We start from the raw sequence: 107,054 nt of genomic DNA on the forward strand, positions 1-107,054 counted from the left end.
CTCGGAATGGCCGTAGAACACCGGCACGCGCACCGCGGTCGGATTCACCTGGATGCTGTCGTCGCCGAGGATCTTGCGGGTCTCCCAGACCAGCTTCATTTCCTCCCTGGTGAAGCCGTTGTCCATGAACTCGTCGATCTGCGGGATCAGGTTGAAGGCGATCTGCACCGGAAAGCGCTGCGGATCCGCGTCCTGGAAGTTCAGCATGGCGCCGGTCTGGCGGCCCAGTTCCTCCATCGCCGCGCGGCCGGCGCCGGACACGGACTGGTAGGTGGCGACGTTGATGCGTTCGATCCCCACCTTGCGGTGGATCGGCGCCAGCGCCACCAACATCTGCATGGTCGAGCAGTTGGGGTTGGCGATGATCCCACGCGGCCGTGCCTTCACCGCCTCGGGATTCACCTCGCTGACGACCAGCGGCACGTCGTCGTCGTAGCGGAACGCGGAACTGTTGTCGATGACCACGGCGCCGGCGGCAGCGAACTTCGGCGCGTATTCCTTCGACACGCTGCCGCCGGCCGAGAACAGCGCGATCTCGATGCCGGCCGGATCGAACGTGGCCAGGTCCTGCACGAGGATCTCGTCGCCGCGGTACTCGACGGTGCCGCCGGCCGAGCGTTCGCTGGCCAGCGCGACCAGCTCGCCGACCGGGAACTTCCGTTCGGCCAGGATCGACAGCATGGTCTCGCCGACCGCGCCGGTGGCGCCGACGATCGCGACCTTAAAACGTCTGGATGGAGAATTCATTTGGATGCTATTTCCGAAAGTCATGGAGAGAGAAAACATGTATGTCGTGTAGGAGCGGCTTCAGCCGCGACCACGCCGGGCAGGTCCATCGGCAGCCCCGACGACAAGCGCGGCGCCGCGCGTTGCGATGGAAAACGACCGCGGTTGGTTCCTGTTCCCCGCGGGGTCGCGGCTGAAGCCGCTCCTACAGGGGACGTTGATGCCGGTTTCGGGGACCTGCGGCCACGATGATGCGGCCAGGCCCCTATCGTTTCATCTTCCCTGCATTCACCGGCGCCGACGGCCTGCCGGCGTCCGGGCCGCATCCGAGCGCGGCGATCAGGTTGTCGACCGCCAGCGCCACCATCGCCCGGCGCGTGGCCGGGCTGGCGCTGGCGATATGCGGGGTGAGCACCACGTTGCGCAATGCCAGCAGTTCCGGCCGTACCGCGGGCTCGCCCTCGTAGACGTCGAGCCCGGCCGCCGCCAGGCGACCGTGCGCGAGCGCGTCGATGAGCGCCGGCTCGTCGACGATGCCGCCGCGGGCGATGTTCACCAGGGTCGCGGTCGGCTTCATCTTCGCCAGCGCGGCGGCGTCGATGACGTGGTGCGTCTGCGCCGTGTACGGCAACACCAGCATCAGGTGGTCGGCCTGCGCCAGCAGCTCGGCGAAACCGACGTATCGGGCCTTGCAGGCGCTCTCGGTCTCCGCCGGCAACCGGCTGCGGTTGTGGTACAGCACGCGCATGTCGAAGCCGCCGGCGCGACGGGCGATGCCCTGTCCGATCCGGCCCATGCCGAGGATGCCGAGGGTGCTGCCGTGCAGGTCGGCACCGAGCAGCCGGTCGAAAGACCACCTGTCCCAGCGGCCCTCGCGCAGCCAGCGCTCGGCCTCGGTGATGCGGCGCGCAGTGGCCATCAGCAGCGCGAAGCCGAAATCGGCGGTGGTCTCGGTCAGTACATCGGGCGTGTTGGTGACCAGCACCCCCGCGGCGGTGAGCGCAGGCAGGTCGAGGTTGTCGTAGCCGACGGCGACGTTGGCGATCGCACGCAGCCGTGCGGCACCGGCGATTTCTTCCGCGCCGATCTTTTCGCTCAGGGTCACCAGCGCACCATCGATCTCGCGCAGGTGCCCGGCGACCGCGGCGGGCGGGTAGCGGTCCTCGACCGGCGTGCGCACCACGTCGAAATGCCCGTCCAGGCGCGCGGTGATGTCCTCGAACAGCGGGCGCGCCAGCCACACCCGCGGACGCGGCTCAGCCATCGCCGGCGTCCCCGGGCGATTCTCCCTGGGCGGCGCCGGCCGGGATCCGCGGCGCCACCTCGCCGACGTCGCCGCACTGCGCGCGATGGCGCAGCGCCTGGTCCATCAGCACCAGCGCCAGCATCGCCTCGCAGATCGGCGTGGCGCGGATGCCGACGCAGGGATCGTGACGGCCGGTGGTCACCACTTCCACCGCTTCGCCGTCGATGTCGAGCCCGCGCCCGGGCAGGCGCAGGCTCGAGGTCGGCTTGAACGCGACCGAGGCGAGGATGCGCTGCCCGGTGGAAATCCCGCCGAGGATGCCGCCGGCATGATTCGACAGGAATCCCCCGGCGCTCATCTCGTCGCGGTGCGCGGTGCCGCGCTGGGCGACGCTGGCGAAGCCGTCGCCGATCTCCACGCCCTTGACCGCGTTGATCGACATCATCGCCGCGGCGATGTCGGCGTCGAGCTTGCCGTAGACCGGCTCGCCCCAGCCGGGCGGCACGCCGTCGGCGACCACGGTGACCCGCGCGCCGACCGAGTCGCCGGACTTGCGCAGTGCATCCATGTAGGTTTCCAGCTCCGGCACCTGCGCCGCGTCCGGCCAGAAGAACGCGTTGTCCTCGACCACCGACCAGTCGTGCGCGGACGGGACGATCTCGCCGATCTGCGCCAGATGCCCGCGCACGACGACGCCGTGGCGTTCGCGCAGCCAGCGCTTGGCGACCACCGCCGCGGCCACTCGCATCGTGGTCTCGCGCGCCGACGAGCGCCCGCCGCCGCGCGGATCGCGGACGCCGTACTTCTGCCAATAGGTGTAGTCGGCGTGGCCGGGACGGAACTGCCGCGCGATGCGGTCGTAGTCCTTGCTGCGCGCGTCGGTGTTCCTGATCAGCAGCGCGACGGGCGTGCCGGTGGTGCTGCCCTCGTACACGCCCGACAGGATCTCCACGGTGTCGCTCTCGTGCCGCGCCGACGTGTGGCGGGTGCGGCCGGTGGCGCGCCGCGCCAGGTCTCCGGCGAAGTCCTCCGCGGCGATCGCGATCCCGGGCGGGCAGCCGTCGATCACGCAGCCGATCGCCGGGCCGTGCGATTCGCCGAAGGTGGTGACGCGGAACAGCTGTCCGAACGTGTTCAAGGGCGGCGCTCCCGGATCCCAGCCCTTTCAGGACTACGCCAGAAATCCCCCCCCCTTTGAAAAAGGGGGGCTGGGAGGATTTGCTTTTGTCCGGGGTAAGCGGAGAGCAACAGCAAATCCCCCCGCCTCCCCTTTTTCAAAGGGGGGAGAGGGATGCTGCTGGCGGAAGCCAGGCTCAAAACAGGCTCCCTGCGGCGGCCGCCGGCGGCGCAGGGGCCGCGCCTTCACGGGTGGCGGCCAGTTCGGCGATGCGGGCGTTGTGCTTCATCAGGTCGTGGCACTCGACCACGAACACGCCCATCTGTCCGACCTTGAACTCCACCCATACCAGCGGCAGGTCCGGCAGCAGTCGGGTCAGCGCACGCTCGGACTCGCCGACCTCGCAGATCAGCAGCCCGTCCTCGCGCAGGTGCAGCGGCGCGTCGCGCAGGATCTTCAGCACCAGGTCGAGGCCGTCTTCGCCGGCGCGCAGGCCCATCTCCGGCTCGTACGAATACTCCGGCGGCAGCGCGTCGGTCTCGTCGTTGGTGACGTAGGGAGGGTTGCTGACGATCAGGTCGTAATGCTCGCCCTGCAGCGCGGAGAACAGGTCGGACTTCAGGAAACGCACGTTGTGCGCCTGCAGCCGCGCCTCGTTTTCGGCCGCCAGCGCCAGCGCATCGTCGCTCAGGTCGGTGCCGTCGACGTGCCAGTCCGGGTTGTAGTGCCCCATGGCGATGGCGATGCAGCCCGAGCCGGTGCACAGGTCGAGCGCGCGCCGCACCTCGCGGCCACCGAGCCACGGCTCGAAGCCGCCCTCGATCAGCTCGGCGATCGGCGAGCGCGGCACCAGCGCGCGGCGGTCGGACTTGAAGCTGAGCCCGGCGAACCACGCCTCGCCGGTGAGATAGGCGGCGGGCACGCGTTCCTCGATCCGGCGCAGGAACAAGCCCAGCACCTCCTCCTTCTCCGCCAGCGTCACCCGCGACTGCCCATAGGCGGGCGGCAGGTCGTGCGGCAGGTGCAGGGCGTGCAGGGTCAGTTGGGTGGCCTCGTCGAGCGCATTGTCGTAGCTGTGGCCGAACGTCAGCCCGGCCGCGTTGAAACGGCTGGCGCCGTAGCGGATCAGGTCGATGATCGTCTGCAGTTCGTCGGTCATGGCGCGCGGGCCGGCGGCGGCCGGGGGGTGTCGTGTAGAGGAGCGGCTGCCAGGGCGGCCGGTCCGGGAAGTATATCGGCCACGCGGGTATCATGGTCGAACTTCAAGTGGAACCTGAGATGTTCAACCGCGCCACGCTCATCGTCCTGGTCGTCGCCCTCGCCGGCGGCCTCGGCCTGCTGGCCGCGCAGCGGCTGACCTCCGAGCCCGCCCCTGCCGTACCGGAGACGCAGGCGGTCACGCTGTTCCCGCAGCCGCGTGCGCTGCCGGCGTTCGCGCTGCAGCAGTCCGACGGCACCCAGCTGGTGCCGGGCGAACTGCACGGCCACTGGACCGTCGTGTTCATCGGTTTCACCTTCTGTCCGGACGTCTGCCCGATGACGCTCGCCGAACTGTCGCGGGCGCAGAAGCAGTGGGAAGACATCCCCGACAGCGTGCGGCCGCGGGTGCTGTTCGTCTCCGTCGATCCCGAGCGCGACACGCCCGACCGCGTCGGCGAGTACGCCGCCGCCTTCCACCGCGACACCCTGGCCGCCACCGCCGACATCCCGGCGCTGGAAGAGTTCGCCCGTTCGCTGTCGCTGGTCTTCATGAAGGCACCGCCGCCCGCCGGCGCGCCGGACGACCAGTACTCCATCGACCATTCCGCGGCGCTGGCGGTGCTCGACCCGCAAGGCCGCATGGCCGGCGTGATCCAGCCACCGCTGGATCCGGCCGCGATCGCCGCCGACCTGCGTGCGCTGACTGCGACGTATCGGAACGACTGACCACGAACGGTTCCCTCTCCCCCGCTTGCGGGGGGAGGGTTAAGGTGAGGGGAGCGGCCGGAGCTGCAGCATCATCATGAAGCGATCGAATTCCGGGACAGCGATCCCTCACTCGTATCCGGTAGCAACAGCAGGTCTATCGGCTCCGGCTTCCCCCTCACCCCAGCCCTCTCCCCCGCAAGCGGGGGAGAGGGAGACAAAAGCCCGCCCGACCACTACATAGTCCCATGGATGCCCTCACCGTCCTGACCTACGTCCTGCCGCACCGCCTGCTGTCGTCGCTGGCGCGCGGGCTGGCCTATTCGCGACACCCACGGCTCAAGCAATGGCTGATCGATACCGTGGTCCGTCGTTTCGGCGTCGACCTCGACGAAGCCGCCGAACCCGATCCGCGCGCCTACGCCAGCTTCAACGCCTTCTTCACCCGCGCGCTGCGGCCCGGCGCGCGCATCGCCGATCCCGACCCACGGGCGCTGCTCATCCCCGCCGACGGACGCATCAGCCAGTGCGGGGCGATCGGCCATCCGGACGAGCGCGGGCGCATCTTCCAGGCCAAGGGGCGCTCGTTCACGGCGGCCGAACTGCTCGGCGACGCGGGCGATGCCGAACCGTTCGACGGTGGCGCGTTCGCGACCGTCTACCTGTCGCCGAAGGACTACCACCGCGTGCACATGCCCTGGACCGGCACCCTGCGCGAGACGGTGCATGTGCCGGGACGGTTGTTCAGCGTCGGCCCGGCCGCGGTGCGCGAGGTGCCGCGCCTGTTCGCCCGCAACGAACGCCTGGTGTGCCACTTCGACACCGACTTCGGGCCGATGGCGGTGGCCATGGTCGGCGCACTGCTGGTCTCCGGGGTGGAGACGGTGTGGAGCGGCGAGGAAATCCCGCGCTACGGCGACCGCGTCACCCGCAAGGACTATCGCGACAAGGGCATCGTGATCGAGCGCTTCGCCGAGATGGCGCGCTTCAATTACGGCTCCACGGTGGTCATGCTGTTGCCGCCTGGCGTGGCGGAACTGTCCCCGGATCTGGCGCCCGAGTCGCCGGTACGCCTGGGCCAGCGCCTGGCGACGCGCCCCAACTCGTCGTAGGAGCGCGCCATGCGCGCGATACCGCGGGAGTTGGCCGGATCGGATGGATGCCGCAATTCTGGACCGGCAGGCGCGCCGGCCACCGGAATTTGCGGGCGGCGAAGCACCGGCGGCATCGCGCGCATGGCGCGCTCCTACGGCGGCTCGGTCCTACCTGCTACACCCCTGCAAGTCCAGGCGCTGCCCCGGGCGCAGCGTGTAACGGGGCGCCTTCAGGTTGTTGGCATTGGCCAGCGCGCGCAGATTGCAGCCGTAGCGTTCGGCGATCCGGCCCAGGGTGTCGCCGCGGGCGACCCTGTGCTCGCTCGGCGAGGGCGCGGAGGGCGATGCGACCGGAGCGACCACGGCGGCGGCGGTCGCCGGCACCGACTGTGCCGGTCCCGAGCGCACGACTGCACTGCCAGGATCGCTGCGCACCAGCTCGTGGGCCAGATCGGCGCGGGCGCCGCGGGTGCACCAGCGGTTGTAGAGGCCGACCACGCGGCTCGTGGCCCGGAGTTCGGTACCGGCCGGAATCCACTCTTCCGCCTGGTAGCGGGGATTGAGGTTGCGCAGCATCCGCATGTAGCCGTAGCGGCTGCCGCTGCTGCCCAGGCAGATGGTCAACTCGTAGATCGAGGCCGGCTTCTGCAGCGTCAGCGTCGCGGGCCGCGCGTCGACCTTGGGGAACTCCAGGCCGTACTTCTTCGGATGCAGGAACAGCCAGGCGGCGGCGATCACCATCGGCACGTAGTCGCGCGTCTCCGGCGGGAACTGGTTGTAGACCGACTCGTCCCAGAAGCTGCGCCCGCCGTTGGCGTTGTGGATGCGCAGCGCCCGTCCCTCGCCGCCGTTGTAGGCGGCCAGCGCCAGTTCGATGTTGCGGTTGAGCTCGGCCATGCGCTCGTTGAGATAGGCCGCACTGGCCTGCGCCGAGGCATAGGGATCGTAGCGGGTGTCGAAGCCGGTCGCGTCCGGCCCGAGGCCGAAGCGGCGGCCGGTCGCGTACATGAACTGCATCGGGCCGGCGGCGCCGGCGCGCGAGGTCGAGTGCACGCGCCCGGTCGACTCCTTGGCCAGGATGCCGAACAGCAGCGCCTCCGGCAGGGCCGAGCGCTCGTAGTGCGGCCACATCAGGTCGCGCATGTACTGGTAGTTCTCGTGGCTGACGATCAGCGAATGGCGCATGTCGGTCAGCCAGCGGCGGATCGCCTCCTGCACCGCCGGGTTGTACTGCACCATCTCGACGAAGCGGCGGCCGTCGCTGAGCAGCGCGGCGGCGCGCGCGGCTTCCGGCACGTCGCCGGCGGCACCGGCGGCCATGCCGTCCGGGTCGGCGTCGAAAGGATCGACCTCCTCCTCTTCCTCGACCGCCGCGGCGGCATCGGCATCGGCCTTGAGCAGGCGCTTGAACGTGGTCACGAAGCCGGCCGGATCGCAGCCGCGCAGCTTGCCGCATTCGACCATCACGTCCTCCATGTCCTCCAGCGCCGCATCGCCGGCCTGCACCGCCTCCGGCTCGTTGTTGCGCACCCGCACCATCGCCTCGCGGTAGCGGGTCTCGGCCTGCTCCATCCGCTGCTGCAGCGCCTCGGCGGCGGCACGTTCCTGGCGCGACTGGGCAGCGGCGTCGGGCGCATGGAGGGCGATCAACAAGGCGGCCGTTGTCGGGACCAGGCGGAGGAAGGCACGGCGGGCAGCGGGCATGTGATCACAGGCGACGGAATGGAGCGGCAGGTTAGCGGTCGCGCTGCGGCGCTGGCAAATCCCGGCAGGCGCGCGGGCGCGCGGATTGTGGGAGTGGCGGCGGCATGCCGCCGCCGGGAAGTCGCGACACGACGGCCGGACGCCAGCGAACGATCGGTGCGGCCCTGCCGCCAACCATCTGGTCGCGACTTGACTCGCCGCTGCGCGGCTCACCCTTCGGGCCGGCTTCGCCGTTAACTCGCTGCGCTCGTTTCGTCGCTCCCACACAAAGGCGGCATGGGTTTCACCCGCTCCGCAAGCCGGCAAGATGGCGGTTCCCGGTGGTGACGCCCGGCGCGGTCCCTCGCCGGGATCGCATAGAATCCCGGGCATTCTTCCGCCAGGACGCGCCATGGACCCCATTCTCGTCGGCAAGTCGGTCACCACGCCCGACAGCGGCAACGTTCACCTGCTGCCCAAGTACGGCAACCGCCACGGCCTGGTGGCCGGCGCCACCGGCACCGGCAAGACGGTCTCGCTGATGACGCTGGCCGAAGGTTTTTCGCGCATCGGCGTACCGGTGTTCCTGGCCGACGTGAAGGGCGACGTCGCCGGCCTCGCCGTCCCCGGCGCCGACAGCGAAGGCGTGCGCAAGCGGATCGAGACCATCGGCATCGCCGACTATCGCAGCGAAGGCAGCCCGACGATCTTCTGGGACCTGTACGGCAAGCTCGGGCATCCGGTGCGTACCACCGTCAGCGAGATGGGCCCGACCCTGCTCTCGCGCATCCTCGAGCTCAACGACACCCAGGGCGGCGTGCTCGACATCACGTTCAAGCTCGCCGACGACCGCGGCCTGCTGCTGCTCGACCTCGATGACCTCCGCGCCCTGCTCGGCGTGGTGGCCGAGGAGCGCAAGGCGGTCTCGACCGAGTACGGCCTGGTCAGCACGCAGTCGATCGGCGCGATCCAGCGCGCGCTGCTGCGGCTGGAGCAGGACGGCGGCGCGCAGTTCTTCGGCGAACCGGCGCTGGAACTCGCCGACCTGATGCGCACCACGCCCGACGGTCGCGGCGTGATCGGCATCCTCGCCGCCGACCAGCTCATCCTCAAGCCGCGGCTGTATTCGAGCTTCCTGCTGTGGCTGCTGTCGGAGCTGTTCGAGGCGCTGCCGGAAGCGGGCGACCTGGAGAAGCCGAAGCTGGTGTTCGTGTTCGACGAGGCCCACCTGCTGTTCAAGGACGCGCCGGCGGCGCTGCGCCAGCGCATCGAACAGGTGGTGCGGATCATCCGCTCCAAGGGCGTGGGCGTGTACTTCTGCTCGCAGTTCCCGGACGACGTGCCCGACCAGATCCTCGGCCAGCTCGGCAACCGCGTGCAGCACGCGCTGCGCGCCTTCACCCCGCGCGACCAGAAGGCGGTCAGGACCGCGGCGCAGACCTTCGTCGCCAACCCCGCCCTGGACGTGGCGCAGACGATCTCGCAGCTCGGCACCGGCGAGGCGCTGGTGTCCACGCTGCAGGACGTTCCCGACCAGGGCAGGGGCGTTCCGATGCCGGTCGAGCGCACGCTGATCGCGCCGCCGCGCTGCCGCATGGGCGCGATCACCGACGTCGAGCGCACGCAGGTGCGTGCCGGCAGCGCGCTCGGCGCGAAGTACGACACCGCCGTGAACCGCGAATCGGCCGCCGAACGGCTGGCGCAACGCGCCGAGGCGATGAGCGAACAGGCGCAGGCGCCCAAGGCCAAGGACGTGGACGGCGCCGGCGAACGCGGCATCGGGCAGACGATGAAGGATGCGATGTTCGGCACCGGCCGTCGCCAGGGCATGATCGAGACCATGGGCAAGCAGGCCGCACGCACGCTCGGCAGCCAGATCGGACGGCAGATCCTGCGCGGGGTGCTGGGCGGCATCTTCGGTGGTAAGTCGCGCTAGACTTCCGAACAGGTTGCCCCACTGCAATCTTGCATGCATGGAGCGAGCACGATGCCTACGTCGCTGAAAACGCTGCTACCCGTCCTGTTGGCCGTCGCCCTCCTTGCCGGGTGCAAGCCCGAAGCGGCGACCGGACCGGCAACCGAAGCTTCGGCCACCGACGCGCCTGCACCGGAAGCTGCCAGGACCGATGTCCCCGCTCCCATCGATCCCGCGGCGCTTGCCGGAACCTTCACGGGCACCCTGCCCTGCGCCGACTGCCCCGGCATCGATACCACCCTGGAGTTGCGCGACGACGGCAGCGCCGCCCTGACCGAGGTCTACCAGGAACGCGGCGGCGGGGCCGAGCCGGCGCCCGGCACCTGGACCGTGGAGGACGCCGGCACCCGCCTGCGCTTCGATCCTGAAGACAAGGCCAGCGCCGACAGGCTCTACGCGATCGCGTCCGGCGATGAGCTGACCCAGCTCGACATGGAAGGCAATCAGATCGAGAGCAGCTTCAACTACAGTCTCAAGCGCGAACCCTGACCTCCGAATTCCGGTTGTCCTCTGAGCCGCTGGCGCCCGCCACCCGAGAAAAGCACCGCGCTGATCACACGCGAGGGGCACGCGCGCCTGAAGGCCGAGCTGGACGAACTGTGGCGGGTCCGGCGACCCGAGGTGGTGCGTGCGCTGGCCGCGGCCGCCGCGGAAGGCGACCGTTCCGAGAACGCCGAGTACACCTATCGAAAGAAGCAGCTGGGCGAGATCGATCGCCGCGTGCGGTACCTGTCGAAACGCCTGGAATCGCTGCGGATCGTGGACGATGCGCCTTCCGACCGCGATGCGGTGTTCTTCGGTGCCCGGGTGGAACTGGAGGACGCGACCGGCGGGCAACGCAGCCGCTACCGGATCGTGGGGCCCGACGAGACCGACGCACGGCGGGGCTGGATCAGCATCGATTCGCCGCTGGCCCGGGCAATGCTGAACAAGCGCGTCGACGACGAGTTCGAGGTGACGCTGCCGGGCCCGGGCGGCACCGAACACATGACGATCGTCGCGATCGAATATCCGCCGCACCGATGATGCCGTGTCCGCCGCGGCCGGACGCTCAGGACACCGCGTCGATCACCGTCCGGGTGAAGGCGGGAATGTCGCCGGGCTTGCGGCTGGTGATGACATGGCCGTCGGTGACGACCTCCGCATCTTTCCAGCGCGCACCGGCGTTCTCCAGGTCGGTGCGGAGCGATGGCCAGGACGACGTCGGTCGGCTGCCGGATGGCTTGCGGGGTCGCGACTCCCCGGCGGCGGCATGCCGCCGCCGGGGAGTCGCGACAGCACGAAACGTCCGCGGCCCGGAAGCCGATGGAAACAAACGGAGCTAGCGCCCGCGCACGTCCGGCATCGCGTCCACCCGCTCCAGTTCGTACAGCCCACCGCCGGCGATCACCGAGAAATAGCCGCTGTCGATCCGGAATCCCTGCCGCGGGAAGAACGTCCCCGGCGCCACCCGGCACAGCACGAACTCCTCCGAGAACCCGCACCGCAAGCCGCGGCTCTCGCCCACGCCGGGGAACAGGCCGGCCATCTGGTCGGGGCTCGCCGCTTCCAGGCGCTTGGGCTGGCCGGCGAACCAGGCCCGCCAGCCGTCGCCCTCGCGGGTCACGTGCAGTCCGGCGCGGTGGGCGCCGTCGCCGGAAACCGCTTCCTCTCCGACCGGGCGGTAATCCCCGCTCAGGCCATCGGGATCCTGTGCCGACGCCACACCCGCGCACAGCAGCGCCGCCGACAGCAGGCATGGCGCCGCATGCCGCATCACGCCGCCACCTCGCCGTACAGGTCGTGCTCGTCGCTGCCCATGATCCGCACGTCGGCGAAGTCGCCGGCGCGCAGGCCGTGCGCGGCGCCGTCCTGGATCTGCACCAGGCCGTCGATCTCCGGCGCGTCCGCCTGCGAGCGCGCGATCGCCAGTTCGCCGTCGATCGCATCGACCAGGCAGCGCTGCACGCTGCCGACCTTCGCCTCCAGGCGCTCGGCCGAGATCCGCGCCTGGCGCTCCATGAAGCGCGCCAGCCGCGCCTGCTTGACGTCCTCGTCGACCGGATCGGGCAGCGCATTGGCCGCGGCGCCCTCCACCGGCGAGTAGGCGAAGGCGCCGACGCGGTCGAGCCGCGCTTCGTCCAGGAAGTCCAGCAGTTCCTCGAACTCGGCGTCGGTCTCGCCGGGGAAGCCGACGATGAAGGTCGAGCGGATCGTGAGTTCCGGGCAGATCGCGCGCCAACCGCGGATGCGTTCGAGCGTGCGTTCCACTGCCCCGGGCCGCTTCATCAGCTTCAGGATCCGCGGGCTGGCGTGCTGGAACGGGATGTCCAGGTACGGCAGCAGCTTGCCTTCGGCCATCAGCGGGATGATGCGGTCGACGTGCGGATATGGATACACGTAGTGCAACCGCGTCCAGACGCCCAGCTCGGCGAGCCCCTCGCACAGCGCCTGCATCCGCGTCTGGTAGCTGCCGCCGCGCCAGTCGCGCTCGATGTAGCGCAGGTCGACGCCGTAGGCCGAAGTGTCCTGCGAGATCACCAGCAGCTCGCGCACGCCGCCGCGCACCAGGCGTTCGGCCTCGCGCAGTACCTCGTCGACCGGACGCGAGACCAGGTCACCGCGCATCGACGGAATGATGCAGAAGCTGCAGCGGTGATTGCAGCCCTCGGAGATCTTCAGATAGGCGTAGTGCTTCGGAGTCAGCTTGATGCCGATGTCGTCGGCCGCGCGGCGCGGCACCAGGTCGACGAACGGGTCGTGCACCTGCGGCACCGCGGCGTGCACTGCACGCATCACGCTGGTGTAGTCCTGCGGGCCGCTGATCGACAGCACGCCCGGATGCGCCTGGCGGATCACCTCCTCGCGCTTGCCCAGGCAGCCGGTGACGATGACCTTGCCGTTCTCGGCCATCGCCTCGCCGATCGCCTCCAGCGACTCGTCCACCGCTGCGTCGATGAAGCCGCAGGTATTGACCACCACCACGTCGGCATCGTCGTAGCTGGGCACGATGTCGTAGCCCTCGACCTTCAGCTGGGTCAGGATGCGCTCGGAATCGACCAGCGCCTTCGGGCAGCCGAGGCTGACGAAGCCGACCCGGGGGCTGGCGGTCTTGTGGGGCACGGCGGACATGTGGTGACCGAGGCGATACGGGCGGCGATTATAGCGTTCGCGCAGCAACGGCCCGGATCCGGGCCGTTGCGCTCATCGACCGTACACCCCCACTCACTGAATGCGGCCCGGTCCGCCGCAGTGGTGGACCGCTCCGGCGTCGCCCCCTGAGCGGCCGCCCGGGTTCAGAATCCCAGCGCATACCGCAGTGAGACCATCCGCGCGTCGCCGCGCGGGCCGAAACGCTGGTCGTAGCCGAAGGTCACCACCGCGTTGCGGCCGACCCAGGCATCCAGGCCCAGGCCGAACAGCCCTCCGGACCGGCCCGGCTGCAGGCCCGCCAGCGACGACCAGGCGTCGGCGCCGACGAAGCTGGCGTCGATGTCCAGGCCGCTGGCGCCGAGCGTCTGCTGCCACTCGGCGTAGCCGCGCAGGGTCAGCGCCGACCAGCCGCGCTCGGCGCGCACGCCGGCGATCGCCTGGCTGCGGCTCGACGTCCATGCATCGGCGCGCAGGCCGAAGCCGTCGCCGCCGAGTTCCGAGAAGCCGTCGCTGTCGATCCGCGTGTACTCGGCGCCCAGATACGGCGTCAGGTGCGCGTCGCGATCGCCGAACCGATAGCCGCTCTCCAGGTTGGCGGTCAGATAATCACCGGCGTAGGCGCTGAACACGCCCATCGACTGCCGCCCGGTGAACAGCTGCCGTTCCAACCGGCGGTCGAAGCGGCCGAAGCCGACCTGGCCCAGGGTGTAGGCGTTGCCGTGCAGGCCGCCCGCGTACAGCTGGGTCTGGGTCTGGCGATCGCGGCCGCGGTCGCGGCTGCCGTCGCGGCGGCTGTCGGCGCGGGTCTCGCCGAAGGCGAAGCCGGCGATGCCGTTGCCGCCGAAGCGGTAGTCGCGGCCGATCATCCAGCCGTCGACGGAGAAATCGCTGCCGGAATATCCGCCCTGCCCGCCGCCGCCGAGTTCGCGCTTCCACACGCCGGCGGCCTGCGGCTGCAGGCTGCTGTCGCCGAAGTGCGAGGACAACGCACGCCGGCTCATGTCGATCGCGTCGAAGGTCGTCGACGAGGCCACCGCGTGCAGTTCGCCGGACAGGCTCGACAGCGACGCCGCGGCGGTCGCCTCGTCGGCAATGCGCTGGAAGTCGCCGGCAACCTGGATGAAGCCGTCGGCGATCGCCCCTTCGCCGGCTTCGCGCTGCCCGTCGATCTGCCGGAACGCATTCTCCACCCGTTGTGCCGACGCCAGTGATGCGGCGCCGATATTGCCGAACGCAGCCACGGCCGCGGTCACGTCGAGGCGGGTGACGTCCAGCCACACGCGACCGCCGGTGTAGTCGTAGCGGATCGTGCCTTCGAAGAACAGGCTGTCGTCGTAGGTGTAGCCGTCGAAACGGCCGTCGAGCGTTCCACCGGCGCGCAGCACGTCCTCGCGGTTCTGCCTCACGTAGCCGTCGACCGCACCGGCGACGTGCACCGTACCGCCTTCGATGGCGGCGTCGCCGCCGACCTCGAGCGCGCCGGCGCCGAACACCACCGCGAGTTCCGCGTCGACGCCGTGGGTATAGTCACCGCCGATGGTGAGCGCGGTGGTGCCGTCGCCGGCGTCGAGCAGCAGTCTGCCCTCGTTGCCGACGCTACCGGCGACATGCCCATCGCCGCTCAGGGTGCCACCGGCGCGGATGGAAACCTCGGAGTTGTCGAGCGAACCGCTCAGACGCAGCGTGCCGCCGTCGACCAGGGTGGCGCCGCGATAGGCGTTCGCGCCCGACAGCTCGAGAATGCCGTTGCCGCGCTTGGTCAGGCCGCCTGCACCTGCGATGTCATTCGACCAGACCGAGGTCATGCCGTCGAAGTCCGCCGTCACCCGTCCCCAGTCGAAGCGCGCCGGCCCCTGTACGGCCCTGCCCACGTCCAGCAGTCCGTAACCGAAGAGTTCGTCCACGCCCGAGGCGCCGATGTCCTGCGCCGTCCCCAGGATGGTCTGCCGCACCAGGTCGTTGTCGAACCAGGGAAACGCTTCCCAGACCAGCGCCGCGGCGCCCGAGACCTGCGGCGCGGCAAATGAGGTGCCCGCCCAGCGCCAGTATTCGGGATCGTCCGGCGCATCGTCGGTTCCGGTCGTGACCACCGTGCCCGGCGCCGCCAGGCAGTAGTTCATGGCGATGCCGCAGGCGTTCGGATAGATCTCGCCATCGATCTCGTCCAGCTGCTCCGGGTTGCCGGGATCGATCGCGGTCACGGCGATCCAGCCGCGCTCCAGGTCCGCCGCCGGGGTGCTGCCGTTCGGTCCGGACTGGCTCGGCAACGCAGCCATGTCGGTCGGATCGGCGCCTTCGAGGTTGCCGGTGGCGAACACCACCAGCCCGTCGTTTTCGATGATGAAGTCGCGGTACTCGTCGGCGATCGCCGCGGTCGCGGCCGGGTCGTCCCAGTAGAGCCCGCCCCACGAGTTGTTCATGATGCGCACGTCGCGGTCGATCATGTCCTGGTGGATCGGCTCCAGCCCGAGCGCGCCGTCGACCTCGTTGCCCTGTCCGCTGCCGTCGTCGTCCGGCGGTTCGTCGTCGATGATCCGCGCCGAGACGATTTCCGCGCCCTGCGCGATGCCGCCGGGCCACTGACCGAACGGCTGGCCGGCGATGATCTGGGCGACCGCGGTGCCGTGTCCGTCGACGTCGTCGATGGACAGGTCGTTGTCGGACGAACTGACGTAGACCAGGTTGTCCACCACACGCCCTGCCAATGCCGGGTGATCGGGATTGACGCCGGTGTCGAGCACGCCGATGCGGACACCCTCGCCGGTGAATCCGGCTTCGATGGCGGCATCGGCATTGGTGAGCGCCAGGTGATCGCTGTAGGCCGGGTTCGGCGGTTCGACCACGGTCGGTGGCGGCGGCCCGGGTGGAGGGCTGGGCGGCGGCGTGTCGGGACGGGTGTTGCTACCGCCGCCGCCACACGCCGTCAGCGCAAGCCCGACCGCGCTGGCCAGCAGCGAAAGCCGGAACGACGATGCCGTTGCGGCGCCCGAAATCTTCTCCTTCATGGATGCGTCTCCCTCTTCGACGACTCTCGCGTGTCATGCGTCCCGCGCCCCCGGCGTGCATCTCACCGCCGGGCCCGACCGGACATTTGGTGTCGACCATCTATACCCGCAAACACACGTAGCCGCCACCACGAAACCGTGACGCATCGCCGGCAACCACGTGAAACCGAATGAATGGACTGCGCGTTTGCCGCACCAGGACGACGGCGCGATAATTCCGCCTTTCCCGGGGAACCCCCCGTCCCTGCCGGAGCAATCCATGAGCGACATCGTCATCGTCGGCGCCAAGCGCACCGCCATCGGTTCCTTCCTCGGCCAGTTCACCGGCGTGCCGACGCCGACGCTCGGCGCCGCCGCGATCCGCGGCGCGCTGGAACAGGCGGGCGTCGCGCCCGACCAGGTCGACGAGGTGATCATGGGCTGCGTGCTGCCCGCCGGGCTCGGCCAGGCGCCGGCGCGCCAGGCATCGCTCGCGGCGGGAATCCCCGACGCCGTCGGCTGCACCACCATCAACAAGGTCTGCGGCTCGGGCATGAAGGCGATCATGTTCGCGCACGACCTGATCCGCGCCGGCTCCTCCACCGTCGCCGTCGCCGGCGGCATGGAGTCGATGACCAACGCCCCGCACCTGCTCAACGGCTCGCGCACCGGCATCCGCTACGGCAGCGCCGAGTTCCTCGACCACATGGCGTGGGACGGCCTCACCAATCCCTACGACGGCAAGGCGATGGGCGTGTTCGGCGACGCCACCTGCGAGAAGTACGGTTTCGGCCGCGAGGCGCTCGACGCGTTCTCGGCAGAGAGCGTCAAGCGCGCGCAGGCGGCGACCGCGGACGGCGCCTTCCGTGGCGAGATCGTTCCGGTCACGGTCAAGACCCGCAAGGGCGAGACCGTGGTCGAGACCGACGAGGAGCCGGGCCGGATCGACATCGCCAAGATCCCGGCGCTGCGCCCGGCGTTCGGCAAGGAAGGCCGCCTGACCGCGGCCTCGTCCTCGAAGATCTCCGACGGCGCCGCCGCCACCGTGCTGATGTCCGCCGACGAGGCCGGCCGTCGTGGCCTGGCGCCGCTGGCGCGCATCGTCGCGCATGCCGGCCATGCGCAGGCGCCGGAATGGTTCACGACCGCGCCGGTGGCGGCGATCGGCAGCGTGCTCGAACGCGCCGGCTGGTCGGTCGACGATGTCGACCTGTTCGAGGTCAACGAGGCGTTCGCCTGCGTGGCGATGGCACCGATGAAGGACCTCGGAATTCCCCACCACAAGCTGAATGTCAACGGCGGTGCCTGTGCACTCGGGCACCCCATCGGCGCCAGCGGTGCCCGCTTGCTGGTGACGCTGATAAATGCCCTGCGGACGCGGGGTTACCGACGCGGTGTCGCTTCGCTATGCATCGGCGGCGGTGAGGCCACTGCCGTCGCCGTCGAGGTGGCGTGAAGGAGTTAACGGCATCTTTACTTAAAAAATCAAACACATACTTGACACCCATCACCGGCTTGTCATGATGTGCCCCGGCGCGCAGCATCGCGCGTTCTGACTCACCACACGACGAGGAAATCAACATGTCCATCAACAAGGCTCTGCTTGCCCTGGCTATGGGTTTTGCCCTGGCCGCTTGCTCGAACCAGGATACTGCGCAGGACGCGGCCGCCGACGCCGCTGATGCCGCTGCCGAGGCCCAGGCCCAGGCCGACGCCGCCTACGGCGACGAGGCCGCGCAGGCCGCTGCCGACACCGCCGACATGGCCGCCGACAGCGCCACCGATGCCGCCGCCGACGCTTCCGCAGCCACCGACGACGCGGCCGATGCCGCCGCCGACGCTGCCCAGGACGCCGCCGACGTGGCCGAGGACGCTGCCGATGTCGCCGACGAGGCTCAGGACGCGGTCGAAGAGAACGCCGAAGAAGAGCCGATGCAGTAAAGCTTCGCCGCAAGCCGAATGGCTTGACGCGAGTTGCAGTATCAGGAGAGCCGCCGGACTTCCGGCGGCTTTTCTTTTGCAGCCATCGGCATGGCGATGGCGCCGCCACCGTGCACGCCCCCTTCACCGGAGCAAGGCAAGACTGCCCGCGGCTCCGGCCCTCTCGAAGGAGAACCACCATGGACAGCAAGCTCCTGATCCTCGCCGCCACCATCGTGCTCAGCCTGGCCGCCTGCCGGGACGACACCGCAAGCGCCCAGCAGGAGGCCGATCAGGCCGCCGCAGCCGCCGAAGACGCGCGCCAGTCCGCTTCCGAGGCGCTCGACGACGCCGGCGACGCCGCCCGCGAAGGCTACGATGCCGCCTCCGCCGGTGCGCGCGAAGCCACTGCCGACTCGCGCGAAGCGATGGACCGCGCCGGTGACGCCACCGAAGCCGCGGCGCGCGAAGCCGGCGCCGAAGCCTCCGAGGCGGCCGCCGCGGCCGCGCGCGCCAGTTCCGATGCCATGGATCGCGCCGCCGAAAGCGCCGACACCGCCGCCGAGGACGCGCGCGACGATCGCGACGACCAGTAACCGGTCACCGCCGTCGTGCCATCGGGAAGGCCCGCCACCGCGCGGGCCTTCTCCTTTTGCGCAGGCCGCAGCCGGGTCGCGGCGGTTATCCTGTCGGACCCGCCGTCCGGATGCCCGCGCATGCCCGCCCTGAGTTCGAGCCTGGACCCGCGTTCGCAGGACTTCCTCGACAATGCCGGCTACCACCGATCGCTGGTGGCCGAACTCGATCGCCGCCTGGCCCGCGCCGCGGAAGGCGGCGGCGAGAAGGCGCGCGAAAAGCACAGCGCCCGCGGCAAGCTGCTGCCGCGCGAGCGCATCACCGCGCTGCTCGACACCGGCTCGCCGTTCCTGGAAATCGCACCACTGGCCGCCGAGGACATGTACGACGGCGCCGCGCCCGCGGCCGGCCTGGTCTGCGGCATCGGCCGGGTCATGGGCCAGGAAGTGGTGATCGTCGCCAACGACGCGACCGTCAAGGGCGGCACCTACTTCCCGATGACGGTGAAGAAGCACCTGCGCGCGCAGGAGATCGCGCGCGAGAACCGCCTGCCCTGCATCTACCTGGTCGACTCCGGCGGCGCCTTCCTCCCGCTGCAGGACGAGGTGTTCCCCGATCGCGAGCATTTCGGTCGCATCTTCTACAACCAGGCGCGGATGAGCGCCGAGAACATTCCCCAGGTCGCGGTGGTGATGGGCAGCTGCACCGCCGGTGGCGCCTACGTGCCTGCGATGTGCGACGAGTCGGTGATCGTGAAGGAACAGGGCACGATCTTCCTCGGCGGACCGCCGCTGGTGAAGGCCGCCACCGGCGAGGTGGTCGACGCCGAGGCGCTCGGCGGCGCCGACGTGCACACCAGCGTCTCGGGCGTGGCCGACCATTTCGCCGAGGACGACCGCCATGCGCTGCAGATCGCGCGCGACATCGTCGGCGGCTTCAACCGCCGCAAGCGCCTGCAGATGGCGCTGCGCGAGGCGCGCGAGGCGCGCTACCCGGCCGAGGAGCTCTACGGCATCGTGCCGAAGGACACGCGGCGCCCGTTCGACATCCGCGAAGTGATCGCGCGCGTCGTCGACGGCAGCGAACTGCAGGAGTTCAAGGCCCGCTACGGCAGGACGCTCGTCACCGGCTTCGCCCACATCCACGGCTACCCGGTCGGCATCGTCGCCAACAACGGCATCCTGTTCTCCGAGAGCGCGCTCAAGGGCGCGCACTTCATCGAACTGTGCAACCAGCGCGGCATCCCGCTGGTGTTCCTGCAGAACATCACCGGCTTCATGGTCGGCAGGAAGTACGAGAACGCCGGCATCGCCAAGGACGGGGCGAAGATGGTCACCGCGGTGGCGTGCTCGTCGGTGCCCAAGTTCACGGTGGTCATCGGCGGCAGCTTCGGCGCCGGCAACTACGCCATGTGCGGCAGGGCCTATGGCGCGAGATTCCTGTGGATGTGGCCGAACGCGCGCATCAGCGTGATGGGCGGCGAGCAGGCCGCCAGCGTGCTGGCGACGGTGAAGCGCGACGGCATCGAGGCCAGGGGCGGCACCTGGACCGCCGGGGAGGAGGAGGCCTTCAAGGCGCCGATCCGCGACCAGTACGAAACCCAGGGCAGCCCCTGGTACGCCACCGCGCGGCTGTGGGACGACGGCATCATCGACCCGGCCGATACCCGGCGCGTGCTGGGGCTGGCGATCTCGGCCTCGCTCAATGCGCCGGTCGAGCCGGCGCGGTTCGGCATGTTCCGGATGTAACCGGCCTGTCACCGGATCGTCAGCGGCCGACGCCAGGCTCGGGTCGAGCCGGGGTCCCCTGTGTAAGCAGCGTGGACACTCCCAACCGGCAGGATCAACAAACCGTCGTAACATCCCGCCCGATCTCGGATTCGGTGAGGGCGGTCACATCGCGGCGTGGCGACCTGCATGCTAGTCTCGCGGCTACGACCCTGTCGTTCCTGCGCGGCTGCCCGCCTGCGGCCGATACGCCTGTCCCTGTTCGTCCATGAGGAATTTTCGTGATGGCCATCTTCAACCAGCCCAGCTCCGCCAAGAAGGATGCTGCTCCCTCCTTCGCCCCGGAGCCCGCCGCCTCGCCGGCCCGCGACCCGCAGCCCGCCGTCGCCGATTTCAATCCGACCCAGAACGCCCCGCCGCGGCGCCCGGTCACCAGCGAGGTCAAGGAGTCGCTGATCGCGTCCAACCTGACCATCGAAGGCAAGATCGAGGGCACCGGCCATGTCCGCATCGCCGGCCGGTTCAAGGGCGACGTCAACGTGCAGGGCGACCTGACCATCGAGAAGGGCGCCAAGCTCAACGGCGGCGTGCGCGCCGAGAAGGTCATCGTCTCCGGCGATCTCGAGGGCAACATCGATTCGGCGTCGCGGGTCGAGCTGCTCGACACCGCGGTCATGAACGGCGACCTCAAGGCCGGCTCGCTGACGGTGGCGGCAGGCTCGAAGATCCGCGGCCACATCGAATGCGGCTGGGAGAACAAGGAAGCGAACCACAAGGTCAACGGCAACGGCAAGGCGGAAGCCAAGGCCGACAAGGCGGATCTCGAACTCGCTTCATGAGCAGCGGCCGGCCGGGCGCGGCGGGCGCCACGCGCGCCTGCCCGCACTGCAAGACGACGATCCTGCAGAGCGCCAGCATCTGCCCGTCGTGCCGCCACTATCTGCGCTTCGATTCGGCGGCGGCGTCCGAGGCCGTCGCCGCGTCGACCACCGCGCTGCAGGTCGAAGGCACGATCCGCCACCCCGCCGAGGGCGGCGCCTGGGAGTACTCGGTGGTGCTGATCATCCGCGACGACGAGGGCAACGAGATCAACCGCCAGGTCGTCGGCGTCGGCGCCATGCACTCGGGCCAGGAGCGCAGCTTCAGCCTCGCAGTCGAGGTGTTCCCGACCAGCGACATGCGCAGGCCGGTCAAGCGCAGCACCAAGCACTGAAAAGCAGAAACGAGTAGAGAGGAACGAGAAACGAGTGGGTGCGTGCTGCCCTGACTCTTTCCTCGTTCCTCGCTACTTGTTCCTCGCCTTCACCGGCCCGCAACCATCGCAGCCACCGCACGTGCCGCCGCCGCCCGTCATCGCCGGTGGCGCCAGCAGGCGGCCGAGCGGGCGCAGCCATCGTGGCCGGCCGTCGCGCAGCAGCGGCAATGCCAGCGCGCCGCGCAGGCTGCGCGCGACGCCCGGGAACTGCTTCACCAGCACGGCCCAGGCGCTGATCGCCACGGCCAGCGCGACGAGGACGTACTGCAGGGCGATCGATACGCTCATCGCCTGCTCACCCCGCCCCCAGCAGCACCGCGACCTGGTAGGTCAGCAGCGAGGCCAGGTACGCCAGCGCGAACAGGTAGCCGGCGCTGATCGCCATCGTCCGCCACGAGTTGGTCTCGCGCTTGATCGTCGCCCATGTGGAGATGCACTGCGGCGCGTAGACGAACCACACCAGCAGCGACAGTGCCGTGGCCAGCGACCAGCCGTCGCTGATCAGCGGCGTCAGCGCCTGCGTGGCGGCATCGTCGTCCGCGGCCTGCAGCGCGTACACGGTGGCCAGCGAGGCCACCGCCACCTCGCGCGCGGCCAGCCCCGGGATCAGGGCGATGCAGATCTGCCAGTTGAACCCGAGCGGCGCGAACACCGCGGTCATGGCGTGGCCGATGCGGCCGGCGAAGCTGTAGTCGATCGCGGGGCCGGCGGCGCCGTCCGGCGGCCCCGGGAACGACAGCAGGAACCACAGCAGTACCGTCAAGGCCAGAATGATGCCGCCCACTCGGCGCAGGAAGATCAACGCGCGCTCGTACAGCCCGATCAGCACGTCGCGCGGATGCGGCAGCCGGTACGAGGGCAGTTCCAGCAGCAGCATGTGCTCGCGCTTGTCGCGGCGCCACTTCTTCATCACGAAAGACACCGCCAGCGCGCTGAAGATGCCGGCCATGTACAGCGCGAACAGCACCAGCCCCTGCAGGTTGAACATGCCCGCCACCTGCTGTTGCGGGATGAACGCGCCGATCAGCAGCGCGTACACCGGCAGCCGCGCCGAACAGGTCATCAGCGGCGCGACCATGATCGTGGCGATGCGGTCGCGCGGGTCCTGGATCGAGCGCGTGGCCATGATCCCGGGAATGGCGCAGGCGAAGCTCGACAGCAACGGGATGAAGGAGCGTCCGGACAGGCCCGCCGCCGCCATCATCCGGTCGAGCAGGAACGCCGCCCGCGGCAGGTAGCCGGACTCCTCCAGCACCAGGATGAAGGCGAACAGGATCAGGATCTGCGGCAGGAACACGATCACCCCGCCGAGCCCGGCGATGATGCCGTCGGCCAGCAGGCTGGCGAGCGGGCCTTCCGGCAAGGTCTCGGTGACCGCCGCGCCCAGCCAGCCGGTTCCGGCCTCGATCGCATCCATCATCGGCGTCGCCCAGGCGTAGACCGCCTGGAAGATCAGGAACATCACCGCGGCCAGCGTGAGCAGGCCGAGCAGCGGATGCAGCAGCCAACGATCGAGCGCATCGTCGATGCGCGAGGTGCTGGCGGGCATGTCCACCGTCGCCGCCAGCAGGCGCCGGGTCTCGGTATGCAGGGCCTCGTCGTCCATGGCGGGATCGCCGACGCCGGGTTGCCGCGGCAGCGGCGCCGCCGGCGTTTCCGCCATCGCCTCGATGCGTGCCACCAGCGCCTTGGCGCCGTTGCGCCGCACCGCCACCGTCTCCACCACCGGCACGCCGAGTTCGCGCTCCAGGCCGGCGCGGTCGATGCGAATCCCGCGCCGTGCCGCCACGTCGGCCATGTTCAGCGCCACCACCATCGGCCGGCCCAACGTGCGCAGCTCCAGCACGAAACGCAGGTGCAGGCGCAGGTTGGTGGCGTCGACCACGCAAACCAGCACGTCCGGCATCGGCTCGCCGGGATAGTGGCCGCGGCACAGGTCGCGGGTGATCGCCTCGTCCAGGCTCGACGGGTTGAGGCTGTAGGCGCCCGGCAGGTCGAGCAGCGCATAGCGCCGCCCCGAGGGCGCCAGCAGCCGCCCTTCCTTGCGCTCGACCGTGACGCCGGCGTAGTTGGCCACCTTCTGGCGGCTGCCGGTGAGCTGGTTGAACAGCGCGGTCTTGCCGCAGTTGGGATTGCCCACCAGCGCCAGCCGCAGCGGCACGACGATCTCGCTCACGCGCGCGCGCCCTCCTCGCTCAGCAACACCCGTGCCGCCTCGGCGCGGCGCAGGGCGAAGCGGGTGAAGCCGATCTGCACCAGCAGCGGCTCGGCACCGAACGGGCCGGCCGCCATCATCCGCACCGGCTCGCCGGAGACGAAGCCGAGTTCGCGCAGGCGGCGGGCGATGGGGTCGCCGGGTGCGCGGTCTTCGACCCGGTCGACCCGGGCCACGCCGCGACGCGGCAGATCGGAAAGTCTCACTGCGGTGACCTGAATGCTAATTGTTCTCATTCTACCCGCGGCCGGGGGTTCGGTGCACCCGTCGTCCCTGAAGCCGGCGCGGCGCAACGGCTATCATTCGGGTCCGTTCATCGAAAGGCACGCAATGACCGATGCCCTGCTGCTCGAACGCACCGGCGCCGTCGCCCGCCTGCGCCTGAATCGCCCCGCCATCCACAACGCCTTCGATGCCGACCTGATCGCCGCCCTCACTGCGCGTCTGTCCACGCTGGGCGGCGACGATACGGTCCGGGCGGTGGTGCTGGAAGCCGCCGGCGACTCGTTCTCGGCCGGTGCCGACCTCAACTGGATGCGCGCGATGGCCGCCGCCGGCGAAGCGGAAAACCGCGACGACGCCCTCGCCCTCGCGCGCCTGATGCGTGCGCTCGACGAGCTGCCCAAGCCAACCATCGCCCGTGTGCACGGCGCGGCCTTCGGCGGCGGCGTCGGCCTGGTGGCCTGCTGCGATGTCGCCATCGGCGTGCCGGAGGCGAAGTTCGGCCTCACCGAGAGCCGCCTCGGGCTGCTGCCGGCGGTGATCTCGCCGTACGTGATCGCGGCGATCGGCGCCCGCAATGCGCGCCGCTATTTCGCCAGCGCCGAGGTCTTCGACGCACAGCAGGCGCTGCGTATCGGCCTGCTGCACGAGGTGGTCGCCGCCAACGCGCTCGATGCCGCGGTCGATCGGCAGATCCAGCTGCTGCTCCGCGCCGGCCCGGTGGCCTCGGCGCAGGCCAAGGCACTGGTGCGCGCGGTGGTGCCGCAGGGCGATCGCGACGCGCTGGACGGCGCCACCGCCGACCTGATCGCGGCCCTGCGCGGCTCGCCCGAGGGCCGGGAGGGGCTGGCCGCATTCCTCGACAAGCGCCCGCCGGCCTGGGCTCCAAAGAAAGAAGCCGATGTTTGACACGATCCTGATCGCCAACCGCGGCGAGATCGCCCGCCGCGTGATCCGCACCGCGCGCCGGCTCGGCATCCGCACCGTCGCGGTGTTCTCGGAGGCCGACGCCGACGCGCAGCACGTACGCCTGGCCGACGAGGCGTATCCGATCGGCGGGCCGCGGCCGCAGGACAGCTATCTGCGTGGCGATGCGATCCTCGATGCCGCGAAACGCAGCGGGGCGCAGGCGATCCATCCGGGCTATGGCTTTCTCAGCGAGAACGCGGACTTCGCCGATGCGGTGGAAGCGGCCGGCCTCGCCTTCGTCGGCCCCAACGCAGCCTCGATGCGCAAGATGGGCAGCAAAGCCGGCGCCAAGGAACTGATGCAGGCGGCCGGCGTACCGGTGGTCCCCGGCTACACAGGCGAGGACCAGGCACCGGAAACGCTCGAACGCGAGGCCGCGAGGATCGGCTATCCGCTGATGATCAAGGCGGCGCACGGCGGCGGCGGCAAGGGCATGCGCGTCGTCCGCGAGCCGGCCGATTTCCTGCCGAACCTGGGCAGCTGCAAGCGCGAGGCGGCGAGTGCGTTCGGGCGCGACCGCGTACTGCTGGAGCGCTACATCGAACAGCCGCGGCACATCGAGATCCAGGTCTTCGGCGACAGCCACGGCAGCGTGATTCATCTCAACGAGCGCGAGTGCTCGGCGCAGCGCCGCTACCAGAAGGTGCTGGAGGAATCGCCGTCGCCGTTCCTCACCCCGGCGCTGCGCGCGCGCATGGGCGAGGCCGCGGTGCTGGCGGCGCGTGCGATCGACTACGAGAACGCCGGCACGGTGGAATTCATCGTCGCGCCAGACGGCGGTTTCTTCTTCATGGAGATCAACACCCGGCTGCAGGTCGAGCATCCGGTGACCGAACTGGTGACCGGTCTCGACCTGGTCGAATGGCAGCTGCGCGTGGCCGCCGGCGAGGCGCTGCCCCTGGCGCAGGACGCCGTCGCCCAGCACGGCCATGCGATCGAGGTGCGGCTCTACGCCGAGGATCCGGAGGCCGGCTTCCTGCCCGGCTCGGGCCGATTGCAGGAACTGCGGCTGCCGCCGCAATCGGCGCACGTGCGCGTGGACTCGGGCGTGGTCGAAGGCGACACGGTGACCATCTTCTACGATCCGATGATCGCCAAGCTGATCGTCCACGACAGCGACCGGCCGCGCGCCCTTGCCCGCCTGCGCGAAGCGCTGGCCGCCTGCCGGATCATCGGCCCGAAATCCAACATCGAGTTCCTCGAACGGCTGGTGCGTCACCCGGTGGTGACCGAAGGCAGGATCGACACCGGCTATCTCGACCGGCACCTCGACGAGGTGCTGCCCCCGCCGGACCCGCCGGCGCACGCGGAACTGGCCGCGGCGGCCGCGGCCGCGCTGCTGCACGACGAGCAGGAACGCAGAGACGCGGCCGCGGCGTCGCCGGAGCCGCACTCGCCCTGGGCGATCGCCGACGGCTGGCGCCTGGGACACGCCGGCGACCGGCTGCTGGTGCTGCAATATCGCGAACAGCGCCTCGAACTGCATGCCGCCGGCACCGGTGGCGACTACCGGCTGCGCACCGCCGACGGCGCCGTGCTGCGGATCGAGGGCGCACGCTCGAGCGGCGGCGAACTGTCGCTGCGCGTCGATGACGCGGGCCACCGCTTTCTCGCGCACGCCGACGACGACGGCGTGACCGTGCACGACGGCACGCGGCGCATGCGCTTCGCGCGGCTGCCCGCCTTCCGCTTCGAGGCCGGCGCCGATGCCGCCGGCAGCGACCGGATCACCGCGCCGATGCCCGGACGCGTGGTGCTGGTCGAGGCCGCACCGGACGCCGAGGTCGTCGAAGGCCAGGCGCTGCTGGTGATGGAGGCGATGAAGATGGAACTGACCCTGCGCGCGCCGCGCGCGGGCATCGTCGCCGAGGTCAGGGCCGAGGTCGGCGACTTCGTCGACGGCGATGCGGTGCTGGTCGTACTGCGGGCCGAAACCTGACCACGGCCGGAGCCCGTGCGCATGGAGATCCGCATCGAACGGGGCGACATCGACGGGATTGCGGCGCTGGAGGCACGGATTCCCGAATTCTCCTGTCCCAAGCGCGCCGCCACCCTGGCCGAACGCCTGCGCGCCGACAGCGGCGCACTGATCCTCATCGCCTTCGCCGACGGGCAACCGGTCGGCTACAAGGCCGGTTATGCGCTCGAAACACGTAGGTTCTACAGCTGGGTCGGCGCGGTGCTGCCGGCGTACCGGCGCCACGGCATCGCCCTGGCGCTGCTGCGCGAGCAGGAGCGTCGCCTGCGCGAGGCCGGTTACGCCAACGTACGGGTCAAGTCCCGCAACGGCTTTCCCGGCATGCTGCGGCTGTTGATCGGCGAGGGTTACCGGATCGTGGCGCTGGAAGCGGTACCCTCGCCGCAGGATCCGAAGATCGTGTTCGAAAAACTCCTGGCGCCACCCTCCCCCGGCGAAACCGAATGAGCCAGTTCCCCGACACCGTCCGTATCGTCGAAGTCGGCCCGCGCGACGGGCTGCAGAACGAACGGGCGCACGTGCCCACCGCGGCCAAGATCGAACTGATCGACCGCCTGTCCGCCACCGGGCTGAAGACGATCGAGGCGACCAGTTTCGTCAGCCCGAAATGGATCCCGCAGCTGGCCGACGCCGCCGAGGTCTACGCCGGCATCGGCCGCAGGCCCGGGGTGGCCTATCCGGTGCTGGTGCCCAACGAGACCGGCTACGACCGCGCACGCGCGGTCGGCGTCGAGGAGATCGCGGTGTTCACCGCCGCCTCGGAGGCCTTCAACCGCAGGAACATCAACGCCTCGATCGACGAATCGCTGCAGCGCTTCGCGCCGGTGCTGGCGCGGGCGTGCGCGGACGGCGTGCGCGTGCGCGGCTACGTCTCCACCGTGCTCGGCTGCCCGTACCAGGGCGAGGTGCCGCTGGCCGACGTGGTGCGCGTGGCACAGGCGCTGTACGACATGGGCTGCTACGAGATCTCCCTCGGCGACACCATCGGCGTCGGCACGCCGCTGAAGGCACGGGCGATGCTGCGCGCGGTCGCAGCGGCGATGCCGGTTGGCGCGCTGGCGATCCACTTCCACGATACCTACGGCCAGGCGCTGGCGAACATCCTCGCCTGCCTGGAAGAGGGCGTGGCGGTGGTCGATGCCGCCGTCGCCGGCACCGGCGGCTGCCCGTATGCGCGCGGCGCCAGCGGCAATGTCGCCAGCGAGGACGTGGTGTACATGCTGCATGGCATGGGGATCGACACGGGCATCGACCTCCAGGCGCTGAGCGAGACCGGTCGCTGGCTGGCGGCCTTGCTAGGCGTTGAAACCGGCAGCCGGTTCGGCCGCGCCACGGCGCCCGCCGGCGAATCCGCGGCGGCGGCCGTGGAATGAGCCGCAAGCCGCGAGCCGGGGAACACCCTTCCGCGTCCGCAGACGCGGACCCGGCGCGGCTCGCGCACGCACTCGACGCGGCCTGCCGCGATCCGGACCTGCCCGCCGGTGCCCGCGACCTGCTCGCCGCCGCCCGCGACGCCCTGCGCACGGCGGCCGCCGGCGCCGAGTCGGCCCAGTCGCGCTACCGCGCGCTGTTCGACGCGGTCCCCGACCCGGTCAGCATCCTCGATGAGACGGGCATCGTGCTCGACCTCAACAAGGCCGGCATGGCTGCCTACCGGCGCAGCCGCGAAGAGATCGTCGGCCAGCCGATCGAGGTGCTCAACCCGGACCTGCCCGAGGACCATCTGCAACCGGTGCTCGAGACGCTGCGCCGCGGCGGCACCTACGTGATCGAGGTCACCAACATGCGCGGCGACGGCAGCCGCTTTCCGGTGGAGGTGCATTCGGCCGGATTCCTGCACGAGGGGCGGCGCTGCATCGTCGCCGTGGCCCGCGACCTCAGCGCGCGCCGCGAGGCGGAATCGCGCTACGGCCAGCTGCTGGAAGTGATCGACAAGGGCGTGCTGGTGCACGACGCCGACAACCGCCCGCTGCAGGCCAATGCCGCGGCGATGCGCATCCTCGGCGCCGAAGATGACCACAGCCTCGAGGACTACCTTGCCCCGGAGGCGTGGACCCTGCTGGACGAGAGCGGCCGCCGCATCGCCGACGAGGACCTGCCGACCACCCGCACCCTGCGCAACGGCAAGGCCACGCAGAGCACGGTGCTGGGCCTGTACCACAAGCCCGAGCGCCGCCTGCGCTGGCTGTCGGTGACCACCGTGCCGCTGTTCATGCCCGGCAGCCGCACCCCGCACCAGGTGATCTCGTTCTTCAGCGACGTCACCCAGCTCAAGCGCGACAGCGCCCTGTTCGGCCGCGCCCAGGCGCTGGCGCGGATCGGCGGCTGGGAATGGGAGGCGGGACGCGACGCGCTGTACCTGACCGATGAGGCCGCGCGGATCCTCGGCCAGCCACGACCGCCCGCCACCATGGATGCGCTGCTGCAGTGCCTGCGCGAGGGCGACCGCAGCCGTTTCGAACACGCCCTGCGGCACGCGCGGCAACAGCAGCAGCCGATCGACCTGGAACTGCAGGGCAGGCGCAGCGACGGGCGCATGCTGTGGATCCGCATCATCGGCGAACCGGAACACGACGAGTCGGCCAACGTCAGTGTCACCGGCACCCTGCAGGACATCAGCGAACGCAAGCAGGCCGAGGAGACGTTGCGGGTACAAGCCCGGACCGACCCGCTGACCGGCCTGCTCAACCGAGACGCGATCCTCGGCGAGATCGGCGCGCGCATGGACGATCCGGCACAGTCGCCCCTGGCGGTGCTGTACCTGGACCTCGACCGCTTCAAGATGGTCAACGACGTGCTCGGCCACGGCGCCGGCGACGAACTGTTGCGCCATGTCGCCGATCGCATCTGCCACGCGGTCGGCACCGAGGGGCTGATCGCACGCTTCGGTGGCGACGAGTTCCTGGTGGTCTGCAGCCTGGCCGACGACCCGGAGCGACCCGAGTGCGTGGCGCAGCGGATCCTCGATGCCTTCGACGACGGCTTCCGCCACGCCGGCGAGGAGTTCGACGTCACCGCCAGCATCGGCATCGCGCGCGCGCCGGAGGACGGCGACCGGCCGCAGACGCTGATCCAGAGCGCCGACGCGGCCATGTACGACAGCAAGCGGCGGGTGCGCAACGGCTGGCAGGCGTACAGCCCGGCGCTTGCGCAGTCGCGCAAGGACCGCCTGCGAATGGAGACGCACCTGCGGCGCGCGGTCGACAACGGCGAGTTCCACCTCGTCTATCAACCGCAGGTGGACATGCGCAAGGGCGGCATCGTCGCCGCCGAGGCGCTGATCCGCTGGCGCAACCACCAGCTCGGCGAAATGCGCCCCGATCATTTCATCGGCCACGCCGAGACCACCGGCGACATCGTGCGGATCGGCCGCTGGGTGCTGAGCGAGGCCTGCCAGCAAGTCGCGGCCTGGCGTGACGCCGGGCTGGGCGTGGTCCGCGTCGCGGTCAACGTCTCCTATCGCCAGTTCCTCGGCGACGACCTGGCCGGCACCGTGCGTGGCGTGCTCGCCGAGTACCGGCTGCCCGGCGCGGCGCTGGAACTGGAGTTCACCGAGCGCGCGCTGATCGAGGACGCGCCGGACACCCTGCGCACCTTCGCCGAGCTGCGCGAGATGGGCGTGGTGCTGACCATCGACGATTTCGGCGAGGGGTACAGCGCGCTCAACTACCTGCGCCGGCTGCCGATCCACGGCATGAAGCTGAGCCAGCTGTTCGTCGAGGGCGTGCCGCGGAACCATTCCGATGTCGCGGTCTGCCAGGCGATCGCCGGCATCGCCCGCAGCCTCGGGCTGGGCCTGGTCGCCGAAGGGGTCGAATCCGAGGCGCAACGCCGGTTCCTGCTCGAACTCGGCGTGTCCGTAGGCCAGGGATTCCTGTTCGCGCCCGGCCTGCCGCCGGACGAGTTCGCGCACCGCATCGCAGGCAACGCGCTGGAATCCGCTGCCATTCCGTAGGAGCGCGCCATGCGCGCGATACCGCGGGCGCTTCGCCGCCCGCGGATTCCGGTGACCGGCGCGCCTGCCGGTCCAGAATCGCGGCATCCACCGGATCCTGTCGACACCCGCGGCATCGCGCGCATGGCGCGCTCCTACGACGGATCGCGGGACGCCGGCCGGCGGCGACGGGTAAAATGTCAGGTTTCCGCACCCCAGGAACGCCCATGCAGCTTTCCGACATCCGCGCCGTCGTCACCGGCGGCGTGTCCGGCCTCGGCCTGGCGGTCGCCCGGCACCTGGTCGCCCACGGCGGCAGGGCGGCGCTGTTCGACGTCGACGACGACAAGGGCACCGCCGCCATCGCCGAGCTGGGCGAAGCCCGGGCGCGCTTCATCCGCACCGACGTCACCGACGAGGACGGCGTGGTCGCCAATGTCGACGCCGCCCGGGATTTCCTCGGCGGCTTGAACGCGGCGATCAACTGCGCCGGCATCCTCGGTGCCGGTCGCGTGCTCGGGCGCGAGGCGCCGATGCCGCTGCGGCAGTTCTCGACTACGGTGATGGTGAACCTGGTCGGCAGCTTCAACGTCGCCAAGGCCGCGGCCGCGGTGATGCAGCACAACGATCCCGGCGAAGACGGCGAGCGCGGCGTAATCGTCAACACCGCTTCGGTGGCGGCCTACGAGGGCCAGATCGGCCAGGCGGCCTATTCCGCCTCCAAGGCCGGCGTGATCGGCATGACCCTACCGATGGCGCGCGAGCTCGCGCGCTTCGGCATCCGCGTCAACACCGTCGCACCGGGCATCTTCTGGACGCCGATGGTCGACGGCATGCCGGAGGAGGTGCAGCAGTCGCTGTCGGCCTCGATCCCGTTCCCGTCGCGGCTCGGGCAGCCGGCCGAGTTCGCCGACCTGGTCGCCTGCCTGCTCGGCAATCGCTACATCAACGGCGAGACGATCCGCCTGGACGGGGCGGTTCGGCTGGCGCCGAAGTAAAGCCGGGATTGGGGATTCGAGATTCGGGATTCGCAAGAGCGGTCACCCGATCACCTCCCCGACCTCCGCACCAACCGTCCCTGCTCTTCCCAATCCCGAATCCCCAATCCCCAATCCCGGCCCTTATGAAAGCCTCCGACCTCAAGAAAGGCAACGTCATCGAACACAACGGCACCGTGTACCAGGTGCGCGACATCGAGCGCAGTTCGCCGCAAGGGCGCGGCGGCAACGTCACGTTCCGCTTCACCCTGTACTCGGTCCCCGGCGGCAGCAAGTACGACCTGTCGCTGCGCGCCGATGACGACCTCAAGGAGGTCGAGCTCTCGCGCCGGCAGGCCACCTTCTCCTACAAGGACGGCGATGCCTTCGTATTCCTCGACGACGAGGACTACGCGCCCTACATGCTCGACGCCGACGCCGTCGGCGAGGCCGCCGGCTACATCAGCGACGGCCTGACCGGCTGCCACGTGCAGATCATCGACGAGCAGCCGGTCGCGGTGCAGCTGCCGCAGAGCGTGGCGCTGGAGGTCGTGGAGACGCCGCCGGAGCTCAAGGGCGGCACCGCCACCAAGCGCCCGAAGCCGGCCCGTCTGAGCACCGGCATCGAGATCCAGGTGCCCGAGTACATCGGCAACGGCGAACGCGTGCTGGTCAACACCACGACCGGCGAGTTCGCCGGCCGCGCCGATTGAACGCCGCCACGGTCGATCGCCCGCAACGACGCCCCGTCGAGCGGAATGCATCGCGTAGCGCTCGCGCAAACAGCGACGGCGGAGCCGACTTCGCCGCACGGATTGGGATACGCTTGTCCGATGAACGATAACGTCCCGGCCGTCGGCGCTCCGAGCCCGCTGGCGAAACGCTTTCGCGGCTACCTGCCGGTCGCGGTGGACGTGGAAACCGGCGGCTTCGACTGGAATCGCCATGCGCTGCTCGAGATCGCGGTGGTGCCGATCGACCTCGACGCCGAGGGCCGGCTCGTGCCCGGCGAGACCGCCAGCGCGCACGTGATCCCGGCCGAGGGCACCGAGATCGATCCGAAGTCGCTGGAGTTCACCGGCATCGACCTCGACCATCCCTTCCGCCTCGCGAAACCCGAGCGCGAGGCGTTGAACCACGTGTTCGCGCCGATCCGCACGGCGGTGAAGAAGCACGGCTGCCAGCGCGCCATCCTGGTCGGCCACAACGCGCATTTCGACCTGCATTTCGTCAACGCCACGGTCGCGCGCTGCGGCCACAAGCGCAATCCGTTCCACCCCTTCAGCGTGTTCGATACGGTCACGCTGGGCGGCGTCGCCTACGGGCAGACGGTGCTGGCGCGCGCGGTGCAGGCAGCCGGCTTTCCCTGGGACAGCGCCGAGGCGCATTCGGCGATCTACGACGCCGAGCAGACCGCGCGGCTGTTCTGCGCGGTGGTCAACGCCTGGCCGGGACGGCAGGAGTGAGTGGAGAGGAGTGAGAAACGAGAGATCGTTCCCTCTCACTCCTCACTTCTCATTTCTCACTCCTGCGGTAGCAGTCGCTCGATCAGCGCCAGATAGAGTCCCGGCAGGGCCTGCAGGTCGGCTACGCGCACGTGTTCGTCGACCTTGTGGATGCTGGCATTGACCGGCCCCAGCTCGATGCAGTGCGCCCCGAGCGGTGCGATGAAGCGGGCATCGGACGTGCCGCCGCCGGTGCTTTCCTCGGGCGGCGTGCCGGTGAAATCCGTCAGCACCGCGCGCGCGGCCGCGCGCAGGGGACCTTCCGGTGTATGGAACGGCTCGCCGCTGCGGTGCCAACGCACGTCGTGGTCCAGCCCGTGGCGATCGAACAGCGCGGCGATCTCCGCCTGCAACCGTTCGGCATTCCAGTGCGGGTTGTAGCGCAGGTTGAACTGCACCTGCAGTTCGCCCGGGATGACGTTGTTGGCGCCGGTACCGGCGTGGACATCGGAGATCTGCAGACTGGTCGGCGGAAAACTCTCGTAGCCGTCGTCCCAGCGCCGCGACACGAGTTCCGCCAATGCCGGCAGCGCCCGGTGCACTGGATTGCTCGCCTTTTCCGGATAGGCCACATGCCCCTGCACGCCGCGCACGGTCAGCGTCGCCGACAGCGAGCCGCGCCGGCCGACCCGCAGCAGGTCGCCCAGCCGCTGCTTCGACGAGGGCTCGCCGGTGATGCACCAGTCGATCCGCTGACCGCGCTCGCGGAAGGTCGCGGCGACCCGGCGCACGCCGTCGATGGCATCGCCCTCCTCGTCCGAGGTCAGCAGCAGCGCCACGGTTCCGGGATGGTCCGGATGCGCGGCCACGAACCGCTCGGCGGCGACCACGAACGCGGCCACCCCGCTCTTCATGTCCGCCGCGCCACGTCCGTACAGCACGCCGTCGCGGACCTCCGGCGCGAACGGATCGCTCTTCCAGGCTTCGCGCGGCCCCGGCGGCACCACGTCGGTGTGCCCGAGCAGGACCAGCACCGGGCCGCCGCTGCCATGCGTCGCCCATAGATTGTCGACCGCGCCGTAGCGCAGCCGCTCGCAGGCGAAGCCGGCCGTCTCCAGCCGTGCGGCGATCAGCGCCTGGCAACCGGCATCGTCCGGCGTGACCGAGGCACGGCCGATCAGGTCGCAGGTAAGGTCGAGGACATCGGACATGACGTTAGGAGTGAGGAGTGAGGAGTGAGCGTAATCGCTCGTCATCCCAGCGTAGGCTGGGAACCATCTTGATCCCGTCCGTCCCGCCGAACGGAGCGGAGGGGGGAACAGCAAGCTGATCCCCAGCCCGGATGATGAACCGGGAGCGTCGCACTTCCTCGCCTGCACCGGGACGACGAGCTGCGAGTGTCATGCTTCTTCCGCTCGCCGCTCGCCCATCGACCGCTCATCGCCCGGCGCCTTCCTGCCCAAAACGCTTCTTGAAGCCGTTGTCGCTGAAGCCGTGGGTGACGATGCCGTCGTCGGTCACCACCACCGGGCGCCGGATCAGCTGCGGATACTCCTTGAGCAGCAGTTTCCACTCGGCCTCCGTGCCCGGCGTCTTGCGGTTCGGCGGCAGGGTGCGCCAGGTGGTCGAGGACTTGTTGATCAGCGCGTCCCAGCCCCCGGCCTGGCCGGCCCAGTCCGCCAGCGTGGCCGGCACCTGCGGCGTGTCGCGGTAATCGACGAAGTCGTGCACGACGCCGAAGCGGTCCAGCCACTTGCGCGCCTTCTTGCAGGTATCGCAGTTCTTCAGTCCGTAGAGGGTGGTCATGCCGTCTCCGTTTTCAATGCAGGAACGAGTGGAGAGGAACGAGAAACGAGTGCGGGTATCGAGGCTCTCCTTTCGTTTCTCACTCCTCGTTTCTCACTCCTCGTTTCTCACTCCTCGTTTCTCGTTCCTTGCTCTCATCAATCCGCCAGCCCGCGCAGCAACTCGTTGACCGAAGTCTTCGCCCGCGTACGCTCGTCGACCCGCTTGACAATCACCGCGCAGTACAGCGAGTGGCTGCCGTCGGCGGCGGGCAGCGAACCGGCGACCACCACGCTGCCGGGCGGGACCCGCCCGTAGCCGATCTCGCCCGTGGCGCGATCGTAGATGCGCGTGCTCTGGCCGAGGAACACGCCCATCCCGATCACGCTGTGATGGCCGACGATCACGCCCTCGACGACCTCGGAACGGGCGCCGATGAAGCAGTGATCCTCGATGATCGTCGGCGCGGCCTGCAGCGGCTCGAGCACGCCGCCGATGCCGGCGCCGCCGGAGATATGACAGTGGCGTCCGATCTGGGCGCAGGAGCCGACGGTGGCCCAGGTATCGACCATGGTGCCCGCGCCGACGTACGCGCCGATGTTGACGAAGCTCGGCATCAGCACCACGTCGCGGCCCAGATGGCTGCCGCGCCGCGCCACCGCGCCGGGCACCACGCGCACGCCCAGGTTCCGGAACGCCGCCTCGTCGTGTCCGGCGAAGCGCGCTTCCACCTTGTCCCAGAACGGCGCCGGCTCCGCGTCGATCACGGCCATGTCGTTGATCCGGAAGTACAGCAGCACCGCCTTCTTCAACCACTCGTTGACGCGCCAGCCGCCGTCGCCGTCGGGCTCGGCGACCCGCAGCGCGCCGGACTCCAGCCCACGCATGACCTGTTCGATCGCCGGACGCACGGCGCCGGCGGTTTCCTCCGGCGTCAGCGCGGCGCGGCGATCGAACGCGCTGTCGATGGTGGCGCGGAGCAGTTCGAGCGCGGCGGCGTCGGCGGTGAAGGTGGGTTCTGTCATGGGGTGTCGGTCTCGGCAGGGATCATCGGGGGGCATCGCCGTCGAGCACCGCCAGCAGCGCCTCGCACAGCGACTCGCGCCGCGCCTCGTCGAGCGCGTTGTTGCCGGCGTCGGCGAGCCGGAACACGTCCTCGACGCGCTCGCCGTACGTGGCCACGCGGGCGTCGTGCACGCGCAGGCCCTGCAGGCGCAGCACGTGGGCAACGTCGGCCAGCAGCCCGGGGCGGTCGGTGCAAACCAGGCTGAAGACGGTGTGGCGGCCGTCGGCGCTGTCGCTGAAGTCGATCTGCGGCACCACGCGGAAATGGCGCAGGTGGCGCGGCTGCGCGCGGCGCGCGGGGCGCACGTCGAGCGATCCCGCGAGCACGGTGTGGAGCTTGCGTTCGATCGCCGGCAGGTCCGGCACGTGGCGCGGATCGGTCGGCAGCACCTGGAACACGTCGAAGATGGTGCCGCCCGGCCCGTCGATGGCGCGCGCCTGCTGGATCGCCAGGCCGCAGCGATCCAGGCTGATCGCGATCGCGGTGAACAGGCCGTCGCGATCGCGCGAATGCACGAACACCTCCAGCGCCTGCGCGCCCGCCGCCAGCCGCCGCACGCGCACCACCGTGTCACCGGGCGCGGTGCCGCGCAGCGCCAGCGCCTGCCAGGCGACCTGGTCGGCACGGCCGCGCAGGAACACGTTCTCGGGCATGCGCGCGAACAGTGCGTTCGCCTCTTCGCCGTCGACGCCGTGTGCCGACAGCAGGCCGCGCGCGCGGTCGCGGGTCTCGGCGATCCGCTCCACCGCGGCCACCGGGTGTTCCAGCCCGCGCCGCATCGCCAGCCGGGTGGCGGTGCGCAGGTCGGTGAGCAGGCGGTCCTTCCAGGCGTTCCACAGCCGTGGCGAGGTGCCGGCGATGTCGGCGCAGGTCAGCAGGTAGAGATAGTCGAGCCGCTCGCGGTCGGCGACCTCGCTGGCGAAGCGGTGGATCACCGCAGGATCGGAGGTATCGAGCTTCTGCGCGGTGGTCGACATCAGCAGGTGCTTGCGCACCAGCCATTCGACCAGCGCGGTGTCGGCGCCGCTCAGGCCATGACCCTTGCAGAACTCGCGCGCGTCGACCGCGCCGAGTTCGGAATGGTCGCCGCCGCGGCCCTTGGCGATGTCGTGGAACAGGCCCGCCAACAGCAGCAGTTCCGGCTTGCGCAGCTGCGGCCAGATCTCGTGCGCGGTGGAGAAGCGCTCGTCCGGGCTCTCGTCGGCGAAGCTGGCGATGTTGCGCAGCACCGCCAGGGTGTGCTGGTCGACCGTGTAGACATGGAACAGGTCGAACTGCATGCGCCCGGACACCTGCGCGAACTCGGGAATCCACACCCCGAGCACGCCCATGCGCGACATCCGCTCCAGCGTGCGCACCGGCGTGGGACCGCGCAGCAGCGCCATGAACTGGCCGCGCAGTTCCTGGTCGGCGTCGCGCCAGGACGGCAGCGCGTGCAGCGACTCGGCCAGCGCGCGCGCGGTCTGCGAATGCAGGCCGCGCACGTCCGGGCGCTCGGCCCAGATCGCGAACAGGTCGAACACGCGGCCGATGTCGCCGCCGGGCCAGACCTCGTCGCGCGCGGCCAGGTAGCCGCGCCGGGTGGCGAACTCGGCGTCCAGCGGCACCAGCTCGCCCTCGCCCTCGATCTGCTCCTCGAAGCGCTGCAGCAGGCGGTCGTTGAGGCGCAGCACCACCGAGGCGCTGCGGTAGAACTCCTGCATCATCCGCTCGACCCGGGCGTTGTCCGCCTCGTCGACATGCGCCAGGCGCGCCGCCAGTGCCTTCTGGTGGTCGAAGCGCAGGCGTTCCTCGGCCTTGCCGGCGACCAGGTGCAGGCCGAAGCGCAGCCGCGACAGCGTGCGCCGTTCGCGCTCCAGGGTGGCGTGCTCGTCCACCCCCAGCAGGCCGAGGGTGATCAGCTGTTCGAAGCCGTAGGCCTCCAGTACGCGGCGCGCCATCCAGCGCAGGGTCTGCACGTCGCGCAGGCCGCCGGGGCCGTCCTTGAGGTTGGGCTCGAGGTTGTCGGCGGTGTCGCCGTAGCGGGCGTGGCGGGCGCGCTGCTCGTCGCGCTTGGCGGCGAAGTAGTCCCCCGGGGGCCAGGTGCGCGCGGTCGAGATCGCATCGTTGAGCGTGCGCACCTCGGCCAGGTTGGCCAGCAGCGGCCGCGCCTCCTGCAGCGTAGTCTGCACGGTCAGATCGGCGGCAGCGGCGCGGGTGCACTCACCGGCGCTGCGCACGGCATGGCCCACCGGCAGGCCAGCGTCCCACAGCAGTGCGAACAGCCGCGCCAGCGCGTCGGCATGACGGGCCTGCGAACCCTCTTCCGCCAGCGCCAGCACGTCGATGTCCGAACGCGGGAACAGCTCGCCGCGGCCGTAGCCACCGACCGCGAACAGCGCCAGCGGCGCGTCGGACGGGATGCAGCGCGCCCAGGTCTGCCGCACCCAGCCGTCGACCGCGTTGACGCGCTCGGCCAGCAACCGGTCGATGTCCTCGCCTTCGTCGAAGCGGCGCGCGAGCTCGGCATCGTGGTCGGCCAGCGCGGCGCGCGCTTCCGCGGCCCATGCGGCGTCGTCGGCCTGATCGCCGCCGTTCGACTGTGCCGGAGGCTGCACCGACCCCATCCTCATCAGAGGTACTGGTCGTTGTCGTCGCCCGGGATCCGGGTGAGGATGTCGAAGCCGTCCGCGGTCACGGCGAGGGTGTGCTCCCACTGCGCCGACAGCTTGCGGTCCTTGGTGACCACGGTCCAGCCGTCGGGCAGCACGCGGGTGTAGCGCGAGCCCTCGTTGATCATCGGCTCGATGGTGAAGGTCATGCCTTCCTTGAGCACGATGCCCTCCCCGGATCGGCCGTAGTGCAGCACCTGCGGCTCGTCGTGATAGACCTTGCCGATGCCGTGGCCACAATACTCGCGCACCACGCTGAAGCGCTCGCTTTCGGCGTACGTCTGGATCGCATGGCCGATGTCGCCCAGGGTCGCCCCCGGGCGCACAGCGCGGATGCCCTCGAACAGCGCCTGGCGGGTGGTCTCGACCAGCCGCCTGGCCATCACCGACGGCTCGCCGACGTAGTACATGCGGCTGGTGTCGCCGTGCCAGCCGTCCTTGATGACGGTGACATCGATGTTGATGATGTCGCCGTCCTTGAGCACCTTGGCTTCGCTGGGAATGCCGTGGCAGATGACGTTGTTGGCGGAGATGCAGGTCGACTTGGGGTAGCCGCGGTAGCCGATATTGGCCGGCGTCGCCCCTTGCACGTTGACGATGTGATCGTGGCAGACGCGGTCGAGTTCCTCGGTGGTCACGCCGGGCTTCACGTGCGGCGCGACCACCTGCAGCACCTCGGCGGCCAGGCGCCCGGCCTCGCGCATCCGCTCGATCTCTTCGGGGGTCTTCAGGGAAATGCTCATGCGGCCATTATCGCCGATCGCGGCGGCCGGCCGGACGCGGGCGGTCCCGGACAGGCAAAACCCGGCACCCGCCCCCGATTCAGCGTCACTTGTTGACGCGATCGCATCTCCGGCCCACCCTCCCACCGACCACTGAACGTTTTCCCACCGGACTTGCGGTTGGCACGCATCGTGCTGCTGGCTTGACCAGGCTCCGGCACCGCCGGAATCGCCGTTTGCCCACCGTGCTGGAGAACACACCCATGAACATCATCAAGTCGCTCGTCGCCGTATCCGCTCTCGCCTGCGCCGCGCTGTCCTCGGCCGCATACGCGCAGTCGGCTTCCACCACCTTCGACGTGACCATCACTATCACCAGCACCTGCAGCATCGACGCCCCCGCCGCGACCGACGTCGACTTCGGCACCAACGCGTCCACCGAGACAGACATCGACGCCGCGGGCCAGCTCAACGTGAACTGCACGCCCGGAACCGACTACGACATCGCCCTGAACGAAGGCCTCAACGCAGCGGGCGGCGGCATCACCGCGCGCGCCATGGCCAACGGCGCCGACCTGGTGCCCTACCAGCTCTATCAGGACGCAGGGCGTTCGGTGGTCTGGGGCGACACCCTCGACACCAATACCCTGGCCGGCACCGGCACCGGCGCGGTGCAGGCCCTGCCGGTCTACGGCCGCGTGCCCAGCGCCAGCTTTCCGGCGGCGACTTACGTTGACACTGTGACCGCGACGGTCACGTACTAAGGCCACGCAAACACCATGTCGCCGCTACTCCGCAACGGATGGCGGACCGGTTGCGCGGTTGCCCTGCTGCTCGCCAGCGCCGTTGCCGGCGCGGCGAGCCTGCAGGTCACGCCGACCACCGTCGTCGTGCCCGCCGACCGCAGCGCCGACGGCCTGGTCCTGAGCAACAACGGCCAGGCGCCGCTGCATGCGCAGGTCCGGGTGTTCCGCTGGACCCAGGCCAACGGCGAAGACGTCCTGGAGCCGACCACCGAACTGGCCATCAGCCCGCCGATGCTGGAGCTGCCGCCCGGCGGCGAACAGCTGGTGCGGGTGATCCGCCTCGGGCCGCCGCCGGCCGACGTCGAGGCCAGCTACCGGGTGATCGTCGACGAACTGCCGCTGGAGCAGCCGGACGGGCAGGAACCGCAGGCAAAGGGGCTGCGGTTCGTGCTGCGCTATTCGATCCCGGTCTTCGTCGCCCCGCAAGGCCGGCAGGCGACCGCCCCGGTGCTGCACGCGCGCCTGGCCGGCAGCCCGGAGGCGCGCTTCCTCGAGCTCGAGAATCTCGGCAACGGTCGCGCCCAGATCTCCGATCTCGCCCATGTCGCCGCCGACGGCGGCCGCCAGGTCATCGCCGCGGGACTGTCCGGCTACGTACTACCCGGCCGCAACCGCCGCTGGGCGCTGCCGGCCGGCATGGGGATGGGATCCGGCGGGACTTTCCAGGCCAGGATCAATGGGGAAGCGGTTGAACGCACGCTGGTCCTGGATCGGTAATGTGCTGCTCCTGGCGGCCACGGCACCCGTCGTCCAGGCCCGGACCGGCACCGCCGAGCTGCCCGTCACCGGGAACCAGGCGGCAACGCCGGACAGGGCAGTCACGCGCCTGTATCTGGAAGTGATCCTCAACCAGACGCGTCAGCCGCAGCTGCTGGCGTTCGAGCAGCGCGACGGCCGCCTGTATGCCGAGGTGGCTGCGCTGCGCAGCATCGGTTTCCGCCTGCCGGCGCACGCGGACGGGGAACTGGTGGCGCTCGACGGCATTCCCGGCACCCGGGTCCGCTACGACGCGGCGCGGCAGCGGGTCGCCATCGATGCGCCGCTGTCGCAGCTCGCCCTCGGCACGACCGTACTCGGCGGCGGCGACGCGCCCGCGCCGGTGGCCGCCGAAACGGCGCCGGGCGCGCTGCTCAACTACGACCTGTACGCCACCGATAGCGGTGCCGGCAGCAGCCTCACCGCGACCTCGGAACTGCGCCTGTTCGGCATCGGCCGCGGCGTGCTGAGCAATACCGCGGTCGCCCGCGGCTACCGCAGCGACGGCGGCGGCCGCGGCTGGCGCGGCGATTCGGTGCGGCTCGATACCCATTGGCAGCTGTCGTTCCCGGAGTCGGCGGTGGCCTTGACCCTGGGCGATGCCTTCACCGGTTTTCTCGACCGGACCCGGCCGGTGCGGATCGGCGGACTGCAGGTCGGGCGCAATTATGGTTTACAGCCGTACCGGATCACCACGCCGCTGCCGGCGTTCCTCGGCGAGGCCTCGGTGCCATCCGACGTCGAGCTGTACGTCAACGGCGTCCGCCAGTACAGCGGCGACGTTCCGCCCGGGCCGTTCCAGCTGACCACCGTGCCGGGCGTGACCGGCGCCGGCAACGCACACATGGTCGTCACCGATGCCTTCGGGCAGGTGCGCACGCTCGACTTCCCGTTCTACGCCACCCAGCGGCTGCTGGCGCGCGGCCTGTCCGACTGGTCGGCCAGCCTGGGCGCGGTGCGCGAGGACTACGGGCTGCGGTCGTTTTCCTACGGCGGCGATCCGATCGCCAGCGGCACGTTCCGCTATGGCGCCAGCGACCGGTTCACCTTGGACGCCCATGCCGAAACCGCCGCCGGCCTGGTCAACGCCGGGGTCGGCGGCACCTGGCTGCTGGGCATGGCCGGGGTGTTCAACGCCTCGCATGCGCGCAGCGCCCACGACGGCGCCCGCGGTTCGCAGAGCGCGCTGGGCTACGGCTGGAACAACCGCCGCTTCAACGTCTCGCTGGACAGCCGCCGCACCCGCGGCGACTACCGCGACATCGCCTCGCTCTACGGCTCGCTGCCGCCGTCGCGCAGCGAACGGGCCCTGGCCGGGATCACCAGCGCCGCGCTCGGCAACTTCAGCCTCAGCTACGTGCGGCTCGACTATCCGGACCCCGACCTCCAGCCGTCGCGCTATGCCGGCCTGTTCTGGAGCCGCAGCTTCGCCGGCGGCTGGTCTGCCAATCTGTCCGTCAACCGCAACCTCGACGACAGCGACGACCGCAGCCTGTACCTGGGCGTGATCGTGCCGCTCGGTTCCGACCGCCAGCTCGGCCTGTCGTGGCAGCGCGACCGCGACCGCGACAACGCGGTGATCGACCTTGCCCGGCCGGTCCCCGGCGACGGCGGCTTCGGCTGGCGGCTGCAGGGACGCGCCGGCGACGACGACGACGGCGGCGGCCTGGCCGAGGCCGGCTGGCTCGGCGACTACGGACGCCTCGGCGCCGGCGTCGTACGCCAGGGCGACAGCCGCCACGTCTACGCACAGGCCAGCGGCAGCCTGGTGCGGATGGGCGGCAGCACCTTCGCCTCGCGCAGCGTCTACGACGCGTTCGCGGTGGTGTCGACCGACGGTTTCGCCGGCGTTCCGGTCAAGCTCGAGAACCGCGTGATCGGCCACACCGACGAGCACGGCATGCTGCTGGTGACCCGGCTCAACGCCTGGCAGCGCAACAAGCTGTCGATCGACCCGATGGACCTGCCGCCCGACGTCCGCATCGCCGAGGTCGACCGCCTGGCCACCCCCAGCGACCGCGCCGGCACCCGCGTGCGTTTCGAGGTCAGGCCCGTACGCGCCGCGGTGCTGGTGCTGCATGACGCCGATGGCCGGCCGCTGCCGCTGGGCAGCCGCGTGCAGCTCGTCGACGGCGCTGCCAGCGAGGCCATCGTGGGCTATGACGGTGAGACTTACCTCGAGCAACTGCGGCCGCGCAACCGCATCCGGGTCGAACTGCCCGGACGCGCCTGCGAGGCCACGTTCGACTACCCGGAAGCGGCGGCCGCCACGATCCCGCGGATCGGGCCTCTGCTCTGCGTGGAGCCATCGCTATGATCCATTCCCGGAGCCTCGCCGTCCTCGCTTTGGCCTTGGTCGGACTGTACTGGGCGCCCCCCAGCGCCGAGGCCGCGACAACATGCACCACCAGCACGACCCCGCTGGCGTTCGGCACCGTCACCGGAGCGGCGAATGCCGACAGCAACGGCAGCGTCACTATCACCTGCAACACCTTCGGGCTGTCCTTGGCCGCCGGCGTCCGGGTCAGGATGTGTCTGTACATCGGCGACGGCGTCAACGGCCCCGGCCACTTCAACCCCCGGCGCATGACCAACACCTTCGGCGACCCGCTGCAGTTCCAGATCTACCGGGACGCCGCCCGCAGCCAGACCTGGGGCAATGGCAGCTTTCCGGCGCCGCTACAGGTCGACCTGCAGTACAGCGTGCCGTTGCTGGGGGGCAGCGGCAGCATCACCGCCAACCTGTTCGGACGCGTCTTTGCCCAGCCCGGCTTGGCGGCCGGCAGCTACAGCAATCCGTTCATGGACGGGCATACCTGGTTGGAGTACCGCTACGCGGAGTCGATATTCGGCACGCCGAATTGGCCGGGCTCCTGCTCCTCAGGTGGCACCGGCGGGGGCAGCACCACCTTCCCCTTCACCGCCAGCGCGACCGTTCCCAACAACTGCGTCATCTCCGCGGCCACCAACCTCGACTTCGGCACGGTCCCCGGCCTGATCAACGCCAACCGCGACCAGACCTCCGCCATCAGCTTCACCTGCACCGGCCGCACCGCCTGGAACGTGGCGCTGAACAACGGCCAGAACGCCAGCGGCAGCACCCGGCGCATGCGCCTGGGGGCCAGCGGCAGCTACGTGAACTACGAGCTGTACCGCGATCCGGGCCGCTCCCAGCGCTGGGGGACGACCGCCGGCGCCGATACCGTTCCCGGCACCGGAACCGGCAGCGTCCAGACCCTGACGGTCTACGGCCGCGTGCCGGCCACCCAGGCCGTCCCTGCCGGCAACTACGGCGACGTGATCACGGTGACGGTGAGCTACTGACGGAAACTGGTCGTTCGGTTTCCCGGTCCCAACCTGTGGGAGCGACGGCAGTCGCGACTGCGATCTTCCAGGGCAACGGGATCGCCCATGCGGGCCGGTATGCCTTGTCCATGGCCTCACGAGATGCCGCACCGCCGTCGCGACTACCGTCGCTCCCACAAGCATTCAGTTGCACTTCCCGGAGCCCGAGGCCAGAAGCCTTAGGCCCCAGTGATCCGGGGCCAATACCCACAACAATTGCCCCCCCCTGCCCGTCCGCGCTATCATTTCTCGGCTGTGTAGGCAGCTTTCGCTTCCCACGCCGCCGATGCCGGGCGTCACCGGCAAATCCACACCCGTCGCCACAGTCCGTGCCGGGGTGCCCGTTGCAGGAACCGGAGCCCGTCTCCGCGACCCGCACCGGGTTCGGTCACGGAAGCGACGGGGAGGCCCAACCCCGGAACCTTCGCCCGCCAGCGGGCGTACCGCCCTATCCCATCAATGGCCGGCGGCCGGTTCCACTATCAGGAGTTTCAGGCAATGCCCCAGATCACCATGCGCCAGATGCTGGAGGCCGGCGTGCATTTCGGCCACCAGACCCGCTACTGGAACCCGAAGATGGCGCCGTACATCTTCGGCGCCCGCGGCAAGATCCACATCATCAACCTCGAGAAGACCGTGCCGCTGTTCGGCGACGCGATGAACTTCGTCTCCGCCATCGCCCAGAAGCGCGGCATCATCCTGTTCGTCGGCACCAAGCGCAGCGCGCGCGAGGCGGTGAAGGAAGAGGCCGAGCGCTGCGGCATGCCGTACATGACCCAGCGCTGGCTGGGCGGCACCCTGACCAACTTCGCCACCGTGAAGAAGTCGGTCGGTCGCCTGAAGGAGCTGGAAGCCGCCGAGACCGACGGCACCTTCGACAAGCTGGTCAAGCACGAAGTGCTGGGCCTGCGCCGCGAGCGCGAGAAGCTGCTGGCCTCGCTCGGCGGCATCAAGGAAATGAACCGCCTGCCCGATGCCCTGTTCGTGATCGACATCGGCCATGAGGACATCGCGATCAAGGAAGCCAAGAAGCTCGGCATCCCGGTGGTCGCGGTGGTCGACACCAACTACGATCCGGCCCTGGTCGACTACGCCATCCCCGGCAACGACGACGCCATCCGCGCCGTGCAGCTGTACGCAAGCGCCGCTGCCGACGCCGTGCTCGAGGGCAAGGCCGCCGCGCCTTCGGCCGCCACGGTCCGCGAGGAAGACTTCACCGACGGCAGCGACGGCGACAAGCGTCGCGCCCCGGCCAGGAAGAGCGCCGCGAAGAAGGCCCCGGAGAAGCAGGCAGCCGCGTCCACGGCCACCGCCGCCGAGCAGACCTCCGCAGCCGAAGCCGCAGCCGCCGAGCCCAACACCGCCCAGACCGGCGAGCTGGATGCCGCCGCGACCGCGCCGGAAAAAACGCCGGCCGCCGAGTAACCGCTACGTCACGCGGCTGCGCCATGGTGCGCAGCTGCCTTTCCCGCAGGAGCGCCCCAATGGGCGCGCCAGGCCCACGGCCCGGTATCGCGCGCTTGTCGAGCGCTCCCGCGCAACACCCACGATCGAGGTACCCCAATGGAAATCACCGCAAGCCAGGTCAAGGAGCTGCGCGAGCGCACCGGCGCCGGCATGATGGAGTGCAAGAAGGCGCTCACCGAGAGCAACGGCGACATCGACACCGCCGCCGAAGCGCTGCGCAAGTCCGGTCTCGCCAAGGCCGACAAGAAGGCCAGCCGCGTCGCCGCCGAAGGCCGCATCGCCACCGCCCAGGCCGACGGCAAGGCCGTGCTGGTCGAGGTCAACTCCGAGACCGACTTCGTGGCCAAGGACGAGAACTTCATCGCCTTCACCGAGGCCGTGGCCGACGCCGCGCTCGCTTCCGGCGGCACCGACGTCGATGCGCTCAAGGCCGCGAAGCTCGCCTCCGGCGAAAGCGTCGAGGAAGCCCGCGCCGCGCTGATCGCCAAGGTCGGCGAGAACGTGCAGGTGCGCCGCATCGCCCGCGTCGACAGCGCCAACAACGTCGCCGCCTACGTGCACGGCGGCCGCATCGGCGTGCTGGTCGAAGTCCAGGGCGGCGACGCCGAACTGGCGCGCGGCCTGGCGATGCACGTCGCGGCGATGAATCCGCCCTACAACAAGGCCGCCGACGTCCCCGCCGACTTCATCGCCAAGGAGAAGGAGATCGAGCTGGCCAAGATGTCCGACAAGGACCGCGCCAAGCCGCCCGAGATCCTGGAAAAGATCATCAGCGGCAAGATCAACAAGATCGTCAACGAGGTCACCCTCTACGGGCAGCCCTACGTGCTCGACACCAACCAGAGCGTCGAGGCCGCGCTGAAGGCCGCCGGCGCCGATGTGGTCGGCTTCCAGCGCCTGGCCGTGGGCGAAGGCATCGAGAAGGTGGTCGAGGACTACGCCGCTGAAGTGATGAAGCAGGCCGGGTTGGCCTGATCTTCGCGGCGACCCCGCCCGAATGAAAAAGCCGCGGCATGCCGCGGCTTTTTCTTTGTTTTTCGCCTGATTGCGTGGTGTCGGGGTTGATGTTGTGGCTGGGTCGCGGGCTTCGGACGTTGGCGTCGTCCGGTGGGCCGGGGATGGCTCCGCCCTCCGGACGGCTGTCCATGCCTTTAGTCGGGACGCTGGCCATCCATGGCCAGCTCTCCGCCATCCCCGGCCCACCGGACGACGCCCCGGCACTTCGAGATCAGGCGTCCGTTCAAAAGCACAGCATTCCCCCTTTGAAAAGGGGGCAAGGGGGATTTGCTCGGCGCCGACAAAGCCACAGCCAAAGCAAATCGCTTCGCGATTCCCGGCCCACGCGCGGTGCGCGTGGGCGCTCAAGCCGCCGCAAGCCTGCGGCTTGCAAACGGCGGCTTTCGCCCCCCTCAATCCACCTTTTTCAAAGGGGGAAGACAAGCAAGGCGCAAGCGTGGACCGCCCACAGCCTTCTCTCCAGCGACAAGCTTCCCGTAGTTGGGCGAAGAGCCATTCTTTGCCGGAATCCCGAGTCCCGTCCCCCATCGGCTACAATTTCGCCGTTTGCCCACCCGGAGCCCCACATGCCCGCACTCCCCTATCGCCGCATCCTGCTCAAGCTGTCCGGCGAGGCCCTGATGGGGGACGAGGACTACGGGATCGACCCCAAGGTCATTGGGCGGCTGGCACGGGAGGTGGTGGAGGCGCAGCAGGCCGGGGCCGAGATCGCGCTGGTGGTCGGGGGCGGCAACATCTTCCGGGGCGCGGGACTGGCGGCCGGGGGCATGGACCGGGTGACCGGCGACCAGATGGGCATGCTGGCCACGGTGATCAACGCGCTGGCGATGCAGGACGCGCTGGAGAAGGTCGGCGCCAAGGCGCGGGTGATGAGCGCGATCAAGATCAACGACGTCTGCGAGGACTACATCCGCCGCCGCGCCATCCGCCACCTGGAGAAGGGGCGGATCGTGATCTTCGCCGCCGGCACCGGCAATCCGTTCTTCACCACCGACTCGGGCGCGGCGCTGCGCGCGATCGAGATCGGCGCCGACCTGCTGCTGAAGGCCACCAAGGTCGACGGCGTGTACGACGCCGATCCCAAGAAGAATCCCGCCGCGACGCGCTTCGAGACCCTCAGCTACGACGAGGTGATCGCCCGCAACCTGCAGGTGATGGACACCGCCGCGTTCGCGCTGTGCCGCGACAGCGAGCTGCCGCTGCGGATCTTCGACATGAGCCAGCCGGGGCAGCTGTTGCGCATCCTCAAGGGCGAGCCGATCGGCACCCTGGTTCAGGGGCGAGGATAGGAGAGCGAGAAACGAGAAGCGAGGAGTGAGAAGTGAGAAGTGAGTAAAAGCGCCTTCTCTCGTTTCTCGCTCCTCGTTTCTCACTCCTCGCTCCATGAGATAGTGTCCGCCCGCCCGCGCATGCCAACATCGGCCCATGCACGCGCACGGACACGGCCACCACGATCACGGGCACAGCCACGGGTCGACGACCCGCGCCTTCGCCGTGGCGACCCTGATCAACCTGGCCTACACCGCGCTGGAGGCCGGCTACGGCTTCGCGATCAATTCGCTCGCCCTGCTCTCCGACGCCCTGCACAACCTCGGCGACGTGCTGGGGCTGACGCTGGCCTGGGGCGCCGCGGCGCTGGCGCAGCGCCCTGCCCGCGGCCGCCTGACCTACGGCTGGGGCCGCGCGACGCTGCTGTCGCCGCTGGCCAATGCCCTGCTGATCGTGGCCTTCTCCGGCGCATTGATCTGGGAGGCCGTGGGGCGCGTCGGCCGGCCACCGGACATTCCGGCGCTGCCGGTGGTGGTGGTGGCGGCGATCGGCATCGCGGTCAATCTAGGCGCCGCCTGGCTGCTGCGCGAGGGCCACACCGGGGATCTCAACCGCCGCGGCGCCTATCTGCACCTGATTGCCGACGCCGCCGTCTCGCTGGCGGCGGTGCTGGCCGGCGTCGGCATGCTGACGCTGGGCTGGGCCTGGCTGGATCCGGCGATCGCCCTGCTGATCGGCGTCGTGATCGCCTGGGGCGCGTTCGGGCTGCTGCGCGACAGCTTCAACGCGGTCATGGACGCGGTGCCCGCGCACGTCGACCCGGCCGAGGTCCGTGCCTTCCTGGCGGGCCTGCCGCAGGTCTCCGCGGTGCATCACCTGCACATCTGGCCGCTGGCGGCCGGGCGCATCGCGATGACCGCGCACCTGGTGCGCCCGCCCGCCGACGACCACGATGTCTTCCTGCGCGAAACCGTCCGCGAACTGGACCGGCGCTTCGCGATCAACCACGTCACACTGCAGGTCGAACACGAGGGCGCCTGCATGTCCGACGGCACCGCCGGCTGAAAGCCGCAGCGGGCAGGGCGCGCTTCGCGCGTCCGGAATCGCGGCCACCCGCTCCCGGATCCGGCCTCCGCCGCCAAGCCCGCTATAATCCCGCGGTTACCGCCAATCGACCGGAGCCGGCGATGCTCAAGGAAATCCAGAACGACGCGCAGACCCGCATGCAGAAGAGCATCGAGGCGCTGCGCCACGACCTGACCAAGGTCCGCACCGGCCGCGCCTCGACGGCGCTGGTCGAGCACCTGAAGGTCAATTACTACGGCGCGGACATGCCGCTCTCGCAGGTCGCGAGCATCGCGGTCTCCGACGCGCGCTCGCTGACGATCACGCCCTGGGAGAAGCAGATGGTCGCGCCGGTCGAGAAGGCGATCCTGGCCTCCGACCTGGGCCTGACGCCGAACACCGCCGGCACCGTCATCCGCATCAACATCCCGGCGCTGACCGAGGAACGCCGCAAGGAGCTCTCCAAGCACGTCCACCACGAGGGCGAGAACGCCAAGATCGCGATCCGCAACATCCGTCGCGACGCCAACCAGCAGGTCAAGGAGCTGCTGAAGGACAAGCAGATCAGCGAGGACGAGGAGCGCCGCAGCGAGGAGGAGATCCAGAAGCTGACCGACCAGGCGATCAAGGACGTCGACGAGGTGGTCAAGGCCAAGGAACAGGAACTGATGGTGGTATGAGAGCCGTGATTGGTGATTCGTGATCAGTGATTCGCCGAAAGCGAAAGCAGCCATGCCATCTTCCGACAATCGCGATCCGCAGACGCCCGCCTCTGCGGATCACGAATCACGAATCACGAATCCCGGCGCCATCCCGCGCCACGTCGCCGTCATCATGGACGGCAACGGGCGCTGGGCCGCACGCCGCAGGCGTCCGCGCATGATCGGCCATCGCGCCGGCGCGCGCGCCGTCAACCTGTGCATCGACTTCTGCCTGGAGCGCGGCATCGGGGCCCTGACGCTGTTCGCCTTCTCCAGCGAGAACTGGGGTCGGCCCGAAGACGAGGTCGGCGCGTTGATGAAGCTGTTCCTCAATGCGCTCGAACGCGAGGTCGAGGAGCTCGACCGGCGCCGGGTGCGCATCCGCTTCATCGGCGAGCGCGAGCGCTTCGGCCAGGCGATTCGCGAGCGCATGGACGCGGCCGAAACCCGCACCCGCGACAACGATCGCCTGCAACTGACCATCGCCGCCAGCTACGGCGGCCGCCAGGACATCACCCAGGCCGCGCGTGCGCTGGCCGAGGACGTCGCCGCCGGCCGGCTGCGGCCCGAGGACATCGACGAGTCCGCGGTCGCCGCGCGCATGGCGCTGGCGGACCTGCCGGCGCCGGACCTGTTCATCCGCACCGGCGGCGACCTGCGCATCAGCAATTTCCTGCTCTGGCAGCTCGCCTACACCGAGTTGTGGTTCACCGAAACCCTGTGGCCCGAACTCGACACCGCCGTCCTGCAGCGCGCCCTGGCCGACTACGCGGCGCGCGAACGCCGTTTCGGCCTGACCAGCGATCAGGTCGACGTGCCTTCAAATCCAACGACGGACATCCCGCACGCATGACGAAGACCCGTGTACTGGCCTCGCTGATCATGGCCCCGGTGGCGATCGCCGCCGTGCTGCTGTTGTCAACGCCGTGGATCGTGGCGCTGAGCGCCGTGCTGTTCCTCGCCGGCCTGTGGGAATGGTTCCGGCTGGCCGAGATCGAGGACGGCCTGGCCCGCGGCATCCTGCTGCTGGCCAACCTGCTGCTGATGGTGGCGCTGGTCTGGGCCTCGTCCACCGACAGCAGCGGCTCGCTGGTGCTGTTCAAGCTGCTCACCGTCGTCGGCGTGATCTGGTGGCTGCTGGCCATGCTGTGGCTGCGCCATTCCGGCTTCGCGTCCGATCACGACACGCACGCCCGCGTGATCAAGCTGGCCGCCGCCACCGCCAGCGTGATCCCGGCCTGGTGCGCGCTGGCGCTGATCCACGCCGGCCAGCCCTACGGCCATCGCTGGCTGCTGATCGCGCTGGCGATGATCTGGGCGGCGGACAGCGGCGCCTATTTCGCCGGCCGCCGCTTCGGCAGGCACAAGCTGGCGCCGAACATCAGTCCCAACAAGACCGTCGAGGGCCTGGCAGGGGGGGTGGTCGCGGGCGTCCTGCTGGCGGTGCTGGCCGCGCCGCTGGCCGGCGCCGAACTGGCGCAGCTGCCGCTGGTCGCCCTGGTCGCGCTGCTGGCGATCCTGTTCTCGGTGGTCGGCGACCTGTACGAGAGCCTGCTCAAGCGCCACGTCGGCGCCAAGGACTCCGGCACGATGATTCCCGGCCACGGCGGCCTGCTCGACCGCATCGACAGCGTGCTCGCCGCGCTTCCGGTGTTCGCCCTCGGCCAGATCTGGCTGGGTTTCTGATGGCGCGTCGCGTCGCCGCCCGCCCGACAGCGCCGCCCGTCGCGGGATCGCTGGCATGAGCGAGCTCCGCACTGTCGCCGTGCTCGGCGCCACCGGTTCGATCGGGACCTCGGCGCTGGACGTGATCGCCCGGCACCCGCAGCGGCTGCGCGCCGGAGTGCTGGCCGCCGGCTGCAATGTCGAGGCGCTGGTCGCGCTGTGCCGCCTGCACCGTCCGGACCACGCCGTCATCGCCGACGAAAGCCGCTTCGAGGCGCTGCGCGACGGTCTGCGCGAGGCCGGCCTGCCGACCCAGCCCCACGCCGGCGCACGGGCACTGGAGGAACTGGCCGCAGGCGACGCCTGCGACACCGTGGTCGCCGCGATCGTCGGCGCCGCCGGCCTCGATTCCACCCTGGCCGCGGCCCGCGCCGGCAAGCGCCTGCTGCTGGCCAACAAGGAATCGCTGGTGCTCGCCGGCGAACTGCTCACCGCGGTGGCGCGCGCCGCCGGCGCGACCCTCATCCCGATCGACAGCGAGCACAACGCGATCTTCCAGTGCCTGCGCGACGGCCGCGTCGACGCAGGCGTGCGCCGGGTCGTGCTGACCGCATCGGGCGGACCGTTTCGCGGGCGCAAGCGCGCGGATCTGGCCGGAGTCACCCCCGCCCAGGCCGTCGCCCATCCCAAATGGTCCATGGGCCCGAAGATCTCGGTCGACTCGGCGACGCTGATGAACAAGGGCCTGGAAGTGATCGAGGCCCACCACCTGTTCGGCCTGCCCGATGCACGCATCGACGTGCTGGTGCATCCGCAGAGCCTGGTGCACTCGCTGGTCGAGTTCGATGACGGCTCCACGCTGGCGCAGCTGGGCCTGCCGGACATGCGCACCGCGCTGGCGGTGGGCCTGGGCTGGCCGCAGCGGATCGCCTCCGGCGTCGCCGGGCTCGACCTGCTGGCACACGGACGCCTCGACTTCGAGCCGCCGGATCCGGACACCTTCCCCTGCCTGCGCCTGGCGCGGCAGGCGCTGCTGGCCGGCGGCACCGCCCCGGCCACCCTGAATGCGGCCAACGAGGTCGCGGTTTCAGCCTTCCTTCAGGGCCGGATCGGTTTCCTCGACATTCCCGCCCTGGTCGCGGATACCCTGTCGGCCCTGCCCGCGGCCGCGGCGACCTCGCTGGACGAGTTGCGCGCCGCCGACGCGGCGGCCCGCCGCTTCGCCGGCTCGACCCTGCCCTTCCACGGATCCGCATCCGCATGAGCCTGCCTGAATGATGACCTTCCTCGGTTCGGTTTGGTGGCTGATCGTCAGCCTCGGCGTGCTGGTGACCTTCCACGAATTCGGGCACTACTGGGTCGCCCGCCGCAACGGGGTCAAGGTGCTGCGCTTTTCGGTGGGCTTCGGCAAGGCGCTGTGGTCGCGGCGCGGCCGCGACGGGACCGAGTACGTGCTCGCGGCGCTGCCCCTGGGCGGCTACGTGAAGATGCTGGACGAGCGCGATGGCGCCCCGGTGCCGCCGGAGCAGCTGTCGCAGGCCTTCAACCGCAAGCCGGTCTGGCGGCGGATGGCGATCGTCGCCGCGGGCCCCGCCGCCAACCTGATCCTGTGCGTGGCCCTGCTGTGGGGGATGTTCGTGATCGGCCGGCCCGACTACGCGCCGGTGGTCGGCCATGCCGAGCGCATCGCCGCCGAGGCCGGCCTGCAACGGGGCGACACCATCGAGGCGGTCGGCGACCGTGAAACGCCGACCTGGAACGAACTGCAACTCGCCCTGCTGCCGGCGGCGCTGGACCGCAGCGACGTGGAACTGCGCGTGCGCGACGCCGGCGGCGACAGCGAACGGCGCACCCTGGCGCTGTCGCAGCTATCGGACGAGCTGGACGACAAGCAGCTGTTGTCCGCCATCGGCCTGGCTCCGCGCCATGCGCTGGTGCCGGCCGTGGTGGGCCGCGTGCTGCCGGACAGCGCCGCCTGGGGGGTCCTCGCCGAAGGCGACCGGATCACCGCCGTGGACGGCATCCGCACCGACACGTTCGACCAGATCGGCCCATTGATCCAGGCCCTGGGCGACAGCGGCGGCAGCGGCATGATCGAGGTGGAGCGCGACGGCGACCGCCTGGCGCTGGAGATCGTTCCGCGCCTGACCGAGGATCCCGAGCGCGGCGAGTTCTGGGCACTCGGGATCCAGCCGCAGCGCGGCGATCCGCCGCCACGCGACGCGCTGCAACGCTACGGTCCCGCCGCCGCCGTGCCCGCGGCGCTGCGCGAAACCGCGCATCTCACGGGGCAACTGTTCGGCATGATCGGCCGCGCCTTCAGCGGCCGGGTCTCGGTCGAGAACACCGTCGCCGGGCCGATCACCATCGCCCGCGCCGCGAATGCATACGCGCAGCAGGGCCCCGCCTGGTATCTCACCATTCTCGCGCTGCTGTCGCTGAGCCTGGCGATCCTCAACCTGTTGCCGATCCCGCTCTTGGATGGCGGGCATCTCCTGTATTACCTTATCGAGTTGGTCAAGGGCAGTCCGTTAAGCGAACGTGCCATGGTCGCCGGGCAATATGTGGGGCTGGCGCTACTGGCCAGCCTGATGGGGCTGGCGTTCTACAACGACATCCTGCAATTGCTGTACCGATGACCGCCCGAACCCCGTCCTCGCGTCCGCGCGACGGCGAGAACCTCCCAAACGGACGCACTAGATGACGCGAACTCCAAGCCGCCGCCTGCTCGCCCTCGCCCTGACCGTGGCCATCGCCGCCCCCGCCTGGGCCCAGACGGACGTAGCACCGCCGCCGCCATCGGGTCCGTCCACCGCCAGCAGCTTCGTCGTCGGCGACATCCGTGTCGACGGCCTGCAGCGCATCGGCGCCGGTACGGTGTTCACCTACCTTCCGATCGAGCGCGGCGACCGGATCGACCAGTCGCGCGTGGGCGAGGCGATCCGCGAGCTGTACCGCACCGGCTTCTTCGAGGACGTGCAGATCGGCCGCCAGGGCGACATCCTGGTGGTCACCGTCACCGAACGCCCGGCGATCAACAAGCTCACGCTCACCGGCAACAAGGACATCCAGACCGAGGACCTGATGAAGGGCCTGTCGGAGATCGGCCTGTCCGAGGGCGACACCTTCGATCGCCTGGCCCTGGACCGCGTCACCCAGGAACTCACCCGGCAGTACAACAATCGCGGCAAGTACAACGTCGAGATCACCCCGACCGTCTCGCGCCTGGACCGCAACCGCGTCGACGTCACCATCGCCGTCGACGAGGGCAAGGCGGCCAAGATCCGCCACATCAACATCGTCGGCAACGAGCTGTACGAGGAAGAGGACGTGAGGGCGGGCTGGGAGTCGGCCGAGAGCAACTGGCTCAGCTGGTACAGGCGCGACGACCAGTACTCGCGCGAGAAGCTCGACGGCGACCGCGAGAAGCTGCAGAACTTCTACCTGGACCGCGGCCACCTCGACTTCAGCGAGGATGGCATCCAGGTCGCGATCAGCCCCGACAAGCGCGACATGTACATCACCGCCGGAATCAGCGAGGGCGAGATCTACCAGGTCTCGGGCGTCGAGGTCAGCGGCGACACGATCCTGCCGAAGGAGCAGATCGAGCAGCGCGTGTTCCTGCGCGAGGGCCAGACCTTCTCGCGGGCGCTGCTCGAGCTCAGCTCCGACGCCATCATCGCCACCCTGAGCAACATCGGCTACGCCTTCGCCCAGGTCAACCCGATTCCCGAGGTCGACCGCGAGAACCGCACCGTGGCGATCGACATGCAGGTGGTGCCGGGGCCGCGCGTGAACGTGCGCCGGGTCGTGTTCAAGGGCAACACCCGCACCTCCGACGAGGTGCTGCGGCGCGAGATGCGCCAGTTCGAGGGCAGCTGGTACTCGCAGGCGGCGGTCGACCGCTCCAAGGTACGGCTGCAGCGGCTGGGTTACTTCGAGTCCGGCAGCGTCAACGTCGAGACCGAGCCGGTGCCCGGCAGCAACGACGAGGTCGATGTCGTCTTCAACGTCACCGAAACCACCTCCGGCAGCTTCGTGTTCGGCCTCGGCTATTCGCAGCTGTCCGGCATCACCACCTCGGTGCAGCTGTCGCAGAACAACTTCCTCGGCAGCGGCAACCGGGTCTCGGTCGAAGCCAGCCGCAACAGCTACCTGCAACGCTACGCGTTCTCCTACCTCAACCCGTACTTCACCGACGACGGGCTGTCGCTCGGCTACAACCTGTGGTGGCGCGAGTTCGACAACTCCGACTTCAACACCGCCCAGTACTCCTCGACCAATGCGGCGAGCCAGGCCGTGCTCGGCATTCCGATCACCGAACACGACAGCTTCTCGCTGCTGTTCGGCATCGACCGCAACGAGATCTTCACCTTTCGCGGCTCGACGCCGGACTCGATCGTCAACTACATCGACGCCTTCAACCAGCGCACCTTCCACGCCTGGCGTACCGAGGTCGGCTACGCCCGCGACACCCGCAATGACTTCCTGCAGCCGACCCGCGGCACCTACCAGCGCGTTTCCGCCGAGATCACCCTGCCCGGCTCGACCGCCGAGTACTACAAGCTCAACTACGAGTTCTCCAAGTACTGGCCGATCACCCGCGCGCTGGTGCTCAACACCCGCGCCGAGATCGGCTATGGCGACAGCTACGGCAGCGACGTCACGCGCAACATCTGCTTCAACAATCCCGTCCAGGAAGATCACGACAACGACCCTGAGACTCCGCCGGTCTGGGTTCCCGGTGCGGATCCCTCGGATCCCTGCGACCCCTCCTCGCCGGACTTCGTGGACACGGTCACCGCCAGCGGCCTGCCGTTCTACGAGAACTTCTACGCCGGCGGCACCCGCTCGGTCCGCGGCTTCCGCGACAACACCCTCGGCCCGCGCGAGGCAGCCGGCAACAGCACCTTCCTGCAGCCGCTGGGCGGATCGCTGAAGACGGTCGGTTCGCTGGAGATGTACTTCCCGACCCTGCTCGACTCGCCGGCCGCGCGCGTGTCCGCGTTCGTCGACTTCGGCAACGTCTACAGCGACCTCGATGCGTTCGAGGCCAAGGAACTGCGCATCTCCGCCGGCGTCGCCCTGATGTGGCGGGCGCCGGTGGGCCCGATCTCGATCAGCTATGCCTATCCGCTGCGCAAGCAGGATACGGTGCGGGGCGGCTCGGGCGACCTGATCCGCGAGGGCGACGAGGTCGAACGGCTGCAGTTCACCTTCGGCGGCGCGTTCTGAAGGCGCGCCGGCGATCAGTTCTGCAATGGATCACCAAAACCCCATCACCGCCGCCGAACTGGCGGAACGCCTCGGGCTGCCGCTGCGCGGCGATCCCGGCGTTCGCCTGCACGGCGTCGGCAGCCTGACAGGGGCGGGCCCCGGCCAGCTCGCGTTTCTCGCCAACCCGCGCTATCGCGCGCAGCTCGAGGACGCGCGCGCAGGCGCGGTGGTGATGCGCGCCGCGGAAGCGGAAGGGTTCCGCGGCACCGCGCTGCTGGCGGACGACCCCTATGTCGCCTATGCCAGGGCGGCGGCGCTGTTCGCGCCGCGCCCGGTGGCGTCGCCCGGGATCCACGTCAGCGCGGTGGTCGACCCGTCGGCGACGGTGGACGCCGGCGCGCAGATCGGTCCGCTTGCCTGCATCGGCCCGCGCAGCCGCATCGCCGCGGGCGCGATCGTCGGACCTGGCTGCGTCGTCGGCGAGGACTGCGAGGTCGGCCGCGACTGCGAGCTGGTGGCCCGGGTCACCCTGGTCGCGCGCGTGCGCCTCGGCGCGCGGGTGCGGATCCATCCCGGCGCGGTGCTCGGCGCCGACGGCTTCGGCCTGGCGATGGAGGCCGGGCACTGGATCAACGTGCCGCAACTGGGCGGCGTGCGCGTGGGCGACGACTGCGAGATCGGCGCCAACACCACCATCGACCGCGGCGCGATCGAGGACACGGTGCTGGAGGAGGACGTGCGCCTGGACAATCTGATCCAGATCGCACACAACGTGCACATCGGCGCGCATACCGCGATGGCAGGCTGCGTGGGCGTGGCCGGCAGCGCCAGGATCGGCCGCTACTGCATGATCGCCGGCGCCGCCGGGATCGCCGGCCACCTGGAGATCTGCGACCGGGTCGTGATCACCGCGATGAGCATGGTCTCGCAGTCGATCCGCGAGCCGGGGGAGTACTCTTCCGCCATGCCGGTGATGGAACGGCGCGAATGGCGCAGGAATGCGGCACGTTTTCGACAACTCGACGCGCTCGCGCGCCGCGTCATTGCCCGCGAGAAGGATAAGGAATGAGCCAGGGACCATCGCTGCCGATCGACATCACCGGCATCCAGCACCTGTTGCCGCATCGGTATCCGTTCCTGCTGGTCGACCGCGTCGTCGAATTCGAGCGCAACCGCCGCGTGCTCTGCTACAAGAACGTCTCGGCCAACGAACAGTTCTTCCAGGGCCATTTCCCGGGCAAGCCGGTGATGCCCGGCGTGCTGGTGATCGAGGCGCTGGCGCAGGCCGGCGGCGTCCTCAGCCACCTCAGCAAGGACATGGACTGCACCGGTCGCCTGTCGTACCTGGTCAAGGTGGACAAGGCCAGGTTCTCGCGCATGGTGGTGCCGGGCGACCGGCTCGAACTGGAGGTCGAAATCCGGCGCGCGATCCGCAACATGACCCTCTACGCCGGCTCGGCGCGCGTCGACGGGCGGGAAGTCGCCTGCGCCGAGATCCTCTGCGCCGAGGTGCAGGGCTGAGATGGAGACGGCCGCATCGCTCCACGCCACCGCGGTCGTGGATCCCTCGGCCCGGCTCGGCGAAGGCGTCACGATCGGCGCCTTCAGCCTGATCGGCGCGGACGTCGAGATCGGAGACGGCACCACGATCGGTCCGCACTGCAGCATCACCGGACCGACCCGGATCGGCCGCGACAACCGCATCCACGGGCATGCCGCGATCGGCGGCGATCCGCAGGACAAGAAGTTCGGCGGCGAGCGCGTGGAGCTGGCGATCGGCGACCGCAATACGATCCGCGAGTTCGTCACCATCAACCGCGGCACCGGCGAGGGCGGCGGCTGCACCCGCATCGGCGACGACAACTGGCTGCTGGCCTACACCCACGTCGCCCACGACTGCCGCATCGGCAGCCATTGCGTGTTCTCCAACAACGCCACCCTGGCCGGGCATGTCGAGGTCGGCGACCACGTGATCCTCAGTGGCTTCGTCGGCGTCCACCAGTTCTGCCGCATCGGCGCCCACGCCTTCATCGGCATGGGCGCCTTCGTCAACGGCGACGTGCCGCCGTTCGTGATGGTGGCGCAGGAAGGCTACGGCCGTCCGCGCGGGATCAACAGCGAAGGGCTGAAGCGGCGGGGCTTCGACGCCGCGCGCACGGCGGCGATCAAGCGCGCCTACCGCGCCCTGTACATGTCCGGCGGCAACCTCGATCAGGCGCGGGCACGCCTGGCGGAGCTGGCGCAGGACAGCGAAGACGTGCGCGGGATGCTGGAATTCATCGAGTCGGGCCAGCGTCCCTTGCTAAGATGAATCTCCCCGGGAGCACGGTGACCGCCGAGCCGTGAACAGCGAATCGAATCCTTCGACGGCAGTGGCGACGCCTCTTTCCCCCGACACCCCTGCCGCCCGCCCCGGTGCCGGCCCGCGCTTCGTGCTCGTCGCCGGCGAGGCCTCGGGCGACCAGCTCGGTGCCGGCCTGATCCGCGAACTGCGCGAACGCCATCCCACCGCGATTTTCGCCGGCATCGGCGGCGGCGCGATGCGTCGCGCCGGCCTCGATGCCTGGCACGACGTTTCCGAACTCGCGGTCATGGGGCTGAGCGAAGTGCTTTCGCACCTGCCGCGGCTGCTGGCGCTGCGCAATGCGCTGCGCCGACGCATCCTCGCCTGGCGGCCCGATGCCTTCATCGGCGTCGACGCACCGGACTTCAATCTCGGGCTCGAGCGGATGCTGCGGCAACGCGGCGTGCGCACGGCACACTACGTCAGCCCCTCGATCTGGGCCTGGAGGCGCGGCCGCGCACGCAAGATCGGCCGCAGCGCCGAGCGCGTGCTGTGCCTGTTCCCGATGGAGCCGGCGATCTACGCCGAGTACGGCGTCGACGCGCGCTTCGTCGGCCATCCGCTGGCCGACACGATGCCGCTCGATCCCGACCGCCGTGGCGCACGCGCACTGCTCGACCTGCCCCGCAACGGACCGCTGCTGGCGGTGCTGCCGGGCTCGCGGCTGGGCGAGATCGCAAAGCTCGGCGCCATCTTCCTCGAAGCCGCCGCGCTGGTCGCGCGCGAGATTCCCGGCCTGCGGATCCTGGTGCCGGCCGCCGACGAGCGCTGTCGCGAGGCGCTGGAAACGCTGGTCGCCGCATCGCCACTGTCCGCGGACGCAGTGAAGCTGATCGACGGCCAGGCGCGCGAGGCCATGGTCGCCGCCGATGTCGTGCTGCTCGCCTCCGGTACCGCCACGCTGGAGGCGATGCTGGCCAAGCGGCCGATGGTGGTCGGCTACCGGGTCGCGCGCGGCACGCACGCGCTGGTGAAAGGGCTGGGCCTGCTCAAGATCGGGCGCTACGCCCTGCCCAACGTGCTGGCCGGCGAGGACCTGGTGCCGGAGCTGATGCAGGACGACTGCACCGCGGAGAACCTTGCCGCCGCGGTGCTCGGCTGGCTGCGCGACCCGGAGGCCGTCGCCGCGCTGGAGCCGCGCTTTCGCGCGATCCACACCACCCTGCGCCGCGACGCCTCGGCGCGCGCCGCCGACGTGGTCGAAACGCTGGTCGCACGCCCATGAGCACGCTGATCGCCGGCATCGACGAGGCCGGACGCGGGCCGTTGGCCGGACCCGTGGCGGTGGCCGCGGTGGTATTCGATCCGTCGCGCCCGCGCATCAACGGCCTCGACGATTCCAAGCAACTGACGGCGGCGCGGCGCGAGGCGCTGTACGCGCGCATCGTCGACCGCGCGCTGGCATGGCGGATCGTGTTCATCGAACCGGCCGAGATCGACCGCATCAACATCCTGCAGGCGACCCTGCTCGGCATGCGCCGTGCGCTGGAAGGCGTGCTGGAGACGATCGGCGATCCGCAAGGCTGCCTGGCGCGCATCGACGGCAACTGCCTGCCACCGGACCTGCCCTGCTCGGCCGAGGCCCTGATCGGCGGAGACGGGCGCGAGCGGTCGATCATGGCCGCCTCGATCCTCGCCAAGGTCGCCCGCGACCGCGCGATGCTCGCGCTGCACGCGCGCCATCCCGGCTATCGCTTCGACCTGCACAAGGGCTATTCCACACTGCTGCACCTGGAGGCCCTGCAGCGCCTTGGGCCCTGCCCCGAGCACCGGCGTAGTTTTGCGCCGGTACAGGCGGCCGCGCAGGGCGGCATGTTCGCCGACGTACCCGGACTGCCGGACTTGTCGGCCGCTTCCGAAGCCTGAGGTGCTCTGCTGGGCGCTGGTGCCATGAACCGGAAGTCACTGCACTTTCGGTCCGGCACCTTAGGCCGTTCCGCGCCGTCGCCGAGCCGGCCGCTTCGGGTGCCGTGGCTTCCTGCTACCTGGTCGGCTCCTGCACGCCGCCGCTCGTGCCTGCAAGCAACTCCATCGCGATCACGCCCGTGTAGGGCGCATCCGGCGTCGGCTTGGACCCGGTAGGCAGGATCCTGTAGCCCAGCTTCGCTCCGCCATGCTCGGATGAGTCCCCCTGGAAGCGGACCGCCTGCACCGGCAGCGACTTGAGCGCCGCCGCGACCTGCCGCTTTGCCGTTCCCCCCACTTGGCTCTGCTTGACCGTCCCCTCAAGCAATCCGCGGATTCCCGGTGCGTCCGGATCGCTGATTTTCTCCAGCACCACCTGAAACGGTCGACCATTCCGCGGCTGGGAAAACCAGATCACCTCGTCGAACGCCTGCAGGGTGATCAACGGCAGGTTCACGACGGCGTTGCCGCTTGCGTTCATTTCGACCTCAATCAGGAACATCATCGTTTTTCTCCTGGGTGGATTGTCCAACGGGGGATACGGAGGCGATCGCCGCGCCGGCCGGCCGGCCGGCCGCGCGCAGCGGCGCCACGAACGCCGGATCGCCTACGAACGGGTTGTTGCTGATGCGGCTTTCGGCCACGCCGGCGACGCGGGCGCGCTGCAACCGCAGCGCCACGTCATCGCGGTTGCCAACCAGGGTGAAGGTTTGCGCGTTCAGCAGCGAGACCTCTCCGGTCGCCTGGTCGATCGCTTCGGCCGCCAGTGCGCTTCCGCGGGCCGACTGTGCGTCGCCGAGCACCGCGCTGTACCAGCCATGGGAGGCATGCGCAAACGCATCGCCGGAATCGACCCGCAGGAAATCCACGGCCAGTTCGCGCGCGCGCCGGAACGGCTCGGCCGCTGCCGCGGCAGTCGATGCATCCGCCAGCAATGCCGCCCCCAGCGCGCCCCAGGTCCTGAAATCGCCGCTCTCCAGTCGCAGTGCACTGTGAAGCGATGTCGCCGCCGCGGCGTAATCCCCCAGGTAGAACAGCAGCACGCCGCGGTTGTAGTAGGCCAATGCAGTGGGCTCGATCGCCAGCGAACGCTCGAATGCCTCCAGCGCTTCCTCGTTGCGGCCGACGTTCAGGTAGATTCCGCCCAGGCTGGCCCACAGCCCGGCATCGTCCGGGCGTAGGCGCGCCGCTTCGCCGTAGGAGGCGATCGCTTCCTGCAGGCGCCCTGCCCGGAACTGCTGGAAACCGATCCTGCCGATGATGCCGCCATCCCCCGGGCGCGCCACGCGTGCGGCCTCGAACGCGGCGAGCGCCTGCTCGGTATCCCCCTGCGCGGCGTGCAGCGCACCTTCGCCCAACAGCACATCGGCCAGCAAGCCGGGATCCGAACGCGCCCTGTCGTAGCGCTCGCGGGCCTGCACCAGTTCGCCCCGGTGGCGATGGATGTCGCCGATCAGCAGATCGATCCGCCGCCAGCCGGGTGCCATCGCCTCGGATTGCAGGCAGGCGTCGGCGGCACGATCGAGCGCGGCGGCCTCACGTAGATTGCTGAACCGCCACAGCTCGGAGCGGCAGATGCCCGCCTGCGCGGCGGCAAGGCCGCGATCCTCGGCCAGCGCCTGCTCGAACAGCGAGACCGCGTGCGCCACGTCCTCCGCGTTCTCGCTGCGCCGCAGCCGCTGCAGGCCCCTGAGGTACGCGTCGAACGCTGCCAGATTGCGGGTCGGCATCAACCGCTCCGACAGCGCCTTCTCTTCGGAGGGCAGCACCTTCGACAGCGACCGCACGACATCGAGCGCGATCTCCTTCTGGGTGGCAAACACGTCCGAGAGTTCGCGATCGTAGCTGCGGCTCCACAGCGTGAACCCGGTGGCGCAATCGGATAGCCGCGCGTTGATCCGAAGACGTCGACCGTCGCGGCGCACGCTGGCATCCAACACCGTGGCGACGCCGAGCAGTTTCCCCAGTTCCCTGGCATCCGACGAGCGCGCAGCCGCTGGCGACATTTGTGCAGCCACCTTGAGTCCGCGCACGCCCGTCAGCGCATCATGCAGCTCGACTGCGAGGCCCTCGGCGAAGTAGTCGTCATCGCCGCCGGCACCAAGATTAGTGAAGGGAAGAATCGCGATCGAAGCCTCTGCCTGCCCCCGGGGTTGCCATTGGCTCCAGACCAGCATCCCCAGGGCAACTGCAGCTGCCAGGGCGGCGGCCAGGGCCCACGTGCGGCGCGACCAGCGCTGTGAGGGTGCGGGCACCAACGCGGTCGGTTCGGGAGCACGCTGCGGCTGTGCGGCGGCACCCGGAGAACCGCGATCTGCGCCAGCCGACCCGGCGGGCGCCGGCGCAGGGCCCGACGCCGTCGACAGCACAACGGTCGCGTTCGACTCCAAGGCTCCAATGAAGCAATAACCCAGCGCATGCCGCGTCTGGATGTAGCGCGGTTGCTGCGGGTCGTCGCCGAGCGCGCTGCGCAGTTGCGCGATCGCCCGGGTCAGCACGCCCGGGGTGACGTGGCGATGGCCCCAGGCCGCATCCAGCAGCGCATCGCGCCCGATCAGCTCGCCCGGGCGCCGCAGCAGGGCCAGCAACACGGTGAAGGCCTTGGGCTCGAGCGGCTGCACGACGCCCGCGCGCAGCAGGCTGCGTGCGGCCTCGTCGACCACGATGTCGCCAAACCGGTAGTGTCCCGACCCGGCAGCGCCGCCCGCTTCGCTGAGGACCATCGGCATACCCTCACGGAATCACCGTTCCCTCGGTGTTCGCTCACACGAGCCTCGCAATACCTTCATGACCCAACGCAATGCAGGCCCGAATCTGGCCATGCGCCGCACCCCTGCGACGCCCACCACCAGCGAGGACATGCCATGAACGCCACATCTACCAATCCGATCCCCTCCCCGGCGAGCCCGCAGCCGCAGGCGCCCACCCACCCTTCGCGCCGGCGCCGGGTGGGCAACCACCTGATCGACCCCGGCGCCCTGCAGGACTTCAACCGGTTGCTGGCGCGGTTGCACGCACCGCCCGTGGACCCGGACCAGCTCGCCTCCGCGGCCCGCAGGCTGACGCCGCAGCGCAATCCCGAACTGGCGCCCGACTGGATCGTCAAGCGCATGCGTCGCGCCACGGCGATCAACCTGATGCTCGCCGATCCGGGCTGGCAGCCGGCCGACGACGCGGTCGCGCCCGCCCGCCTGGTCGTCGAGTACCTGCGCGGCGATCGCGACCTGATTCCCGACGACCTGCCGCGGTTGGGCCGCCTGGACGACGCCCTCGTCGTCGAGGCCGCCTGGCCGCAGCTGGCCGGCGAGGTGCGCGACTACCTCGACTACTGCCGGGTGCGCCGGATCGAGGCCGAACTGCGCGGCTGCGGCGAGTCGGAATTCACCTTCAGCCGCCAGGACTGGAGCCAGGCACACCGGGCCGAGTCGGCATGGATCGCGCACTGCCGCAAGGTGGGCCGCCGCAGCTACCTGCCATCGGCCGCGTCGCGGGGATTCCGCGTCTGCTGAACGGCGCCCGGCGTCTGCGCCGGGTGGGCTCCACGGCCACTCCCGGGCCGCCCGCAAGGGGCGGCCCTTTTGCTGTCCGATGCCGTCATGGCACCGGTCGCGCGATCTCCCCGGTGTCAAGCCTTGTCGTCGCCCGGGCCGGGACCTACTCTGCTGTCGGTGTCCACACGCTTCGTTCATCTCCACCTGCACAGCGAGTATTCGCTGGTCGATTCGACGATCCGCATTCCGCAGCTGGTCGCGCGTTGCGCTGCGCTCGGCCAGCCCGCGGCGGCGATCACCGACCGCAACAACCTGTTCGCGTTGGTGGACTTCCACAGCAAGGCCGAGGCCGCCGGACTGAAGCCGATCGCAGGCGCCGACGTGATGGTCGCCGACGGCGACGAAACCGCCTGGCCGGTCACCCTGCTGTGCCGCAACCGCGACGGCTACCTCGGCCTGTCGCGGCTGCTGACCCGCGCCTGGATGGAAGGCCAGCGCCAGGACGGCGTGGTGGTGCGGCCGCAGTGGCTGCGCGACGAATCCGGCGACCTGTTCGCCCTGTTCGGACGCCACAGCGAGGCCGGGCGACTGGCGGCCGCGGGGCGCCATGAGCAGGCGCTGCAGTGGCTCGGCGACTGGCAGGCCGCGTTCGACGACCGCCTGCACCTGGAGCTGACCCGCTGCGGCCGCGACGGCGAGACGCAATTCAACGATTTCGCCCTGCATGCCGCCGCCGTGCGCGCGCTTCCGGTGATCGCCAGCAACGACGTGCGCTTCCTGGACGCCGAGGGCTTCGACGCCCACGAGGCGCGCGTGTGCATCGCCTCCGGCCGGGTACTCGAGGATCCGCGGCGGCCGCGCGATTACAGCCCGCAGCAGTACCTGAAGTCCGCCGAGGAGATGGCGGAACTGTTCTCCGATCTGCCCGACGCGCTCGACAACACCGTGGCGCTGGCGCAGCGCTGCAACTTCGAGCTGAGCCTGGGCAAGTACTACCTGCCGGCATTCCCGGTTCCGGACGACCACACGCTGGAGAGCTGGATCCGCAAGGAAGCCCGCGACGGCCTCGAGGCACGGCTGGCGAAGCAGCCGCTGGCCGCAGGCCACACCCGCGAAAGCTACTTCGAGCGCCTGGAGACGGAGCTCGGGGTGATCATCTCGATGGGGTTTCCCGGCTACTTCCTGATCGTGGCCGACTTCATCAACTGGGCCAAGCGGCACGGCATCCCGGTGGGGCCGGGTCGCGGCTCCGGCGCCGGCTCGCTGGTCGCCTGGGCGCTGGGCATCACCGATCTCGACCCGCTGCCGTACGACCTGCTGTTCGAGCGATTCCTCAATCCCGAACGCGTGTCGATGCCCGACTTCGACATCGACTTCTGCATGGACCGCCGCGACGAGGTGATCGACTACGTGTCGGCCAGGTACGGCCGCGACCGCGTCAGCCAGATCATCACCTACGGCACCATGGCGGCGAAGGCGGTGGTGCGCGACGTCGGGCGCGTGCTCGGCTATCCGTACGGGTTCGTCGACGGCATCGCCAAGCTGGTGCCGCTGGTGCTCGGCATCTCGCTGTCCGATGCGCTGGGCCGCACCGAGCGCTCGCGCAAGGACGAGAACATGCGCTCGGCCGAGCTGATCCAGCGCTACCAGGACGAGGACGACGTCCGCGACCTGATCGACCTCGCCCTGCAGCTCGAGGACCTGACCCGCAACGCCGGCAAGCACGCCGGCGGCGTGGTGATCGCGCCGAGCCCGCTGTCGGACTTCTGCCCGCTGTTCGCCGAGCACGACGGCGATGGCCGCGGCAGGCAGCCGGTCACGCAGTTCGACAAGGACGACGTGGAATCGGTCGGCCTGGTGAAGTTCGACTTCCTCGGCCTGCGCACGCTCACGATCATCGATTGGGCGGTGAAGGCGATCAACGGGAATCGGGAATCGGGAATCGGGATTGGGAAAAGCAGTGCCCCTGCTTCTGACGATTCCCCATTCCCCATTCCCCATTCCCGGCCTTTCCTCGACATCACCGCCTTGCCGCTCGACGACAAGGCCACCTACGAACTGTTCGCGCGCGGCGAAACCGTCGCGGTGTTCCAGTTCGAGTCGCGCGGCATGCGCGAGCTGCTCAAGCGCGCCCGGCCCGACACCTTCGAGGACATCATCGCGCTCGCCGCGCTGTTCCGTCCCGGTCCGCTGGGCTCGGGAATGGACCGCGAGTGGGTCGATCGCAAGCACGGCAACACCGAGGTGAGCTATCCGCACCCGGCGCTGGAAGCGGTGCTCAAGCCGACCTACGGCGTCATCGTGTACCAGGAACAGGTGATGCAGATCGCCCAGGAGCTGGCCGGCTATTCGCTCGGCGGCGCCGACCTGCTGCGACGCGCGATGGGCAAGAAAAAGCCCGAGGAGATGGCCAAGGAGCGCGCCAAGTTCGAGGCCGGCGCCGCCGAACGCGGCGTCGATCCGCGCACCGCCACCCAGATCTTCGACCTGATGGAGAAGTTCGCCGAGTACGGCTTCAACAAGTCGCACTCGGCCGCCTACGCGCTGGTCGCCTACCAGACCGCCTGGCTGAAGGTGCACTACCCGGCCGAGTTCATGGCCGCGGTGCTGTCCAGCGACATGGACAACACCGACAAGGTGGTCGGCTTCCTGGAGGAAGCGCGCGCGCGCGGACTCGACGTCATGCCGCCTGACGTCAATGCGTCGACGTACATGTTCGAAGCAATGGACGCCGGCACCATCCGCTACGGACTGGGCGCGCTGAAGGGCGTCGGCCGCGGCGCCTGCGAGGCGATCGCCGACGAACGCGCGCGTGGCGGTCCCTACGTGGACCTGCTGGATTTCTGCCGGCGCGTCGGTTCGTCGAAGCTCAACCGCCGTACCCTCGAGGCGCTGATCCAGTCCGGCGCACTGGACGCGCTGGGCAGCCATCGCGCTTCGCTGATGCTGCAGCTGCCGGAAGTGATCAAGGCCTGCGACCAGCTCGCGCGCGAACGCGAGGCCGGGCAAGTGTCGCTGTTCGGCGGCGGCGACGCCGCGCCGGCGTTGAAGATCGAACTGCCCGAAACCGATCCGTGGCCGCTGGCGCAGATCCTGTCCGGCGAGCGCGAGACCCTCGGCCATTACCTCAGCGGCCACCCGATCGACCCCTACCGCGAGGAGCTGCAGATCCTCGTCGGGCACGACCTCGGCCAGCTCGACGCGGTCTGGGCGGCGCGGCCGGAGGAATCGCGCGGCAGCTGGCGGCCCGAGGTCAACACGATCGTCGCCGGCCTGGTCACGGCGATGCGCAAGCGCGGCGACGCGCAGGCCTTCGTGCAGCTGGAGGACGGCCGCGGCCGTCTCGAATGCGCGTTCTTTGCCGAAGCCCTGCAGGAGTACGCGCCGCTGCTCACCCGCGACCGCATCCTGATCGTCGAGGGCGGCCTGCGCGAGGACGAATTCAGCGGCGGCTTCGCCCTGCGGGCGCGCCGTTGCTGGGATTTCCGGCAGTTGTGCCCGCAGATCGCGCGGCGGCTGTGGCTGCGCCTGGACCTGCGCGTGCCGGGCCTGCTCGAACGCATCGAGCGCCTGCTCGACCCGCACCGCCCGGGGGAGACGCCGCTGCGCTACGACCTGCTGCTGGCCCAGGGCGCCGCCGGGACGCTCGAACTCAACGGCACCCAGAGCGTGCGCGTGGATGCCGACCTGGTCGGCCAGCTGCGAACGCACCCCGGCGTGCGTGGCGTGAAGCTGGCGCTGCAGCGGCCGTGGTGAGGGCCGGGAATCGGGAGTCGGGAAAGCGCCCGCCCGCCCTACCCGCCGGTACGGGGACGCAATTCGCCTTCGGCTAGACTGTGCCACTTTCCGGCCCGACGGACGCCGATGAACCCGAATTACCTCGATTTCGAACAGCCCATCGCCGACCTGGAAGGCAAGATCCAGGAACTGCGCCAGGCCAGCACCGGCCCCGCCGTCAACATCGATGCCGAGATCCACGCGCTGCAGGACAAGCTGCGCAGGCGCACCGCGCAGATCTTCCGCGACCTCAGCCCGTGGCAGGTGTCGCAGCTGGCGCGCCATCCAGCGCGCCCGTACACCTACGACTACATCCGGGTGATGTGCGACGAGTTCGAGGAACTGGCCGGCGATCGCGCCTTCTCCGACGACGCCGCGATCGTCGGCGGCCTCGGCCGCATCGACGGCCGCAGCGTAATGATCATCGGCCACGAGAAGGGTCGCGACACCAAGGCCAAGGTACGCCGCAACTTCGGCATGCCGCGCCCGGAAGGCTACCGCAAGGCGCTGCGCCTGATGAAGCTGGCCGAGCGCTTCCGGCTGCCGCTGCTGACCTTCATCGACACGCCGGGCGCCTACCCCGGCATCGGCGCCGAGGAGCGGGGCCAGTCCGAGGCCATTGCCCGCAACCTGCTGGAGATGGCCGAACTGAAGATCCCGGTGATCTGCACCGTGATCGGCGAAGGCGGTTCCGGCGGCGCGCTGGCGATCGGCGTCGGCGACCGCACGCTGATGCTCGAGTACAGCACCTATTCGGTGATCTCGCCCGAAGGCTGCGCCTCGATCCTGTGGAAGGACGCCGCGAAGAAGCGCGACGCCGCCGAGCAGCTCGGGCTGACCGCCAAGCGCCTGCTCGAACTCGGCCTGATCGACAAGCTGGTACGCGAGCCGATCGGCGGCGCCCACCGCAACCCGAAGCAGACCGCCACGCGACTGAAGGCAGTGCTGCTCAACGAGCTCGACACGCTCCAGGACATCCCGGCCGAGGAGCTGCTGGAACGACGCTACCGGAGGCTGCGCGGCTACGGAGCGTACGAAGCGGTATAATCGATCCTGCCGAAGTCATCGTCGCGGAACGCGCCACCATCACGACAAGGAGCGTCGATATGAGCCCGATCCTGCTGCTCTCGATCCTGCTGCAGGTCGCCTGCGCCGTGCATGTCGTCCGTACCGGACGCCCGATGTACTGGATCTTCATCCTGCTGATCGGATCGTACATCGCCGTCGCGATCTATCTGCTCGCCGAGGTGCTGCCGGACACGCGCAACAGCCGCGGTGCACATCGCGTCGCACGCCGCGTCCACGACCGGATCGACCCGGAGCGGCAGAAACGCCATGCGAGCCGGCAGCTGGAGATGGCCGATACGCTGGACAATCGCCGCAGGCTCGCAGAGCAGAGCTTCCTCTCCGGCGATTACCAGCAGGCCGTGGAGCTGTACGGTTCCTCGCTCAACGGTCTGTACAAGACCGATCCCGACCTCATGCTGGGCCTGGCGAAAGCGCAGTTCGCGCTCGGCCAGCCGGGCGAAAGCAGGAAGACATTGGACGAGCTGATCGCCGCGAATCCGGACTTCCGCTCCAGGGAGGGGCATCTGCTTTATGCGCGCGCGGTCGAAGCCGAAGGCGATATCGAGGCTGCGATACACGAATACGAAGCATTGCTGCCGGGGTCCACGGGCGAAGAGGCGCGCATCCGCTATGCCATGTTGCTGAGAACGCAAGGCGACGCAGCGAAAGCCGACGCACTCTTCGGGGAAACGCTCAAGCGGGCAAGCATCTCGCCCGAACACTATCGGCGCGAACAGCGCGAATGGATCGACATCGCAAAGCGCCAACTGGGCTGATACCACCCCGCGCCTGCCTGCGATCAGGGCCCGTCAACGCTCCCCGAGCAGGCCCTAGGGCCTGCTAACGCTTCCCGAGCAGGCCCTAGCCCCCCGGGACCACCGGGACTACCATCGGTCCGCCGGCAACTGGCCGGCATCGGGGAGAATCACGCATGATCATCAAGCAAATCGGTGTGCTTTCGGCAGCCAAGATCTCCGGCATCATCGCCGCGGCGATCGGCCTGATCGCGGCGCTGCTGTTTCTGCTCTTCGGAGGCCTTCTCGGCGGGATGATGGGCGACCAGGGCGGCAACGGCGGTCTTCTCGCGATCGGCGGCGGCGTCGCCAGCCTGGTCATCCTGCCGGTCCTCTACGGCATCTTCGGATTCATCGGCGGCCTGATCCAGGCGTTCATCTACAACCTGGCGGCCGGCGTCGTCGGCGGCATCCGGATCGAGACCGAGTAAGCCAACCCGTGTCGCGGAGCCGGATCCTGCGGCTCCGCGACCGTTTCCACCGCGGCATGTGATGCATCAGGCCTCCCTTCCAACGCTGTCATCGCGATACGCGCACATGGCCGGCGCGCGTCCGCTGCTGATCGGCTACAGCGGCGGCCTCGATTCCACCGTGCTGCTGCATTGGCTGCTCGCGAGCCGGGCCGGGCGCGATCACGACCTGCGTGCGATCCATGTCCATCATGGGCTGCAGCCGGACGCCGACGCATGGGCCGCCCACTGCCGGGGCATCTGCGAGGCGCTCGGCGTGCCGCTGCGCATCGCCCGTGTCAGCGTGCGCGCCGATGCCGGGACCGGCCCGGAAGCGGCCGCGCGCGCGGCGCGCCACGCCGCGTTCGAGGCGGAGCTCCGGCCCGGCGAGGTTCTGGCGCTCGCGCACCACCGCGACGACCAGGCCGAGACCTTCCTGCTGCGGGCGCTGCGCGCGTCCGGCGTCGATGGCCTGGCGGCGATGCGGCCCTGGCGGCGCCATGGCCAAGGCTGGCTGTGGCGGCCGCTGCTCGATGCGCCGCGCGAGCGCCTGCTGGACCACGCACGGCAGCATGGCCTGCAGTGGATCGAGGATCCGAGCAACGCCGGCGTCGAACCGGACCGCAACTTCCTGCGCCATCGCATCCTGCCACTGTTGCGCGAGCGCTGGCCGCAGGCAGAGGCCGGACTGGCGCGCAGCGCCCTGCTCGGCGCCGAGGCCGCGGCGCTGCTCGACGACGGGGACGCGGCCGCGCTCGCCGCCGTGCGCACGGTCGATCGGCAGGCGCTCGACGTCGCCGGGCTGCGGAGGTTTCCCGAAGCACGCCGCGCGCGCGTGCTGCGGCGCTGGATCGACATGCTTGCGCTGCCGCCGCTGCCGGCGCAGGGGATCGCCCGGATCGAGGCGGACCTGCTGCAGGGCACGGCGACGGACGGATCGCCGGCGTTCGCCTGGTCGGGTGCCGTGGTGCGTCGCTGGCGCGACCTGCTGCATGCCGAGCGGCAACGGGCACCGCTGCCGGCGGATTTCCACACCGCCTGGGACGGGCGCATGCCGTTGCGGCTGCCGACTGGAGACACACTGGCGCTGGTCGGCCCCGAGCGGGTCGAACCCGGCGATGCCCTCGATGCGGTCCCGGCGTCGGAGGCGTACCGCGCGCCGCTGATCGTGCGTGCGCGCCGCGGCGGCGAGCGCATCCGGCTGCCGGGACGCGGGCATTCGCATGCGCTCAAGCAAGTGTTGCAGACCCTCGGTGTACCGCCGTGGGTGCGCGAACGGTTGCCACTGCTGACGGATGCCGACGACGAACTGTTCGCCGCCGGCGACCTGGTCCACTCGGACCGCTTCGACGCCTGGCTGCGCGCACGGCGGCAGCGCCTGCTGTGGTCACGGACGGATCCGCTTGCGTGCGTCGAGCGCCCCTGCGCGGGGTTCCGGTAAACTGGCGACATGGCACGCAAACCCGCCCCCGATCCCGCCCCGGTCGCCGACTTCGAGCAGTCACTGGACCAGCTCGAGCAGCTGGTCGAGAAGATGGAACAGGGCGAGATGAGCCTGGAGGATTCGCTGGCCGCGTACGAGCGCGGCGTTGGCCTCTACCGCCGCTGCCAGCAGGCGCTGGAGCAGGCGGAGCTGCGGGTGAAGCTGCTCAGCGATCCGGAGCGCCCGGAAACCGCCGAACCGTTTCCGGACGCGGCGGGCGATGCCTGACCCGGTCGCGTCGCGCGACGTGTCGCCGCAGCTGGACGCCTGGCGCACGCGCGCCGACGCGGCGCTCGCGCGCGCGCTCGATTCGATCGAACACGGCGAGCCGCGCTTGCTGGCGGCGATGCGTCACGCCGTGCTGCTGGGCGGCAAGCGCATGCGGCCGCTGCTGGTCTATGCCAGCGGCCGCGCGTTCGGCGCCGACGATGCATTGCTGGACGCCCCCGCCGCTGCGGTGGAACTGGTCCACGCCTATTCGCTGGTGCACGACGACCTGCCGGCGATGGACGACGACGCATTGCGTCGCGGCCGACCGACCGTGCACGTCGCCTTCGACGAGGCCACCGCGATCCTGGTCGGCGACGCGCTGCAGTCGCTGGCGTTCTCGACCCTGGCCGACGCCCCGGTCGCGGACGGCCGGCGCGTGGCCATGCTGCGCGAACTGGCGACCGCCGCCGGCGCCGACGGCATGTGCGGCGGCCAGGCGCGCGACCTTGCCGCCACCGGGAAGAGAAAAAGGGGTCAGAGTCATTTTTCGGAGGAAGATGCCGGGTCGATTCAGGATCTCGATCCGAAAAATGACTCTGACCCCTTTTTTTCCCCCGCCGACCTCGAGCGCCTGCATGCGATGAAGACCGGCGCCCTGCTGCGCGCGTCGGTACGGCTGGGCGCGCTCGCCGCCGGCGCCGGGGAGGCGGCACTCGCGCAACTGGACCGCTACGCCGAAGCGCTCGGGCTCGGTTTCCAGATCCGCGACGACCTGCTGGACGTCGAAGGCGACAGCGCCACGCTCGGCAAGACCGCCGGCAAGGACGTCGCGCAGGCCAAGGCCACCTTCCCGGCGCTGCTGGGCATCGATGCGTCGCGGCGCCGGTTGGCAGCGCTCGGTGACGGCATGCATGCCGCGCTGGAACCCTTCGGCACCGACGCCGCGGCGCTGCTGGCGCTGGGGCGGCTCGCGCTTGAGCGCGACCGCTGAGCCGCCGCCTCAGTTCAGCAGGCGGATCGTCAGCGGATAGCGATAGGGCTCGCCGTTCCAGGCCTTGATCGTGGCGACGATGCTGCAGATCAGCCACAGCAGCGCGATCGCCGCCATCAGCAGCAGCAGCATGATGCCGGCCGGCACGGTCAGGATCGCTCCCAATCCCAGCGTCAGTACCGTGGCTCCGACCAGCGCGATGCCCGCGGCGAGCGCCAGCCCGGCGTAGATCAGCATGCTGAGGTTGAAATTCACCGCCTCGCGCGCATGCTCGGCGACAAAGGCCGAGTCGTCGCGCTTGAGCAGATAGACGATGCCGGCGCCGACCACGCCGGCCACGCCCACCAGCCAGCTGGTCAGCAGCGCCAGTACCAATGCCGTCAGGTGCGCCGCGGCGGCCCACTGCCGTTCGCTGTTGGTGGGGGATGCCGTTTGCACGGTGTATTCCATCGTTCGACTCCTCCCGGAAACCGTCCGGTCCTTCGATGATGGGGGCCGCCGCCGCGCCCGCAAGCCAACCGATGGCCTAGACGCTGCCCGGGCGGGCCGCAGCAGCGGCTCCGGCGCATCGCCGAGCCGATCGCGGCCCGGATCACTTGATCAGGCGCAGCGCGATCGGGTAGCGGTAGGCGACGCCCTCGTTGGACTTGATCGCGGCAATGACGATGAACACCAGCGCGGTGACGCCGACGATCAGCATGATCGGAATGGCGATGATGAAGCCGATGCCCAGGGTCAGGAGACCCAGCAGGAACAGGATCAGGAACAGCCCGGCCAGGGTGATGTTGAAATTCAACGCTTCCTTGGCCTGGTCGTCGACGAAGGGCATGGTCTCCCGCTTCAGCAGCCAGATGACCAGCGGGCCCAGGAAACAGCCGATGCCGCCCGCCCAGCCGGTGAGCAGGCCCCCCAACAGTGCCGACAGGTGCGCGAACATCGCCCACTGCCGCTGTTCTGCGCTGATGCCGCTGCTGTTCTCGGGCGGTGGCGGTGGCGGTGGCGGTGGCGGTGGCGGTGGCGGTGGCGGTGGCGGTGGCGGTGGCGGTGGCGGTGGCGGTGGCGGTGGCGTGCTTTCATGTGGATCGGTCATGACTACCCCCAGTGCGCCGTTGCATGCAGGCCGGACGGCAGGCGCGATCCCGGCGGCCGCGGAGCGATGCTCCATCGGTCAAGCTTACGTCAATCGCCGCCGGCGACGGTCATCCGGCCGACCAGGATCGAGCCGGTGCGCACGTGCGAACGCGGATCGATGTCGCTGCCGACGGCCTGGATGTCATGGAACATGGCCCTGAGATTGCCGGCGACGGTGATGCCGTCCACCGCGTGCACGATCTCGCCGCGCTCCACCCAGAACCCGGAAGCGCCGCGCGAATAATCGCCTGTGACCGTGTTCACGCCCTGCCCCATCAGCTCCGTCACCACCAGGCCGCGGCCCATGGTGCGCAGCAGTTCCTCGAAGCCACCGGCATTGGCGGCGACATCGAGGTTGTGCACGCCGCCGGCGTTGCCGGTCGACTGCAGGCCGAGCTTGCGCGCCGAATAGCTGCCGAGCAGGTAGCGCTGCAGCACGCCGTCCTCGACCAGCGCCGAATCCCGCGTCACCACGCCCTCGTCGTCGAAGCTGCTGGAACGGAAGCCGCTCGGCAGCAGCGGACGCTCGCGGATCTCGAACCAGGACGGGAAGATCCGCTCGCCGGCGCTGTCGAGCAGGAAGCTCGCGCGCCGGTACAGCGCGCCGCCGGACACCGCGCCGAGCAGGTGCCCGATCAGCGAGCGCGCCATCTCGGCCGAGAACAGCACCGGGTGCTCGCCGGTCGGGATCGGGCGCGGATCCAGCCGCGCCAGCGCCCGCCGCGCCGCCTTGCGGCCGATCGCCGCCGGCGACTCCAGGTCCTGTTCGGCCAGCGCGGTGCTGTACCAGCCGTCACGCTGCATCGCCTCGCCGCTGCCGGCGATCAGTCCGCAGCCGATGCTGTGCCGGGTATCGCGGCTGGCGCCGGAGAACCCGTGCGTATTGGCGTAGACGCCCAGCGATTCGCCGCTGCCGACCGATGCGCCGTCGGAATTGCCGATGCGAGCGTCGTGTTCGCGGCCGGCGCTCTCGCAGGCCAACGCCAGCGCGGCCGCGCGCTCGGCGTCGAGCGGCCACGGGTGCCAGGTATCGAAATCGCGGATCTCGGTCGCCATCAGCGCGGCGTCGGCCAGGCCGGCGGCGGGGTCCTCCTCGGTGAACCGGGCGATCGCGCAGGCTTGTTCGACCGTGGCGCGCAGGCTCTCCTCGCGCAGGTCGGCGGTGCTGGCGCTGCCCTTGCGGCGGCCGAAGTACACGGTCAGGCCGATGCCGCGGTCGCGGGTGGCCTCCACCGTCTCCACCTCGCCCATGCGCACGCCGACGTTGAGGCCGCGCTCCTCCGAGCACGACACCTCGGCCTGCGAGGCGCCGCCGGCGCGGGCGAGCGCCAGCATGCGCTGCGCGATGTCCCCGAGTTGCGCGATGCGGTCGCGGTGGTCGTCCGGCGCGGCGGCCGTTGCGGCGTTGATGGCGGTGTTCAATGGCTTATCCTGTGACATCGATCGGATTCCCGGACCCGGACGGGCGCGGGAAGGCCGAATGTTTCATGACCCCGGCGCGGTCTCCATCGCGACCGGCGGCCCTCGCGGACGGACGCATGCGCGGCATCGACGAAGACAGCGGCGAATATCTCGGCCCCAGCCGCAGCCAGCAGCGGCGCGACGCGCTGGAAGTGCTGGCGCTGGGCGAACGGCTGGTGGCGCTGTCGCCGGCGCAGCTGCAGCAGCTGCCGATTCCCGACGCGCTGCTGCCGCATATCCTCGATGCCCAGCGCATCGGCTCGCACATCGCCCGCAAGCGCCAGCTGGCATTCCTGGCCAAGCAGATGCGGCGCGAGGACGACGACGCCCTGCACGCGATCCGCGACGCGCTCGACGCCGGCGGCGAGGCGGCGCGCCAGGAAACGGCGTTGCTGCATCGCGCCGAGACCTGGCGCGAGCGCCTGCTCGCCGAGGGCGATGCCGCGCTGGCCGAACTGCTGTCCGAACATCCGTCGGCCGACCGCCAGCACTTGCGCCAGCTGGTGCGCAATGCGCTGGAGGAACGCCGCCGCGACAAGCCGCCGCGGGCGTACCGGGAGCTGTTCCGGCTGTTGCGCGAGCTGCTGCTCGCGCAACAGCCGGAACAGCCGGAACAGCCGGGAATCGAGAATCGGGAATAGGGAATCGAAGAGCCGGCGCACGTCGTTGCTTCGAAAAAAGGGGTCAGAGTCATTTTTCGGATCGAGATCCTGAATCGACCCGGCATCTTCCTCCGAAAAATGACTCTGACCCCTTTTTTCCCCAACGCGGGCCATCAGGTCCGCGTCCCCCCCACCGTCAGCCGGTCGATCAGCAGCGACGGCTGGCCGACGCCGACCGGCACGCTCTGGCCGTCCTTGCCGCAGACGCCGACGCCGTCGTCGAGGGCGAAGTCGCTGCCGACCATGGTCACGCGCTGCATGGTCTCGGGACCGTTGCCGATCAGGGTCGCGCCCTTCACCGGCGCGGTGACCTTGCCGTCCTCGATCAGATAGGCCTCGGTCGCCGAGAACACGTACTTGCCGCTGGTGATGTCGACCTGGCCGCCGCCGAAGTTGACCGCGTACAGGCCCTTCTTCACCGAGCGGATCATCTCCTCGCGCTCGTGGTTGCCGGCGAGCATGTACGTGTTGGTCATGCGCGGCATCACCAGGTGCGCGAACGATTCGCGGCGGCCGTTGCCGGTCGGCTGCGTGCCCATCAGCCGGGCGTTGTGGGTGTCCTGCATGTAGCCGGTCAGCACGCCGTCCTCGATCAGCGTGGTGCACTGGGTGGGCGTGCCCTCGTCGTCGATGTTGAGCGAGCCGCGGCGGCCGTCGAGGGTGCCGTCGTCGACGATGGTCACACCCGGCGCGGCCACCCGCTGGCCCATGCGGCCGGCGTAGGTGCTGGTGCCCTTGCGGTTGAAGTCGCCCTCGAGACCGTGGCCGACCGCCTCGTGCAGCAACACGCCCGGCCAGCCGGCGCCGAGCACCACCGGCATCACCCCGGCGGGGGCGTCGACCGCCTCCAGGTTCACCAGCGCCTGCCGCAGCGCCTCGCGCGCGAAGCGCTCGGGCTTGCCGTCGGCCAGCAGCTCCTCGTAGGAATGGCGCCCGCCATAACCGGCGTAGCCGGATTCGCGGCGCCCGTCCTGCTCGACGAGCACCTGCACGTTGAGTCGCACCAGCGGCCGCACGTCGCCGGCGAGCACGCCGTCACTGCGCGCGACCAGGATGGTGTCGACGGCGCCGCTCAGGCTCACCATCACCTGCCGCACGCGCGGATCGGCGGCGCGCAGCATCCGGTCGACCCGGCGCAGCGCCTCGACCTTCACCGCGCTGCCGAGCGCCGCGATCGGGTCTTCCGCGCGGTACAGCGAACGCCCCTCGCCCGGCACCAGGGCGCACGCATGGCGGGCATCGCCGGCGCGGGCAATCGCGCGCGCCGAGCCTGCCGCGGCCAGCAGCGCGGTGGCGTTGATCTCGTCGGAGTAGGCGAATCCGGTCTTCTCGCCCGAGATCGCGCGCACCCCCACGCCCTGTTCGATCGAGTGCGCGCCGTCCTTGACGATGCCGTCCTCGACCGTCCAGCTCTCGCGACGGGTGTGCTGGAAGTACAGGTCGCCGAAATCGACGCCGGGGCCCAGCAGGGCGCCGAAGGCGCGTTCCAGGCCGCCGCCGTCGAGCCCGGCGGGCTGCAGCAGGCGGGACTCGGCGAGGGCGAGCGGATCATGGGAATCGGTCATTGGATTCGATCTGGGGGTGATGGAACGAATGGCAAGGGGCGCCAGGCAGCTCTCTCCGTTGCGGTGAGAATGAGGCCGTCGCCACGGCTGTCGTCAATGAATCGCCGGCGAGCCATGTGGGCTCCGGAGCCTACGCAGCGGAGCAAGCTCCGCTCTACGGCCGCGCCACGCGCGGTTCGCGGCGGACCACCTCCACCTTGGGTTCCTTCCAGGGGCCGCTGACGCGATAGGTGGTGGCGCCCAGTCCGCTCAGCGGCTTCTTCAGCACCGCATTGGCGACCGCCCCGACCGCAGCGCCGACCGGCCCGCCGGCGATCGCGCCGACCGCGGTCAGCAGGTTGGCGGATTTCGGGAACACGTCGATGGTCTGGTCGTAGGTCTGCGCGCGCAGGTCGGCGCTGCCGGCAATGCGGATCTCGGCCGCGGGGCCGTCGATGACCAGATCGTCGCTGCTCGCCCGCCCCTGCCCGAAGCGCACCTGGCCGCCGATGCGGTTGAAGGCGAAGCCCTTGTCGAAGAAGTCGCGGAAATCGAGGGTGAGGCGGCGCGGCAGCTCCGCAACGCTGAGCAATCCGAGCACGCGGCCGGCGCCGGGGTCGATCTCCACCAGCTGGCCGTCCTTCACCCTCAGCGCGAGCGTTCCCTGCAGCGCGTCGGCGCGAAACCGCGCCGGACTGCCGGGCCAGGCAGCGTCCAGCTGGACCTTGCCGTCGCCGCCGAGAATGCGGCCGCCCTGCCCCAGTCCCGCCAGCAGCGCGCCGAAATCCCGGCTGGCGATGTCGAACTTCAGCTGGGTGCGCTCGTTGGCGCCGCGGCCGCGCCAATCGCCGGTCCCGTCGATGCGCTGCTTCGGCGCGCGCGTCTGCAGCTGCTCGATCCGCAAGCCGTCGGGCGTCGGGCGGGTCCGCAGGCCGGCCTCGCCGAGGTCGGCATCGTTCAACCGCAGGTCGTCGACCGCGAGGTCGATCGGCGGGATGTCCGCAGGATTCGTACCGCCGATGGTCGCCGCCTCGTCTTCGGCGGCGGCCGCGGCGGACGCCTGCGCTGCCGTTGCGGCGCTGCGCCAGTGCAGGCGCTGCAGCCGGCCGCTCACGGTGCCGCCGGACGCCTGCGGCAACGACAGGCTGCCGGCCAGCGCCGGCCCGTCGAAGCGCAGTGAAGTAACGCCGCTATCGGCCTTCGCGCCGCGGACGCGGGTGTCGGCGAAAACGCCGCCGAGCAACAGCAGGCGGTCGACCGCGAGATCGACGCGCCGCAGCGACAATCCTTCCCCGCCGCCTCCGCCGCCGTCCCCACCGGCCGCGAGGCCGATCCAGTCCATCGCCGCCAACGCCGGCGTATGACCGCTGACGACCAGGCCGGACGCGGGCGCCGCCGCCGCCGCACCGCCTCCGAGCGCCACGTCGACGCCGGTGCGCCCGCTGCCGCTACGCGCACGCAGCGCCATGCGCTGGCCGAGGCGCAACGTGATCTCGCCGCCCCCCAAGGGCAGCGCGGTTTCGATCAGGCTCGACAACGGGGTGGCAGCCGGCTTGTCCAGCGGCGCCGGAAGGTCCAGCACGGTGCCGACCAGGTCCGAACGCAGCCGCAGGCGCGCGGCCGCGGTCGCCTGCGCGCTGTCCGGTTCCTGCGGCGGCGGTAGCGGCAGCGACCGCGGTGACGGCGACCGCGGCGGCGAAGCCGACCGCGGCACCGAGACGGTGACCGTCCAGTCCGAACGCCCCCGCACGTACGGGCGCAGCCAGTCCAGGTCCGGTGCCCGCGCGAGCAGTTGCGCAGCGTCGATCGCCGTCCGCAGTTCGGCCTCGAACGCCTGTGTCGGATCACGCACGTGGCCGTCGCCGGCGCGCAACGCGAGGACACCGGCGCGATCCTCGTGCAACGTGCGCAACCCTTCGGCGATGAAGCCTTCCTGATCGTAGCGCGCGTCGCCGCGCACGTCGTCGAGAACCAGGCCCCATTCCGGTTCGCGGGCGCGCACGCCCTGCAGTTCGACGCCGCCGTCGATCCTCGGCCTGCCGCGATTGCTGCCGTGCATCGGCAGGGTCATGGCGAAGGTCGCCGCGACCGGGCCGGCGACCGACAGGCCGGCGACCGCGTCGCCGTGCATCGCCTGCAGCGGGCTGCCGCGCAGCAGCGCCAGCAACGCGGCGGCATCGGTCCGGGTGCGTGCGCTGGCGCCCAGTTCGGCCCGACCGAAATGCGCAACGCCGGCCGCGAGATCGCTGAACGCCACGTCCGCGATCGCGCCGGCACCGCGCAGCTCGAAGCCGTCGGCGATGAACCGCACCCGTCCCGTCAGCCGTTCGACCGCCGGCCAGTCCGGCTGGAACTTGACCTCCACCCCGGCCAACCTAGCCTCGGCCTGGAACAACCCCGGCGCCGGACGCCCGGCTTCGGCCCGGAACGGCCAGTCGTCCAGGTCGCCCGACACCAGCGCGCGCCCGTTGCGCACGGTGCCGCCGACCAGCGCGGCGTCCAGCCAGTCGACGGTGGCCTCCGGCATCCTGTGACGCACCCAGAACCGCTTCGCCACCGGCACCTGCACATCGTCCAGCTGCGCGGCCAGATCGATCCGCGGGCGCCCGCCGTTGGCCGCGAACCGCAACCCGCCGCGTACGTCGGCACCGTAGCCGTCGCCCTGGAGGCGCAGCGCCGGCGTCTGCAGGACCCAGTCGTCGTCTTCGCGCCAGGCCACCACTTCGCCGCGCAGCGACACCTGGTGCGGATCGCCGAAACCGGCCGGCCAGTCGAAGCGCAGCTCCGCCTCCGGGTCGAAAGCGAACCCGATGCCGCGTGCGTCCCCGTGCAGGCTGCCGCGCAGGCCGCTCACGCCGGGGCGGTCGCCGACGCTGGCGAACGCCAGGTCGTCGATCCGCGCCTGCAGGCGCAGCCGGCCGTCGCGTTCGCCGACGACTTCGACATCGTCGAGCACCGCGTTCGGCCGCGCCTGCCGCAGCCAGTCGCGCAGCGCCGGCGGCACGCGGTCGCTCAGCGGCAGCAACGCCAGCAGCGGCCCGGCGTCGATGCGTTCGGCGGCGAAGGCATAGCGTCGGCCGGCCGCGATCAGCATGCCGTCCAGCGACTGCACCGCGTCGCCGGCGGTGATGCGCAGGTGCGGCGCGTCCAGGCGCCAACCCGATTCCGTGGCGGCCCAGTGCATTCGCGCCTCGACCCGCTCGAACGAGACCCGCGTCGCCTCCGCTTCGCCGTGGCGCGCGCGCAGGCCGAGGTCGTCCAGCGCGGTGCGTGCGACGACGGCGGCGACACGGTTGTCGTGCAGCGTCGCCCAGGCATCGATCCGGCCGTGCCCGCCGTCGACCGAGATGCCGGCATGGCGCAGCAACGGCGACCAATGCGCGAGATCGGCCGCGTCCAGTGCCGCGTACAGGCGCCCGTCGCCGCGATCGCGCGTCAACTCCAACGCCGCCTGCAACGGCGTCTCGTCGCCTTCCATCCACGCGCGCGCAGCCGCGCGCACGCGGTCGCCGTCGACGCGCAGGCGCAGGTCGATCCGCGGCACCGTGACCTCGATCTGCAGTCCCGGTGCATCCACCGTCAGGCTGCCGCCGATCACCTGCAACTCGCCCAGACGCTCCAGCACGTCGAACGGATCGCCTTCGTCATCGCGATCGCGCTGTCCCGGCAGGCCGCGCACGCGCCAGCGGCCTTCGTCGTCGCGTTCCAGTGTCAGGTCCAGATCGCGCAGGCGCAGCTCGGTCAGCGAGCGCCCCGGCAGCAGGCCCGCATACTGCGCGACCAGCACCTCCGCGGCACCGACCTGCACCGCTTCCGGTCCGTCGCCGATGCGCAGGCCGTCGAGCCGCAGCAGCGGGCCGCGCCGGGTCCATTCGGTCTCGAGCCGATCGAAGGCGACCTCGCGGCCGGCGCGCTCGCTCAGCCAGTCCGCGACCCGCTGCGGATGCCGCTCCACCAGCGGCAGCATCTGGCTGGTAATGCCGGCGGCCAACGCCATCAGCACCAGCACGACCGCCAGCGCCAGCCACAGGCCACGGCGCAACAGGCGCAGGCGATGGCTTAGAAGGCTCATCGGCTCGCTGCGCTCGCTGGATGAGCCGGGAATCTGGAATGGGGAATCGGGAATCGGGAAAGCGCAGCGCCGCTACCCGTCGTTCCAGCGCAAGCCGGAGTCCACTTTGTGGTGACTTGTATCGCCCGGATCAGCAGCAACGGCAAAATGGATTCCGGCTTGCGCCGGAATGACGGGATATCGAGCTTTTCCCGATTCCCGATTCCCCATTCCCGATTCCCGGCCTCAAAGCAGAACGACATCGAACTGCTCCTGCAGGTACTGTTCGTCGGACTGGAAGCGGATCGACTTGCCGAGGAATTCCTCGAGCTCGGCGACCGCCGTCGACTCCTCCTCGGTGATCCGCGCCACCACCTTGGGCGAGGCGATCACCAGCAGCCGCTCGGCCTCGAACTGGCGCACCGCGCGGGTGATCTCGCGAAAGATCTCGTAGGTCACCGTTTCCGCGGTCTTGAGCATGCCGCGGCCGCCGCAGGCATTGCATGTCTCGCTGAGCTGGCGCTGCAGGCTGTCGATGGTGCGCTTGCGCGTCATCTCCACCAGGCCCAGCGGCGAGAAGTCGTAGACAGTGGTCTTGGCGTGATCGCGCGCCAGCGATTTCTCCAGCGTGCGCAGCACCTGGCGCCGGTGTTCCGGGTCGACCATGTCGATGAAGTCGATGATGATGATGCCGCCGAGATTGCGCAGCCGCAGCTGACGGGCGACCGCCTGCGCGGCCTCCAGGTTGGTCCTGTAAACGGTCTCCTCGAGGTTGCGTTGACCCAGGAACGAACCGGTGTTCACGTCCACCGTGGTCATCGCCTCGGTCTGGTCGATCACCAGGTAGCCGCCGGACTTCAGCGGCACCTGCTTGTCGAGCGCGCGCTGGATCTCGTCCTCGACCCCGTACAGGTCGAACACCGGCCGCTCGCCGCCGTAGTGCTCGATCTTCTCCGCCAGGCCCGGCATGTACTGCGCCGCGAACACGCGCAGGCGCTCCCAGGTCTCGCGCGAATCGACCTTCACCTTCTCCACGTCGCGGCGCATCAGGTCGCGCACCGCGCGCATCGGCAGGCTCAGGTCCTCGTAGACGCAGGCGCCCACGCGTGCATCGCGCACCTGCTGCTCCACCAGCGCCCACGCCCGCGCCAGGTAGGCGATGTCCTCGGCCAACGCTTCGGCGGGCTGCCCTTCCGCATTGGTGCGGACGATGTAGCCGTGGCCGGAACCGCCCAGCGCCAGCTCGGCGACCAGGCCCTTGAGGCGCGCGCGCTCGGCTTCGTCCTCGATCCGCGCCGACACCCCGATCACGTTCGACTGCGGCAGCAGCACCAGATAGCGCGAGGGAATGCTGATCTGGGTGGTCAGGCGCGCGCCCTTGGAGCCGATCGGCTCCTTCACCACCTGCACCACCACGTCCTGGCCGTCGCGCAGCAGCTCGGCGATCGGCAGCACCGGCTGCGGCACCGGCAGCGTCGCGGCCTCGCCGTCGATCTCCGGCGGCGGCAACGAGCGCATCACGTCGTTGGCGTGCAGGAAGGCGGCGCGGTCGAGCCCGATCTCCACGAACGCCGCCTGCATGCCCGGCATCACCCGCTGCACCCGGCCCTTGTAGATGTTGCCGACCACGCCGCGGCTCCAGCCGCGCTCGATGTGCAGCTCCTGCAGCATGCCGTTCTCGACCACCGCCACGCGGGTCTCGCGCGGGGTGACGTTGACCAGGATCTCTTCCGACATCGCGCGCTTCACCCGGTGGAGGCGGTCGCGGCCGGCGACGGGGACGCCGCGGACCCGGCCCGGGCGCGCGGCTCGGGCGCCGCGAAGCCGGCGACCGCGAAGCCGCCCGCCCGCAGCAATGCGGCGGTCTCGAACAGCGGCAGCCCCACCACTCCCGAATAGCTGCCCGCCAGATGCGCCACGAACGCCTCGGCGCCGCCCTGGATGGCGTAGCCGCCGGCCTTGCCCATCGGTTCGCCGCCGGCCACGTAGGCGACGACGTCGGCGTCGGCAAGCCCGGTGAACGTGACCTCCGAGACCGAGACCGCCTGGCGCTCGCCCGCGGCGGTGCGCAGGGTCACCGCCGAGATCACGGTGTGCGTGCGCCCCGACAGGCGCCGCAGCATGGCCGCGGCGGCATCGGCGTCGCGCGGCTTGCCGAACACCTCGTCGCCGAGCACCACTTCGGTGTCGGCGCCGAGCACCGCGTCCTGGACGGGGGCGCCCAGCAGCCGCCAGCCGGCGGCGGCCTTCTCGCGCGCCACCCGGCACACGTACGCCTTCGGTGTCTCGTCCGGGAGCGGCGCTTCGGGAATGTCCACGTCGAGCGGCGCGAACGGCACGCCGAGCCGGGCCAGCAGTTCACGGCGGCGCGGGGATTTCGAGGCAAGATGCAGCATCCGGACAGGATAACCCGCGGCCCCGCCGCGACCGGCTCTCATCGTCGGCCAACCCCGTTTCGGCTCACGGCCCGTTCACCGGTTGGATTCGACCCTTTGTTTCATCGATCCAGGAGATCCGCATGACCCGTCGCATCCTGTTGCCCCTGCTGCTCGCGGCCTCGTCGGCCGTCCCCGCCATGACCGCCACCGCCCAGACTTCGCAGACCACCCGTACCGCCATCGCCGACGGCACCCTGCTGTCCGTCTCCGCCCAGGCCGAAGCCAGCCGGGTCCCGGACGTGGCGACGCTGTCCGCCGGCGTGGTCACCCAGGCGGCAGACGCCAACGCCGCGCTGCGCGCCAACGCCGAACGGATGAACGCGCTGATGGCCGCGATCAAGGCCGCCGGCATTGCCGAAAAGGACGTCCAGACCAGCGGCCTCAACGTCCATCCGCAGTACCGTCACAGCGACAACGCGGCGCCGGCGATCACCGGCTACCAGGCCAGCAACACCGTCAGCCTGAAGGTGCGCGATATCGCCGCCCTCGGCGATGTGCTCGATGCGCTGGTCGCCAGCGGCGCCAACCAGGTCAACGGTCCGAGCTTCGAGATCGACGAACCGGAGGCCGTCTACGACGAGGCCCGCCAGGCGGCGTTGCAGAAAGCACAACAGCGTGCGCGGATATATGCGCAGTCGCTGGGGATGCGCGTGCGCCGGATCGTCAGCATCAGCGAGGGCGGCGGGTTCATGCCGCCGCCGAGGCCGATGATGCGGATGGAGACCACGGCGATGGACATGGCCGCTTCCAGCCCGGTCTCGCCCGGCCAGACCACGCTCACCGCCAACCTCGACGTCGTGTTCGAACTGGAGGGCTGAGATGACCGCGGAAAAAGACAGGGAGAAGGACAAGAGCGTTCCCGCCGGCCGCGACGACGACAAGTCCGGCTACGCCGAACGCGTGCCGCGGGATCGTGACGACGCGCGCAACGTCGGCAAGCGGAAGCCGGACGAACCGGACGAGGGTGGCCTGGAGCGCGACCCGGAGAATGACCCGGACCCGGCGAACGACGACTGATCTCCATGGGGGCCCATATGGGCCCCCATGCCGTTGCGACCATCCGTCCGCCGGATCGCACCGTACGTCCTGCCGCGGCTTGCCGCGCGCCCGGCGCCGGCGCAGCGTGAAGACGCTGTCGAGCCGGTCGCCGGATGCGCACCTCGCCTTGACCCCGCACCCGCCGCCCGGCCGTTGTCCGTCATGCACGACAACATAGGGCCTGTTAACGCTTATGGCGCATGCCGCGTTGCTTCCCAATGGCCGTCAGGTGGTGTTGCGCCGCGCAGCGCCTTGCTGCCTGCAAGGTCAAGCGGCGCGGCGCCGCATGGCGGCCATTGGGAAGCAACCCGAAGGGCCGGGCCTGCGCCATAAGCGTTAACAGGCCCTAGGAGGTGGATCATGGTCCCGCAGCACGCCCACGCGCACGCCCGTCCGTCCCGTCCGCACCCGGATCCGGTGCGCATCGCCGGCATCAGCGGCACCCTGCTGCTCAACGTCGTCGCCCTGTGCCTGCTGCTGGTTCCAGTGAGCCGGCCGGAGCTGCTGGCGCTGCCGGACGTCCGCAACATGGAATTCCGCTGGATCGAGGCGCCGCAGGAGCCGCCGGATCCACCGCCGATCGTCGAGGTCGTCCCCGAGCGGACCCCACCGCCGCAGAGCCACACCGTGGCGCCGCCCGAGATCGCGGCGCCGGCAATCGCACCGGTGATCGTCGATCAAGGCATCCTGCCGGCCGAACCGGTGACCGTGCCGGCGACGGCGGAGACCGCCGCGGTGGAACCCGCCAGCGGTCCGGTTTCCGGCATGCGTCTTGCATACGCCAGCGCTCCGGCACCGCGCTACCCGCGCGAGGCGATCATCGGCGGCCTGCAGGGCACGGTGCTGCTCGAGGTGCTGGTGGATGTCGACGGCAGCCCGCTCGAGGTGCGCATCCACCGCAGCAGCGGCCACCGCGTCCTGGACGACAGTGCGCGTCGCCACGTGCTGCGCAACTGGCGTTTCCAGCCGGCCATCCGTGAAGGGCAACCCGTGCAGGCGATCGGTCTGGTGCCGATCGATTTCAACCTCGATCGCGGGTGAGCGACCACGCACAGCAGATGCCCTATCGGCATCTGCTGTGGTCGCGAACGCCCGGCCATGGATGGCCGGGCAGGACGTTCCGAAGCCGACACCATCGCGCCATGGATGGCAACGGCCATCGACTCGAAGCAGCGCGCGCATGGCGCGCTCCTACGAGCGTCGCCGCTCAGGCGCGGTGATACGGATGATTGGCCAGCAGCGCCGCGGCCCGGTACAGCTGTTCGGCGGCGACCAGGCGCACCAGCATGTGCGGCAGGGTCAGGGGGCCCAGCGACCACCGCTCGTCGGCGCGCGCCAGCACCTCGGGGGCGTGGCCCTCGGGCCCGCCGATCAGCACCGCGAGATCGCGCCCCTGCCCGCGCCAGTGCTCGAGCCGCTGCGCCAGCTGTTCCGAGGTGTAGCCGCGTCCGCGGCCGTCCAGCGCCACCACGTGGGCCTGCCTGGGCAATGCCGCCAGTACCCGGACGCCCTCGTCGTGCGTCGCACGGACCGCGTCGCGTCCTTTGCCGCGCAGGCCGGGTTCCACTTCGACCAGGTCCAGCGGCAGCCAGTGCGACAGCCGCTTGCGGTATTCGGCGAATCCGTCGGCAACCCATGACGGCGCGCGTTCGCCGACGGCGATCAGGCGGGCCTTCATCTGTTACACCGAGGAACGAGTGAAGAGGAACGAGAAACGAGTGGACGGGCTCCGCGCATCTTCTGTCGATCGGAGACACTCGTTCCTCGTTCCTCGTTTCTCTCACTCAGGCGGCTGGTCGCCGACCGTCCACAGGCGCTCGAGCGCATAGAACTCGCGCACCCGCGGCAGCATGACGTGGACCACCACGTCGCCGAGGTCGACCAGCACCCATTCGGCCTCGCGCTCGCCCTCGACGCCGAGCGGCTGCACGTCCAGGCGCTTGGCGTACTTCACCACCTCGTCGGCGATCGACTTGACGTGGCGGCTGGAGGTCCCCGACGCCACCACCATGTAATCGCAGACGCTGGTCTTGCCGCGGACGTCGATCTCGACGGTGTCCCGTGCCTTCAGTTCCTCGATGGCCGCGCGTACCTGCCCGAGCAGGACTTCGACGGGCGGCGGTGGATTGGGCAGGCGGGTCTTGATGACTTGGGCGGGACTGGTCAAAGCGCTGGACTCTGGAATTTTCGCCGCGAATTATAGCGGAGACGCCGTGTCGGCATCGTCACGGTACAGCCGGTGGCGGTCGATGTAGTCGGCCACCGGGGCCGGCAGCAGGTGTCGCCATGGCAATCCCCCGGCCACGCGCCGACGCAGGTCGGTCGCCGATTCCCCGCTCAGCGGCTGCCGCAGCGGCAGGATCCGCCCGGCCGGCGCCGCCGACAGCGCCGCCGGATCGTCGACCAGGCGCCCCGCGACCTGTTCCGCCAGCGCCGTCGGCAGGGTCTCGTCGAGCGGGCTGCCGGCGCGCTCGGCGACGACGAAATGCGCCAGATCGAACAACGCGCGCCATTCCTTCCAGGCCGGCAGGCCGACGAAGCTGTCGGCGCCGACCAGCAGCGCGACCGGCGTGGCCGCCGCGCCCTCGCCCGCCCGCAGGTCGCGCAGGGTGGCGACCGTGTAACTGCGGCCGTCGCGGGCCAGTTCGCGCCGGTCCACGCACAGGTCGTGCTCACCGGCGATGGCCAGCTCGAGCATCGCCGCCCGGTGCCGGGCATCGGCGCCGGGCGGCGGGCGATGCGGCGGGTCCGCGGCCGGCATCAGGTGGATGGCGCAGCGCAGGCGGTCGCGCGCGGCGCGCGCGATCGCCAGGTGGCCGTTGTGCACCGGATCGAAGGTGCCGCCGTACAGCACCAGCAGCGATCTCATCTCAGTGCTGGCCCAACAGGGCAACGGCGCGCGGTTCGGCCACGGCCAGCAGCAGGCGTTCGAGCGCCTGCCAGGCGTCGCCGGCGGCGCGGCCCTTGGCGATGCGATCGATGCGCCCGGCCTCGGCCAGGAAACGCTCCCAGCGCTCGACGCCATGGCGCTGCAGCGCGCGCCGGAACACCGCCTGCTTCGATTCCCACACCCGCTGCGCCCGGAACTCGGAGGCCAGGTTGCCGCCGCGCGCCTGCACCTGTGCCAGCGCGGCCGCACGCTGCAGCTCCATCACCACCATGCCCATCAGCGCCGGCACCGCCGCGCCCTCGGCGCGCAGTCCGGCGAGCATGCGCGCGGCCGGCGCCGCCTGGCCGTTGAGCGCGGCGTCGATCAGCCGGAACACGTCGAAGCGGGCGGCATCGGCGACCAGGGCCTCCATCCGTGCCAAGTCCAGTGGCGCGCCCAGCGGCGTGCCGTCGCTGAGCAGGGCGAGCTTGTCGACCTCCTGCGCGGCTGCCAGCAGATTGCCTTCGACCAGTTCCGCCAGCCGCTGCACCGCATCGCGGTCGGCGGCGACGCCGCGGCTGCGCAGGCGGCGCTCGATCCAGTCCGACATCTCGTGCGGCTTCACCGCCCAGGCCACGACGACGTGGCCGATCCGCCCGATCGCCTCGCTCCACTTGCCGCCGTGCTGGCGGCTCCACTCGCCCCCGGTGACCAGCAGCAGGATGTCGCCCGGCGGATCGGCGCAGAACTCGGCGATCACCGCCGCGCCGTCCTTGCCCGGCTTGGCGGTGGGCAGGCGCAACTCGATCAGGCGCTGGCTCGCGAACAGGCTGGGCGCACGAAAGGTCGCCTGCAGCGCGCCCCAGTCGAAACCGCGCCCGTCGGCGTCGAAGATCTCGCGCTCGACATAGCCCTGTCCGCGGGCATGGACCCGCAACGCATCCGCCGCCTCCAGGACGCGCAACGGCTCGGGGCCGGCGATCAGGTACGCCGGCCGCAGCGGCTCGCTGCCGAGCTGACCGGCCAGGCGCTCGGGCGTCAGTTCCATGATGCCCGCATCCGCACGGCCGCCGCGATCACGGCATCGGCTGACGCGAGGCGCCGTCGATCCGGCGGACGATCGACGCCGTCATCTCGCGCTCCATCTCGCGGCTGAGCAGGTCGCGCTCGCTGTCGGTGCCGGTCAGGTCGGTCGGACTGGAAACGTAGTCGCGCGACAGCTCGATCGCCTGTTGCGGCACGATGTCCTCGCCGTCGGCGCCCAGCAGCTCGAACACGACCGCGTAGCGCAGCGCGTACTCCTGCGCACGGCCCTGCGCATCGATGCTGACCGGCGTCGATGCCCAGCGCTCCGACAGGATGTTGAGGGTCGCGATGTCCTCCTCCGCCCTGCGGCCGCGCCGGACCTCGGCGCCGGCACGCTGCAGCGTCAGCGCCAGCGCGTCCGGCAACGGGCTGTAGGGATCGCGCGCGACCACCTGCACCGGGCCGAGATCGGGCGGCAGCGACAGCGCGTTGCGCAGGTGGAAACCGCAGGCCGCGAGGGCCAGGGCGAGGACGGCGACGACAGCGGATCGGATCATGGGCGGAGTCTGGACGAGGCGGCAGCGGCCGGCAAGCGCGCGCCGGTTCAGGCGACGACGCGCCGATTCAGGAGACAACGATGTTCACGATCTTGCCGGGCACCACGATCACCTTGCGCACGCTGCCGTCGCCGATGAAGCGCGCGACATTGGGTTCGGCCAGCGCCTGCGTCTCGATCGCCTGCCGGTCGGCGTCCACCGCCGCCTCGATGGTGCCGCGCAGCTTGCCGTTGACCTGCACCGCCAGGGTCACCGCGTCGCGCCGCAGCGCGTCCGGATCCGGTTCCGGGAACGGCCGGTCCTCGAGCAGGGTCTCGGGATGGCCCAGCCGCTGCCACAGCGCATGGCTGGCGTGGGGGGTGATCGGGTTGAGCAGCAGCACGATGGCCTCGAACGCCTCCTGCCGCAGGGCGCGCCCGTTGGCGCCGGCGTCATCGAACTTCGCCAGGTGGTTCAGCAGTTCCATCACCGCGGCGATCGCGGTGTTGAAGCTGTGGCGGCGGCCGTAGTCGTCGCCGACCTTGCGGATGGTCTCGTGCAGCTGCCGGCGCAGGGTCTTCTGCGCCGCGGTCATCGCCCCGCGATCGAGCGCCGGCGCGGCGCCCTCGTCGGCGTGCCGCGTCGCCTGCGTCCACAGCCGGCGCAGGAACCGCGACATGCCCTCGACCCCCGCCTCGTTCCACTCCAGCGACTGCTCGGGCGGCGCCGCGAACATGGAGAACAGGCGCACGGTGTCGGCGCCGTACTTGTCGACCATCGACTGCGGGTCGACGCCGTTGTTCTTCGACTTCGACATCTTCTCGACGCCGCCGATCTCCACCGGCCCGCCGTCGGCCTTCAGCGTCGCGCCGACGATGCGGCCGCGTTCGTCGCGGCGTACCTCGACGTCGGCCGGATTGATCCAGTCCTTCGAGCCGTCGGGCTGCTCGCGATAGAAGGTCTCGGCGATCACCATGCCCTGGGTGAGCAGGTTCACCGCCGGCTCGTCGCTGAACACCAGGCCGGCGTCGCGCATGAGCTTGTGGTAGAAACGGAAGTACAGCAGGTGCAGGATCGCGTGCTCGATGCCGCCGATGTACTGGTCCACCGGCGTCCAGTAGTCGGCGCGCGCGTCGACCATGTCGGCGGCGCTCGGCGAGGTGTAGCGGGCGTAGTACCAGCTCGACTCCATGAAGGTGTCGAAGGTATCGGTCTCGCGCTCGGCCGCGCCGCCGCACTGCGGGCAGGTGGTCCTGCGCCACTCCGGATCGGCCTTGATCGGGGACTGCACGCCACCGGCCTTCGCGAAGGCTTCCTCCACGTCTTCCGGCAGCACCACCGGCAGCTGGTCCTCGGGCACCGGGACCGCGCCGCAGGCGCCGCAATGGATCACCGGGATCGGGCAGCCCCAGTAGCGCTGGCGGCTGACGCCCCAGTCGCGCAGGCGGAAGTTGGTCCGGCGCCCGCCGCAGCCCTCGCGCTCGAGGCGCGCGGCCAGCGCATCGAAGGCCCGCTGGAAATCCATGCCGTCCAGCTCGCCGGAGTTCACCAGCCAGCCGCGTTCGGTCCAGGCGCCCTGCTCGGCGATGCGGCGCCCGAAATCGTCGACCACCTGCACCGCGGCGCGGGTGTCGTAGGCGTCGACCGCACCGGCGCCGCCGAGCGCGGTGCGCATCGGATCGGCGTGGCTGCCGACATCGCGGCCGATCTCGTCGAGCGCGTCGCGCACGTCCGTCGGCACGATCACCATGCGGATCGGCAGGCCGTAGCTCTTCGCGAATTCCCAGTCGCGCTGGTCGTGGCCGGGAACCGCCATCACCGCGCCGGTGCCGTAGCTCATCAGCACGAAGTTGGCCACCCAGACCGGGATCTTCTCGCCGGTGACCGGGTGGATCGCGCGCACCCCGGTGTCCATGCCGCGCTTGGCCTGGGTTTCCAACTCGGCCTCGGAGACGCCGCCTCGGCGCAGGTCGGCGATGAAGCCGGCCAGCTCCGGATTGTCCCGTGCGGCGCGCTGCGCCAGCGGGTGTTCGGCGGCGATCGACATGAAGGTCACGCCCATCAGCGTGTCCGGGCGGGTGGTGTAGACCGACAACCGCTCGTCGTGGCCGTCGATGTCGAAGGCGATCTCCAGGCCCTCGCTGCGTCCGATCCAGTTGCGCTGCATGGTACGCACCGAGTCCGGCCAGCCGTCCAGCCTGTCCAGACCGTCCAGCAGCTCCTGCGCGTAATCGGTGATCTTGAGGAACCACTGCGGGATCTCGCGCTTCTCGACCACCGCGCCCGAGCGCCAGCCGCGGCCGTCGACCACCTGCTCGTTGGCGAGCACGGTCTGGTCGACCGGATCCCAGTTGACCACCGAGTTGCGACGATAGGCGAGCCCCTTCTTCAGCAGGCGCACGAACATGCGCTGCTCGTGCACGTAGTAGTCCGGCGAGCAGGTGGCGAACTCGCGGCTCCAGTCGATCGCGTAGCCGAGCGACTTCAGCTGGCCGCGCATGTGGTCGATGTTGGCGTAGGTCCACTTCGCCGGCGCGGTCCGGTTCCTGATCGCCGCGTTCTCGGCCGGCAGCCCGAACGCGTCCCAGCCCATCGGCTGCAGTACGTTCCTGCCGGTCATGCGCCGGTATCGGCTGATCACGTCGGCGATGGTGTAGTTGCGCACATGCCCCATGTGCAGCGCCCCGGACGGATACGGCAGCATCGCCAGGCAATAGAACTTCGGCCTGGCGTCGTCCTCGCCGACCTCGAAGGCACGGGTCCGCTGCCAGTACTGCTGGGCGGCGAACTCGACGGCGTCGGGCTGGTAGGCGGGTTCGGGGGCGGGAGGCGCGTCGGACACGGCGGAGGCTGGCGATCGGGGACCGGCAAGCCTACCGCAGCGCAACACGCGCCGCCACGCGGGTGACCGGCGGCCGAGTCTGCCGGCCACGCAGGCGCCGGAGCCGGCCGTAGAGCCGAGCTCGCTCGGCTGCCTTGGCGCCGGAGCCGGGAGCAGCGGAGCAAGCTCCGCTCTACGGGGTGCGGAATAGGCCGCGGTGCGCCGGTCACACCAAGAAGCAAGTCTCCGGCCTCCCTCGGTGTTCTTCGCTCCCCACCGGCGCTTCGCTCCAGGCGCCGCCGCCGCCGAGGGCCCAGGAGAGAATGCCGGCACTTTCTCCGCAGCCGCCGGATCGCCGCCGGCGGCTGTGGTTCAATCGGGCCTCGCCAACCGGAGTCCGCCATGCCCGCCACCGCCGGTCGTCGCACGCTCGCGATCCTGCTCTTCCTGGCACCCGCCGCCGCGCCGGCCGCCGACGCCGTGCTCCACTGCGGCAAGCTGTTCGACAGCCGCAGCGGCCGCATGCTGGCCGAGCGCACCGTGACCGTCGAGGACGGCCGCGTCGCCGCGGTGGCCGCCGGCTACCTGCCCGCGCCGCCCGCCGGCGGCGACGCGCGCTACGTCGACCTGCGCGCCCACACCTGCCTGCCCGGCTGGACCGACCTGCACGTGCACATGGGCTCCGAGTCCAGCGCGCAAAGCTACTCCGAAGGCTTCCGGCTGGACCCGGTCGACTTCGCCTTCCGCGCCGTCGGCTATGCCGAGAAGACGCTGATGGCCGGCTTCACCAGCGTGCGCGACCTCGGCGGCGAGGTCAGCCCGCACCTGCGCGATGCGATCAACCAGGGCCTGGTGAAGGGGCCGCGGATCTTCGCCGCCGGAAAGTCGATCGCCACCACCGGCGGCCACGCCGACCCGACCAACGGCTACAACTCGATGCTTTCGCACCTGATGGGCCCGCCCGGTCCGACCGAGGGCGTGATCAACTCGGTCGAGGACGCCCGTCAGGCCGTGCGCCAGCGCTACAAGGACGGCAGCGACGTGATCAAGATCACCGCCACCGGCGGCGTGCTCAGCTACGCGCGCTCCGGCGACGCGCCGCAGTTCATGACCGACGAGATCCGCGCCATCGTCGAGACCGCCAACGACTACGGCTACCGCGTCGCCGCGCACGCGCACGGCACCGAGGGCATGAAACGCGCGGTCGAGGGCGGCGTGACCAGCATCGAGCACGGCACCCACATGAGCGACGAGGTGATGCGGCTGATGAAACAGCACGGCACCTGGTACGTGCCGACCATCTACGCCGGCCGCTTCGTCGCCGACAAGGCCAAGGAGGACGGCTACTTCCCCGAGATCGTGCGGCCCAAGGCGGCTACCATCGGCGCGCAGATCCAGGGCACCTTCGCCAAGGCCTACAAGGCGGGCGTGCCGATCGCCTTCGGCACCGACATGGGCGTCGGCCCGCACGGCGACAACGCGCGCGAGTTCCTCTACATGGTCGAGGCCGGCATGCCCGCGGCCGAAGCCCTGCAGGCCGCCACGGTGCACGCCGCCGAGGTGCTGGGGGTCGACGACCAGGGCGTGATCGAGGCCGGCCGGCGCGCGGACATCATCGCGCTGGCGGCCGATCCGCTCGAGGACATCGAGGCGGTGCTGGACGTGCGCTTCGTGATGAAGGACGGCGAGGTGTTCCGCGATCCGGACACGCGATGAGCCCGGACTGGTTCGGCTATGCCGCCGCCGCGCCAGGCAGCCTTGTCCGTTGCGGTGAGACAAGCCCCGTCGCCACGGGCGGTGCAAGCCAATAGCCAAGCCGTCACGATGGACCGACGCCTCAATTCTTGAGGTGCGAGCTATTCACTGACGCCGCCCGTGGCGACGGGGCTTGCTTCGTCGCGGCGGGAAGGGCTGCCTGGCGCGGCGCCAGCGCCAGCCAGCCGAACCAGGCCGCGAACGCGACCCGCTGCGCCAGCGCCGGCGGCAGCGGTTCGACCGGCAGTACCGACAGGGCCGCCACCGCGCAGGCGGCGACGATCCCGGGCAGCCGCAGCCCGCGCACGCCGGTCGTCAGCAGCAGGGCCCCGGGCACGAAAGCGATCCACCACACCATCCAGGCGCCGGCGTGCAAACGCCCGGCCGGGCCGTCGAGGTCACGCGGGTCCAGCGGCAGCACCCCCTGCGCGGCGAACGCCAGCGCCGACAGCAGCAGCAGCCGCGCCCCGATCCGCGGCAGCCAGCCCGCCTGCGGCGGCAGCGCCCGGTACAGCGCCAGCGCCACCACGGCCGCCAGCAATCCCGGCAACACCAGGCCCGACACGTTGAAGATCCAGGCGCCGGGCACGCCGTGGGCGCCGAGCAGCGCCACCGGATGCCAGCGCTGCGAATAGCCCTCGAGCAGCGCCCCGCAGCCGAGCAGCGCGGCCACGAACACCAGCGCCGCGACCCATCCCGCGTGCCGCTCCGGATTCCTCATTTCGACCTGTATCCCGTCCGCCGCCTGTGCGGGCCCACCGGGCGAGCTTACATGCCGGTACGGGCGACGGCGCCGCGACCGCGGGTTGGTTTCGCGCGCATCTGGCACCATCTGCCCCTGAACGCATTCCGGAAACCACGATGTCCGCCGATCCCGCAACACCCCACGTCTTCGACGCCACCGCCGCCAACTTCGAGACCGATGTCCTGCAGAAATCGCTGCAAACGCCGGTGCTGATCGATTTCTGGGCGGAATGGTGCGGCCCCTGCAAGACCCTCGGCCCGATCCTGGAGAAGCTCGCCGCCGACTACAACGGCGCCTTCGTGCTGGCCAAGGTCGACGTCGACAAGGAACAGCAGCTCGCCGCCGCGTTCCAGGTGCGCTCGATCCCGACCGTGTTCCTGCTGGTCAACGGACAGCCGGTCGACGGCTTCCCCGGCGCATTGCCGGAAGGCGAGTTGCGCGAGCTCCTCAAGCGGCACGGCATCGAGCCGGCGGCGCCCGCGCTGGCCGGCGTGGACATGGACGGCACCGGCAAGGCGCCGCCGCCGCCCGACCCGCATGCCGAGGTCCTGCGCCTGCGCGAGGCGACCGTGGCCGAGCCGGACAACGAGGAGCTCAAGCTCGACCTCGCCCTGGCCCTGCTACGCACCGGTGCCGCGGACGAGGCCGAGCAGCTGCTCGACGCCCTGCCCGCCAATCTCGCCGCCGACGATCGCTGCGTGCAGGCGCGTGCGCGCCTGGGCTTTGCCGCGATGCTCGAGGGCGCGCCACCGCCGGAAGCCCTCGAGGCCGCCATCGCCGCCGACCCGGACGACCTGCGCGCGCGCCATCTGCTCGGCGTGCGGCACATCGTCGGCGGCGACGCCGAGGCCGGGCTGGAGCAGTTCATCGAGATGCTGCGGCGCGACCGCGACTTCGACGGCGGCCTGCCGCGGCGGGCGCTGATCGACGCCTTCCGCGTGGTCGACGATGCGGCGCTGGTCGGGCGGTATCGCAGGCGGATGGCGTCGCTGCTGTTCTGAGAGCGAGGAACGAGTGGAGAGGAACGAGGAACGAGTAAGCGCCCTTGCCTTCACTCGTTCCTCGTTCCTCGTTTCTCGTTCCTGACCCTCGCCCTCCACTCACGACCGCCCAGCCGCCATGATGCCTTCCACCCTGCGCCGGGTCATGAACCTGTGGCCGCCCTTCCTGTTCTCCGGCATCCGGGTCGTCGAGATCGCCGCCGACTGGCGGCGCGCACGGGTCGAGCTCCGGATGCGGCCGTGGAACCGCAACTACGTCGGCACCCACTTCGGCGGCAGCCTGTTCTCGATGACCGATCCGTTCTGGATGATCCTGGTCAAGGAATGCCTGGGGCGCGACTACTACGTCTGGGACAAGGCGGCCGGGATCGAATTCGTCAAGCCGGGCCGCGGCACCGTGCATGCCACCTTCGCGCTGGAGGAACCGACGCTCGAGTCCATCCGCGCCGCCACGACCGACGGCGACAAGCACCTGCACTGGTTCGCGACCGACATCGTCGATGACGGGGGCGAGGTGATCGCGAAGCTTCGCAAGCAGCTCTACGTACGGCGCAAGCGCACCCGCTGAGTCCGGCGACCGCTCCCGGCCACCGGCCGGACGGGGCCGGGAACCCCGGTACCGCACTGCCGCCCCGGGCTACGCGGCAACGTGATCGGGATTCACAATACGTCGTCACCGGATCGCTATGCTGGCGGGCGAACAGGGGGTGGAATGCAAGACGTACCAGGCCAGCGCGACGCCACGCCGTTGCCGGAAATCGTCGGCTACCGACTGCTGCGCGTGATCGCCCACGGTGGCATGTCGACCGTCTACCTGGCCAGGCAGGAATCGCTGGGGCGCGAGGTCGCGATCAAGGTCATGCGCCCCGAGGCCCTGGCCGACGAGGTCAGCCGGCGCCGGTTCGAGAACGAGGCGCGCACCATCGGCCGCCTCGAGCATCCGCACATCGTCGGCATCTACCAGATCGGCCGCACCGTCGACGACCTGCCCTACTACGTGATGCCGCACATGCCGCAAGGTCACCTGGGCCAGCGCGACTTCGGCGGCGATGAGGCCCGGGTCCGCGCGATCCTGCGCGCGCTGCTCTCGGCGCTGGGCTATGCGCACGCCCGCGGCGTGATCCATCGCGACGTCAAGGCCGAGAACGTGCTGTTCGACGAAGCCGAGCGCCCGCTGCTGGCCGACTTCGGCATCGCCCTGCGCCGCGGCTACGGCAGCCGCGTCACCAGCGCCGGGCTCGCGCTCGGCAGCACCGCCTACATGGCGCCCGAGCAGGCCCGTGGCGACGAGGTCGACCCCCGCGCCGACCTCTACAGCGTCGGCGTGCTGGCCTGGGAACTGCTGACCGGAGAACTGCCGTACAAGGCGGGCGACGCGCTGTCGATGGCGGTGATGCACGCGCAGGACCCGGTTCCGCGGCTGCCGCGGCATCTGCGTCACTGGCAGCGCTTCATCGACCGCGCCATGGCCAAGGGACCGCTCAGGCGCTTCCACGACGCCGACGAGATGCTGCGTGCGCTGGATCGCGTCTCCCTGCGCGGGCCCGGCCGCACGGCGGCGCTGCAGGATGCCCTGCAGGCGCTCCCGGCAAGGCTACGGCGTGTGCCGAAGGCGGCCTGGGTGCTGTGCGCGCTGGGCCTGGCCGCGGTGGCCGGGGTGGCGCTGCGGCAGACCGAGCCCATCGCCGCTGAGGGATTCTTCCGCGCACAACCGGCGAGCACGGAGACCGCCGGCATCGGACCGTCCGCGTCCGACGCGACGCGCGTGGGCGTGCTCGCCAACCCGGACGATGCGCTGCTGCGGGCAGCGCCGGAATCCGAAGCCAGCAAGCTCATCGCCGCGGCCGAGCGCCAGACCGCCGCCCGCCGGCTGTACCGGCCGAAGCACGACAACGCCTACGACAGCCTGGTCGCGGCGGCGGCGGCCGACCCCGGCCACCTGCAACTGCCGCAGGCGGCAACGCAGCTGGCCGCCGCGCTGGCCGCGGAAGCGGACCGCAGGATCCGCGCCGGCGACGCCGCGGGCGCCGTCGAGCCGCTGCAGCGGATGGCGCGGCTGTCGCAGCGGATGCCGGACAGCGAGATTCCCGGCCTCGCGAAGCTGCGCCGCGACGCCGCCGCCGCGATCGCGGCGCGCATCGATGCCGAAGCCGCGCGCTTCGACCGCGAGCAGGCCCTGCGCCTGGTCGACATCGCCCGGGCGGCTGCGCTCGACGAGGCCAGTATCGCGGCGCTGCGCAAACGCGCAGCGGCGATTCCCGAGGTCGGACAGGCGGTTCCCGGCGAAACCTCTGGCATGACGGTGATGCGCAAGGGCGGCGGCGCCTACGCGATGGCGCGGCGCGCGATCAGCCGCGACGAGTACCGCCGCTTCGCCGAGACGACCGGCCGCGAGCCCGCGCTCTGCCGCGAACGCGCCTCGGTACTGCGCGTGTTCTCGCCACGCGACTGGACGTCGCCCGGCTACGGGCAGAGCGGCAGCGATGCGGTGGTCTGCGTGTCCTGGGCCGACACCGAGGCCTACGCGCAATGGCTGAGCCGGAAAACCGGTCACCGCTACCGCCTGCCCACTGCATCCGAGGCGCGCGAACGGGCGCACGAGAGCGGCGCGACGCCGGTGGCGGAATGGCTGCTCGACTGCACCGGCGACTGCAGTCGCCGGGCGGTGCGCGGGACCAGTTGGCGACGCGACGCCGCGGCGCGCGACGGCGACGCCGGACGCGGCTACGACGACGTCGGGTTCCGGCTGGTGCGTGAGCCCTGAGAGGCGTTGTGATTCGGGAATCGGGAATCGGGAATCGGGAATCGGGAATCGGGAAAGGCTAACCGGCCGTCATCCCGGCGCAAGCCGGGATCCATTCCGCAGAAGCCCGGCATTGCAAGCCAACAACAAAGGCAACTGGATCCCGGCTTACGCCGGGATGACGAGCAAAGACCGTTTAAGCTTTTGACGAATCACGAATCACGAATCCGCGATCACCAGCCCCGGACCGCCACGACCGCTCCGGTAAGATGCGCCCATGCCCTCCTCCCCTTCCCGCGCGCGCCGCCTGCAGCGGTTGTTCCTCACCGGCCTGCTGACGCTGTTGCCGATCTGGCTGACCTGGGTGGTGGTCAAGTTCGTGTTCGTGCTGCTGGGCGATGCCAGCAAGCCGTGGGTCGGCCCGCTGTCGCGGCGGATCGCCGCCTGGTTCCCGGATTCGCTGGGCTGGTTCGATGCGCTCTGGGTGCAGAATGCGATCGCGCTGCTCGCCACGCTGGCGCTGGTCCTCGTCTCCGGCTGGATGGCCCGGCGCGTGATCGGGCAGCGCCTGCTGGGCTGGTTCGAACGGTTGGTCGCGCGCATTCCCCTGGCCAGCGTCATCTACTCCAGCGCGCGCAAGCTGCTCGATATCCTGCAGACCAAGCCGGGCACTACCCAGCGCGTGGTGCTGATCGACTTCCCGCACACCGAGATGAAAGCGGTCGGCTTCGTCACCCGGGTCATGCGCGAACACGGCAGCGATCGCGAGCTCGCCGCCGTGTACGTGCCCACCACGCCCAACCCGACCTCCGGCTATCTCGAGATCGTGCCGGTGGAAAAACTCACGCCGACCGACTGGACCGTCGACCAGGCGATGGCCTTCATCATCTCGGGCGGAGCCTCCGCGCCGGACACCATCCCCTTCACTCCGCCAGCCGGGCGTCCGCCGACGTGAGTGCGCGCCTGCTCGACGACCGTGCGACGCGATTGTTCATCGCGCTGGCGGCGTTCTTCTGCGTCAACGCGGTATTGGCCGAGTTCATCGGGGTCAAGATCTTCTCGCTGGAGGGCACCCTCGGCATCGACCCGCTGCAATGGAACCTGTTTGGACAGAGCGGCGGGTTGAGCTTCACCGCCGGCACCCTGCTGTGGCCGATCGTCTTCATCTTCACCGACGTGATCAACGAGTACTTCGGCCGGCGCGGCGTGCGCCTGATCTCGTGGATCGCGGTGGCGCTGATCGCGTACGGCTTCTGCTTCGCCTTCGCCGCCATCGCGCTGGCGCCGGCCGACTGGTGGGTGACCGTGGCGCAGCGCCAGGGCGTGCCGGACTACCAGGCCGCGTTCGCGGCGGTCTTCGGCCAGGGCATGTGGACGATCGCCGGATCCGTGGTGGCATTCCTGATCGGCCAGCTGGTCGACGTCGCCGTCTTCCACCGCATCCGCCGCGCCACCGGCGAGCGCATGGTCTGGCTGCGCGCGACCGGCTCGACCGCGGTGTCGCAGCTGATCGACAGCTTCGTGGTGATCTGGATCGCCTTCGTGCTCGGTCCGCAGCAGTGGCCGACCTCGCTGTTCCTCGCGGTGAGCTCGGTCAACTACGGCTACAAGATGGCCGCGGCGATCGCGCTGATCCCGCTGCTGTACCTGATGCGGCGCGCGATCCGCGGCTACCTGGGCGAAGCCCGCGCCGCCGAATTGCGCGCGCACGCGGCAAGAGCGTAGGAACGAGTGGAGAGGAACGAGGAACGAGTGAGTCCACCGCCCTGCCCCTTACTCGTTCCTCGTTCCTCGTTCCTCGTTTCTAGTTTCTAGTTTCTCGTTCCTCGCTCCTCACCCAATGACCTTTGACCCTTGCCGGCACACGCCGGCGGCCCGACGCTGCCGCCTTTCCCCCACCCGGAACCTCCCGAATGGCCACCCGCCCGCTCGCGCTCTCCATTTCCCTCGCACTGGCCGCCGCGCTGTCGGCCTGCGGACCCTCGACCACCACCGATACCGCGGAACGCAACGGAACCGCGACGGCGCAGGCGACGGCCAGCGACAAGGCCGCGCAACTGGCCACGCTCTACGATGGTTTCTGGGAAGAGAACCTGCAGCTCAACCCGATCCAGGCCACGTTCCAGGGCGACCATCGCTACGACGACCAGCTGCCGGACTTCGGTTCGGCCGAGTACCGCCGGCAGATGCACGAGTTCAACGACCGCTGGCTGCGCCGGATCGAGGCCATCGGCGACGACGGACTGGAAGGCCAGGACCTGCTGAGCTACCAGATCTTCGTCCGCGAGCGGCGCGATGCGCTGGAAGCCGAACGCTTTCCGGACTGGATGCTGCCGGTCAACCAGATGGGCAGCCTGGTCACCTACGCGGTCATGCTCGGCTCCGGCTCGGTCGCGCAGCCGTTCAAGACGGTCAAGGACTACGACAACTGGCTGGCGCGCGCCGGACGCATCCCGGTACTGATCGACACCGAGATCGCCAACATGCGCGCCGGCATCGAGGCCGGCGTGGTGCAGCCGCGCGTGGTGATGGAGAAGGTGCTGCCGCAGCTGGACACGGTGATCACCGACGAGCCGGAGGAGAGCCAGTTCTGGGGCCCGATCACCAACATGCCGGAGGACTTTTCCGAGGCCGACCGCGAGCGGCTGACCGGTGCGTACCGGGCGCTGATCGGTGAGCAGCTGATGCCGGCGCTGCGCAAGCAGCGCGCCTTCATCGCCGACGAATACCTGCCGGCCACGCGCGACACGGTCGGCCTCGATTCGCTGCCCGAGGGCGAGGCCTGGTACGCCTTCTCCGCCAGCCAGAGCACCACCACCGACATGTCGCCGGCGCAGATCCACCAGATCGGCCTGGACGAGGTCGCCCGCATCCACGGCGAGATCCGTAAGGTGATGGCGGAAGTCGGCTTCGAGGGATCGCTGCAGGAATTCTTCGCCTACATGCAGACCGACAAGCGGTTCGAGTTCGAATCCGAGGACGCGCTGCTCGCGCACTACCGTGCACTGGAGGAGAAGGTCAACCAGCGGATCCCGGAACTGTTCTCGCTGACGCCGGAAGCCGGCTTCGAGATCCGCCCGGTGGAACCTTTCCGCGCCGAATCCGCCGCCGGTGGTTCCTATATGTCGCCGAGCGAGGACGGCAGCCGCCCCGGCATCTTCTACGTCAACACGTTCGACCTGCCCACGCGAAAGACCTGGGACGCGGAGGACCTGTTCCTGCACGAGGCGATCCCCGGCCACCACTTCCAGCTGGCGTTGCAGCAGGAGCTGGAGGGCGTGCCCGCGTTCCGCCGCTTCGGCGGCGAGACCGCCTTCATCGAGGGCTGGGGCCTGTACTCGGAGGGCCTGGGCAAGGACCTGGGCGTCTATGCCGATCCCTACAGCTATTTCGGCCGCCTGCAGGGCGAGCTGTGGCGCGCGGTGCGGCTGGTGGTCGACACCGGCCTGCACAGCAAGGGCTGGACCCGGCAGCAGGTGCTCGACTACATGTTCGAGAATTCCTCGGTCAGCGAGCCGGACGCCGTCGCCGAGGCCGAGCGCTACATCGCCTGGCCGGGCCAGGCGCTGGCCTACAAGATCGGCGAACTGAAGATCAAGGAACTGCGCGCGAAGGCGGAGCGCGAACTCGGCGACGCGTTCGACATCCGCGCCTTCCACGCCGAGGTGCTGAAGGACGGCTCGGTGCCGCTGGACGTGCTGGAAGCCAAGATCGACCGCTGGATCGCCGAACAGGTCTGATCGGGACCGCCGCCATCCCAGCCCGTAGAGCGGAGCTTGCTCCGCTGCTCCAGGCACCGGAGCCGATCCTCCAAAGAGCAGCGGAGCAAGCTCCGCTCTACGGGAATCGGGAGACGCGAAGAAGGCCGGCATTACCGGCCTTCTTCATTGCGCATCCCTGCGACCAGGTTCAGGCGCGCGAATCGCGCCGTGAACCGCTGCCGGACCTGCCGCCGCCGCGGTGCTGCTTCGGCCCGGCATGCGGCTGTGCGCCGCGCGCCTGCGGCTTGCCGTGGGCGCGGTGCGCCGGCTTGCCTGCGGGACGGCCCTGCGAGCGCTGGCCACTGCCGCCGTTCTTCGGGATCGGCGCGTTCAGATCGATCGGCCGGCTCGGCGCAAAGCCTTCCACCGTGTCCATCACGATGTCGGCTTTGAGCATGCGCTGGATCTGGCGCAGCAGGCCGCCCTCCTCGGGTGCCACCAGCGACAGCGCCTCGCCCGAGGCGCCGTTGCGGCCGGTGCGGCCGATGCGGTGGATGTAGTCCTCGGCCACCATCGGCAGGTCGTGGTTGATCACCAGCGGCAGGTCGGGGATGTCGAGCCCGCGCGCGGCGACGTCGGTCGCCACCAGGATCCGCGCCCTGCCGGTCTTGAACGCGGCGAGCGCCTTCTGCCGCTGCGCCTGGCTCTTGTTGCCGTGGATCGCCACCGACGGCAGGCCGGCCTTCTCCAGCTGCTCGGCGAGCCGGTTGCAACCGTGCTTGGTCTTGCCGAACACCAGCACCCGCTCGGTGTGGCGCGCGGCCAGGATGTCGACCAGCAGGTCGTGCTTGCGGCCCGAATCGACCGGATGCACGCGGTGCACGATGGTGTCGGCGATGGCGTTGTTCGCCGCCACCTGCACCTGCTTCGGATCGCGCATGAACTCCAGCGCCAGCGCCTTGATGCGCGGCTCGAACGTGGCCGAGAACAGCAGCGTCTGCCGCACCTTCGGCACCCGCGCCAGGATCCGCTTCATCGCCGGCAGGAAGCCCATGTCGAGCATGCGGTCGGCCTCGTCCAGCACCAGCACCTCGACGGCGTCGAGCTTGGCGTGGCCGCTCTCCATGTGGTCCAGCAGGCGGCCCGGGCAGGCGACCAGGATGTCCACGCCGCGGCGCAGGCTGTCGATCTGCGGATGCATGCCGGCGCCGCCGAACACGGTGGTGACGTTGAGGCGCAGGTGGCGGCCGTAGGCCTTGAGGCTGTCGCCCACCTGCACCGCCAGTTCGCGGGTCGGCACCAGGATCAGCGCGCGCGGCTTGCGCGGGCCCTTGGGCGGCGTTTCCTTGGCCAGGCGCTGCAGCAGCGGCAGGCCGAAGGCGGCGGTCTTGCCGGTGCCGGTCTGGGCGCCGCCCAGCAGGTCGTGGCCGGCCAGCGCCAGCGGAATCGCCTCGACCTGGATCGGCGTGGGCACGGTGTAGTTGTTTTCGGACAGCGCGCGCAGCAGCGCGGGCGAGAGCCCGAGGGTTTCGAACGTCATGATGTGATTGCTCCGGGAGGTCGCGGCGCCGGAATCCCGGGCACGCGCGACTGCGTCGTGTCCGGCCGGACGGCCGTGACGGCTTACTCGGAGCTATCCAGAACCGCGCTGCGAGTAAATGGGTGACGGCTCGGAAGGCTCCGGACCGTGTCTGCGCGACGAATGACGTGCGGGATAAGGGCCGGGGCGCATGGCCGCGGCGGGTCTACCAGGATCGTCTCCGCCCGAAGGCGGGGGCAACCGTGTTGCAGGACGCCGCGGAGTCTACGCGAGCCCGGCCCAGACCGCCAGCGCCGGCCGCGTCGCCCGTTCAGCCATCGCGATCATCGCCTCCTGTTCGGCAACCCCGCACGGCAAAGGCCGAAATCCTGCACACGCTCGTGGCTTGTAGGAGTGGCGGCGGCATGCCGTCGCCACTCCCACAATCGCGCCGGACCAGGGGCTATGGGCTTGGTCTGACACCTGGCCGGGCTGGCTGAATGACCCGCCCGGGGTCTGGTGGAGGCCGGGTTTACCTGGCTCCGATTGGCGCCAGGTGTTGCCGCTGCTGCGTAACCAGGAGGTGGTGGTCGTCCAGCTTCCTGGACCCAGCGGCGGCTTTGGAGATGGTCCGGGCCTCGACGCGGAAGCAGTCCCGGAATACGCCAGAAACGGACCCCACGCTCGTATAGTGCCGGTCAGAGGCCCGGTTCTGGGGCGCGCGTCCACGTAGTTAGGGTGCCGGCGTCCACACAGTCGCTCGTTGCTGGGCGGGCCGACGCTGCCCACTTCGAGCCGGGTGGGTACAAGCCTGATCAGGAGGACGAACCATGCAGCAGTTGTCGTTGTCCTCGGCGCCAGGCGAGCAGCAGTCGTCGCAGCCGCGTTCATCGCCTGCCGCATACGGGTTCGTGGGAGCGGGTGAGATCGCGGCCGCCATCGTGGAAGGCCTCAGCGCGGATGTTGCCGACCCTCCTAGGGTCTTCCTGTCACCACGCAGTCACCGTGTCGGGCACGAGCTGGCAAGCCGGTTTCCGAACGTGCAGGTGTGCGACAGCAACCAGGACGTACTCGAGAACGCGACGTCGGTCGTGCTCGCGGTGCGTCCACAGATAGCTCGTGCCGTCTTGGAGGAACTGTCGTTTCGACTGCACCACGTGGTGATGAGCGCGATGGCCGGTGTGCCGTTGGAACGGCTGCATAACTGGGCCGCACCAGCCGGTCACATCATCCGCGTCATACCCCTGCCATCGGCAGCGCGCGGTCAAAGCCTTACTGTGATGTACCCGGACAACGCCGTCGCTCGTGAAATGTTTGGCCGTGTGGGTGGCCTCCTCGTTCCGGGCGAAGAAGAGACCTTGGATGCGTTCAGTGCGGCGACGGCTACATTTGCTGCGCATCTCGAATACCTCACCACCATCGCAAAGTGGCTGGCTGATCACGGCGTCGATTATGACGCCGCGGCCGCCTACACCACGCACATCTTCGGTCAGCTGGGCCAGTCCTTGTTACAGCGGACCGACTCGCTCACCGCGCTGACCGACAAGCACATGACTCCGGGCGGGATCAACGAGCAGCTCATGACAGATCTGCGGCGAAACGGCGTGCCCGACGTGGTGCGCCGCGCCCTCGATCGGATACTGGCTCGCCTGCGCGGATAGCTCGCCTAGCCTCGATTCCTCACGGGCATGACACCGGTCGATGTTCCAGATCGGTCCATCGTCGGCTGCCGATGGGATCGGCGGCTGGGTAGCGTCCTGGTCCGGCTGTCGCGCCGGTGTACCGCCACGTCGCCGTCCAACGCCTCGGCCCGTCCGCCCGACGCCACAACTGGACGTGAGGTGTCGCGACGTGCCGACGCAGAAGCAGCGCAACCCGGCGGCGGTCGCCGGGCGTCCGGAAATGACCGTTACCGACCGGCTCAGCGGCGGATGCAGTAGCGGATATGGGTGGCCTCCGGGGTGTCAATCACCCGAACGATCTTCAACTCGATCCGCGACGGCAACACGTCGAACAACCGACGGCCACCGCCGAACAGCACCGGGACTTGGTGGATCTGCAACTCGTCCAGCACCCCGGCCTCGAGCGCCCGCTGCGCCGTGTATGCACCCTGCACCATCACGTCCCGGTCCCCGGCCGCAGCCTTGGCCTGCGCCATCGCGCTCTCGATCCCGTCGGTCACATACGTCACCTTCGAATAGTTCGCCACCGAGGGACCCGGCGGCCGGTGGCTGACCACCACGATCGGCACGCCGTGATGATCACCTCCCCAGTGATCTACCTGCTCCACGGTACGCCGACCCGCCAGCACCGCACCGGTCGCCTCCATCTCGTCGACCAACTCCCCGGCCGGCCCTGAACGCCGGATATCCCCGTCCGCGGTGTAGCCCCACTCATGCAGCCGCTCGACCGCGCCGCCGTCACCGCCCGGGTTGCCCGGTTCGTCATTCGGACCCGCGATGTACCCGTCGAGGGACATCGACATATAGAGCACCGATGAGGACATGATCTGCTCCTTAGTCTCGATAGGCGCAGCTCCTAAGCCGCGCCTCCTGCTTCTACGTCGAAGCACAGATGCAATTTTCGACAAGATCTACTTCGCATTTCACACCTGAGACCGCAAACCGTTCCTGGCCCCAGGCTCATCACCAGCTCTGCGACCGCCAGCGATCCATGCTTCGATTGACCGCAAGGGATCCCTGATCGGGCTGGCCTGGTCTACCGAGGAAAGCGGAGGGCAACCTGCTCCAACGTCGTCGCGTAGTCGCCCCACCGGCGGTCCTGTTCGCCCAAGACGCGAACCCGCGCGACAAAGGCCAAATCCTGCACACGCTCGTGTCCTGTGGGGGGGGGGGGGGGGGGGGGGGGGGGGGGGGGGGAAGGGCAAAA

At 70.1% G+C, this 107,054-nt stretch carries 92 protein-coding genes and 1 pseudogene (1 of these 93 only partly in view); 58 read left to right on the forward strand and 35 right to left on the reverse strand.

Translation table 11 applies throughout. The features are described 5' to 3' along the window. From AB5T46_RS14675 to prmB, 4 genes are all read right to left on the reverse strand, one after another. A protein-coding gene (locus AB5T46_RS14675; RefSeq protein WP_370564763.1) for an aspartate-semialdehyde dehydrogenase crosses the window boundary here: on the reverse strand, nt 1-747 show its 5' portion. 285 nt of this gene lie to the left of the window's left edge; only the first 747 of its 1,032 coding nucleotides appear in the window; its start codon is at nt 745-747; its stop codon lies beyond the left edge, outside the window. 244 nt (nt 748-991) lie between these two features. Beyond that, nucleotides 992-1,990, reverse strand: a complete 999-nt coding sequence (locus AB5T46_RS14680; protein ID WP_370564765.1) for a 2-hydroxyacid dehydrogenase — start codon at nt 1,988-1,990, stop codon at nt 992-994. Next, on the reverse strand, nt 1,983-3,110 hold the full coding sequence (gene aroC / locus AB5T46_RS14685) for a chorismate synthase (RefSeq protein WP_370564766.1): 1,128 nt from the start codon (nt 3,108-3,110) through the stop codon (nt 1,983-1,985). The genes AB5T46_RS14680 and aroC overlap by 8 nt, the downstream gene beginning before the upstream one ends. 175 nt (nt 3,111-3,285) lie before the next feature. After that, nucleotides 3,286-4,248 (reverse strand): 50S ribosomal protein L3 N(5)-glutamine methyltransferase, encoded by a 963-nt coding sequence (gene prmB / locus AB5T46_RS14690; protein ID WP_370564767.1) that lies wholly within the window; start codon nt 4,246-4,248, stop codon nt 3,286-3,288. 119 nt (nt 4,249-4,367) lie between these two features. Here prmB and AB5T46_RS14695 point away from each other — a divergent pair, with 119 nt between their 5' ends. Both AB5T46_RS14695 and asd read left to right on the forward strand, forming a co-directional pair. Beyond that, entirely contained in the window at nt 4,368-5,015 is a 648-nt protein-coding gene (locus AB5T46_RS14695) for an SCO family protein (RefSeq protein WP_370564859.1), read from the forward strand. 227 nt (nt 5,016-5,242) lie between these two features. Next, nucleotides 5,243-6,106 (forward strand): archaetidylserine decarboxylase, encoded by an 864-nt coding sequence (asd, locus tag AB5T46_RS14700; protein ID WP_370564768.1) that lies wholly within the window; start codon nt 5,243-5,245, stop codon nt 6,104-6,106. A 150-nt stretch (nt 6,107-6,256) separates the two neighbouring features. Here the strand turns inward: asd and AB5T46_RS14705 are convergent, their stop codons facing one another. Beyond that, entirely contained in the window at nt 6,257-7,792 is a 1,536-nt protein-coding gene (locus AB5T46_RS14705; RefSeq protein WP_370564769.1) for a transglycosylase SLT domain-containing protein, read from the reverse strand. A gap of 391 nt (nt 7,793-8,183) precedes the next feature. On the opposite strand from AB5T46_RS14705, the gene AB5T46_RS14710 reads away from it, so the two are divergent. From AB5T46_RS14710 to greB, 3 genes are read left to right on the forward strand one after another with little or no spacing between them, the layout of a single operon-like run. Further along, a complete protein-coding gene (locus AB5T46_RS14710) occupies nt 8,184-9,707 on the forward strand; it encodes a helicase HerA-like domain-containing protein (RefSeq protein ID WP_370564770.1) in 1,524 nt (507 codons plus the stop codon). Nucleotides 9,708-9,758: 51 nt separating this feature from the next. Beyond that, on the forward strand, nt 9,759-10,235 hold the full coding sequence (locus AB5T46_RS14715) for a copper resistance protein NlpE (protein ID WP_370564771.1): 477 nt from the start codon (nt 9,759-9,761) through the stop codon (nt 10,233-10,235). Between the two features lie 21 nt (nt 10,236-10,256). After that, entirely contained in the window at nt 10,257-10,772 is a 516-nt protein-coding gene (gene greB, locus AB5T46_RS14720; protein WP_370564860.1) for a transcription elongation factor GreB, read from the forward strand. 25 nt (nt 10,773-10,797) lie between these two features. Here the strand turns inward: greB and AB5T46_RS14725 are convergent. The 4 genes and pseudogenes from AB5T46_RS14725 to AB5T46_RS14740 all read right to left on the reverse strand — a co-directional run. Then, nucleotides 10,798-10,956 (reverse strand): annotated as a pseudogene (locus AB5T46_RS14725) (DJ-1/PfpI family protein); the annotation flags it as partial. 111 nt (nt 10,957-11,067) lie between these two features. After that, nucleotides 11,068-11,505, reverse strand: coding sequence for a hypothetical protein (locus tag AB5T46_RS14730; protein WP_370564772.1), 438 nt, complete (start codon nt 11,503-11,505; stop codon nt 11,068-11,070). Beyond that, nucleotides 11,502-12,857: a 30S ribosomal protein S12 methylthiotransferase RimO gene (rimO, locus tag AB5T46_RS14735; protein ID WP_370564773.1), complete on the reverse strand. Its 1,356-nt coding sequence runs from the start codon at nt 12,855-12,857 to the stop codon at nt 11,502-11,504. Before rimO ends, AB5T46_RS14730 begins: the two co-directional genes overlap by 4 nt. 164 nt (nt 12,858-13,021) lie before the next feature. Further along, complete coding sequence (locus AB5T46_RS14740) at nt 13,022-15,883, reverse strand: S8 family serine peptidase (protein WP_370564774.1); 2,862 nt, start codon at nt 15,881-15,883, stop codon at nt 13,022-13,024. Nucleotides 15,884-16,142: 259 nt separating this feature from the next. On the opposite strand from AB5T46_RS14740, the gene AB5T46_RS14745 reads away from it, so the two are divergent. The 6 genes from AB5T46_RS14745 to AB5T46_RS14770 all read left to right on the forward strand — a co-directional run bounded on the left by AB5T46_RS14745 (nt 16,143) and on the right by AB5T46_RS14770 (nt 21,298). Next, a complete protein-coding gene (locus tag AB5T46_RS14745) occupies nt 16,143-17,318 on the forward strand; it encodes a thiolase family protein (protein WP_370564775.1) in 1,176 nt (391 codons plus the stop codon). Nucleotides 17,319-17,443: 125 nt separating this feature from the next. Then, nucleotides 17,444-17,803: a hypothetical protein gene (locus tag AB5T46_RS14750; protein ID WP_370564776.1), complete on the forward strand. Its 360-nt coding sequence runs from the start codon at nt 17,444-17,446 to the stop codon at nt 17,801-17,803. A gap of 179 nt (nt 17,804-17,982) precedes the next feature. After that, a complete protein-coding gene (locus tag AB5T46_RS14755) occupies nt 17,983-18,378 on the forward strand; it encodes a hypothetical protein (protein ID WP_370564778.1) in 396 nt (131 codons plus the stop codon). Between the two features lie 120 nt (nt 18,379-18,498). Next, a complete protein-coding gene (locus AB5T46_RS14760; RefSeq protein ID WP_370564779.1) occupies nt 18,499-20,106 on the forward strand; it encodes a carboxyl transferase domain-containing protein in 1,608 nt (535 codons plus the stop codon). Nucleotides 20,107-20,369: 263 nt separating this feature from the next. Then, nucleotides 20,370-20,924, forward strand: coding sequence for a bactofilin family protein (locus AB5T46_RS14765; RefSeq protein ID WP_370564780.1), 555 nt, complete (start codon nt 20,370-20,372; stop codon nt 20,922-20,924). Then, nucleotides 20,921-21,298 (forward strand): hypothetical protein, encoded by a 378-nt coding sequence (locus AB5T46_RS14770; protein WP_370564781.1) that lies wholly within the window; start codon nt 20,921-20,923, stop codon nt 21,296-21,298. The genes AB5T46_RS14765 and AB5T46_RS14770 overlap by 4 nt, the downstream gene beginning before the upstream one ends. Nucleotides 21,299-21,370: 72 nt before the next feature. Here AB5T46_RS14770 and AB5T46_RS14775 read toward each other — a convergent pair whose 3' ends face one another. The 3 genes from AB5T46_RS14775 to AB5T46_RS14785 are packed head-to-tail and all read right to left on the reverse strand — an operon-like array spanning nt 21,371 to nt 23,761. Continuing rightward, nucleotides 21,371-21,628, reverse strand: a complete 258-nt coding sequence (locus AB5T46_RS14775) for a DUF6587 family protein (RefSeq protein ID WP_370564782.1) — start codon at nt 21,626-21,628, stop codon at nt 21,371-21,373. A 7-nt stretch (nt 21,629-21,635) separates the two neighbouring features. Beyond that, entirely contained in the window at nt 21,636-23,516 is a 1,881-nt protein-coding gene (gene feoB / locus AB5T46_RS14780; RefSeq protein WP_370564783.1) for a ferrous iron transport protein B, read from the reverse strand. Then, the gene (locus AB5T46_RS14785) at nt 23,513-23,761 is read right to left on the reverse strand and encodes a FeoA family protein (protein WP_370564784.1); all 249 of its coding nucleotides are present in this window, start codon (nt 23,759-23,761) and stop codon (nt 23,513-23,515) included. The genes feoB and AB5T46_RS14785 overlap by 4 nt, the downstream gene beginning before the upstream one ends. 124 nt (nt 23,762-23,885) lie before the next feature. On the opposite strand from AB5T46_RS14785, the gene AB5T46_RS14790 reads away from it, so the two are divergent. The 8 genes from AB5T46_RS14790 to rnt all read left to right on the forward strand — a co-directional run bounded on the left by AB5T46_RS14790 (nt 23,886) and on the right by rnt (nt 33,101). Then, on the forward strand, nt 23,886-24,686 hold the full coding sequence (locus tag AB5T46_RS14790; RefSeq protein WP_370564785.1) for an enoyl-CoA hydratase-related protein: 801 nt from the start codon (nt 23,886-23,888) through the stop codon (nt 24,684-24,686). Then, entirely contained in the window at nt 24,679-26,685 is a 2,007-nt protein-coding gene (locus AB5T46_RS14795; protein ID WP_370564786.1) for an acetyl/propionyl/methylcrotonyl-CoA carboxylase subunit alpha, read from the forward strand. The genes AB5T46_RS14790 and AB5T46_RS14795 overlap by 8 nt, the downstream gene beginning before the upstream one ends. Before the next feature lie 21 nt (nt 26,686-26,706). Next, nucleotides 26,707-27,171, forward strand: coding sequence for a GNAT family N-acetyltransferase (locus AB5T46_RS14800; protein WP_370564787.1), 465 nt, complete (start codon nt 26,707-26,709; stop codon nt 27,169-27,171). Further along, nucleotides 27,168-28,097, forward strand: coding sequence for a hydroxymethylglutaryl-CoA lyase (locus AB5T46_RS14805; protein ID WP_370564788.1), 930 nt, complete (start codon nt 27,168-27,170; stop codon nt 28,095-28,097). The genes AB5T46_RS14800 and AB5T46_RS14805 overlap by 4 nt, the downstream gene beginning before the upstream one ends. Further along, nucleotides 28,094-30,679 (forward strand): sensor domain-containing protein, encoded by a 2,586-nt coding sequence (locus AB5T46_RS14810; RefSeq protein WP_370564789.1) that lies wholly within the window; start codon nt 28,094-28,096, stop codon nt 30,677-30,679. Before AB5T46_RS14805 ends, AB5T46_RS14810 begins: the two co-directional genes overlap by 4 nt. A 206-nt stretch (nt 30,680-30,885) precedes the next feature. Further along, the gene (locus AB5T46_RS14815; protein ID WP_370564790.1) at nt 30,886-31,656 is read left to right on the forward strand and encodes an SDR family NAD(P)-dependent oxidoreductase; all 771 of its coding nucleotides are present in this window, start codon (nt 30,886-30,888) and stop codon (nt 31,654-31,656) included. Nucleotides 31,657-31,781: 125 nt separating this feature from the next. Continuing rightward, nucleotides 31,782-32,348, forward strand: coding sequence for an elongation factor P-like protein YeiP (gene yeiP, locus AB5T46_RS14820; protein ID WP_370564791.1), 567 nt, complete (start codon nt 31,782-31,784; stop codon nt 32,346-32,348). Nucleotides 32,349-32,468: 120 nt separating this feature from the next. Continuing rightward, the gene (gene rnt, locus AB5T46_RS14825; protein WP_370564793.1) at nt 32,469-33,101 is read left to right on the forward strand and encodes a ribonuclease T; all 633 of its coding nucleotides are present in this window, start codon (nt 32,469-32,471) and stop codon (nt 33,099-33,101) included. Between the two features lie 56 nt (nt 33,102-33,157). Here rnt and dapE read toward each other — a convergent pair whose 3' ends face one another. The 5 genes from dapE to map all read right to left on the reverse strand — a co-directional run bounded on the left by dapE (nt 33,158) and on the right by map (nt 39,325). Then, entirely contained in the window at nt 33,158-34,291 is a 1,134-nt protein-coding gene (dapE, locus tag AB5T46_RS14830; RefSeq protein ID WP_370564794.1) for a succinyl-diaminopimelate desuccinylase, read from the reverse strand. A gap of 226 nt (nt 34,292-34,517) precedes the next feature. Beyond that, nucleotides 34,518-34,886, reverse strand: coding sequence for a Spx/MgsR family RNA polymerase-binding regulatory protein (locus AB5T46_RS14835; RefSeq protein ID WP_370564795.1), 369 nt, complete (start codon nt 34,884-34,886; stop codon nt 34,518-34,520). Nucleotides 34,887-35,023: 137 nt separating this feature from the next. After that, nucleotides 35,024-35,890 (reverse strand): 2,3,4,5-tetrahydropyridine-2,6-dicarboxylate N-succinyltransferase, encoded by an 867-nt coding sequence (gene dapD, locus AB5T46_RS14840; RefSeq protein ID WP_370564796.1) that lies wholly within the window; start codon nt 35,888-35,890, stop codon nt 35,024-35,026. 22 nt (nt 35,891-35,912) lie between these two features. After that, nucleotides 35,913-38,528 carry a [protein-PII] uridylyltransferase gene (glnD, locus tag AB5T46_RS14845; RefSeq protein ID WP_370564797.1) on the reverse strand — a complete coding sequence of 872 codons (2,616 nt, stop codon included), beginning with the start codon at nt 38,526-38,528 and terminating at the stop codon, nt 35,913-35,915. A 14-nt stretch (nt 38,529-38,542) separates the two neighbouring features. After that, nucleotides 38,543-39,325 carry a type I methionyl aminopeptidase gene (map, locus tag AB5T46_RS14850; protein WP_370564798.1) on the reverse strand — a complete coding sequence of 261 codons (783 nt, stop codon included), beginning with the start codon at nt 39,323-39,325 and terminating at the stop codon, nt 38,543-38,545. Nucleotides 39,326-39,567: 242 nt separating this feature from the next. Between map and AB5T46_RS14855 the strand changes: the two genes are divergently transcribed. The 19 genes from AB5T46_RS14855 to AB5T46_RS14945 all read left to right on the forward strand — a co-directional run bounded on the left by AB5T46_RS14855 (nt 39,568) and on the right by AB5T46_RS14945 (nt 60,822). Further along, nucleotides 39,568-40,068 (forward strand): Csu type fimbrial protein, encoded by a 501-nt coding sequence (locus AB5T46_RS14855; RefSeq protein ID WP_370564799.1) that lies wholly within the window; start codon nt 39,568-39,570, stop codon nt 40,066-40,068. Nucleotides 40,069-40,083: 15 nt separating this feature from the next. After that, nucleotides 40,084-40,827, forward strand: a complete 744-nt coding sequence (locus AB5T46_RS14860) for a fimbrial biogenesis chaperone (RefSeq protein ID WP_370564800.1) — start codon at nt 40,084-40,086, stop codon at nt 40,825-40,827. 1 nt (nt 40,828) lies between these two features. Beyond that, complete coding sequence (locus AB5T46_RS14865; protein ID WP_370564802.1) at nt 40,829-43,183, forward strand: fimbria/pilus outer membrane usher protein; 2,355 nt, start codon at nt 40,829-40,831, stop codon at nt 43,181-43,183. Continuing rightward, complete coding sequence (locus tag AB5T46_RS14870) at nt 43,180-44,190, forward strand: Csu type fimbrial protein (protein ID WP_370564803.1); 1,011 nt, start codon at nt 43,180-43,182, stop codon at nt 44,188-44,190. The genes AB5T46_RS14865 and AB5T46_RS14870 overlap by 4 nt, the downstream gene beginning before the upstream one ends. 519 nt (nt 44,191-44,709) lie before the next feature. Further along, on the forward strand, nt 44,710-45,636 hold the full coding sequence (gene rpsB / locus AB5T46_RS14875; RefSeq protein WP_370564804.1) for a 30S ribosomal protein S2: 927 nt from the start codon (nt 44,710-44,712) through the stop codon (nt 45,634-45,636). 138 nt (nt 45,637-45,774) lie between these two features. Continuing rightward, on the forward strand, nt 45,775-46,653 hold the full coding sequence (gene tsf, locus AB5T46_RS14880) for a translation elongation factor Ts (protein ID WP_370564805.1): 879 nt from the start codon (nt 45,775-45,777) through the stop codon (nt 46,651-46,653). Nucleotides 46,654-47,261: 608 nt separating this feature from the next. Further along, nucleotides 47,262-47,984 (forward strand): UMP kinase, encoded by a 723-nt coding sequence (pyrH, locus tag AB5T46_RS14885; protein WP_370564807.1) that lies wholly within the window; start codon nt 47,262-47,264, stop codon nt 47,982-47,984. A 136-nt stretch (nt 47,985-48,120) separates the two neighbouring features. After that, nucleotides 48,121-49,029, forward strand: coding sequence for a cation diffusion facilitator family transporter (locus AB5T46_RS14890; protein ID WP_370564808.1), 909 nt, complete (start codon nt 48,121-48,123; stop codon nt 49,027-49,029). Nucleotides 49,030-49,151: 122 nt separating this feature from the next. Next, nucleotides 49,152-49,709 (forward strand): ribosome recycling factor, encoded by a 558-nt coding sequence (gene frr, locus AB5T46_RS14895; protein ID WP_370564809.1) that lies wholly within the window; start codon nt 49,152-49,154, stop codon nt 49,707-49,709. A 130-nt stretch (nt 49,710-49,839) separates the two neighbouring features. Further along, nucleotides 49,840-50,583 (forward strand): polyprenyl diphosphate synthase, encoded by a 744-nt coding sequence (gene uppS / locus AB5T46_RS14900; protein ID WP_370564861.1) that lies wholly within the window; start codon nt 49,840-49,842, stop codon nt 50,581-50,583. Further along, nucleotides 50,580-51,416 carry a phosphatidate cytidylyltransferase gene (locus AB5T46_RS14905; RefSeq protein ID WP_370564810.1) on the forward strand — a complete coding sequence of 279 codons (837 nt, stop codon included), beginning with the start codon at nt 50,580-50,582 and terminating at the stop codon, nt 51,414-51,416. Before uppS ends, AB5T46_RS14905 begins: the two co-directional genes overlap by 4 nt. A 46-nt stretch (nt 51,417-51,462) precedes the next feature. After that, nucleotides 51,463-52,659, forward strand: coding sequence for a 1-deoxy-D-xylulose-5-phosphate reductoisomerase (dxr, locus tag AB5T46_RS14910; RefSeq protein ID WP_370564862.1), 1,197 nt, complete (start codon nt 51,463-51,465; stop codon nt 52,657-52,659). A 10-nt stretch (nt 52,660-52,669) separates the two neighbouring features. Next, entirely contained in the window at nt 52,670-54,034 is a 1,365-nt protein-coding gene (gene rseP / locus AB5T46_RS14915) for an RIP metalloprotease RseP (protein ID WP_370564811.1), read from the forward strand. A gap of 61 nt (nt 54,035-54,095) precedes the next feature. Beyond that, nucleotides 54,096-56,630 (forward strand): outer membrane protein assembly factor BamA, encoded by a 2,535-nt coding sequence (gene bamA / locus AB5T46_RS14920; RefSeq protein WP_370564812.1) that lies wholly within the window; start codon nt 54,096-54,098, stop codon nt 56,628-56,630. A 25-nt stretch (nt 56,631-56,655) separates the two neighbouring features. Continuing rightward, the gene (lpxD, locus tag AB5T46_RS14925; protein ID WP_370564813.1) at nt 56,656-57,681 is read left to right on the forward strand and encodes a UDP-3-O-(3-hydroxymyristoyl)glucosamine N-acyltransferase; all 1,026 of its coding nucleotides are present in this window, start codon (nt 56,656-56,658) and stop codon (nt 57,679-57,681) included. Continuing rightward, nucleotides 57,678-58,133, forward strand: coding sequence for a 3-hydroxyacyl-ACP dehydratase FabZ (gene fabZ, locus AB5T46_RS14930; protein ID WP_370564814.1), 456 nt, complete (start codon nt 57,678-57,680; stop codon nt 58,131-58,133). The genes lpxD and fabZ overlap by 4 nt, the downstream gene beginning before the upstream one ends. Before the next feature lies 1 nt (nt 58,134). Further along, nucleotides 58,135-58,923, forward strand: a complete 789-nt coding sequence (gene lpxA, locus AB5T46_RS14935) for an acyl-ACP--UDP-N-acetylglucosamine O-acyltransferase (RefSeq protein WP_370564815.1) — start codon at nt 58,135-58,137, stop codon at nt 58,921-58,923. Between the two features lie 31 nt (nt 58,924-58,954). Continuing rightward, entirely contained in the window at nt 58,955-60,181 is a 1,227-nt protein-coding gene (gene lpxB / locus AB5T46_RS14940) for a lipid-A-disaccharide synthase (RefSeq protein ID WP_370564816.1), read from the forward strand. Further along, entirely contained in the window at nt 60,178-60,822 is a 645-nt protein-coding gene (locus tag AB5T46_RS14945) for a ribonuclease HII (RefSeq protein WP_370564817.1), read from the forward strand. The genes lpxB and AB5T46_RS14945 overlap by 4 nt, the downstream gene beginning before the upstream one ends. Before the next feature lie 115 nt (nt 60,823-60,937). Here AB5T46_RS14945 and AB5T46_RS14950 read toward each other — a convergent pair whose 3' ends face one another. Next, nucleotides 60,938-61,366 carry a hypothetical protein gene (locus tag AB5T46_RS14950; RefSeq protein WP_370564818.1) on the reverse strand — a complete coding sequence of 143 codons (429 nt, stop codon included), beginning with the start codon at nt 61,364-61,366 and terminating at the stop codon, nt 60,938-60,940. Continuing rightward, entirely contained in the window at nt 61,350-63,584 is a 2,235-nt protein-coding gene (locus AB5T46_RS14955) for a winged helix-turn-helix domain-containing tetratricopeptide repeat protein (protein ID WP_370564819.1), read from the reverse strand. The genes AB5T46_RS14950 and AB5T46_RS14955 overlap by 17 nt, the downstream gene beginning before the upstream one ends. Nucleotides 63,585-63,725: 141 nt before the next feature. Here AB5T46_RS14955 and AB5T46_RS14960 point away from each other — a divergent pair, with 141 nt between their 5' ends. The 8 genes from AB5T46_RS14960 to AB5T46_RS14995 all read left to right on the forward strand — a co-directional run bounded on the left by AB5T46_RS14960 (nt 63,726) and on the right by AB5T46_RS14995 (nt 73,124). Continuing rightward, nucleotides 63,726-64,370, forward strand: coding sequence for a YkvA family protein (locus AB5T46_RS14960; protein WP_370564820.1), 645 nt, complete (start codon nt 63,726-63,728; stop codon nt 64,368-64,370). Nucleotides 64,371-64,529: 159 nt separating this feature from the next. After that, nucleotides 64,530-68,108: a DNA polymerase III subunit alpha gene (gene dnaE, locus AB5T46_RS14965; protein WP_370564821.1), complete on the forward strand. Its 3,579-nt coding sequence runs from the start codon at nt 64,530-64,532 to the stop codon at nt 68,106-68,108. 108 nt (nt 68,109-68,216) lie between these two features. After that, complete coding sequence (locus AB5T46_RS14970) at nt 68,217-69,176, forward strand: acetyl-CoA carboxylase carboxyltransferase subunit alpha (protein WP_370564822.1); 960 nt, start codon at nt 68,217-68,219, stop codon at nt 69,174-69,176. Between the two features lie 59 nt (nt 69,177-69,235). Continuing rightward, nucleotides 69,236-69,973 (forward strand): tetratricopeptide repeat protein, encoded by a 738-nt coding sequence (locus tag AB5T46_RS14975; RefSeq protein ID WP_370564823.1) that lies wholly within the window; start codon nt 69,236-69,238, stop codon nt 69,971-69,973. A gap of 155 nt (nt 69,974-70,128) precedes the next feature. Continuing rightward, nucleotides 70,129-70,422, forward strand: a complete 294-nt coding sequence (locus AB5T46_RS14980; protein ID WP_370564824.1) for a hypothetical protein — start codon at nt 70,129-70,131, stop codon at nt 70,420-70,422. A 106-nt stretch (nt 70,423-70,528) separates the two neighbouring features. After that, nucleotides 70,529-71,881, forward strand: coding sequence for a tRNA lysidine(34) synthetase TilS (tilS, locus tag AB5T46_RS14985; RefSeq protein WP_370564825.1), 1,353 nt, complete (start codon nt 70,529-70,531; stop codon nt 71,879-71,881). Between the two features lie 9 nt (nt 71,882-71,890). Further along, nucleotides 71,891-72,151, forward strand: a complete 261-nt coding sequence (locus AB5T46_RS14990) for an exodeoxyribonuclease VII small subunit (RefSeq protein WP_370564826.1) — start codon at nt 71,891-71,893, stop codon at nt 72,149-72,151. Continuing rightward, nucleotides 72,144-73,124 (forward strand): polyprenyl synthetase family protein, encoded by a 981-nt coding sequence (locus AB5T46_RS14995; protein WP_370564827.1) that lies wholly within the window; start codon nt 72,144-72,146, stop codon nt 73,122-73,124. Before AB5T46_RS14990 ends, AB5T46_RS14995 begins: the two co-directional genes overlap by 8 nt. Before the next feature lie 9 nt (nt 73,125-73,133). Here AB5T46_RS14995 and AB5T46_RS15000 read toward each other — a convergent pair whose 3' ends face one another. The 3 genes from AB5T46_RS15000 to pmbA form a co-directional block, all read right to left on the reverse strand. Further along, the gene (locus AB5T46_RS15000) at nt 73,134-73,574 is read right to left on the reverse strand and encodes a DUF4870 domain-containing protein (protein WP_370564828.1); all 441 of its coding nucleotides are present in this window, start codon (nt 73,572-73,574) and stop codon (nt 73,134-73,136) included. A gap of 142 nt (nt 73,575-73,716) precedes the next feature. Continuing rightward, nucleotides 73,717-74,061 (reverse strand): DUF4870 domain-containing protein, encoded by a 345-nt coding sequence (locus AB5T46_RS15005; RefSeq protein ID WP_370564863.1) that lies wholly within the window; start codon nt 74,059-74,061, stop codon nt 73,717-73,719. A gap of 242 nt (nt 74,062-74,303) precedes the next feature. Then, nucleotides 74,304-75,665, reverse strand: coding sequence for a metalloprotease PmbA (gene pmbA / locus AB5T46_RS15010; RefSeq protein WP_370564865.1), 1,362 nt, complete (start codon nt 75,663-75,665; stop codon nt 74,304-74,306). A 128-nt stretch (nt 75,666-75,793) separates the two neighbouring features. On the opposite strand from pmbA, the gene yjgA reads away from it, so the two are divergent. After that, nucleotides 75,794-76,357: a ribosome biogenesis factor YjgA gene (gene yjgA / locus AB5T46_RS15015; RefSeq protein ID WP_370564829.1), complete on the forward strand. Its 564-nt coding sequence runs from the start codon at nt 75,794-75,796 to the stop codon at nt 76,355-76,357. A gap of 134 nt (nt 76,358-76,491) precedes the next feature. On the opposite strand, the gene tldD is transcribed toward yjgA, so the two are convergent. The 4 genes from tldD to AB5T46_RS15035 form a co-directional block, all read right to left on the reverse strand. Then, nucleotides 76,492-77,943 carry a metalloprotease TldD gene (gene tldD, locus AB5T46_RS15020; protein ID WP_370564830.1) on the reverse strand — a complete coding sequence of 484 codons (1,452 nt, stop codon included), beginning with the start codon at nt 77,941-77,943 and terminating at the stop codon, nt 76,492-76,494. A 154-nt stretch (nt 77,944-78,097) separates the two neighbouring features. Then, a complete protein-coding gene (locus AB5T46_RS15025) occupies nt 78,098-81,994 on the reverse strand; it encodes a YhdP family protein (protein ID WP_370564832.1) in 3,897 nt (1,298 codons plus the stop codon). Nucleotides 81,995-82,219: 225 nt separating this feature from the next. Then, entirely contained in the window at nt 82,220-83,710 is a 1,491-nt protein-coding gene (gene rng / locus AB5T46_RS15030) for a ribonuclease G (protein WP_370564833.1), read from the reverse strand. Between the two features lie 8 nt (nt 83,711-83,718). Continuing rightward, on the reverse strand, nt 83,719-84,369 hold the full coding sequence (locus AB5T46_RS15035; RefSeq protein WP_370564834.1) for a Maf family protein: 651 nt from the start codon (nt 84,367-84,369) through the stop codon (nt 83,719-83,721). Nucleotides 84,370-84,491: 122 nt separating this feature from the next. Here AB5T46_RS15035 and AB5T46_RS15040 point away from each other — a divergent pair, with 122 nt between their 5' ends. The 3 genes from AB5T46_RS15040 (at nt 84,492) to AB5T46_RS15050 (ending at nt 86,490) form a co-directional block, all read left to right on the forward strand. Then, entirely contained in the window at nt 84,492-85,229 is a 738-nt protein-coding gene (locus tag AB5T46_RS15040; RefSeq protein ID WP_370564835.1) for an SIMPL domain-containing protein, read from the forward strand. 1 nt (nt 85,230) lies between these two features. After that, complete coding sequence (locus AB5T46_RS15045) at nt 85,231-85,428, forward strand: hypothetical protein (protein WP_370564836.1); 198 nt, start codon at nt 85,231-85,233, stop codon at nt 85,426-85,428. Between the two features lie 381 nt (nt 85,429-85,809). Continuing rightward, entirely contained in the window at nt 85,810-86,490 is a 681-nt protein-coding gene (locus tag AB5T46_RS15050) for an energy transducer TonB (RefSeq protein WP_370564837.1), read from the forward strand. A 166-nt stretch (nt 86,491-86,656) separates the two neighbouring features. On the opposite strand, the gene rlmH is transcribed toward AB5T46_RS15050, so the two are convergent. The 6 genes from rlmH to leuS form a co-directional block, all read right to left on the reverse strand. Further along, a complete protein-coding gene (rlmH, locus tag AB5T46_RS15055) occupies nt 86,657-87,127 on the reverse strand; it encodes a 23S rRNA (pseudouridine(1915)-N(3))-methyltransferase RlmH (RefSeq protein WP_370564839.1) in 471 nt (156 codons plus the stop codon). Between the two features lie 102 nt (nt 87,128-87,229). Then, complete coding sequence (rsfS, locus tag AB5T46_RS15060; RefSeq protein WP_370564840.1) at nt 87,230-87,616, reverse strand: ribosome silencing factor; 387 nt, start codon at nt 87,614-87,616, stop codon at nt 87,230-87,232. Between the two features lie 30 nt (nt 87,617-87,646). Next, nucleotides 87,647-88,318, reverse strand: a complete 672-nt coding sequence (gene nadD, locus AB5T46_RS15065) for a nicotinate-nucleotide adenylyltransferase (protein ID WP_370564841.1) — start codon at nt 88,316-88,318, stop codon at nt 87,647-87,649. A gap of 1 nt (nt 88,319) precedes the next feature. After that, entirely contained in the window at nt 88,320-89,366 is a 1,047-nt protein-coding gene (holA, locus tag AB5T46_RS15070) for a DNA polymerase III subunit delta (protein ID WP_370564842.1), read from the reverse strand. 28 nt (nt 89,367-89,394) lie between these two features. Further along, complete coding sequence (locus AB5T46_RS15075) at nt 89,395-89,901, reverse strand: LPS-assembly lipoprotein LptE (protein ID WP_370564844.1); 507 nt, start codon at nt 89,899-89,901, stop codon at nt 89,395-89,397. Between the two features lie 67 nt (nt 89,902-89,968). Beyond that, nucleotides 89,969-92,722, reverse strand: a complete 2,754-nt coding sequence (leuS, locus tag AB5T46_RS15080) for a leucine--tRNA ligase (RefSeq protein ID WP_370564845.1) — start codon at nt 92,720-92,722, stop codon at nt 89,969-89,971. Between the two features lie 381 nt (nt 92,723-93,103). On the opposite strand from leuS, the gene AB5T46_RS15085 reads away from it, so the two are divergent. Beyond that, the gene (locus AB5T46_RS15085) at nt 93,104-94,417 is read left to right on the forward strand and encodes a metal-dependent hydrolase family protein (RefSeq protein WP_370564846.1); all 1,314 of its coding nucleotides are present in this window, start codon (nt 93,104-93,106) and stop codon (nt 94,415-94,417) included. 121 nt (nt 94,418-94,538) lie between these two features. On the opposite strand, the gene AB5T46_RS15090 is transcribed toward AB5T46_RS15085, so the two are convergent. Then, nucleotides 94,539-95,177, reverse strand: coding sequence for a DUF998 domain-containing protein (locus tag AB5T46_RS15090; protein WP_370564847.1), 639 nt, complete (start codon nt 95,175-95,177; stop codon nt 94,539-94,541). Between the two features lie 140 nt (nt 95,178-95,317). On the opposite strand from AB5T46_RS15090, the gene trxA reads away from it, so the two are divergent. The 6 genes from trxA to AB5T46_RS15120 all read left to right on the forward strand — a co-directional run bounded on the left by trxA (nt 95,318) and on the right by AB5T46_RS15120 (nt 102,685). Next, the gene (gene trxA / locus AB5T46_RS15095) at nt 95,318-96,202 is read left to right on the forward strand and encodes a thioredoxin (protein WP_370564848.1); all 885 of its coding nucleotides are present in this window, start codon (nt 95,318-95,320) and stop codon (nt 96,200-96,202) included. 118 nt (nt 96,203-96,320) lie between these two features. Next, complete coding sequence (locus AB5T46_RS15100) at nt 96,321-96,770, forward strand: DUF4442 domain-containing protein (RefSeq protein ID WP_370564849.1); 450 nt, start codon at nt 96,321-96,323, stop codon at nt 96,768-96,770. Between the two features lie 144 nt (nt 96,771-96,914). Beyond that, nucleotides 96,915-98,966 (forward strand): bifunctional serine/threonine-protein kinase/formylglycine-generating enzyme family protein, encoded by a 2,052-nt coding sequence (locus AB5T46_RS15105; protein WP_370564850.1) that lies wholly within the window; start codon nt 96,915-96,917, stop codon nt 98,964-98,966. A 256-nt stretch (nt 98,967-99,222) separates the two neighbouring features. Continuing rightward, nucleotides 99,223-99,900 (forward strand): DUF502 domain-containing protein, encoded by a 678-nt coding sequence (locus tag AB5T46_RS15110; protein WP_370564851.1) that lies wholly within the window; start codon nt 99,223-99,225, stop codon nt 99,898-99,900. Further along, nucleotides 99,897-100,670, forward strand: coding sequence for a queuosine precursor transporter (locus AB5T46_RS15115; RefSeq protein WP_370564852.1), 774 nt, complete (start codon nt 99,897-99,899; stop codon nt 100,668-100,670). The genes AB5T46_RS15110 and AB5T46_RS15115 overlap by 4 nt, the downstream gene beginning before the upstream one ends. A gap of 188 nt (nt 100,671-100,858) precedes the next feature. After that, entirely contained in the window at nt 100,859-102,685 is a 1,827-nt protein-coding gene (locus AB5T46_RS15120) for a DUF885 domain-containing protein (RefSeq protein WP_370564853.1), read from the forward strand. Between the two features lie 169 nt (nt 102,686-102,854). Here the strand turns inward: AB5T46_RS15120 and AB5T46_RS15125 are convergent, their stop codons facing one another. Then, nucleotides 102,855-104,186 carry a DEAD/DEAH box helicase gene (locus tag AB5T46_RS15125; RefSeq protein ID WP_370564854.1) on the reverse strand — a complete coding sequence of 444 codons (1,332 nt, stop codon included), beginning with the start codon at nt 104,184-104,186 and terminating at the stop codon, nt 102,855-102,857. Nucleotides 104,187-104,995: 809 nt separating this feature from the next. Here AB5T46_RS15125 and AB5T46_RS15130 point away from each other — a divergent pair. Beyond that, on the forward strand, nt 104,996-105,826 hold the full coding sequence (locus tag AB5T46_RS15130) for an NAD(P)-binding domain-containing protein (RefSeq protein WP_370564855.1): 831 nt from the start codon (nt 104,996-104,998) through the stop codon (nt 105,824-105,826). 260 nt (nt 105,827-106,086) lie between these two features. On the opposite strand, the gene AB5T46_RS15135 is transcribed toward AB5T46_RS15130, so the two are convergent. Continuing rightward, a complete protein-coding gene (locus tag AB5T46_RS15135) occupies nt 106,087-106,671 on the reverse strand; it encodes a dihydrofolate reductase family protein (protein WP_370564856.1) in 585 nt (194 codons plus the stop codon). Nucleotides 106,672-107,054 lie beyond the last annotated feature (383 nt).

Origin of the sequence: Luteimonas salinilitoris, from assembly GCF_041300785.1 — a bacterium.
GTDB lineage: Bacteria > Pseudomonadota > Gammaproteobacteria > Xanthomonadales > Xanthomonadaceae > Luteimonas > Luteimonas salinilitoris.

Coding starts and splice junctions, on each gene's coding strand:
- AB5T46_RS14680 (WP_370564765.1), bottom strand. CDS start 1,990: ATGGCTGAGCCGCGTCCGCGGGTGTGGCTGGCGCGCCCGCTGTTCGAG.
- prmB (WP_370564767.1), bottom strand. CDS start 4,248: ATGACCGACGAACTGCAGACGATCATCGACCTGATCCGCTACGGCGCC.
- AB5T46_RS14695 (WP_370564859.1), top strand. CDS start 4,368: ATGTTCAACCGCGCCACGCTCATCGTCCTGGTCGTCGCCCTCGCCGGC.
- asd (WP_370564768.1), top strand. CDS start 5,243: ATGGATGCCCTCACCGTCCTGACCTACGTCCTGCCGCACCGCCTGCTG.
- AB5T46_RS14705 (WP_370564769.1), bottom strand. CDS start 7,792: ATGCCCGCTGCCCGCCGTGCCTTCCTCCGCCTGGTCCCGACAACGGCC.
- AB5T46_RS14710 (WP_370564770.1), top strand. CDS start 8,184: ATGGACCCCATTCTCGTCGGCAAGTCGGTCACCACGCCCGACAGCGGC.
- AB5T46_RS14715 (WP_370564771.1), top strand. CDS start 9,759: ATGCCTACGTCGCTGAAAACGCTGCTACCCGTCCTGTTGGCCGTCGCC.
- rimO (WP_370564773.1), bottom strand. CDS start 12,857: ATGTCCGCCGTGCCCCACAAGACCGCCAGCCCCCGGGTCGGCTTCGTC.
- AB5T46_RS14740 (WP_370564774.1), bottom strand. CDS start 15,883: ATGAAGGAGAAGATTTCGGGCGCCGCAACGGCATCGTCGTTCCGGCTT.
- AB5T46_RS14745 (WP_370564775.1), top strand. CDS start 16,143: ATGAGCGACATCGTCATCGTCGGCGCCAAGCGCACCGCCATCGGTTCC.
- AB5T46_RS14750 (WP_370564776.1), top strand. CDS start 17,444: ATGTCCATCAACAAGGCTCTGCTTGCCCTGGCTATGGGTTTTGCCCTG.
- AB5T46_RS14755 (WP_370564778.1), top strand. CDS start 17,983: ATGGACAGCAAGCTCCTGATCCTCGCCGCCACCATCGTGCTCAGCCTG.
- AB5T46_RS14760 (WP_370564779.1), top strand. CDS start 18,499: ATGCCCGCCCTGAGTTCGAGCCTGGACCCGCGTTCGCAGGACTTCCTC.
- AB5T46_RS14765 (WP_370564780.1), top strand. CDS start 20,370: ATGGCCATCTTCAACCAGCCCAGCTCCGCCAAGAAGGATGCTGCTCCC.
- AB5T46_RS14770 (WP_370564781.1), top strand. CDS start 20,921: ATGAGCAGCGGCCGGCCGGGCGCGGCGGGCGCCACGCGCGCCTGCCCG.
- AB5T46_RS14775 (WP_370564782.1), bottom strand. CDS start 21,628: ATGAGCGTATCGATCGCCCTGCAGTACGTCCTCGTCGCGCTGGCCGTG.
- AB5T46_RS14790 (WP_370564785.1), top strand. CDS start 23,886: ATGACCGATGCCCTGCTGCTCGAACGCACCGGCGCCGTCGCCCGCCTG.
- AB5T46_RS14795 (WP_370564786.1), top strand. CDS start 24,679: ATGTTTGACACGATCCTGATCGCCAACCGCGGCGAGATCGCCCGCCGC.
- AB5T46_RS14800 (WP_370564787.1), top strand. CDS start 26,707: ATGGAGATCCGCATCGAACGGGGCGACATCGACGGGATTGCGGCGCTG.
- AB5T46_RS14805 (WP_370564788.1), top strand. CDS start 27,168: ATGAGCCAGTTCCCCGACACCGTCCGTATCGTCGAAGTCGGCCCGCGC.
- AB5T46_RS14810 (WP_370564789.1), top strand. CDS start 28,094: ATGAGCCGCAAGCCGCGAGCCGGGGAACACCCTTCCGCGTCCGCAGAC.
- AB5T46_RS14815 (WP_370564790.1), top strand. CDS start 30,886: ATGCAGCTTTCCGACATCCGCGCCGTCGTCACCGGCGGCGTGTCCGGC.
- yeiP (WP_370564791.1), top strand. CDS start 31,782: ATGAAAGCCTCCGACCTCAAGAAAGGCAACGTCATCGAACACAACGGC.
- rnt (WP_370564793.1), top strand. CDS start 32,469: ATGAACGATAACGTCCCGGCCGTCGGCGCTCCGAGCCCGCTGGCGAAA.
- dapE (WP_370564794.1), bottom strand. CDS start 34,291: ATGTCCGATGTCCTCGACCTTACCTGCGACCTGATCGGCCGTGCCTCG.
- AB5T46_RS14835 (WP_370564795.1), bottom strand. CDS start 34,886: ATGACCACCCTCTACGGACTGAAGAACTGCGATACCTGCAAGAAGGCG.
- dapD (WP_370564796.1), bottom strand. CDS start 35,890: ATGACAGAACCCACCTTCACCGCCGACGCCGCCGCGCTCGAACTGCTC.
- map (WP_370564798.1), bottom strand. CDS start 39,325: ATGAGCATTTCCCTGAAGACCCCCGAAGAGATCGAGCGGATGCGCGAG.
- AB5T46_RS14855 (WP_370564799.1), top strand. CDS start 39,568: ATGAACATCATCAAGTCGCTCGTCGCCGTATCCGCTCTCGCCTGCGCC.
- AB5T46_RS14860 (WP_370564800.1), top strand. CDS start 40,084: ATGTCGCCGCTACTCCGCAACGGATGGCGGACCGGTTGCGCGGTTGCC.
- AB5T46_RS14870 (WP_370564803.1), top strand. CDS start 43,180: ATGATCCATTCCCGGAGCCTCGCCGTCCTCGCTTTGGCCTTGGTCGGA.
- rpsB (WP_370564804.1), top strand. CDS start 44,710: ATGCCCCAGATCACCATGCGCCAGATGCTGGAGGCCGGCGTGCATTTC.
- tsf (WP_370564805.1), top strand. CDS start 45,775: ATGGAAATCACCGCAAGCCAGGTCAAGGAGCTGCGCGAGCGCACCGGC.
- pyrH (WP_370564807.1), top strand. CDS start 47,262: ATGCCCGCACTCCCCTATCGCCGCATCCTGCTCAAGCTGTCCGGCGAG.
- AB5T46_RS14890 (WP_370564808.1), top strand. CDS start 48,121: ATGCACGCGCACGGACACGGCCACCACGATCACGGGCACAGCCACGGG.
- frr (WP_370564809.1), top strand. CDS start 49,152: ATGCTCAAGGAAATCCAGAACGACGCGCAGACCCGCATGCAGAAGAGC.
- AB5T46_RS14905 (WP_370564810.1), top strand. CDS start 50,580: ATGACGAAGACCCGTGTACTGGCCTCGCTGATCATGGCCCCGGTGGCG.
- rseP (WP_370564811.1), top strand. CDS start 52,670: ATGATGACCTTCCTCGGTTCGGTTTGGTGGCTGATCGTCAGCCTCGGC.
- bamA (WP_370564812.1), top strand. CDS start 54,096: ATGACGCGAACTCCAAGCCGCCGCCTGCTCGCCCTCGCCCTGACCGTG.
- lpxD (WP_370564813.1), top strand. CDS start 56,656: ATGGATCACCAAAACCCCATCACCGCCGCCGAACTGGCGGAACGCCTC.
- fabZ (WP_370564814.1), top strand. CDS start 57,678: ATGAGCCAGGGACCATCGCTGCCGATCGACATCACCGGCATCCAGCAC.
- lpxA (WP_370564815.1), top strand. CDS start 58,135: ATGGAGACGGCCGCATCGCTCCACGCCACCGCGGTCGTGGATCCCTCG.
- AB5T46_RS14945 (WP_370564817.1), top strand. CDS start 60,178: ATGAGCACGCTGATCGCCGGCATCGACGAGGCCGGACGCGGGCCGTTG.
- AB5T46_RS14950 (WP_370564818.1), bottom strand. CDS start 61,366: ATGATGTTCCTGATTGAGGTCGAAATGAACGCAAGCGGCAACGCCGTC.
- AB5T46_RS14955 (WP_370564819.1), bottom strand. CDS start 63,584: ATGGTCCTCAGCGAAGCGGGCGGCGCTGCCGGGTCGGGACACTACCGG.
- AB5T46_RS14960 (WP_370564820.1), top strand. CDS start 63,726: ATGAACGCCACATCTACCAATCCGATCCCCTCCCCGGCGAGCCCGCAG.
- AB5T46_RS14970 (WP_370564822.1), top strand. CDS start 68,217: ATGAACCCGAATTACCTCGATTTCGAACAGCCCATCGCCGACCTGGAA.
- AB5T46_RS14975 (WP_370564823.1), top strand. CDS start 69,236: ATGAGCCCGATCCTGCTGCTCTCGATCCTGCTGCAGGTCGCCTGCGCC.
- AB5T46_RS14980 (WP_370564824.1), top strand. CDS start 70,129: ATGATCATCAAGCAAATCGGTGTGCTTTCGGCAGCCAAGATCTCCGGC.
- tilS (WP_370564825.1), top strand. CDS start 70,529: ATGGCCGGCGCGCGTCCGCTGCTGATCGGCTACAGCGGCGGCCTCGAT.
- AB5T46_RS14990 (WP_370564826.1), top strand. CDS start 71,891: ATGGCACGCAAACCCGCCCCCGATCCCGCCCCGGTCGCCGACTTCGAG.
- AB5T46_RS14995 (WP_370564827.1), top strand. CDS start 72,144: ATGCCTGACCCGGTCGCGTCGCGCGACGTGTCGCCGCAGCTGGACGCC.
- AB5T46_RS15000 (WP_370564828.1), bottom strand. CDS start 73,574: ATGGAATACACCGTGCAAACGGCATCCCCCACCAACAGCGAACGGCAG.
- AB5T46_RS15005 (WP_370564863.1), bottom strand. CDS start 74,061: ATGTTCGCGCACCTGTCGGCACTGTTGGGGGGCCTGCTCACCGGCTGG.
- yjgA (WP_370564829.1), top strand. CDS start 75,794: ATGCGCGGCATCGACGAAGACAGCGGCGAATATCTCGGCCCCAGCCGC.
- tldD (WP_370564830.1), bottom strand. CDS start 77,943: ATGACCGATTCCCATGATCCGCTCGCCCTCGCCGAGTCCCGCCTGCTG.
- AB5T46_RS15025 (WP_370564832.1), bottom strand. CDS start 81,994: ATGAGCCTTCTAAGCCATCGCCTGCGCCTGTTGCGCCGTGGCCTGTGG.
- rng (WP_370564833.1), bottom strand. CDS start 83,710: ATGTCGGAAGAGATCCTGGTCAACGTCACCCCGCGCGAGACCCGCGTG.
- AB5T46_RS15035 (WP_370564834.1), bottom strand. CDS start 84,369: ATGCTGCATCTTGCCTCGAAATCCCCGCGCCGCCGTGAACTGCTGGCC.
- AB5T46_RS15040 (WP_370564835.1), top strand. CDS start 84,492: ATGACCCGTCGCATCCTGTTGCCCCTGCTGCTCGCGGCCTCGTCGGCC.
- AB5T46_RS15045 (WP_370564836.1), top strand. CDS start 85,231: ATGACCGCGGAAAAAGACAGGGAGAAGGACAAGAGCGTTCCCGCCGGC.
- AB5T46_RS15050 (WP_370564837.1), top strand. CDS start 85,810: ATGGTCCCGCAGCACGCCCACGCGCACGCCCGTCCGTCCCGTCCGCAC.
- rlmH (WP_370564839.1), bottom strand. CDS start 87,127: ATGAAGGCCCGCCTGATCGCCGTCGGCGAACGCGCGCCGTCATGGGTT.
- nadD (WP_370564841.1), bottom strand. CDS start 88,318: ATGAGATCGCTGCTGGTGCTGTACGGCGGCACCTTCGATCCGGTGCAC.
- holA (WP_370564842.1), bottom strand. CDS start 89,366: ATGGAACTGACGCCCGAGCGCCTGGCCGGTCAGCTCGGCAGCGAGCCG.
- AB5T46_RS15075 (WP_370564844.1), bottom strand. CDS start 89,901: ATGATCCGATCCGCTGTCGTCGCCGTCCTCGCCCTGGCCCTCGCGGCC.
- AB5T46_RS15085 (WP_370564846.1), top strand. CDS start 93,104: ATGCCCGCCACCGCCGGTCGTCGCACGCTCGCGATCCTGCTCTTCCTG.
- AB5T46_RS15090 (WP_370564847.1), bottom strand. CDS start 95,177: ATGAGGAATCCGGAGCGGCACGCGGGATGGGTCGCGGCGCTGGTGTTC.
- trxA (WP_370564848.1), top strand. CDS start 95,318: ATGTCCGCCGATCCCGCAACACCCCACGTCTTCGACGCCACCGCCGCC.
- AB5T46_RS15100 (WP_370564849.1), top strand. CDS start 96,321: ATGATGCCTTCCACCCTGCGCCGGGTCATGAACCTGTGGCCGCCCTTC.
- AB5T46_RS15105 (WP_370564850.1), top strand. CDS start 96,915: ATGCAAGACGTACCAGGCCAGCGCGACGCCACGCCGTTGCCGGAAATC.
- AB5T46_RS15110 (WP_370564851.1), top strand. CDS start 99,223: ATGCCCTCCTCCCCTTCCCGCGCGCGCCGCCTGCAGCGGTTGTTCCTC.
- AB5T46_RS15120 (WP_370564853.1), top strand. CDS start 100,859: ATGGCCACCCGCCCGCTCGCGCTCTCCATTTCCCTCGCACTGGCCGCC.
- AB5T46_RS15125 (WP_370564854.1), bottom strand. CDS start 104,186: ATGACGTTCGAAACCCTCGGGCTCTCGCCCGCGCTGCTGCGCGCGCTG.
- AB5T46_RS15130 (WP_370564855.1), top strand. CDS start 104,996: ATGCAGCAGTTGTCGTTGTCCTCGGCGCCAGGCGAGCAGCAGTCGTCG.
- AB5T46_RS15135 (WP_370564856.1), bottom strand. CDS start 106,671: ATGTCCTCATCGGTGCTCTATATGTCGATGTCCCTCGACGGGTACATC.